The sequence below is a fragment of the Mycobacterium sp. MYCO198283 genome, assembly GCF_021213805.1.
GTDB lineage: Bacteria > Actinomycetota > Actinomycetes > Mycobacteriales > Mycobacteriaceae > Mycobacterium.
The window spans coordinates 1-114,821 of record NZ_JAJQJI010000010.1; the positions used below are offsets into that span (position 1 = coordinate 1).

Here is a 114,821-nt window from a genome sequence, read left to right on the forward strand (position 1 = left end):
CTCGCCGGCCGCCGGATCGATCTGCGACACCGCCTCGTACTCGAACATGTGTTCGAGTATAGCGGAGGGGGACGACACGCGCATCCGACAGAAATCGCAGTCGCTCTCGACACACAGTGATCGATGACTGCCCGCGGGTTATAAACGCCGAAATGTGCACAGGTGAGGCGGCCGCCGCGACGATCGGTGCGCTCCAACGCGCTCTCGGCCGACGAATGGCCCTACGCCCGGCTTCAGGAATCAACCTGTCGGCGCGACACCGCATTACCTCCCTCGACATCACAACTAGAGGCCGATGGCGCGCCCGATCAGCATGAGCTGCACCTCGGTGGTGCCCTCGCCGATCTCCAGGATCTTGCTGTCGCGGTAGTGGCGGGCGACGGTGAACTCGTTCACGAAGCCGTAGCCGCCGAAGATCTGGGTGGCGTCGCGGGCGTTGTCCATCGCCGCCTCGCTGGCGACCAGCTTCGCGATGGCGGCTTCTTTCTTGAACGGCTTCCCGGCGAGCATCAGCGCCGCGGCGTCGTAGTAGGCGGTGCGGGCAGTGTGCGCGCGGGCTTCCATGCGCGCGATCTTGAACGCGATCGCCTGGTTGCGGCCGATCGGCTGCCCGAACGCCTCGCGTTCCTTCGCGTAGCGGACACTTTCGTCGACGCAGCCCTGCGCGGCGCCGACCGACAGTGCAGCGATCGCGATCCGGCCCTCGTCGAGGATCCGCAGGAAGTTCGCATAGCCGCGTCCGCGCTCACCGAGCAGGTTCGCCTCGGGCACTCGCACGTCGTCGAAGGACAGTGGATGGGTGTCGGAGGCGTTCCAGCCGACCTTGTCGTAGGCCGGTTCGGCGGTGAACCCGGCGCTGGGCACCGGCACGAGGATCGACGAGATCTCCTTGCGCCCGTCGTGCTCGCCGGTGACGGCGGTGACGGTCACCAGCCGGGTGATGTCCGTGCCGGAGTTTGTGATGAACTGCTTGGAGCCGTTGATCACCCATTCGCCGTCGTCGAGCCGGGCCGTGGTGCGGGTGGCGCCGGCATCGCTGCCACCGCCGGCTTCGGTCAGCCCGAAGGCGCCCAGGGCCCGTCCGCTCGCGAGCAGCGGCAGCCACTCGGCCCGCTGCGCCTCGTTGCCGAACCGGTACACCGGCATCGCCCCGAGTGACACGCCGGCCTCCAGCGTGATGGCCACCGACTGGTCGACCTTGCCGAGCTCCTCGAGTGCCAGGCACAGCGCGAAGTAATCGCCGCCCATCCCGCCGTACTCCTCCGGGAAGGGCAACCCGAACAGGCCCATGTCGGCCATCCCGGAGACGACCTCGTACGGAAAGCTGTGCTCCGCATCGTGTTTGGCCGCCACGGGCGCCACCACGGTGCGGGCGAAGTCGCGGACCGTCATCGCGAGCTGTTGGTAGTGATCGGGCAGCAGGCCGCTCGACATCAGATCCGTCATGGTTGTCTTTCCTCCGCGGGTGCGGTGATCCGGGCCACGGGCTGGCCCAAGGTGACCTGGTCGCCGACGGCGACGAGGACGTCGGCGACACCGTCGACCGGAGCGGTGATCGCGTGCTCCATCTTCATCGCCTCGACGGTGACGACGACCGTTCCGGCGCTCACGGCGGCACCGTCGGTCACGCCGACGGCCACGACGGTGCCCGGCATGGGGCTGGTCATCTCGGCGCTGCCGGCGTCGTCGTCCGGTGCGCGCACCGCGGCCTCGGCAACCTCCTCGACGAGGGTGGTCACGCCGTCGGCGAACAGCCAGACGCCGGGTCCGTCGGCGGCGACGCGGTACCGTCGGCGCTGCCCGTCGAGCGTCACGGTGAGCAGGTCGCCGGCCAGCTCGGCGGCCACCGGATACGCGGCGCCGTCGGCGATCTCGGCGGTCCCGGCCGCCGGCGAGCCGGACAGCCGGACGTGCTCGGCGCGCGCACCGGCACTCATCCGGAAGACCGCGGGCGCCGGGGTGCCTAGGCGCCAGCCGGTGGGCCGGCCCCACAGGTCGTCGCCGGCCCGCTGCCATAGCTGCAGCCAGCGGTAGCAGGCCGCCGCCACCAGCCGGGCGTCGTCGGCGGCGTGGGGCGCGTAGTCGGGCAGCCGCCGGTCCACCAGCGCCGTGTCGAGTCGGCCCGCCGCCACGTCGGGATCGCGGAGCAGGAACCGCAGGAAATCGAGGTTGGTGGTGAGACCGAGTACACCGGTCTGCGACAGCGCCCGATCCAGCCGCCGCAGGGCGGTCTCCCGGTCGGGGCCGTGCGCGATGACCTTGGCCAGCATGGGGTCGTAGTCACTACCGACCGCGGTGCCGGCGCGCAGGCCGGAGTCGACGCGGACGTCGGGACCGGTCGGCTCGACGACGGCGAGCACCGGACCGCCCGTCGGCAGGAATCCGCTGGCGGCGTCCTCGGCGTACACCCGCGCCTCGACGGCGTGGCCGTCGAACCGAATGTCGTCCTGCGACAACGGAAGTCGCTCGCCGGCGGCGATCCGGACCTGCCACTCGACGAGGTCGTGGCCGGTGACCAGTTCGGTGACCGGGTGCTCGACCTGCAGCCGGGTGTTCATCTCGAGGAAGAAGAACTCGTCGGGCCGGTCGTCGGAGACGATGAACTCGACCGTGCCGGCGCCGACGTAGGCGACGCTGCGGGCGGTGTCGCAGGCCGCGGCACCGATGCGGGCGCGCGCATCGGCGTCGAGCAGCGGTGACGGCGCCTCCTCGATGATCTTCTGGTGCCGCCGCTGCAGGCTGCACTCGCGCTCGCCGAAGTGCACGACGGTGCCGTGGGTGTCGGCGAGCACCTGCACCTCGATGTGGCGGGGCCGCAACACGAACCGTTCGAGGAAGAGCGTGTCGTCGCCGAACGCAGCCGCGGCTTCGCGGCGGGCGCCGGCCAGCGCGGCGGGCAGGTCGCCGGGACGCTCGACCACCCGCATGCCCTTCCCGCCGCCGCCTGCCGAGGGCTTCACCAGCACCGGGAAGCCGATGTCGCCGGCCGCAGCGACGAGTTCGTCGTCGGTGAGCCCCGGGCGGGCGATCCCCGGCACCACCGGCACCCCGAAGCGCGTCACGGTGGTCTTGGCCGCGATCTTGTCGCCCATCGTGGTGATGGCTGCGGCCGGTGGGCCGATGAAGACGATGCCCGCCGCGGCCAGCGCGGCGGCGAAAGCCGCGTTCTCCGACAGGAATCCGTAGCCGGGATGGACGGCCTGCGCGCCGGTGCGCCGGGCCGCCGCGACGACGGCGTCGATGTCGAGGTAGCTGGCGCGGGCCGCCGCCGGGCCGATACGCACCGCCTCGTCGGCCTCGACGACGTGGCGGGCGCCGGCGTCGGCGTCGCTGTAGACAGCCACCGACCGAATGCCCATGGCGCGCAGCGTCCGCATCACCCGCACGGCGATCTCGCCGCGGTTGGCCACCAGCACGGTATCGAACATCGCGGGGCTCACATCCGGAAGACGCCGTAGGAAACCGGTTCGAGGGGCGCCTGTGCCGCCACCGACAACGCCAGGCCCACAACGGTTCTCGTGTCGGCAGGGTCGATGACGCCGTCGTCCCAGAGCCGGGCGGTGGAGTAGTACGGGTTGCCCTGCCGCTCGTACTGCGCGCGAATCGGCGCCTTGAGCGCCTCCTGGGCCTCGGGGTCGAGGTCGCCCCGGACGGTGGCCAGCACCGAGGCGGCCTGTTCGCCGCCCATCACCGAGATCCGCGCGTTCGGCCACATCCACAGAAACCGAGGCGAATACGCCCGGCCGCACATCGAGTAGTTGCCGGCGCCGTACGATCCGCCGACCACGACGGTCAGCTTGGGCACCCGCGCGCAGGCAACGGCGGTCACCATCTTGGCGCCGTGCTTGGCGATACCGCCCGCCTCGTAGTCGCGGCCCACCATGAACCCGGAGATGTTCTGCAGGAACAGCAGCGGCACCATCCGCTTGTCGCACAGCTCGATGAAATGTGCGCCCTTCTGCGCCGATTCACCGAACAGGATGCCGTTGTTGGCGACGATCCCCACCGGGTGGCCGTGCACACGCGCAAAGCCGGTGACGAGCGTGGTGCCGTACTCCGCTTTGAACTCCGAGAAGTCGCCGCCATCGACGATCCGGTGCACGACCTCGTGGACGTCGTAGGGGATCCGCGAGTCGATGGGCACCACGTCGTAGAGCTCACGCTGGTCGGCGCTCGCGTCGACGGTGGGCAGCACCTCCCAGGGCGGCGGGGTGCGGGGACCGAGGGTGGCGACGATGCGGCGCACGATGCGCAGCGCGTCGCGGTCGTCGTGCGCCAGGTGGTCGGTGACCCCGGACGTCTTCGAGTGCAGGTCACCGCCGCCCAGTTCCTCGGCCGTGACGACCTCGCCGGTCGCGGCCTTCACCAGCGGCGGGCCACCGAGGAAGATGGTGCCCTGGTTGCGGACGATGACCGCCTCGTCGCTCATCGCCGGCACGTACGCGCCGCCGGCGGTGCAGGATCCGAGCACCGCCGCGATCTGCGGGATGCCCGCCGCGCTCATGGTGGCCTGGTTGAAGAAGATGCGGCCGAAGTGGTCGCGGTCGGGGAACACCTCGTCCTGGCGCGGCAGAAAGGCGCCACCGGAGTCGACGAGGTAGAGGCACGGCAACCGGTTTTGCAGCGCGATCTCCTGCGCGCGCAGATGCTTCTTGACCGTCATCGGGTAGTAGGTGCCACCCTTCACGGTGGCGTCGTTGGCGACGATCATGCATTCGCGGCCCGACACCCGGCCGATGCCGGTGATGATGCCCGCGGCGGGGCAGTCGTCGTCGTACATGCCGGTGGCCGCGAGCGGCGCGACCTCCAGGAACGGGCTGCCCGCGTCGAGCAGCCCGTCGACGCGGTCGCGCGGCAGCAGTTTGCCGCGGCCGACGTGCCGCTGCCGGGACCGCTCGGGGCCGCCGAGGGCCGCCGCCGCGAGCTTCGAGCGCAACTCCTCGACCAGCCGAAGGTGCTCCGCTCGGTGTGATGTCACCGTGTCCAAGGCGCCCGCCCATTTCGGTTAATGACGACTAACTCAGGGCATGTTAATTATCATTAACCCAAATGTCCAACGTCGCCGCATCCGAGACCCGCCGCAGCCGGCAGAAGTCCGACCGTCGGTCGCAACTGCTGGCCGCCGCCGAACGGCTGATCGCCGAGCGGGGCTACCTCTCGGTGCGGCTGGAGGACATCGGCGCGGCCGCCGGGGTCAGCGGGCCCGCGATCTATCGGCACTTCCCCAATAAGGAAGCGCTGCTGGCCGAACTGCTCGTCGGGATCAGCACCCGGCTGCTGGCCGGCGCCGAGGCGGTGGTCCGGCAGGCACCGTCGCCGAGGGCGGCGCTCGACGGCCTGGTCGATTTCCACCTCGACTTCGCGCTGAACGAATCCGGCCTCATCCGGATCCAGGACCGGGACCTGGAATACCTGCCGCCCGACGCCAAGCGCCAGGTGCGGCGGGCGCAGCGCCAGTACGTGGAGATCTGGGTGCAGGCGCTGCGGACCATCGACCCCGAACTGGACGAAGCCGACGCGCGCCTCATGGCGCACGCCGGCTTCGGGTTGCTCAACTCCACGCCGCACAGCGTCCGGTCGGGGTCGGCGGCGAGGACCGCCGATCCCCCGCAGTCGCGGACCGTGCTGCGGGCGATGACGGTGGCTGCGCTCACCGCGCGGCCACCGTCACCGGCGTCCGGGCGCTAATACCAGACTTTGCGGCCACCGACCGCGCGGCCGGTGGCGCCGAGGATCCACAGGACTACCCCGGCGACGATCAGGATGACGCCGATGGTGGTCACGATCGACAGCTTGAGCACGTATTGACCGAGCAGGGCCAGGATGATTCCGAGGATGATCATTGCCGCTCCATTTCTGATATTCGGTTGATTCGCCGGGACCGCTTACGGGGCGCGCTGCGGTTCCGGAGCCTTCGGGCAGTTGTCGACGACGGGAATCAGCCCCGGGACGAAGTTCAACGGGCCCGCGATGGTCGTCACCGCGACGTTCACCACTCCGGTGCAGTTCTTCGCGTTCTTCTCCTGGTCGAGTGCGAAGACGGCGACCACGCCGACCAGCAGCCAGACCAACACGATTACCCCGACTATGCCGCGCATCTTGGCCTCCATTCCGTGGTCTGAGATGATTGACCGCAACGACAATTCTCCAAACCTCACCCGTCCGCGCAGTGCGGGCGAGTCGAGTCGTCAGGCGACGCGCGTGCGGTCGAACGACAGGTGCAGCCACTGGCAGATCTCGCGGGCCACGGTGACACGGTTCTCGCGTTTGGCGATCTCGTGGCCGTCGTCGGGGAACAGCACATAGCGGACCTCCCGGTTCCGCTCGCGCAGCGCCGCGACGATCTGGTCGGATTCGCTCACCGGCACGTTGGTGTCGGTGCCGCCGTGGATCACCAGCAGCGGAGCGCGCAGGGCGTCGACCCGGCGCAGCGGTGAGAGTTCCTCCAGCAGTTCCAGATCGCGGATCGGATGGCCGTACTTGGTGTAGGCGGCGTCGGCGATCCACGGCTCGGTGTTGCGCAGGAACGTCGTCAGATCGCTCATGCCGCAGATGCTGACGCCCGCGGCGAACAGCTCGGGGTGAAAGGTGAGCGCCGCCAGGGTGAGGTAACCGCCGTAGGACCATCCGCCGCAGGCGATCCGGTCCGCGGGCGCGATCCCCCGCTCGACCAGGTACGCCACGGCGTCGGCGACGTCGTCGATGGCGGCGAAGCGCTTCTCGACGTCGTCGGCGTGCATGAAGGCGCGGCCGGCGCCGCCCGAGCCGCGCACGTTCGGCGTGAACACCGCCACGCCGGCGCTGAGGAGCTCCGGGAATACCTCGCTGTAGCCGGGCCTCGACTGCCCCTCCGGCCCGCCGTGCAGATAGACCAGCGCCCCGATCACCGCGACGCCCGGCGGCGGCCGGTACAGCCAGCCGGAGAACTCCAAACCGTCACGGGCGGTGAGGCGTTCGAGCGTCGGCGCGGAGCTGATGGACGGCACCAGCGGTCCGCTGCTGGGTTGGCTGTCGATGCGCTGCCACTCGCGGATGCGCGGATCGACGAGCTCGACGGTGGGCGGTTTGGCGGGGCTCTCGACGGTCATGGCGACCATCGAGCCGCCCGCGCTGATCGTGAGTTCGGTGGCCACCAGCCCGGGCAGCGGGATCGGCGGCAGCAGCGTGTAGTCGGCATAGGACAGGATCTGCAGTTCCGACAGCCCGTCCCGGTTCCACAGCAGCGCGACGGTCGACAGGTCGTCGCTGACGACGAACTCGTCGAGATCGCAGTCGGGCCGCTCGGCGACCACGTGATAGGTCACGCCGTCGGAGGTGGCGGTGACCTCGAGCAGGCGCGCGTAGTTACCGCCGTTGTCGCTGCGGATCAGCGCCCGCACATAGCCCTCGGTGCTGTCGGGCGGATAGGTCTTGGCGGGGTGGTAGAGCCGGGTCTGCTCGCCGGTCACGCCGTAGCGCAGCCGACGCGGCTGGTGGTCGTCGAGGATGACGCCGTAGTCGGTGACCGAGCCGGGATCCGGTGGCAGCAGCGCGATCTCGGTCAGTCCGCGGCGCAGGATCAACTCCCGGTACCCGCGCGGGCCGACGCGGATGAGGGCCGCTCCGGCCCAGGCGTCCACCAGCCGGCCCGCCGAGCGCCGGTCCAACACCACCGACTCGCCGGTGGCCGGGTCGATCAGGCACGAACTGCCGATGCCGTCCTCGCCGGTGAGGATCGCCGCGACGCGGGTGCCGTCCCAGCCGATGAGTTCGGCGGTGCCGCCCGCGCTGTCCCAGCCGGCGGGGCCGAAGCCGTCGATGCGGCGGGCGTCGCGGTCGTCGGGATCGGTGGTGACCACCCAGATCTGGCGGCGGTCGCTGCCCTCCGGCGCCACCTCGCACGCCAGCCAGTGACCGTCGGCGGAGTGGATCACCCGGGTGACCGGGCCGTCGACCGGGAGCTCCACGTCGCGCGACGAACTGGCCCGCCACCCCGTCAGGAAGCGCTGCACCGCGCGCGGATAGCCGCCGTCGTCGACGAGGTGGGCGAACGCCGTGGCGTCCGGGGACAGCGACGCGCCGTAGTTCGCGCGGACCTGCCGTCCGGGTGCGGCCAACTCAGCCCTCCATGTTCTGCAGCCACATCTCCAGGACACCCAGTTGCCACAACGAGTTCCCGTCGAGCACGGTGCGATGCCGGTTCGGGTCCGACAGCAGGGTGTCGAGGACCTCGCGACGGTACAGGCCGCGCTCCCGGGCCGCCCGGGCGGTCAGCGCGTCACGGACCATGTCGAGCAGCGGGCCGTCCAGATGACGGATCCCGGGCACCGGGAAGTACCCCTTCTTGCGGTCGATCACGTCGGCCGGGAGCAGTTTGCGCGACGCCTCCTTGAGCACGCCCTTGCCGCCGGACGCCAGCTTGAACTCGGGCGGGCAGGTGGCCGCGAGCTCGACGAAGTCGTGGTCGAGGAACGGCACCCGGGCCTCGAGCCCCCACGCCATCGTCATGTTGTCGACGCGCTTCACCGGGTCGTCGACCAGCATCACCGTGGTGTCCAGCCGCAGGGCGGCGTCGACGGCCGTCTCCGCACCCGGCGCCGACTGGTGCGTCCGCACGAACTCGAGGCTCACGTCGTGGTCGAGCGTGTAGTCCGGCGCCAGGATCGACAGCACGTCGCTGTGCCCACGGTCGAAGAACACCTTGGCGTAGGCGTCGGTGACGGCCGCCCGGTCGACGTTCGCCAGCGGCGGGTACCAGCTGTAGCCGGCGAGGACCTCGTCGGCGCCCTGCCCGGACTGCACCACCCGGACCGACTTGCTGACCTCCTCGGACAGCAGATAGAAGGCGACGCAGTCGTGGCTGACCATCGGCTCGCTCATCGCCGCGATGGTCCGCGGCACCGCGGGCAGCAGCCGGGACGAATCGATGTGGATCTTGTGGTGGTCGGTGTCGAACGCCTTGGCGACCATGTCGGAGTAGACGTACTCGTCGCCGGATTCGCCGCCCGCGGAGTCGAAGCCGATGCTGAAGGTGGCCAGCCCGTGCTGCCCCTGCTCGGCGAGCAGCGCCACCACCATCGACGAGTCGATGCCGCCCGACAGCAACACCCCCACCGGGACGTCGGACACCATCCGCCGCTCCACCGAGGTCCGCAGTGCGTCGAGCAGGGCGTCCTGCCAGTCACCGAACGACCAGTCCGCGCGCGACGGGTCCCGTTCGAACACCGGCGACCAGTAGACCGTGTCCTCGAAGGTGCCGTCGGGCTGGACGACCCGGACGGTGGCGGGCGGCAACTTCCGGATGCCCTGATACACGGTGCGCGGCGCCGGCACCACCGCGTGGAAGCTCATGTAGTGGTGCAGCGCGTGGCGGTCGAGGTCGGTGTTCACCCCGCCGCCGTCGATGAGCGCGCGCACCGTGGACGCGAACCGCAGCTTCCCCGGCCACTGCGCGTAGTACAGCGGCTTGATGCCGAGCCGGTCGCGCCCCAGCGTCACCACCCCGGTGTCGCGGTCGTGGACGGCGAACGCGAACATCCCCTTGAAACGCTCGACACACCGCGGACCCCAGCGGTGGAATGCCTTGAGCAGCACCTCGCTGTCCGCGGTGGAGAAGAAGCGGTAGCCGACGTCCTGCAGCTCCCGGCGGAGCTGCTGATAGTTGTAGATGATCCCGTTGAAGACGAGCGACAGGCCGAGCTCGCTGTCGACCATGGGCTGCTCGCCGCACGCCGACAGGTCGATGATCGACAGGCGCCGGTGCCCGAATGCGACCCGGCCGTGCGCGACGAGACCGTCGGAGTCCGGGCCGCGCGACTCCATGGCGCCGGTCATCCGGTTGACCGCGGCGACGTCGGCCGATCTGCCGTCGAAGCGGATCTCTCCGCAGATTCCGCACATGGTTCAAGCCCCTTCTCGTAGGGAAGCGCCGGGTACTAGCTTGCCCTGTCGGCGCCCCGCGCGAGAACTGAGGCCGTGCGGCCGGCGCGGTACCCTGGCGGCAATGAGGTGGGTATGAGCCGCGACGTGCCGCCGCGCGACGATCAGTCCGACGCCACGCGCCGGATCGGGAACCCCTACGACCTGTACGGGCACTCCGCCGGCGATCCGGCATACGCGGGCCAGTCGCCGTGGGCGCCGACCGGACCGCCGCCGCAGCGCCCGACCGAGCAGCTGCCGCCCTACTGGACGCAGACCAACCCGCAGGCGCCGCTGCCCGACCCCGGCGACGAGCCCCCGCACGACGAGCGCCCGTCGAAGTGGTTGTGGATCTTCGCCGGGGTGGCCGTGGTCCTGGTGATCGGCTTGGCCGTCGCGCTGGTGATCGTGACGAGCTCGTCGAAGGAGGAGACGGTGGTGTCGCCGTTGCCGGCGCTCACCCCGACCGCCACCACCAGCACGTCGCGGTCCCCCACCGCGGTGGTACCCCCGAGCAGCCGCCCGACCAGCACGACGTCGGCGAGCCCCACCACCACCTCGGGTACGGCGTCCGGGGCCACGCAGACCGTCGTCTACGAGGTGAGCGGAACCGGGCGCGCGCTCTCCATCACCTACGCCGACAGCGAGAGCATGGCCATGGAGTTCAACGTGCAGCTGCCCTGGCGCAAGGAGCTCACGTTGCCGCAGCCGGCCGAGAGTGCGGCGAGCGTCTCGATCGTCACCTACGGCGGCGAGGTGACCTGCAGCGTCTTCGTCGACGGCTCGCAGGTCAAGCAGCAGACGGGTAACACCTTCACGAGCTGCTGAGCGGGCGCGCCGGAGTCCGCACGCCCAGCATGGCGACCAGTCCGGCGGTGAGCACGACGAGCAGGCCGGCGGTGCCCGCGCGGTCGGTGCCGAACCAGTCGATGAAGCTGAAGAACAGCCACGGCGCCAGGAACGACACGGCGCGGCCGGTGGTCGTGTAGAGGCCGAACGCCACGCCTTCCTTGCCTTCGGCGGACATGCGCATCATCAGCGTGCGGGCCGCCGCCTGGGTGGGGCCGATGAACAGGCACAGCAGCAGCCCGCACACCCAGAACGCCAGCGGCCCGGACAGCGCCAGCAGCGCCGAGCCGGTGATGATCATGGCGATCAGCGAGCCGACGATGACGGGCTTGGACCCCACCCGGTCGTCGGCGAGCCCGCCCGCCACCGCGCCGAGCGCCGCCACCACGCTCGCCGCCACCCCGAAGAGCAGCACGTCGCTCTGGGAGATGCCGTACACGGTGACGCCCAGCACCGCCCCGAACGCGAACACCCCGGCCAGGCCGTCCCGGAACACCGCGCTGGCGAGCAGGTAGAAGACGACGTTGCGGTCGCGTCGCCACTCGCCGCGGATCTCCTGCCACAGCCGGCGGTAGCCACCGAACAACCCGACCGGCTGCGGCGACGGTTCGCCTGCCACCGGGCGGGCCGTCACGATCAGGGGCAGCGCGAACAGCAGGAACCACGCCGCGGCCAGCAGCATGGCCAGCCGCACGTTCAGGCCGTCCGCCGTCGGAACGCCGAGCAGTCCGCGCCGGTCTCCGTCACCGGCGATGAGCGTTCCGTAGACCAGCAGCAGCAGTAGCACGCTCCCGACATAGCCGCAGGCCCAGCCGAAGCCCGACACCCGGCCCGACGTCTGCGGAGTGGACAGCTGTCGCAACATCGCGTTGTACGGCACGCTGGCGAGGTCACTGCAGGCGGCCGTCAAGGCCAGCAGCACCAACCCCGGCAACAGGTAGCGGTGGTCGTCGCGGATCAGGCTCATGGCGGCCGTCAGCGCCACCGCGCCGCCGGTGAGCACCGCGAGCCCCATCCGACGTCGCCGGGGCGCCTCGACCCAGATCCCGGTGACCGGGGCGAGCAGCGCCACCGTGAGGCCTGCGACGGTCATCGCCCGGCCCAGCCAGCTCGCCGGGGACGTGTCACCGGGCAGGCCTTCGCCGACCGTGCCGGTGAGGTAGACCGAGAAGACGAAGGTGACGACGATGGCGTTCAGCCCGGTCGAGCCGCAGTCCCACAGCGCCCAGGCCACCACCCGGAAGCGGTCGACGGCCGGGTCGCCCGGCCGGGGAGATGCCACGATCGCCCACGATATAGTCCGGCCCATGCCCGTACCCGCCCCCAGCCCCGACGCCCGCGCCGTCGTGACCGGCGCGTCGCAGAACATCGGCGAGGCACTGGCCACCGAGCTCGCCGCGCGGGGCCACCATCTGATCGTCACCGCGCGCCGCGGCGACGTGTTGGCGGCGCTCGCGGCGCGGTTGCAGCAGCGTTACGGCGTGACGGTCGAGGTCCGGCCCGTGGACCTGGCCGATCCCGGGCAGCGCGGCGACTTCGCCGAGGAGCTGGCGGGCCGGGAGATCTCGATCCTGTGCGCGAACGCGGGGACCGCCACCTTCGGGCCGATCAGCCGGCTCGACCCGGCCGGCGAGCGCGCGCAGGTGCAGCTGAACGTGCACGGTGTCTACGACCTGGTGCTGGCGGTACTGCCGGGCATGGTGGCGCGGCGGGCCGGCGGAATCCTGATCTCCGGCTCGGCCGCCGGCAACTCGCCGATCCCCAACAACGCCACCTACGCCGCCACCAAGGCGTTCGTCAACACGTTCAGCGAGTCCCTGCGCGGCGAGCTGAAGGGTCAGGGCGTGCACGTGACGCTGCTGGCGCCCGGCCCGGTGCGCGCCGACCTGCCCGATCCCGACGAGGCGTCGCTGGTGGACAAGCTCATCCCCGACTTCCTGTGGATCTCCACCGAGCACACCGCCAAGCTGTCGCTGGACGGGCTGGAGCGCAACAAGATGCGCGTGGTGCCCGGCGTGACGTCCAAGGCGATGTCGGTGGCCAGCGGCTATGCGCCGCGCGCCGTCGTCACCCCGATCGTGGGCGCCGTCTACAAGAAGCTCGGCGGCGACTAACGGCGGCGGCGCCGGCGACCGGTGCCGAAGATGCTGCGGCTGATCTCGCGGCCGGCGGCTGATGCGGCCGATCGCATGAAGCTCTTGAACGCCGGGTTGTCCATCACCTTCTCCAGCGCGCCGGGGCCTTCGGGCTGCGCGGGCGCGGGCATGGGCGGGACGTCGATCGGCGGCGGGACCGGGGCGGGCGCTGGTGTGGCGGGCGGTGGCGTGAGCTTCGCGGTGAGCCGCTCATAGGCCGACTCGCGGTCGATCGGCTGGCCGTATTCGGCTTGCAGCGCACTGGCTTTCGCCGCCGTCGCGATGGCGTCGGCGCCGATGGTGTCCATCAGCGAGCGCGGCGCCCGCATGCGGGTCCACGCGACCGGCGTGGGCGCGCCCCGCTCCGACAGCACGGTGACGACGGCCTCGCCGATCCCGAGCGACGTCAGCGCTGTTTCCAGGTCGTAGACCGTCGTCTTCGGATAGGTGCGCACGGTCCGCGTCAGCGCCCGCTGGTCGTCGGGGGTGAAGGCGCGCAGCGCGTGCTGGATCCGCGCGCCCAGCTGCGACAGCACGTCTTTCGGTACGTCGGTGGGCAGCTGGGTGCAGAAGAACACCCCGACGCCCTTGGAGCGGATCAGCTTTACCGTCTGCTCGACCTGCGCCAGGAACGCCTTCGACGCGTCGGCGAAGAGCAGGTGCGCCTCGTCGAAGAAGAACACCAGCTTCGGCTTGTCGACGTCGCCGACCTCGGGAAGCGATTCGAACAGGTCGGCGAGCACCCACATCAGGAACGTCGAGAACAGCACCGGCCGCGCGGCCTGGTCGCCGACCTCGAGCAGTGTCACCACGCCGCGGCCGGAACCGTCGACGCGCATCAGGTCCTGCGGATCGAGTTCCGGCTCACCGAAGAAGGTGTCCCCGCCGTCGGCCTCCAGGTTCACCAGCGCCCGCAGGATCACCCCGGCGGTGGCCGGCGACACCGCGCCGAGCGCTTCGAGCTGCGGCTTGCCCTCGTCGCTGCGCAGATAGTTGATGACCGATCGCAGGTCCTTGAGGTCGAGCAGCGGCAACCCCTGCTGGTCGGCCCAGTGGAAGACGAGGCCGAGCGTCGACTCCTGAGTGGCGTTGAGCCCGAGCACCTTCGACAGCAGGATCGGCCCGAAGCTGGACATCGTGGCCCGCACCGGCACTCCCACGCCGCGAGCACCGAGCGACAGGAACTCGACGGGATAGGCCGTCGGGGACCAGTCGTCGCCGGTGTCCCGCGCGCGTTCGGTGGTGCGGTCGCTGACCGCCCCGGGCCGCGACAGGCCCGACAGATCGCCCTTCACGTCGGCCATCACCACCGGGACCCCGGCGGCCGACAGCTGCTCGGCCAACAGCTGCAGGGACTTCGTCTTGCCGGTGCCGGTGGCCCCCGCGACGAGCCCGTGGCGGTTGACGGTGGCGAGCGGAATGCGGACGCGCGCCGCCGGGTCCACGGTCCCGTCGACGACGACGCTGCCCAGTTCGAGGGCCGGACCGTCGACCGCGTAGCCTGCGGCGATCTGCTGTGCGGGGGTGCCGGAAGTGTCGGTGCTCATCGCTCTCCGACACTACTGTTGCCGGCGCCGGCGGCGATGGGCTTACTGTGATCGCTGTGCGGGATGAACTGGTGTGGATCGACTGCGAGATGACGGGCCTGGACCTGCGCAAGGACCGGTTGATCGAGATCGCGGCGCTGGTCACCGACGGCGACCTCAACGTGCTGGGTGACGGCGTCGACGTCGTGATCCACACCGACGACGCGGCGCTCGACGGGATGATCGACGTGGTGACCAAGATGCACACGCGGTCCGGGCTCATCGAGGAGGTGCGCGCCTCCACCGTCAGTCTGGCCGACGCCGAGCAGCTGGTGCTCGACTACATCCGCACACACGTGCCGGCGCCCAAAAGCGCTCCGCTGGCGGGCAATTCGATCGCCACCGACCGCGGGTTCATCGCCCGCGACATGCCGGCGCTCGACGAGCACCTGCACTACCGCATGATCGACGTCAGCTCCATCAAGGAGCTGTGCCGCCGGTGGTATCCGCGCATCTACTACGGCCAGCCCGAGAAGGGGCTCGCGCACCGGGCGCTCGCCGACATCCGCGAATCCATCCGCGAACTGCGCTACTACCGCAGCACCGCCTTCGTGCCGCAGCCGGGGCCCTCGACCGCCGAGATCGCCGCGGCGGCCGGCGCCCTCGGCCTCGACGGCCAATCCGATTCGGCGTCGGCGGCGTCCACCGGCTAGTATCGGCAGTCGCTGCCGGCGCTCTCGGCTCGGCGGCAATGGTGGCTGTAGTTCAGTTGGTAGAGCACCAGGTTGTGATCCTGGCTGTCGCGGGTTCGAGTCCCGTCAGCCACCCCGAGAGACGAAGCCGGCCAGCCCGAACGGGCTGGCCGGCTTTCGTTTTTCACCCGTCAGGCCGTCGCGTTGCCGGCCAGCCACTCACTCCACGGGATGTTCCAGTCACCGAGCCCGTCGGTACCCGGCAGCGGGCTGCCGACGGTGTTGACCACCTCGACGATGTCCCCGCGCTTGGTGTTGTCGTAGAACCACTTTGCGTTGCTGGTGCTGACGTTCAGGCAGCCGTGGCTGACGTTGCTGCGGCCCTGGCTGCCCACCGACCACGGCGCGGCGTGCACGTAGATGCCGCTGTACGACATCTGCGTGGCCCAGTCCACCTCGGTGCGGTAACCGTTCGGCGAGTTCGACGGCACGCCGTAGGTCGACGAGTCCATCACCAGGTGCGAAAAGCGCTCACCGATGATGTAGATGCCGTTGTTGGTGGGCGTGCTGTTCTTGCCCATCGAGATCGGCATGGTCTTCACCACCTCGCCGTTGCGGCGGATGGTCAGCGTCTTGGTGTTGTCGTCGGCGGTCGCGATCACCTCGTCGCCGATCGTGAACTTCGTCGAGGTGTTCTCCTGACCGAAGAGCCCCTCGCCGAGATCGACGCCGTAGATGTCGACCTGCACCTCCACCTGCGTGCCCGGCTTCCAGTAGTGCTCCGGGCGCCACCGCACCTCGCGGTTGTTGAGCCAGTAGAACGCGCCGACCACCGGCGGGTCCGTCGTCACCTTGATGGCGCGCTCGGCGGCCGCCCGGTTCGGGATGTCCTCGTCGAAGCGCACCGCGATCGGCTGGCCGACCCCGACGACCTCGCCGTTGTTGGGCAGCAGGTAGCCCATCGTCAGGTTCTCGGGCGAATGCGTCTCGAAGGTCATCTCGCTCTTGGTCACGCCGCCGAGACCGACCGCCTCCGCCTGCAGGGTGTACTGCTTGTTGTAGCCGAGCGGCTCGGTGGTCGCCCAGGTCAGGCCGTCCGGGCTCAGAGCGCCCGCCACGGCCCGGCCCTCGTCGTTGGTTAGCGTCACGGCGCCGAGCACGCCGTCGCCTGCGGTCACCGTCACGGGCGCATCGACCGACACCCCCACCGCGCCGTCGGTGACCGATGCCTGCAGCTTGGGCACCAACAGGTCGTCGAACGGCGTGCCCTTGTCGGTGATGACCTGCGGCGCCGCCGGCTCACTGCTGCCCCCGCAGCCCGAGAGGGTCAGCGCGGCGACAACCAGCATCAGCAGCGCCGTCAACCACGTTCGCCGGCGTCGCGGACCGCCCGTTGCACGGACCTGCCACATAATCTCGTCCCCACCTCATCTGCACCCTGCAGTGCGCATCGTTTCTGGCAATAGTCTAAGGGCTTTCGGCAGATGCGGCGTCTCGCGCGGCGGCCCGCTGCGACTCCCGCGCCCGGTTTCTCCCGGCGGCGCTTTCAGTGTTATCGTCGCTCCTCGATGCGCCGTTAGCTCAGTTGGTAGAGCAGCTGACTCTTAATCAGCGGGTCCGGGGTTCGAAACCCTGACGGCGCACCAGGCGAAAGGCTCCGCTCCGGCGGGGCCTTTCGGCGTTTTCGCCCTCGGTTGCCGCCCAGCCGATCCGTGGCACCGCCCGGCAACGCTGCGGGTGGCTGTTGACTTTCATCCCGCGTTACCGCCGCGGCGGCCGCTTCGAATGTGCGCCACCGACGCCTAAGCGGGCGACGGCGCCTTAACCGTCAGACGTGATTGACGCCATAGTCTGCAGCTCAGTCTTGCGGGGTACCGCTTTCACCGGCACACTTCAGTTAGCTGAGGAGGCGATGCGTGATGTGGCGCACGTTTGCAGGCCGGGCGAAAAGGAAGCACTGATGGGTGGCATCGAGCCGGTGTCGACACCGTCTCATGCGGTGCCGCGGCAGCACGCCAGCAACGCCTCACAGCCGGTCGCCGTCCACAGCTGCCGTCGCCTCGGTATGTGCGCCAATCCGCCGGGACCGCAGCTCGCCGTTCCGCAGTGGCTGCGACGCAGGTGGGGTCGGGGGATCTGACGCGCAGGCGTCAGCGTCGAGCGCGTCGGACCAGCGCCACGACGGTCAACGTCCCGATGCCGACCAGCGCGAAAGTGACCGGTGGTTTGCGTACGAAGGCGATGAGCCCGGCCTTCGCGTCGTCGGCCAGGCGGCGCGGATTCGCCCGCTTCGTCAGGGAGTCCACCGTCGCCGCCAACTGGTCGCGAGCGCGGTCGATGTCTTCCTTGATCTCGTCGGGATCGCGGTCCGCCACTTGTGAGTCCTCCGTGTCCATGCCCCGCCCGACGGGCTCGGTGCGGGTCTGTCACCCTGTCGAACTACCCTAGATCAGCCGGTTCGGGAACCGTCGCGCCGGTGGACGAAAGGGGCTTTGCGGTGGCCGAGACCACGCGACTCTCACCCGGGGACGACGCCCCGGAGTTCAGCCTTCCCGACGCGGACGGCAACACCGTGTCGCTGTCGGACTATCGCGGCCGGCGCGTCATCGTCTACTTCTATCCGGCCGCCTCGACGCCGGGCTGCACCAAGCAGGCGTGCGACTTCCGGGACAACCTCGCCGAGCTGAACGACGCCGGGCTCGCGGTGGTGGGCATCTCCCCCGACAAGCCGGCGAAGCTCGCGAAGTTCCGCGACGCCGAGGGGCTGACCTTCCCGCTGCTCTCGGACCCGGACAAGACGGTCCTGACGGCGTGGGGCGCGTTCGGCGAGAAGAAGATGTACGGCAAGACGGTGCAGGGCGTCATCCGGTCGACCTTCGTCGTCGACGAGGACGGCAAGATCGCCGAGGCGCAGTACAACGTCAAGGCCACCGGCCACGTCGCGAAGCTGCGGCGCGACCTGTCGGTTTAGCCGAGCTTCGCCAGCAGCAGCGCCTCGGCGGTGGCGGCGCGTTCGAGCACGCCGAGGTGCAGGCTCTCGTCGACGCTGTGCGCCTGCGTGCCGGGATCCTCGACGCCGGTCACCAGGATCTGCGCATGCGGGAAGGCGGCCGCGAACTCGGCGATGAACGGGATCGAGCCGCCCATCCCCATGTCGACCGGCTCGGCGCCCCACGCCTGGGCGAATGCCTCGTGCGCCGCCCGATGGGCGCTGCCGTCGGTGTCGACCGCGAACGGCTGGCCGACGTCGCCGGGCGTCACCGTCACCTGCGCGCCCCACGGGGTGTGCTGCTCGAGGTGTCGGGTCAGCGCGTCGAGATGCGCGCGGGCGTCGCCGCCGGGCGCCACCCGCAGGCTCACCTTGGCACGCGCCCGCGGGATGAGGGTGTTGGACGACGTGGCGATCGGCGTGGCGTCGATGCCGATGACGGTGATCGCCGGCTTGGCCCAAAGCCGTTGCGGCACTGAGCCGCTGCCGATCTCTCGGACACCGTCGAGCAGTCCGGTGTCGGCGCGCACCCGCTCCGGCGGATAGTCGACGTCCGCGGCGACGCCTTCGTGCAGCCCTGCGACCGCCACGTTGCCGTCGTCGTCGTGCAGGCTCGCGAGCAGCCGCACCAGCACGCTCACGGCGTCGGGCACCACGCCGCCCCACAGCCCCGAGTGCAGACCGTGGTCGAGCGTGGCCACCTCCACGACGCAGTCGGCGAGCCCGCGCAGCGACACCGTCAGCGCCGGCACCTCGGTGCTCCAGTTGTCGGAGTCGGCGATGACGATCACGTCGGCGGCGAGCAGGTCGCGGTGGGCGGCGAGCAGCGCCCCGATGGTCGGCGATCCGGACTCTTCCTCGCCCTCGACGAACACCGTCACACCGACCGGCGGATTGCCGCCGTGGGCGCGGAACGCGGCGAGGTGCACGGCGATGCCGGCCTTGTCGTCGGCGCTGCCGCGCCCGTAGAGCCGGCCGTCGCGCTCGGTCGGCTCGAACGGCGGCGAAAGCCATTGCGCGCGATCGCCTTCCGGCTGGACGTCGTGGTGGGCGTACAGCAGCACGGTCGGCGCCCCGGGCGGTGCGGGGTGGCGGGCGATGACCGCGGGGGCGCCGCCCGCCGCGACGACGCGGACGTCGTCGAATCCGGCGCCTGTCAGCAGGTCGGCGACGGCCTTGGCGCTGCGATACACCTCGTCGCGGCGGGCCGGGTCGGCCCACACCGACTCGATGCGCACCAGGTCCTCCAGGTCCCGGCGGACCGCGGGCAGCAGGTCGCGGACGCGTTCGACGAGATCGCTCATAGCGTTCGAGGCTAGTGCGTCGCCGTCACCCTCAGCAGCCGCGAGCGTGCGCGCGCGTACGCCCAGCGCGGCGTGTCGGCGTACAGACACGCACGCTCGCGGGAACGAAGGTGAGCTACCGGGCTTCCAGGATGGCGACGGCGGCGGCGGTGTCGCCCTCGTGGGTCAGCGACACGTGGATGGTGACGTCGGCCAGGTGCTCGGCGATGGCGCCGGAGAGCCGCACCTTCGGCCGGCCCCAGTTGTCGGTGACCACCTCGATGTCGCGGTGGATGTGCTCCGGCAGCACGGGCCGCTGCGCGAACCGCGACCCCGACCACGCCTTGATGACCGCCTCCTTCGCCGCCCACCGCGCCGCCAGGTGCCGGGCCGCCACCGCACTGCGGTCGGCGGCGTCCCGGCGCTCCCGCGGGGTGAAGGTCTCGGCGAAGGCGGTGCCCGGCCGGTCGACCTGCTCGGCGAAGTCGGGGATCGACACCAGGTCGATGCCTATCCCGACGACCGTCACGACCGCACGTAGACGTCGCCGGCGCCCAGCCGGGCGGCCGGATCGAGCAGCATCGCGGCCTCCTGGCGCTTCTCCGGCACGTCGGCGTCGAACCGGCGGTCGGCGGGCCGCTCGTAGAGCGGGCGACCGCCGGCGATCGCCGACGCCAGCCGCCGCTGCCCGGCGAGCACCCGCTGCGCCGACCGCTGCCGGTACGACTCGCGCTGGTCGGCGTCGAGCGTGGCGAGGAACGCCTCCGGGTGCACCAGGGCGATCAGCCCCGAGACGTGCCCGAAGCCGAGGCTGGTGACCAGCCCCGCCTTGAGCGGCAGCTTCTCGCCGAGGTGCAGCGTCTCGCGCGGCCACACGAAGTGTGCCGAGCTGGCCAGCTCGTCGTCGACGCAGTCCAGGCTGCGGTTCGGCGGGATCACGCCGTCGCGCAGCACCTGGCACAGCCCCATCATCTGGAACACCGCCGCGCCGCCCTTGGCGTGGCCGGTGAGCGTCTTCTGGCTGACGACGAACATCGGCGCACCGGGCGACCGGCCCAGCGCGTCGGCGAGCCGCTCGTGCAGTTCGGTCTCGTTCGGGTCGTTGGCCAGCGTCGAGGTGTCGTGCTTGTAGACCACCGCGATGTCGTCGGCGCTCACCCCGAGCGTGGCCAGCGACCGCGCCAGCACCGAATCGCGGCCCCCGCGACCGGCGCCCAGCGCGCCCAGGCCGGGCGCCGGGATCGACGTGTGCACGCCGTCGGCGAAGCTCTGCGCGTACGCCACGACCGCCAGCACCGGCAGCCCCATCTTGAGCGCGAGGTCGCCGCGGGCCAACAGAATCGTTCCGCCGCCCTGGGATTCGACGAAGCCGAGCCGGCGACGGTCGTTGGCTCGGGAGAACTTGCCGTCGCTGATGCCCTTGGCCCGCATCATCTCGGTGTCGGCGGTGGCCGCCATGTCGCCGAAGCCGGTGACGGCCTCCAGCGTCATGTCGTCGAAGCCGCCGGTCACGACGAGTTCGGCCTTGCCGAGCCGGATCTTGTCGACACCCTCCTCGACCGACACCGCCGCGGTGGCGCAGGCTCCCACGGGGTGGACCATCGCGCCGTAGCTGCCGACGTAGCTCTGGATGACGTGTGCGGCAACGACGTTGGGCAGCACCTCCTGCAGGATGTCGTTCGGCTTGCTCCGGCCCAGCAGGTTGCCGTGGTACATCGTCTGCATCGACGTCATGCCGCCCATGCCGGTGCCCTGCGTGCTGGCCACCGAGCTCGGGTGCACCCAGCGCATCAGCTCGCTCGGCGTGAAGCCCGCCGACAGGAACGCGTCGACCGTCGCGACGATGTTCCACAGCGCCACCCGGTCGATCGAATTGGCCATGTCGGGGCTGATGCCCCACACCGTCGGGTCGAACCCGGTGGGGATCTGGCCGCCCACCGTGCGCGACAGCTTGGTCTTGCGTGGCACCCGGATCTCGGTGCCGGCTTTGCGGGTCACCTGCCAATCGGTACTGGCGGGCACCGGCGCGATCACCGTGTGCGCCGGATCGAACTCGACGAAGGCGCGGGCGTCGGCCTCGCTGGACACGACGAACGAGAAGTCCTTGTCCAGGAACACCGAGACCAACAGCGGCGAGGCGTGATCGGGGTCGATGGCGCCGTCGTCGACGAACTCCCGGATGCCGCACCGCTCGACGACCGCGTCGTGGTAGCGCTCGACCAGTTCGGCCTCGTCGACCAGCTCACCGGTGGCGGCGTCGTACCAGCCCGGCTTCGGGTCGTCCTCCCACGTGATCAGCCCGGTGGTCCACGCGAGCTCCAGCACCCCGGCCGCCGACAGCTCGCCGGCGACCTCCATCTCGTAGCGGGTACGCGACGAGCCGTACGGGCCGAGTTCGGCACCGCCGACGATCACGACCAGGTCGGCGGGGTCGACGTCGAGGTCGTCCCACGCGGGCGGCGGCGCCGCGGTGTACCCGCGCGGCGGCGACGGCAGCGCGGCGATGGTGCCGGCCTGCGCGTCCGGCTCCGCGGCCCGGGACGTCATCCGCTCGCGGGCCTGCTCGGCCAGCGCCGCCATGTCGAGGGTGACGTCGGCGAGCCCGCCGGTCAGGTCGGCCTCGATCGGCGCCTGCGCGGCGGCCACCTTCGATTCGACGTCGCACAGGTCGAGCAGCATCGCCGCCATCTCGGCCGGGGTGTAGGTCGCGACGCCGGCCCGCTCGACCGCGTCGACGATGACGTCGTTGTGACCCATCAGCCCGGTGCCCTTGGTCCAGCCGATCAGCGCGTGCGCGAGCGTGACCCGCTGCGCCCACGACGACTCGGCCTTCCAGCGGGTGACGACGGCGTCGAGCGCGGCCTTCGCCTCGCCGTAGGCGCCGTCGCCGCCGAACATGCCGCGGTTCGGCGACCCGGGCAGCACCACGTGCAGCCGCGAGGCGATGTCGCGCTCGGCACCGATCGCCGAGAGCCCGCCGATGAGCCGTTCGACGGCCCACAGCAGCACCTTCATCTCCAGCTCGGCGCGCGAGCCGGCCTCCGACAGGTCGCCCGCCACGCGCGGCGCCGCGAACGGGAACAGCAGCGTCGGCGTCTGGGCGTCCTTGAGGTGGATGGACTGCGGGCCGAGGTTCTCGGTCTGCTCGTTGCCGACCCAGCTGACCAGTGCGTCGATGTCGGCGTAGGACGCCATGTTGGCGGGCACCACCCACAGCTTCGCGCCGAAGCGGGCGTTGTCGCGGTACAGGTCCTTGTAGAACGCCAGCCGGTCGTCGTCGAGCCGCGACGTGGTCGCGATGACCGTCGCGCCGCCGTGCAGCAGCAGCCCCGCCACCGCCGCGGCGATCGAGCCCTTGGACGCACCGGTGACGACGGCGACCTCGGCGCTGTAGCGGCCCCGGCCGGGGTTCTCCGCACCGGCGGCGATGCGCCCGAACAGCGACGCGTGAACGGTGCGGCCGGCTGCCAGGGCCTTGCCCTGCCACCAGCTGGCCTGCGTGGCGACGACGTGCCCGGCGCCCTCGAACTGCTCGGCATAGCGCTGCCAGCCGCGGTCGACGGCGTCGTCGTCGGCGAGCCAGAGCTTGACCAAATCCTCGCGGGCGCTGGCCCACCGGTCGTCGAGCAGCACCGCCTTGCGGGCGTCGAACGCCGGCGCCACCAGCCGTGGCCAGTCCGACCCCAGCTCGGCGGTCACCAGGTCGATCAGCTCGGCGTCGGTGGCCGATTCGGCCGGCGTCACGGTGTCGTCCAGGCCGAGCTGGCTCAGCACCAGCCGCGCCGCCGAGGCGAGCACACCGTCGCGGCCGGTGACCTGCTCGGCGAACTCGGCGAGCGCCGCCGAGTCGACGACACCGCCGCCCGCACCGCCGGCCGACGGCAGCGCCACGCTGACACCGCGGCGGGCCGCCACCGCGGCGACCGCGGCGTCGATGACCTTGTCGACGGCGGCGACGTCGGCGAGCGCACCGTCGTGCAGCCCGCCCAGCGCGCCGCCGCGGACGCTGACGCCCTCACGGGTGCCCAGCGCCACCTCGGCGGTGACGTGCTTGGCCCAGCCGGGACCCAGCTCCCACGTCTTGGTGACGCGCTCGCCGACGTAGCCCGGTCGCTTGCCGGACGGCCCGAGGACCGTGCGCAGCTGGTCGTTGACCGCGTCGGACAGCACCGGGCCGAACGGCTTGTAGGTGCGGGCCAGCTTCGTCACCTGGCCCTTGAGCGAACCGAGGTCGGCCTCGGCGGCACCGTCGATGGCGCCCAGGTTGAGTTCTGAGCCCAGGTCCACCAGCAGCTGGTTGCGCCGCGACGACGCGCCGTCGGTGATCGACTCGATGGAGTCGAGCGGTTCGATCTGGTCGAGCCGCATCTTCGCCGACAGCGCGATGAGGACGACCGTGGCGTCGGCGGCGTCGAACGCGATGTCGTCGGGGCGGGGAGCGCCGACGGCCGCGGTGGCCGGGGCGGCTTGCGCCGGCGCCGCTTCGGCGACCGGCGCCGCGGTGACGTCCTCGGGCTCCTCGACGGGATCTTCGTCGGTGGCGAACAGCACCGCGGCGTCGCGCTCGGAGTTGAGCACCTCGACCGTGCTGTGGGCGTATTCGGGCAGCTTCAACGTGTTGGACGCCAGGCCCGACACCGTCGGCGACGACTTCACGCCGATCTCGACGAAGCGCTCGACGCCCAGACCACCGGCGGCCTCCTCGGTGAACAGCAGGTCCTGGGTCTCGATCCAGCGCACCGGGCTGGCGAACTGCCAGGCGAGCAACTCGATGACCACCCTGCGGCACAGTTCGGCCGGCTGCTCGTTCCGCCAGGTGTCGTAGTCGGCGAGGATCTCGTCGAGCGGCTCGGCCGGCACCAGGTCGCGGATCTCCTGGATGAAGTCGCGGTCCAGCGTGAACGGCCTCGGCACCAGGTTCGGGATGTAGCGCCCGACGATCAGGTCGGGGTCCTTGCCCGACGGCATCACGCGCTCCAGGGCGCGGCGGAAATCCCCGACGCCCACGCGCAGCACCTGCGAGTGGAACGGCACGTCGATGCCGGGCACCAGGATGAACGACCGCTTGCCGCCGGTCAGCGCCCGGCGCCGCTCGACCTCGGTCTCCAGCGCCTCCAGGCCGCGGACCGTGCCGGCGACGGCGTACTGCGAGCCGCGCAGGTTGTAGTTGACGATCTGCAGGAATTCTCCGGTCCGCGCCGCAATATCGGCCACGAAGTCCTGCACCTCGGCGTCGGGCAGGTCGATCTGCGACGGCCGGATGGCGGCCAGCCGGTAGTTCGAGCGGCCCTTCGCGTCGCGCGGCACGATGTCGTGCATCTTGGAGCCGCGGTGGAACACCACCTCGAGCAGCGCTTCGAGTTCGTAGACGCCGGACACGCACGCCAGCGCGGTGTATTCGCCGACCGAGTGGCCGCAGGCGATGGCGTCCTCCACGAAGGCGCCCTGCTCGCGCATCTCGGCGACCTGCGCCGCCGCCACCGTCGCCATCGCGACCTGGGTGAACTGCGTCAGGTAGAGCACGCCTTCGGGGTGGTGGTAGTGGACACCCGACGCCGTCAGGGTGGTCGGGTTGTCACGCACCACGTGCAGCACCGAGAAGCCCAGGGTCTCGCGGGTGAACGTGTCGGCGGAGTCCCAGACCTTGCGGGCGGCCTTGCTGCGGGCGCGGACCTCCATGCCCATGCCCTTGTGCTGGATCCCCTGGCCGGGGAACGCGTAGACGGTCTTCGGTGCGGCCAGCCGGGCCGTCGCGGACATCACCAGGTCCGGCCCCACCTTGGCGGAGACCTCGACGATCTCGGCGCCCTGGTCGATGCCCACCCGGTCGACGCGCAGGGCCACCTCGTCGCCCGGGGACACCATGCCGAGGAAGCGGGCGGTCCAGCCGAGCAGGCGCGCCGGCGGGCGGGCCTGGCCGTCGGTGGCCGTGACGGCATGCTGGGCCGCGGCCGACAGCCACATCCCGTGCACGATGGGGCCGGGCAGGCCGGCGAGCAGCGCGGCGGCGCGGTCGGTGTGGATCGGATTGTGATCGCCGGAGACCATCGCGAACGGCCGCATGTCGACCGGCGCGGTGACCGCGACGTCACGGCGGCGACGGCGCGGGGTGTCGGCGGCGTTCGGCGACAGCGCACCGCCGGCGCGCACCGGGTCGGTGAGCTCGGCGGCGCCGCTGCGGCCCCGGATCGCGAACCGCTCCTCGAGCGTGCCCAGCACCGTGCCGTCCGGCGCGGCGATGGTCACCGTCACCGGAACGACGCGGCCGACCTCGGTGTCGGTGGCCGTCGCGGCGGTCGCGGTGACGGCGAGCTCGGTGCGCTCCTTCGGCAGCGCGCCGGTGAGGCGGGCGGCGTGGTCGAGGTGCACCAGGCTCAGCAGACCTTCGACCACCGGGAAGCCGGCGTCGGTCTGCGCTGCACCGATCACGGCGAAGACCGCCGGCCAGCAAGCGCCGACCAGCGCATCGGGCACGATCGACGGACCCGGCGCCAGTGGGGCGCCGAAGGCGGCGGTGACGCCGGTGTGGTCGGCCACCGCCTCGGGATCCCACGCGACGGTGACTCTGGCGGTGCCGTCCTGCACCTCGGGCAGCGCCTCCGGGCTGTTGGCACCGGCAGCGATCGCGAGCACCGCGCGCATCGCGGTGGCGGCGTCCTCGGTGGTGACGATCGGCGCCCCGCCGTCGACGGTGCTCGCCGGCAGCGTCAGCCGGATGTCGATCCAGGTGCCCGACAGCGGCACCGACAGCCGGACGGCGCCGTCGTCGTCGACGGTGAGCCGGGCGCCGGTGGACGGATGGGCGGCGCGCAGGCCTTCACCGTCGGAGCGCACCTGCCAGTCCGCGGGGGCGGCGATGCGGTGCACCGGGTTGGTGGCGGTGCGGCCGGCCCACAGCACGTCCGGCGCGTCGAGCGCGACGGCCAGCGGACCGGTGACGTCCGGGCGCCCGCGCCGGCGTGCGGTGACGTCGGTGGGCTGCGCGCCGGCGGCGAGCAGCTCGTCGACGCCGGCCTGCTCGAAGCGGTCGAGCAGCTCGCCGACGGGCTCGTCGACGCGGGTGATGCCGGCGACGGCGGCGGTGCCGGGGATGACGCACACCTGGTCGGCGGTGTAGCGGGCGTCGTGGGCCTGCCACAGCGAGTCGCTGCGCCACCAGCGGCGCACGTCCTTGTCGATGACCGGCACGAAGTTCACCGGCTTGCCGGGCGTCTTGCACAGCGTGACGAAGAACGGCACGTCGGCCGGATGCAGGACGACGTCGGCGGCGTCGGGGTAGCGGTCGACGAGCGCGGCGATCGCCCGCTGCGGATCCTCGAGCAGCGCGGGGTCCGCGAAGAGCGTCTCGATGCGCCCGGAGTCGGCCGGGTCGAGGCGGGCCTCGGCGCGCTGCAGCAGCTGGGCGAACCGGTCGCGCCAGGTGACGTCGAGCCATGGGCTGTCGGCGCGCCGGGTGTCGGCGGTGCTGTCGCCGTCGCCGATCGCGAGCTCGACGTACCGGGTGAGCCACTGCAGGTAGGTCATGTCGGCGACGTCGCCGAAGTAGGGCTTGGCCGTGCCGGCCATCGCGGCGATGATCTCGTCGCGGCGGGCCGCGACCGCGTCGGCGTCACCGGCGACCTCGTCGAGCAATCGGCCGCAGCGCGACGCGGCGTTGTCGATCTCGTGGATGTCGGCGCCGAGCTGGCTGCGGCCCGAGGCCATGCCGCCCTGCGCCTTGCCGGCGCCCACCCACTGGTCGGTGCCGGGGGTGTCGACGAGCAGCTGCTTGACCGCCGGGGAGGTGGTGGCCTCCAGCGTGGCCATCGCGGCGGTGCCGACGAGGATGCCGTCGACGGGCATGGCCGGGTAGCCGTAGGCCTCCGACCAGCGCCCCGACAGGTATTCGGCGGCCCGCTCCGGCGTGCCGATGCCGCCGCCGACGCACACCGTGATGTTGGCGCGCGACCGCAGCTCGGAGTACGTCGCCAGCAGCAGGTCGTCGAGGTCCTCCCAGCTGTGGTGGCCGCCCGCGCGCCCACCCTCGACGTGCACGATCACCGGGGAGTTCGACACCTCGGCGGCGATGCGGATGACCGAGCGGATCTGCTCGACGGTGCCGGGCTTGAACACCACGTGGCTGATGCCGACGCTGTTGAGCTCGTCGATGAGGTCGACGGCCTCCTGGAGGTCCGGGATGCCCGCCGTGACCACCAGGCCGTCGATCGGGGCGCCCGACTGGCGGGCCTTCTGCACCAGCCGCTTGCCGCCGACCTGCAGCTTCCACAGGTACGGGTCGAGGAACAGCGAATTGAACTGGAACGCGCGGCCCGGCTCGAGCAGCTCGACCAGCTCTGCGATCCGGTCGTCGAAGATCTGCTCGGTGCCCTGGCCGCCGCCGGCCAGTTCGGCCCAGTGCCCGGCGTTGGCGGCCGCGGCGACGATCTTCGCGTCGACCGTGGTGGGTGTCATGCCGGCGAGCAGAATCGGCGAGCGGCCCGTGAGCCGGGTGAACTTCGTGGCGAGCTTGACCTCGCCGCCCGGCAGCCGCACGAGCTGCGGGGCGTAGCTGGACCACGGCAGCGCCACCTCGGGGACCGCGCCGATCGTGAAGAGGTTCCGCTGCCCGCCGCGGGTGGCGGCCGGCACGATGCCGACGCCCAGGCCGCGGACGACGGGTGCGGTGAGCCGGGTGAGGATGTCGCCGGGTCCCAGGTCCAGGATCCACCGCGCGCCGGCGTCGTGGAGTTCGGTGACCTCGTCGACCCAGTCGACCTGCTGGACCAGGATCGCATCGGCCAGCGACCGGGCGAGCGGCGCGTCGAGGCCGACAATCTCGGCCCACCGGCCGACCAGCTCGACGGCATCGCCGAGGCGCGGCGTGTGGAAGCCGACCTCGACGGCCACCGGCTCGAACACCGGCGAGAAAACCGCGCCGCCGCGCAGCTTGTTCTTGCGCTCGGCGGCCTCGGTGGCGGCGATCTGCTCGCAGTAGAGCTCGAACCGTGAGAGCTGCTCGGGCGTGCCGGTGATGACCACCGAGCGGCGGCCGTTGCGGATCGACAGCACCGGCGGCAGCACCGTGCGGACGTCGTCGGAGAAGTCCTGGAGGAGCTCGTAGATGCGCTCGGGGTCGACGCCGGACACCGACAGCATCGGCGGGCGGTCACCCATCGCGGCGATGCCTCGCCGGCGTGCCACCAGCGTGCCCGCGGCCCCGATGAGCTGGGCCATCGCCAGCAGCTCGACGTCGCGCTCCCCGGCGGCGCGCAGCGCCTCGACGGCGAGCACGCCCTGCGAGTGGCCGGCCACCGCAACGGGCGCGGTCGCGGTCAGGTCGAGCCCTTGGCGGGCCAGCGCGCGGACGGCGGCGATCTGGGTGAGCAGCACCCCAGGCACCGACACCGCTGCCGACGTCAGCTGCTTGGCGGTGGGGGTGGCGTCCTCGGCGGCCAGCGCGCGGACCCAGCGCAGCGGCTCGAAACCGATGGGGCGGACGACCACCAGCTCGTGCGCCACCGGCTGCAGGAGCAGGTCGGCCTCACCGGCCAGGGTGGCGAGTTCGGATTCGATGCCGGTGGCCGACACGAGTTCTTCGAGCGTCTCCAGCCAGGCACTGCCCTGACCGCCGAAGGCGACGGCGAAGGGTTCGCCGGCGCTCAAGCGGTCGACGAGGGCGTACCCACCGGCCCCGCCGCTGTCCTGGCGGCCGGCGGGGACTGCGTCGTACTCGTACATCGTCACGTGTGAAAACCCCTCGGAGCGTCTCGTCGCATGCGGTGGCGGAACGGCTGATTCGGCATCGAACCCCGGGAAGGAAGTCGGCGTCAGGTCCGGCGAGCCCGCCCGTCCCCCGGGTCCGGGGAACTCGCATCCGCACTAAGAGTGTCATAAGAACCAGCGCCATCATGGGCCGCGAAATGGTTACTGGCGAGTTCTACGCCGCGGTAACCGACCGATCGATAACGCGGAGCCGGTGAACACCTGTCCGCCCACCGGACAAACGTCCTGCAAGACGGCGGTTACGCAGCAGTAGGTGCAACGTCGCAGGTGACGGCCGGACCGTTATCGAATCGTTACCTCGAAATTTCGGGCTCGCTCGCGTTGCCCTCGGCGGCCACCCAAGCGCCTGCTCGGGCTACGAGTGTTCGCCGAAGCGCGAAAATGCGCTAAAGATGTTTGCTGACAGCGCTGTGCCGCGTTCAGTCCCACTGCCCGAAGCGGGGCTTGAGGATGTGGTTGACGTCGACGCCGATACCGCCGACCTTCCGCTTGTCGATCTCCACCTGGTGCAGGTGCGCCGCGGCGTGGGCAACGCCCCCCGGCGACCCCCAGTTGTGCTGCCAGAACCACGAGCCGAGGCCGTCCTGCACCGCCCACTCGATGGTCTTGGAGTTGGCGTACACGCCGACCCGCTGATGCCCGAGCACCGCTTCCCAGCCCCGCAGGTACGGTGCGACCTGCCGCTTGTACTGCTCGAGCGACGGGTCGTCGTCGATCGAGGCGTACACCGGCGCCCCGTAGGAGCCGCCGGCCGCCACGTGCAGTTCCCAGCCGCGCTGGGCGTGCCGGATCCCCGCCGCGTGCCCGCCGAGCCAATCGGCGGAATCCTGCTTGCCGAACTGATAGCAGGACACGATCTTCAGCCCGTTCCGGTACAGCTCACGGGCCTCGCCCAGCAGGATCGGCTTCCCCAGCATCCAGTCGCCGCCGGGCCGGCGGTCCGAGACGTACCTGATGACGCCGACGGCCCCCGACGCCCGGATGTCGCGGGCGCTGAGCACGCCGGCCGCGTAGTCGAGGAGCACGCCCAGCGGTGCGGCCGCCGCCGGCGGCGCGGCGGCCAGGCCGAGAACCGGCGCCGCCACGGCCGCTTTCAGCACGGTCCGGCGCGGGATCGACACGAGCAGCAGGGTACGCCGTAAACCACTTGCGCCCCGGTAACGCCACGGGTCACACCTGCAACAGCCGGCTCACTCCGCGCTGCCCGCCATCAGCGAGGCCGTGTACTCCGACAGCGCGGCCACCACCTGCTGCCGCAACGCCGCGTCCAACCGCCGGGCGACGACCCGGCCGCCGAGATCGCGGTGATCGGACACCACGGCGACCACGTCGCCCAGCTGCTGCGGATCGGGAAGGAACGACTCGCCGAGCAGCCCGACGACCCGGCTCCGCAGCGCGGCCACCACGTCCGCGGCCAGCCGCTCGATCCCGGCCTGCGCGGCGTCGCACACCTCGACGGCGACCCGCAGGTAGTGCTCGACGCCCGGCGGTGAGAGCACCAGGCGCGCGATCTCCTCGTCGACCAGGACGGCCCCGGCGGGCGAGACCGTCGCGATGCCCAGCTCCACCAGCCGCCGCACGGCCGGGTGATCCGCGGCCACCGGCAGCTCGGTGCGCCGCGGATGCTCCGGCGTGACGGTCGTCGGCCCGTCGGTCAGCCCGCCGCGCCACGGCCCGAACATGACCTCCCGGAAGCCGAGGACGTCGGCCAGGTCGTGCCCGTCGCGTGCGCCCGCGAGGAATTGGGCGATGTGGCTGGACTTGAAGCCGCGTCCCAACAGGTCACTGATGAGCCGCACCTGCGCCAGGTGCACGTCGCTGTAGAGCGCCGTGCGTCCCACCTTGCGCGGCGGTTCGAGCAGATGGCGCTCGCGGTAAGCGCGGATGTTGCGCTGGCTCACCCCGGAGAGGCGCGCCAGGTCGTCGATCCGGTACTCAGCCACCGAGGGGCCGACTCGGACGACGGATTTGCATGCAATTGATGGTAGGCGTCGCGGGGCCCGGAGCGCGCCGCGCGTGAGCGGGGCGGCGACGGGGTAACGAGACAGCGTGCGACCGTGGATCGTCTGGGGTGTCGGGCTGCTCGCATACATCGTGGCGGTCCAAGACCGGACGACGCTCGGGGTGTCCGGCATCGCCGCCGCCGACCGGTTCGGTGCCAGCCCCGGCGTGCTGTCGACCTTCGTGGTGCTGCAGGTCGTCGTGTACGCCGCCGCGCAGGTGCCGGCCGGGCTGCTGCTCGACCGGTTCGGGTCGCGGGCGATGATCGCGATCGGCGGCCTCTTCATGGCGGCCGGCCAGCTGGCGCTGGCGCTGACCGAATCGCTGCCGATCGCCATCGGCGCCCGGGCCGTCCTCGGCCTCGGCGATGCGATGACGTTCATCTCGGTGCTGCGGCTGGTGCCGTTCTGGTTCGCGCCGCAGCGCATCCCGCTGGTGACCCAGCTGACCGGCATCTGCGGGCAGCTCGGGCAGGTGCTGTCGGCGGTGCCGTTCCTGTCGCTGCTGCTCGCGGCCGGATGGACCACTGCGTACCTGTCGGCGGCCGCGTTCGGGGTGCTGTCGGTTGCGCTGACGCTGGCACTCGTGCGCGACACCCCGCACGGCCCGGCCCAGTCCCGGACCGCCTTCTCGGCGCGCGAGACGCTGCGGAACGTGCGGACGACCTGGCTGCGAGCCGGGACCCGCCTCGGCTTCTTCGCCCACATGGGCACGCAGTTCTCGGTGACCGTCTTCGCGCTCATGTGGGGCGTGCCGTACCTGACCGAAGCGCAGGGCGTCTCCACCACCGCGGCGGGCGGCCTGCTCACCCTGTCGGTGATCACCGCCATCGCGGCCGGCGTGGTGATCGGCCTGCTCACCGGCCGGTATCCGCACCGCCGCTCCCGCATCGTGCTCGGCATCGTCGTCAGCAACGCGCTGATGTGGACCGTGGTGCTGCTGCTGCCCGCGCCGGCGCCGCGGTGGCTCCTCGTGCTGCTCGTGGCCGTCATCTCCGTGGGCGGGCCCGGGTCGATGGTCGGCTTCGACCTCGCGCGGACCTTCAACCCGAGCACGACGCTGGGCACCGCGCAGGGCATGGTCAACATGGGCGGCTTCGTGGCGTCGCTGCTGGTCATGCAGGCGATGGGCATGATCATCGGTGCGGCGGGCGGCTATTCGTTCGAGGCGTTCCGGTGGGCGTGGGCCGTGCAGTACGCCGTATGGGCGCTCGCGGCGGTCGGCATCCTGATCACCCGCCGCAAGGCCCGGTCGACGCTGTACGAGATCGACGACGAGCGCCTGCTGCTCGAGGGGTTCGAGCACGGCCAGGTCCGTCAGATGCGCTTCCTCAACGACCGCCTCCCGAAGTGGTAACCGGTTACGTCCGAAGCGATAACCGCATTCTCGTTCGCCGCTAGAATCGGCGACGTGACGACGTGGCTGCGGCGGATGTGGACGGTGGGGGTCATCGGCGTGCTGGCCGTTGCGGGCGTGGCGTTCGCCCCGGCGTCACAGGCAGGGCCGTACATGCTGAAGGGCAACTACGACATCCGGATCCCCGACCGGTACGACTTCCACACCTGGATCTGGACGGTGTCGCCGTGCGTGCCGTTCAGTCCCGAGTGCGTCAAAATCCAGGGCGTGCCGCAGCCCATCGCCAAGGCATTCCAGTGGAACGGCGACGCACGTCCCGGCCCCGACGGACGCTACACGCTGACGGTCGACGTGCCCGACGGCCTGCGGTGCGACAACATCTACTACGGCCCGGTGATCCCCACCCACGACGTCTACACCTGGGACCCGGTGACCCTGGCGGGCACGCTGGTCAGCTCATTCGACGTCAACTGCGGGAACCAGCCGGGCGGCTCCTACACCTACCCGTTCAACCTGATCCGGATGTAGCCGTCAGCGGTTGCGTGCCGACTCGCGGCGGTTGGCCTTCTTGATGGCGTCGACGAGCTGCGCCTTGTCCATCGACGAGCGCCCGGAGATGTCGAGCCGGCGCGCGATGTCCAGCAGGTGCTTCTTGGTGGCGTTGGCGTTGACGCCCTCGGCCGTCTCCCCGGCGGCGTTCGGGCCGCCGCTTTGCGCGCGCTGATCGGAGGGCCCCTTCGAGTCCTTCTCCTCCCAGTGGTCGCCGACCTTCTCGTAGCTGTGCTTGAGCGCGCTGTAGGCCACGCGGTGCGCGCGCTCGGAATCGCCGTACTGCTCGGCGGCGGCGTCGTGCGCCTTGGCGAACGTCCGCTGCGCCTTGTCGTCGGACTTTCGCAGCGTGCTGGGCAGCTCGCTCTTCTTGGCGTCGCCTCGCTTGGTGGTCTTGGGCATCTGGACGTTCCTCCCTGCGGCTGAGCGTCGGCTACCCGGCGTGGCGAGCGCAAAAACGCCGGTGATTGCGCGGCCGGGCAGTGGGTATGGAGCCGGGGTGAGCACAGCCGAGGAGATCGAGCGGACACAGGGGTTGAACCGCCGGCCGGCGGGCGTCGACGATGCCACCGTCGAGGCGGTCGGCAAGGTGTCCGAAGCCCTGGAGGCGCTGGAGGAGGCCCGCGGCCGCCTCTACGGGTTCCACCGGCTGCTCGGCCGCGCCGACCTGCTGCTCGGCGACGGCTGCGAAATGCTGCGCAAAGCCGGCCACGGCGACGTCGCGGAGCGGCTCGAACGCGAGGTGCTGGGCCGCAACGTGCTGCGGGGCCGCTGGACGTTCCAAATCGTCGAGGACTTCGACGACAACTACTGGTCGGTGTTCCGCGCCGAGGAGCAGCGGGTGCGCGACCAGCTGCAGCAGGGCGTGCGGCACGTCTACGAAGCCGAGATGAAGCAGGACCGCCGCACCGACGGCCGGTCGGGTCACGAGGCGACGCCCGAGGACACCTGAACCGTCCCAGCCCTTGGAGCGGCCGCGGCCGTGCTTTACATTCCAGGCCATGATTGTCGACACCTCCGCCGCCGACGCCGGCCTGCTGATCCTGCGGGTCGTGCTCGGGTTGACCATGGCGGCCCACGGTTACAACAAGTTCTTCGGCGGCGGGCGCATCCCCGGCACCGCCGGCTGGTTCGACAGCATCGGCATGAGGCCCGGCATTTTCCACGCCCGCGTCGCGGCGACCACGGAGCTGGCGGCCGGGGTCGGGCTCGCGGCCGGGCTCTTGACGCCGATCCCCGCGGCGGGCTTCGTCGCCCTGATGCTCGTCGCAGCCTGGACGGTGCACCGCGGCAACGGGTTCTTCATCGTCAAGCAGGGCTGGGAATACAATCTCGTGCTGGCGGTCGCCGCCGTCGCGGTGGCCACAGTTGGTCCCGGTCGCTACAGCTTGGACCACCTGCTGTTCTCGGGTTCGGACTTCTACGACCTGCTGCACGGCTGGTGGGGACTGGTGATCGCGGTGGGGCTGGGCCTGGCCGGCGGCATCGGGCAACTGGCCATCTTCTATCGGCCGCCCGCGAAGACCGGCTGAGCGAGCGCACAGTTCTCTCTTTCGGGAAACGCTATTTCCGCAGTTCACGAGGTGTTTAAGCGCTCCCCTTAGCCGGGGCAGCGATCTGGGTCACACTGCTGGTGGTAACGTTCCTCTCCGGCAGCCGACCATCGGATCACAGCAGGAGGCGACGATGCACATGCGCATCCCGGTCACTTGCCGTCCCGTGCACTGAGGGGCTCATGGCGAAGCCGAAGAATGCGAAGCATCGCTGGCCCAGGAGCGCCCGGAGCGCGGTGGCGCTGCGTGACGGTGCGGACGACGCCGCCGAGGTCGAACTGATCGCCGACGAGGCCGAAGCGGACGCCCAGGCGGCCGAGGCCGCCGCCGAGGCGTCGCGGGCACGGGCCCGGGCGTTGCGGCTGCGTAAACAGGCCGAAGAAGCCCTGCGCGCCGCCGCGGCGGAGCCGGCCGTCGAAGAAGGCGCCACCGAGGACGCGAAAGCCGGGGACGGCACGGCCGAGGACGGCACGGCAGAGGACGGCACGGCCGCCGGCGAGCTGCCGGACGACACAGCCGACGCCGAGCCCTCACCCACCCGGCGGCGGGTCAGAATGCCGGCGGCCCTGCGCCGCATCGAGCGGCCGTCGCCGGCTCGGCTGGCGGCGACCGTGACGATCCTGCTCACCGCGGCGCTGCTGGCCGCCAGCGGCTGGATGGTGTGGCACCACCGGGAAGTGGCGGCTCAAGACCAGCTCGCCGCCGAGTTCACCGCCGCCGCGGAGCGTGGCGTGGTGGCTTTGACGACGTTGAACTTCACCACCGCCGAAGCCGACGTGCAGCGGATCGTCGACACCTCGACCGGGTCGTTCAAGGACGACTTCGAGCAGCGTGCCGCAGATTTCACGAAGGTGGTCCAGGGTTCGCAGGTCGTCACCAAGGGCACCGTCAACGCCACCGCCATCCAATCGCTGAGCCGCAACGAGGCCGTGGTGCTGGTGACCTCCACCGAGGAGGTCACCAATGCGGCCGGAGCAAAGGGACAGCCGCGTCCCTTCCGCTTCGCCGTCACCGTCGTCCGCGAGGACAACGAGCTCAAGATGTCGAAAGTCGAGTTCCTGCTGTGAAGATCACGCCATCGGAGTCGTCGCTCGAGGAGCGCGACACCTCGTCCGGCCCCGATCCCGACGAGCCGGAACAGCTGCCGGCCGCCGACGACACTGTTGCCGCCGACACCGCCGCCGACGACGACACCGCGACCGCCGACGACACCGCGACCGCCGACGACGACACTGTTGCCGACGACACCGCCGCCGGCAGCGAGACGTCGACCGGGCGGGTGCGCACCGCCCGCATCCCGCTGCTGCCGGTGCTGCTGGCGCTGGCGCTCATCGGCTCGGCCGCCCTGGCCGGCTGGCTGTACTTCTCGACGTACCGCCCGGACCAGTTGACCGACACGGCCGCCCGCAACGCCGCGGTCGAGGCCGCGAAGTCGGGCACCATCGCGGTGCTGTCGTACAAGCCGGACACCGTGGAGCAGGATTTTGCCGCCGCCAAGGCGCAGCTGACCGGCGAGTTTCTCGACTACTACGGCGACTACGTGCAGAGCATCGTGGTGCCGGCCGTGCGGCAGAAAGGCCTCAACAACACCGCGACGGTCACTCGGGCTGCGGTCTCGGACATCACGCCGAACAGTGCGACAGTGCTGGTGTTCATCAACGAATCGCAGACCAGCAACGAGCGGCCGCAGCCGGCGCTCACCTCGAGCAGCGTCAAGGTCAGCCTCAACCGGGTGAACAACTCGTGGCTGATCTCGAAGTTCGAGCCGGTCTAGGCCGGTGGTGGCTGAGCTTGATCCGGCCGACCCGCCCGACGGGGACGCCGCCGCGCGGGCGCTGGCTCTGGCCGAGCAGGCCGAAGCCGAGGCGCGGGCCGCCGAGGAGGCGGCCGCCGCCGCCCGGGCCCGGGCGCGGGCGATGCGCACGCGACGGGGGCCCGTCGACACGCTGACGCTGGCGGCCCGCGACGGGGACACCGACAACGGGGAGACCGACGGCGAGGACACCGACATCGCCGACGTCGAGCCGGCTTTCGCGCCGCCGGTCGACCGCGCCGAGCGGTGGCGCTTCACCGTGCGGGTGGTGCTGGCCACGCTCACGGTGCTGGCGGTCTGCGCGCTGCTGGCGGCGAGCTATCTCATGATCGTCCACCACCGGAAGCGCCAGGCCGACGACCAGCTCTCCGCCGAGTTCGCCGCCGCGGCGCGCCAGAACATCGTGACGCTGATGTCGCTCGACGCCGGCGACCCCGGCGCCTGGGTGCGCAACGTCCTCGACAACTCGACGGGCGACTTCAAGGAGGAGTTCGAGCTCGCAAACCTTCCCGGGACGTTCGGCAACAGCAAGGTCGCGACCGAGACCACCGTCGGCGCCACGGCCGTGGAGTCGGTGTCGGCCGACTCGGCGGTGGTCCTGGTGGCCGCCACCTCCCGGCTCGCCGATCCGAACGCGCCGGATCGCAAGCAGCGCGACTTCGCCATCAGCGTCACCATGACGCGGGAGGGCGACCGGCTCAAGATGTCGAAGGTGGAGTTCGTCGGCTGAGGCGTTCGGATCCGCCGGCCGCCGGCGAGGATTACTCTTCTCCTACGAGAACCTGACTATCGGTGAGTGAGGGGTTGCGCATGGCACCGCGACGGATCGCATCGCTGGCCGTCACCGCCGCCGCGTTGGCGGCCACCGCCGGTGCCGGCGCGCCCGTCGCGGCGGCCGACGAGCCCGAGCACCTCGTCCGCTACACCGTGACCACCCGCGACGTCACCAAGTCCGACATCTGGTATCCCAGCGCGGAGCCGAACAACTTCACCGAGTGGAGCGCGGCCGACGGCTTCCCCTACATGACCAACGTGTACGTGGTCACCGGTCCCGACCAGCCGTGGAGCATCGACACCCGGCTGCGCAATCCGGGACGGTGGGCCATGGTCGCGGTCAACAACGGAACCCGCCCGCACGCGGTGGACGCCGGCATGCACTGCGAGATCGAGGTCGACGGCGTGGTCGTGGTCTCGAAAGACGGCGAGCAGGGCGTGCTCTGCGCGCTGCGGAACTGGTAGCGCCGGTCAGCGCGCGGCGAGCAGCACGATCAGCTCCGCCTGCAGTTCACCGAACAGGAAGCCGAGCGCGGCGCCGAGCACCACGATGATCCATTCGTCATCCTTGAACGCGGGGCGCAGCAGGTTCTCGTAGGACTGCGCATCGAGCTGACCCATCTTCTCGATCATCATGTCCTCAAGTCGCAGGCGCTTCTCGAAGTATTCCTCGATGTAGGTCGACGTCTCCGGCAGCTTCGCGATGACGGTGTCGGCGATCCGCTGCTTCATCTGCTGGTATTGCCGGCTGCCCACGGCGTTGATGATGCGCACCGCGGCACCGAGTTGCGAGTCGATCGTCTTGCGGATCTCCACCTGGATGATGTCGAAGAACTTGTCCGACATCGGACCGGTCAGCATGCTCTCCATGATCGACTTGGGCGTGAAGATCTCCCTTGCCATCAGGGCGGCGTAGCCGCGGATCACCTCGTCGCGATCGGCCTGGAAGACGCCCTGCCACCTGAACCCCGGGAAGATCGTTCGCCGCTGCAGCGGGCGGAAGATCATCTGCAGCGCGACGTAGTCGGTGAGCCCACCGGTCAGCAAGCCGAACGCCGGAAGCGTCCACGTCCATCCCGTGACACCGAAGACGAGCACCTGCACCAGGCCGATGATGAAGCCGAACCACAGACCCGCCCGGATCAGGAAGCGGAATGCCGATTTCCCGATGTCCTGGAAGACGCTGTTCAGTGTGGCTTTGTCGCGCACCAGGTTGCTGACGACCATGTGCTTGATGTCGAAGATCTGATCGACCTGGCCGCGCAGTTCCTCGAACATGCCGCGCGACGCCGCGGGGATGCGGCTGTTCACGTTGGCGACGATGAGGTCTTTGACCTGGTCCGGGGTGGCACGCCACACCTGCGGTTGGAGCGCCATCATCATCGTGTCGACGATGTCGCGGGCCGCGGCCTGCAGGGGCTTCCCCAGCTCCTGCACCAGCTCGTCGGGATCGATCTTGTCGAACATCTCGACCGGATCGATGATCCCCGACGTGAGCGAATCGACCGCCACGGCCGCCATTTTCGGAGCGCGCTTCGGAATTTGGCCCTGCCATCCCAGATAGGGCTTGATGCCCTTGAATTCGACGGGATAGAACATCATCTTGAGTGCGAGAATCTTCGTCGCCCAACCGACCAGCGCAGCGCCGAGCGGAATGGTGACGTACACCCACCACGGATAGGTGAACGTATTACTCCAGTCGATCGTCATGTGGCCGCCTCCCATAATTCGGATCCCAGTTCGGTGATCCGCACGGTGCGCCGGATGACCCGGGCCGATCGCATTCCGCGGCGGGCCCTGCCGATGGCGGCGTTGACGGCGGCGTCGGTGAGCAGCATCTCGTAGTCGTCGAACATCGTGTTCGGACCCTCGGGTCCGATGTGGGCGAGTCCGGCCAGCACCAGCCTGCTGACGTAGAGCGGCGTGCGATCGGGCAGCGAGACGCCCGCGGCGCGGCCCACGGTGGACGCGTTGGACAGGACGACCGCGGAGCTGGTGCCGAGCATCGGTTCGGCGACGTCGATGACGGGGTAGGCCGTGCCGTCGGAGAGCGCCGCGAGGATCCGCGCCTCGTCGGGCACCATGTCCCCGATGAGGTTCGCGTACAACGCCGTTCGGCTGTCGGCGGGACGGTTGTACATGCTTTGGTCCAGCAGCGTCCGCATCAGCTCGACGGGCTCGGGCCGCGGCGGCGGGAGCTGACTTCCGGCCGGCGCTTCGGGCGGCGGGTCGACGGCCGCGAGGTGGGCGCGAACGGCCTTGATGACCGTGCGTTCGGCGTCGGCCAACACCGTGAGGACGTCGTTGACCACCGGCGACCGCCCGACAGACCGTCCGGCGGCGTGCAGCGCGACCAACATCACCTGGTGGACCGCCACGTCAGGCCGACAGCGCAGGGCCGGAAACCGCATCGTCACCGCACATGGAACGGATGCTAGGGCGTGCCGCCCGCCGCCACCGTGAAACGCCGGATCGCCGACCGTCGAATACGATTTATTCGTCGACGGTGCGATATGCGTGCATTTCGGGCCGCACGGCGGACGCCGCTTTACCGGAGCGTTCGATATTCGTCGACCGGTGCGCGGCGGAATGGTTACAGGTCGCCGCGCTGCCAGGTGCTGGCGCCGTTCTGCGCCACGCAGGCCAGGAACAGGCCGTCGGGGGCCTGGGCGACGGTGTTGTCGAGGTTGGTGCAGCTGGTGCCCTCGACCTTGATGCCCATCATCTTCGGTGACCGGAACCACCGCGGCTCGTAGCGCCGCGGCGATCCGCAGAACACCAGCCGTCCCCACGAGGTGGTGCCGAACACGTAGTAGGTGGTGTTCGAGCAGTACGACCCGAGGACGACGTTGGGCGCGATGCCCGGAACGCAGAACGGATCGTCACAGCTGTTGAGTGGTTCGGCCGCGACCGGTGGCGCGGTGAGCAGCCCGCCGGCCACCACTGCGGCCGCCGCCATCGCAGGAATCCATCGCACGCCGTCCAGTCTGGCACAACCGAGAAGCCAGTTCTTGCTTTCCGAGAGCGGATCCTTGAGCCCGAACTAGCCGATCGGCTACTCTCGGGGCGCTCCCGACGAAGGACGGCCCATGATGCTCGCCGCGCAACGGATCACGCTCTGGATGACCGCCGGCGTCGCGGTCGTGTTCGCGGTCGCCTTTGCGGCGTTCCCGGGGTTCTTCCCGCCGATGTCACCGCGGTGGTCCGCCGCGGAGGTCGCCGACTTCTACCGGCAGCACGCGGCGATGATCCGGTTCAGCATGATCACGTTCAACCTCTTCGGCGTCATGCTGGTGCCGTTCTTCATGCTCATCGTCGTCCACATGAAGCGGATGGCCACCCCGAGCCCGGTGTTCGCCTACTGCTTCTTGGCCGGTGCGGCGTCCGGCGCCACGCTGTTCGCCATCGCCGACCTGATGTGGCTGCTGGCGGCGTTCCGCCCCGAGCGCGATCCGGCGCTCGTGGTCTTGCTCAACGACCTGGCATGGATCGTCTTCAGCGCCCCGGTCGGCATGATCGTCGCGCAGCTGGTGTGCCTCGCGCTCGCGGTGCGCCTCGACACGCGAGCCGAGCCGGTGTTCCCGAAATGGGTCGCCTGGTTCAGCCTCGCGGTCGCCGCCGCGATCACGCCGTCGGCCGGTGCCGCGGTGGTGACCAGCGGGCCGCTGGCCTGGGACGGGGTGGTGTCGTTCTGGCTGCGGATCGTCGCCTACGGGGTGTTCCTCGTCGTGATGTTCGCGGTGCTGCGGCGGGCGATCGAGCAGCAGGCCCGCGAGGAGCACGCCGCGGCCGAACGCGCCCTGGTGGCGTCGTGAGCACGGCCGTCACCACCCCGACCGCCGCCGCACAGCCGGCGCGCACCGACCTGGTGATCGTGTGGTGGACGCTGCCGGTCTTCTACACGCTGTTCGGGCTGATCTTCGTGGTGCTGACCCGGGTGATGCCGCCGCCGCGACCGGACAAGCCGGTCGAGCAGATCGTCGACTTCTTCGCCGAGCACACGCTGACCATCAAGCTCGGGTTCGGCGTGCTGATGGTGGTCATCGGGTGGGCCGCCTGGGCCAACGGCCTGATCGCCTACCAGATCACACGCATGTCGGTCGGCTCGGTGTGGGCCTACGCCTACATCGGCGCGCTCGCCGTCGGCGCCGTCCCGGGCTGTCTGCTCGCGGCGTTCGCCTTCCTCGCCGCGGTGCTGCGGCCCGATCGGGACCCGCAACTGCTGGCGTTGCTCTACGACGTCGGGCTCCTCACCTTCGTCGGCTCGCTCGGCTGTTTCTCCACGGCCTACCTGGTGTTCGCGCTGGCGGTGTTCCTCGACCGCAACGGCGTCTTCCCGACGTGGATCGCCTACGTCACCATTTGGCAGATCGTCACCGAGATCATGGCGGCGCCGGTGTTTCTGTTCACCGACGGCGCGTTCGCGTGGGACGGCTCGATCAGCTTCTGGATGGGGACGGCGATCTTCGGCTTCTGGGAGGGCTGTCTGATCGCGCTGCTGCTGCGCGCCGTGCGGCAGGACCGGGCGGGTGAGCGCGTTGACGACTGAGGCGGTGCCCGACGCCGGCGTGCGAGCCGACCCGGCGACGGCCGGGCTGCAGGGCAGCGGCGGCATGTGGTTCTTCGTGCTCGGCGACATCCTCATCTTCTCGGCGTACTTCGTCATCTTCCTGGTGCACCGCAGCGCCGACCGCGACGGCTTCCTCACCGGGCAGCACCAGCTGAGCGCCACCATCGGCGTCGTCAACACGCTGGTGCTGTTGAGCAGCTCGTGGCTGGTGGCGCTGGGCGTGCAGGCGGCGCGGGCGGGCGATCACCGTCGCGCGCGACGGCTCACGGCGGGCGGCGGCGGGTGTGGGCTGGTCTTCGTGGTCGTCAAGCTCGCGGAGTGGTCGGCCGAGGTGAGCCGGGGCCACACCCTGGTCGGCAGCGAGTTCTTCAGCTTCTACTACATGCTCACCGGGGTCCACCTGTCGCACGTGCTGCTCGGCCTGCTGATCGTCGGCGTCGTGCTGCGCGAGCTGACCGACGAGCGGCTGCGGCGGATCCGCGTCGTCGAGTCGGGCGCCGTCTACTGGCACATGGTGGACATGCTGTGGGTGCTGATCTTCGCGCTGATCTACCTGGTGAGGTGAGGCCGGTGGTGCCGATGACGACGAGCGCCCGGTTGACGGCGGCGTGGGCGTTGCTGTCGGCGGTGACGGTGCTGTCGTGGTGGCTCGCCGGGCACGGCGGCTCGCACGCCACGACCGCGGTGACGCTCGGCGTCCTCGGGATCGCGCTGGTCAAGGTGCGCGTCATCATGCGCAGCTTCATGGAGGTGCGCCGCGGGCCGCGGTGGCTGCGGGTTACCGCCGACGGCTGGCTGGTGGCGTTCTTCGCGACGGTGCTCGCGCTCTGTCTGGGCTAGCCGGGCAGTTCGAGCAGCCGGCGCAGCGTCGTGAGCAGCTCGTCGCGGAGCTCGGCGTCGGGGATGTCGGCGACGATCGGGCTCGACACGGTGCCGCCGATCACCGCGGAGAAGATCGCGGCGCGCACCATCGACGCCGCGGTGGCGTCCTCCTCCCCCAGCAGCACGCGGTAGAGCCGGTCGATGAATCGCTGGAACGGCTCGTGGCGACCCAGCAGCCGGATGATGACCGGGTCGTGCTGCAGCGTGACGACCCACCGCCGCCGGGCGACCGCGACCTCGACCACCCGCGTCAGCAGCACCGACCGCGCCCGCAGCCGGTCCGGTTCGGCCTCGGCGGCGTCGAGCGCGTCCTGCAGTGCCGTCAGTTCGTCCTCGGTGACGGCGATGACGATTTCGTCCTTCGTCCTGAACTGGTGGTAGACCGCGGCTTTGGTGACGCCGACGCGGTCGGCGATCATCTGCAGCGAGGTCCCGCTGACGCCGTGCTCGGCGATGAGGTCGAGCGCTGCGGCGAGGATGCGCGACTGCGCCGCCGTCCGGGGCGCCGGCGTCAGCGGGCTGCGCGCCGCCCACGGCTTGTCCACGGGTCGAACGTATCCGACCAGCCGCCGTTCGCCTCCGCGGCGGTTCCGGAATTGTTATTCTCAACGGTCGAGAACGTCCCTCCCGAGGAGCAGCGATGAGCGCACTGCGGTCCACCGTCGGAACCGCCGCCCTGGCCGGACTGCTCGCCGCGGGCCTGGTCTCCCCGGCCGTCGCCGGCGCCGACGAGTCGTGGGGCATCAACGGCACGTTCACGGTGTTCTCGAACGGCCAGTGGGCGAAGACCAACGAGCGGTACGAGGACCAGGCGCAGGTCCGCAGCACCTGGACCGTGCAGACCACGTGCAGTTCGCCGGTCGACTGCACCGGCACCGTCAAGAGCGATCAGGGCTGGGAGGCGCCGATCTACCGGGCCGGCGGCTCCTGGTGGGTCAAACGCAGCATCCCCGGATGGATCACCTGCGCCGACGGCGCGAAATTCGACGGCCTGCAGATGTTCCGGTTCTACTCGGTGGACGTCGCGACGGGCCTGCAGGACCCGTACAACACCAACACCTTCGCCGGCGAGGACATCACCAGCGGGCCCAGCGGGGCCTGCGGCCGCAGCCGCGAGACCCGCATCCGGATGCCCTGGACGGCCGTGCGGCTGGCCTGACGCCCCACCCCCCGGTCACCTCGGCAGCATCTCCTGCCACGTCGTCGCCCGCGGGGAGACCAGGTCGGGGTTGGAGTACAGCTGCCCGTCCGGGGCCTGGTACTCGCCGGTGCGCGGGTTGTAGTGCGTGACCGCCACCGACGGGCCGGTCGCGGCGTAGGACCCGGCGCCGTCGGCCGGCGCACCCGCGGCGGCCGCAGGCACCGGCGCCTCGGCCGGCGGCCCCACCGCGGGCGACGGCAGCGGCTGCAGCGGCGCGGGCGGCGCGGCGGGCAGCGGACCGCCCGGCGGCGGTGGCGGCGGGTACACCGGCCCCGGCGCGGCGGGCACCGACGGCGGCGGCACCGTGGCACTGCCCGGCGTGCCCGGCGGCAGATCCGGGGTGAACCCGGGGGCACCCGCCGGCGGCGTGCCCGCCGGCACCGCACCCGGCGGCAGCGGCGTCCCCTCGACCGGTCCGTAGATGTTCTGGTTGAAGTTGTACCGGTCGTCGGGCGGCACGCCCTGGGCCACCAGGTTCGGGTCGATCACGTGCGGGCCGGCGACGTGCTGGCGCTGTCCCAGCGGCTGGAAGCCCTGCGGGTCGTTGCACAGTTCCACGGTCGGCGCCCGCTTGCCGGGGTACCGCATGCACGGATAGTTGCGGGCACCGCGCACGTTGATCGGGGAATCCTGCGGCAGCTTGCAGTAGATGCCGTCGGGGGTGTCGATCACCGTGGTGTCGGCGGGGTTGCGCCACGACGACGGCGGCAGGAAGCCGACGGTGCACGGCGGCGGGTCACCGACGGTGATCGCGAACTCGCCGATCGGCTGCCCCATCGGCTGGTTCGCCACGGTGCCGTAGCTCTGCGTCGACGCGACGTACGGCGGCAGCACCACCAGCAACTGCTCGATGCTCTTGTCGTAGGTCATCGTGATCTCGGTGAGCGTCGTCAGGTTGGCCAGCAGCACCGGCAGCGTCGGCTTCACCTGGTCGAGCAGCGTGGTGGCCTCGTTGAGGCTTCCCGGACCGGTCTGCAGGATGGTGCGCACCTGCGGGTCGTTCGTCTCCAGCTGCGAGGTCACGCCGGCCAGCCCGGCCGCCCACTCGCGGATCGAGTTGACGGTCTGGGCGTTCGCGTCGAGCAGGGTGCCCGAGTCGTCGATGACCGACCGGGTCTGGTCCGCGACGCCGCCGAGGTCTGCGGTCAGCGTGGACGTCGAGTCGAGCAGCGACCCGAAGTCGTAGCCTGCGCCGTTGAAGCCTTTGTACGTCTCGTCGAGCAGGTTGCTCAGCTGCTCCTTGGGCAGGCTCTGCACCAGCTTGCTCACCTGGTCGAGCACCGGCCCGACCTCCTGCGGGATGCTGGCCGCGCTGGCCGGGATCACCGAACCCTCCTCCAGGTACGGGCCGTCGTCGGTGAGCGGACGCAGGTCGACGTACTGCTCACCGACCGCGGACACGCTGCGCACGTCCGCCCGCAAGTTGCGGGGCACCTTCGGCGAGGTGTCCAACGACAGCGTCGCCACCGCGCCGTCGCGGGTCAGGTCGACCGAGGTGACCTTGCCCAGCTGCACCCCGCGGTAGGTGACGTTGCTGAACTTATAGAGCCCGCCGCTGGCGGGCAGTTCCAGCTTCACCGTGATGCGCCCGACCCCCAGCAGCGTGGGCGCCTGCAGGTAGTTGAACACCATCACCAGGACGCCGACCACCGACGCGATGGTGAAGATGATGAGCTGCGTGCGGACAAACCGTGTGAGCATCAGCCGTCACTTCCGGGTGCTGGCGGAATGAGGGGAACCGTCACGACGTCCGGCGCTGCCGGCCCGCCCAGCTGCGGCACCGGCGGTGGCGGCGCCGCCGGATCCGGTGCGGCCGCCAGCTGCGGCACACCGGTGATCGGCGGGTTCACGCCCGGCGGCAGGTCGGCCGGGACGAGCCGCAGCCCCGGCGGCACCAGCGCCTCGATCTGCGGCTGGGCGGGCGGCGGCGCCTGCCCGGCCGAGAGGTTCGCCGGCGCCGACGCGGGCGGCGCGCTGCCGCCCGCGGCGGGCAGCGGCGTCGTGCCCTGCGTGATGCCCGCCATCAGCGGGTCGTAGGTGTAGTTCAGGTACTGCGGATCGCCCGGCGCCGGGGTGAGCGCGGCGCCCTCCTGCCCGAACCGGGTGCCGAGGAACAACGCCCGCTTCAGGCGCGGGATCGTCAGGTCGATGTCGGCGAACAGGTTGTAGTAGTCGCCGCGGATGCCGCGGTCGATGAACGTCTGGGTGTAGGGGAAGAACAGCGCGTACGCCAGGATGACGTCCAGGTCGGGGCCCACGTCGGCCAGCGCCTTGATCGCCGGCGTCAGGTTGCGCAGGTCGTTCACCAGGTCGTCCTTGGACTCGGTGACCACGGCGCTGGCGGTGTCGCTGAACTCCCCCAGCTTCGTCAGCGCGGTGGTCAGCCGCGGCCGCTCCCGGTTGAGCACCTCCAGCGCCGGCGGGATCTTGCGCAGCGCCTCGGTGATGACGTCGCGCTGGGCGGCGAGCGTGCCGGAGAACCGGTTGAGGTTCTCGATGGTCGCCACCAGGTTGTCGCGTTGGGCGCTCAGCGTGCCGATGAACCGGTCGAGCCGCGAGAGCAGGTCGCGGATCTGCGGTTCCCGGCCGCCGAGGGTGGCGTTGAAGCTGGAGACGATGTCGCCGAGCTGCCCCAGCCCGCCGCCGTTGACCACGACCGACAGCGACGACAGCGTCTGCTCGGTCGTCGGGTACGTCGACGCCTTGTTCAGGCCGATGGTGGCGCCCGATTGCAGCCGGCCCTGCGGCTCCTGGCCCAGCGGGGTGTCGAGCGACAGGTGCATCGACCCGAGCAGGCTGGTCTGCCCCACCTTGGCGACCACGTTGGCCGGGACGACGACATCCGGGTTCACCCAGGCCTCGACGTCGGCGTGCCAGTTGTCGACGGTCATCTTGCCGACGCTGCCCACCACGACGTCGTTGATCAGCACCGGCGAGTTCGACTCCAGCGTGGCGACGTTCTCGATCTCCACGTGGTACAGCGCCGCGTTCGCGCCGCGGCCCTTCACACCCGGCAGCGGCAGCGAGTTGACGCCCTGGAAGCCGCAGCCCGACACCGTCAGGGCCGCGCAGCAGCCCAGCGCACCGAAGCCGCGCGCATATCGGTGAGCGGTCATGGCGTCGGAGTCCCTTCGGCCGGCGCCGCACCGCCGACCTCCGCGGGCAGCGGCGTGCCCAGGGGCGGTCCGAAATCGGCCTGGTCCGCCGGGATGACGGCCGGCCCGCCCGGCGGCGGCGACGACGGCGGGATCGGGAAGCCGGGGATGCCCGAGTACGCCGAGAAGTCCGGCGGGATGTACGGGATGTCCGGCGGCGGTTTGGGATTGCCCTCCCGCAGCCGGTCCTCGCTGTAGATGAGGTTGTCGGGGCTGGCCTGCTTGGCCAGGATCGGGTTGATCGGGATGGGCAGCTGGTTGAGCGACAGGAACCGCGCCGCCGGCCCCAGGTAGTCGGCACACAGCTTCGCCGTCTCGGGGCCGGTGGCGTTCTCGATGGCCCCGATCGCCCCGCAGATGAACTGCACCGGGTTCTCGAAGGTGTTGAGCACGAACGCGCCCACCGGGTCGCCGGTGTCCGGGTTGTAGATGTTGTAGGCGTTGGCGAACGCGTTGGGCGCGACGTGCAGCAGGTTCTCGACGGAGATCTTGTTGTCGGCCAGCGTCTGCGTCACCTGGGACAGGCCGCGGACCTGTTCGACGGTGGCGTCGCGGCTGCCGGCGACGAATCGCTGCACCTCGCCGAGTGCCACCGACAGGTCGGTCAGCGCGGCGTCCAGATCGTCGCGGCTGCCGTTGACGACGCTCGTCAGCGTCGCGAGCCGGTCGTTGAACTGCATGATCTGCTGGCCCGAACCGCGCAGCGCGCTGACGAAGACCTGCAGGTTCTTGATGACGTTCACGATGTCGCCGCTGCCCTCGGCGAGGATGCGCGCGGCGCCCGACAGCTGCGCCAGCGTCGAACGCAGCTTGTCGCCGTTGCCGTCCATCGCGTCGGCGGCGCTGTCGATGAACCGCGACACCGAGGTGCCGTCGACACCGCTCTTCGGGCCGAGGTCGGTGGCCAGCCGCATCAGCTGATCCTTGACCTCGTCCCACTCGACCGGCACCGCGGTGCGGTCGGAGGTGATGACCGCGCCGTCGGGCATCGTCGGGCCGCTGCTGCGGTAGGCGGGCGCCAGCTGCACGTACCGCGCCGCGACGAGGTTCTGCGAGACGATCACCGCGCGGGCGTCCGCCGGGACCGGGACGTCGTGGTCGACCTTGAGCACCATCTTCGACTCGGTGCCGACCGGCTCGATGGACTCGACCTTCCCGACCTTGACGCCGGAGACCCGCACCTCGTCGCCCGGATAGATGGCGGTGGTGGTGGTGAAGTACGCGGTGATGGTCTTCGGGCCGAAGAAGTGCTGGCGGACGACGAACACCGCGCCGGCGGCCAGCAGCACCACCAGGGCCACGGCGGTGATCGCGACGAGCCGAGTGCGGGACATCAGCGCGAACCTCCGGGGATGGCGTTGTACGGGAACGGCAGCTCGGCGCGCGGGCCGGCCGTGTCAGGCGGCTGGCCGGCGTTGGTGCCGCGGCGGAACCCGAACGCGAAGTCGAGGAACGGCTGCAGGATCTGCGCGGGCTGCAGGTTCGGCACGTAGGCGTTGTAGTAGGCGCCGTTGGCGACGGTCTCGCCCTGCGTCACCGCGAACTTCGTCAGGCCCTTGAGGGCCGCGGCGATGTTGTCGCGGTTGTCCTCGAGCATCTTGTTGACGTTGTTGAGCCGCTGCAGCGTCGGCGCGAGCTCGGCCTCGTTGTCGGCTACCAGCCCGGTCAGCTGCCGGGACACCGCCGACGTGTTGGCCAGCAGGCTCACGATCGCCTGGCGCCGGTCGTTGAGCACCTCGAGCAGATCGTTGGCGTTGAGGATCAGGGAGTTCACCGCCATGCTGCGGTCGCTGAGGATCTTCGTCACGTCCCCGGCGTTCTTCAGCAGCCGCGCCAGCGTCTCGTCACGGCTGTTGAGCGCCTCCGACAGCCGGGTCAGCCCGTCGAACGTCGGCCCGAGCTGCGGCGCGATCTGGTCGAGCGTCTCCGACAGCGTGTCCAGCGACTGGTTGAGCTGGGCGGTGTCGGTGTCGCGGGTGTTGGTGGTCAGCTCGCCGACGAAATCGGTCAGCGAGTACGGCGACGAGGTCCGCGTCGACGGGATCGTGGTGTTGGGCCGCATCGTGCCGTCGCCGTCGGACTCCAGGACCAGCACCCGCTCCCCGAGCAACGATCCCGTCCGGACGTGGGCGGTGGTCTGCGACCCCAGCGGCACATTGCCCTTGGCGGTGAAGACGACGAGCGCCTCGCCCTGCTTGAGCGTGATGTCCTGCACCGACCCGACCTTGATGCCTGACAACGTGACGTCGTTGCCGGCCACCAGGCCGCCTGCTTCGGCGAACAGCGCCGAGTACCGGACCGTGGTGGCCCACGACTGGATCCGTTCCGGCTGCAGCCCGACGGCGATGAGCAGGATGATCAGCACCGTGCCGATGAATCCCGCCTTGACCAGTTCTCTTCCGCGGTATTTGAGCATTTAGGGCTCCGCGCACCTTCCCGTGTCCTGCCTGATCTCGGGGAACACCGCGGTCCGGCCCTGCAGGTCGGTGACGCGGACCTTCAGGCCGCAGATGTAGTACATGATCCAGCTGCCGTAGGCGCCCAGGCGTTGCAGCTTCTTGTAGTTCGTGGGCGCCTTTTGCAGTGCGGCGCCGATGCGCTCCTCGTCGCGGTCGAGCAGCGGCGCGAGCCGATTCAGCTCGTCGACCGTGCCGGCCAGCGGCGGCCGCGCGTCGGTCAGCAGGTCCGCCAGCGACGCGGTGCCGTTGTCCAGCGAGGTGATGGCGGCGCCGATGGGATCCCGGTCGGCGGCCAGCCCGCTGACGAGCTGATCGAGCCGTTGGATGGCGCCGGAGAACTGCTGGCCCTGGTCGCCGAGCGTCTGCAGCGTGGTGTTGAGGTTGTCGATCACCTGCTGGATGACCTGGTTGTTGTCGGCCAGCGTGGTGGAGAACGACGACGTGTTGGACAGCAGCGACTGCAGCGTCCCGCTCTGGCCCTGCAGCACCTGCAGCAACGACGCGGTCAGCGCGTTGACGTCGCGCGGGTTCAGCCCGCGGATCACCGGCTTGAGCCCGCCCAGCAGCAGGTCGAGGTCGAGCGCGGGCTCGGTGCGCTCCTTGGGGATCTGCGCCTCGGCGGGGAGTTTGCGCGTCGAGCCCGGGCCGTCGATCAGCTCCAGATAGCGGTCGCCCACCAGGTTCAGGTAGCGCACCGCCGCCTTGGTCCCGGTGGTCAGCACCACCGACTTGTCCGCGTCGAACTCCACGCGGACCGAATGGTCCTCCTGCAGCGACACCCCCTGCACCGTGCCGACGCGGATGCCCGCGACGCGGACCGAATCGCCGGTCTTGAGCCGGGAGGCGTCGGTGAACAGCGCCGAGTACGACTCCGTCGAGCCGCCGCGGTACTCGCCGAAGATCATGAAGAGGAAGGCGGTGAACACCACCATCACCAGCCCGAAGATGCCGAACTTGATGGCCGTCGCGTTACGCCTCATCCGGGTTGTCCGACCTGCGCGGTGTTACGGGGCGGGCCGTCGAGCGGACCGTACAGCAAGTTCTTCAGCCCTTCGGAGTTGATGAGCCAGCCCTGGTTGCCGTACTCGTAGGCGTTGGCGCCGTTGTCCATCACGAGGTACGGCGTGCGCTTGCCGAACGGCACGCGGGGCAGGTCGGTGCACTGCGGGCCGCCGCTGGCGTTGACCTTCGGCAGGTTGCCCGGATAGCGGTACCGCTCGATGCCGAGCACGAAGCTCACGTTCACCGCGACCCCGGGGTCGGGCAGGTCCGGGCCGGTGGCCAGCGGGTACATGCCCGACAGGCCGCACCACAGCGCCTGGTTGTACTTGTTGAGCGTCTGGGCGGTCGGCCCGAGCTGGCGCAGCGTCGTCGACAGCGGCTCGCGGACGTCGGTGAGCAGCGGGTTGCCGACGTCGGCCAGCCCGGTGGCGCTGACCAGCAGCGCGTCCAGGTTCTGCTGTTCGTCGACGAACGTCTGGCTGACCTGCGTGGCGCTGCGCGCCGTGGTCATCAGGTCGGGTGCGGCGTCGGCGTAGGCGCCGAGCACCTGCGGGGCCAGCTCCAGGTCGCGCGACAGGTTCGGCAGGCTGGGTTCGATGGTGGCCAGGTAGCGGTCGAAGTCGACGAGCGCGTCGCCGAGCTTCTCGCCCCGGCCGTTGAAGGCTTGGGCGATCGCGCCGAGGGTCTCGTTGAGCTTCTGCGGCTCGATGCTGCCGAGCACCTGGGTCAGCTGCTCGAACACCGTGTTGATCTCGACGGTGACGTGGCCGGAGTCCAGCACCGCGCCGGGGTGCAGCGCGTCGGTGGCCGGCTTCGCGGGCGGCACCAGCTGCACGAACTTCGCCCCGAACACCGTGGTGGACGCGATGTTGACGAGCACGTTCGCCGGGATCAGCTTGAGCTGGTCGGGGTTCATGGCCAGCGTCAGCTTCGCCTTCCCGTCCGGGGTGCTGGTGATGGACTCGACGAAGCCCACCTGCACGCCGCGCATCTTCACCTTCGCGTCGGGGTTCATGACCAGACCCGCGCGGTCCGACATGACGGTGACCGGCACGGTGCGGGTGAAGTCGCCGCGGAACAGCAGCACCGCCACCGCGAAGATCGCGAGGATGATGCCGACCGTCGCCAGCCCGGTCGCGGGCCGCACCCAGCCCGGTGTCTCCTTGCGGGTGCCCTTTACGGCCTGGTGCCGCGCCGTCGGCACTCCGCCGGGGGGAACGCTTGCTGTCATGTCACCTCCTTAGCCCGAGAGGTTGAAGTTGCCGTTGGAGCCGTAGATGGACAGCGACACCAAGAGGGTCACCGACACCACGACGATGAGCGAGGTGCGCACGGCGTTGCCGACCGCGACGCCGACCCCCGACGGCCCGCCGGTGGCGAAGTAGCCGAAGTAGGTGTGGATCAGCAGGATCGCCAGCGCGATGCAGATCGCCTGCAGGAAGGACCACAGCAGGTCGATCGGGTTGAGGAACGTGTCGAAGTAGTGGTCGTAGAGCCCACCGGACTGGCCGAACAGCATCACCGTGGTGAACTGGCTGGCCAAGAAGGACAGGATCACCGCGATCGAGTACAGCGGCACGATGGCGATCATCCCGGCGATGATGCGGGTGCTCACCAGGTAGGACACCGGCCGGATCGCCATGGTCTCCAGCGCGTCGATCTCCTCGTTGATCCGCATCGCGCCCAGCTGCGCGGTGACGCCCGCTCCGAAGGTGGCCGCCAGCCCGATGCCCGCGACCACCGGCGCCGCGATGCGCACGTTGATGAACGCCGCCAGGAAGCCCGTCAGCGCCTCGATACCGATGTCGCCCAGCGAGGAGTAGCCCTGCACCGCCAGCGTGCCGCCGGTGGCGAGCGTCAGGAAGCCGACGATCACGACCGTGCCACCGATCATCGCCAGCGTGCCCGCGCCCATCGAGATCTCGGCGATCAGCCGGATGACCTCCTTGCGGTAGTGCACCGCCGCGAACGGCGCGGCGCCGATCGCCCGGCCGTAGAACAGCGTGTGGTCGCCGAGCCGGCTCATCGTCCCGACGGGCCGGCCGAGGTTCTTGAAGAACCTCGGGTAGGTCGACCGCAGCGTCGTCATCGTTCCCATGGCCGCTCCCCTAGCCCGCCGTCATCCGGATGCCGATGGCCGTGACGACCACGTTGACCACGAACAGCGCCATGAAGGCGTACACCACCGTCTCGTTGACCGCGTTGCCCACTGCTTTCGCGCCGCCGCCGGTGATCGACAGCCCGCGGTAGCAGGCGACCAGCCCGGCGATCAGCCCGAACAGCGCCGCCTTGACGCAGGAGATGATCACCTCCGGCACGCCGGTGAGCAGCGTGATGCCCGCGGCGAACGCGCCCGGGTTGACGTCCTGGACGAAGATCGAGAACAGGTAGCCGCCGAGGATGCCGATGATCACCACCAGGCTGTTGAGCAGCAGCGCCACCAGGCCGGCCGCCAGGATGCGCGGCGCGACCAGCCGCTGCACCGGGTTGATGCCCAGCACCTCCATGGCCTCGATCTCCTCGCGGATGGTGCGCGAACCGAGGTCGGCGCACATCGCGGTGGCGCCCGCCCCGGCCACGATCAGCACCGTCACCAGCGGCCCGACCTGCGTCACCGCGCCGAACGCCGCACCGGCGCCCGACAGGTCCGCCGCCCCCAGCTCGCGCAACAAGATGTTGAGCGTGAAGCTCACCAGCACGGTGAACGGGATCGCGACGAGCACCGTCGGCGCCATGGACACCCGCGCGACGAACCACGACTGCTCGAGGAACTCGCGGAAGAAGAACGGCCGGGTGAACCAGAACTTCACCGCGTCCAACCCCATCGCGAAGAGCCCGCCGACCGCCTGCATGGGCGCGGACCCCCGTCCGAGCGAGATGCCCGGGCTCCAGCGCTCTGCGCCTCTAGCAGCCATGGCCAGGTCCTTCCAAGATCGTGACCGCCGAGACCGCCGTGGGTCCGCCGATGTTGTGGGCCAGCCCGATGCGGGCGCCGTCAACCTGGTTGACCGCGGTGCCGCGTAGTTGCTCGAAGAGCTCGACGCACTGGGCGACGCCGGTGGCGCCCGGCGGGTGGCCCTTGCACTTCAGCCCGCCGCTGGGGTTCACCGGCAGCGTGCCGCCGACCGCGGTGGCGTCGGTCTCGACGAGCTTGTAGGCGCCGAACCGCTCGGCGAATCCCAGATCCTCGTAGCTGATCAGCTCGATGCCGGTGAAGTAGTCGTGCACCTCGGCGACGTCGACGTCGCGCGGCGTCAGGCCGGCCATCCCGAACGCCCGCTTGGCGGCGCGCACGCTCGCCGGGAACGTCGTCATGTCCGGCTTGTGCGGGTACATCACCGAGTCCAGGCCCAGCCCGACCCCGCGGATCCACACCGGGCGGTCGGTGAACCGGTCGACGACGTCCTCGGCCGCCAGGATGAGCGCCGCGGCGCCGTCGCTCTGCGGCGCGCAGTCGTAGAGGCCGAACGGGTCGACGACGACGGGCGCGGCGAGCGCCTGCTCCACGGTGATCTCGAAGCGCAGCCGCGCCCGCGGGTTGGCGACGGCGTGGCGGTGGTTCTTCACCGCCACCATCGCCAGGTGTTCGCGCGTCGCGGGCGACTCGTGCAGGTAGCGCTTGACGTGCAGCGCGAAACCGGCCGGCGCCACCAGCCCGAGCGGGTAGTCCCAGGCCATGTCGCGGGTCAGCGTCTCCCAGCCCCACATCATGTCCTTGGACGGCACCTCGCGCAGCTTGTCGGCGCCGATCACCAGCGCGACGTCCGCCGCACCGGCGGCGATGCCGTACAGCGCGTTGCGGATCGCGTCGTTGCCGGTGGCGCAGGAGTTCTCGACCCGCGTGACGGGCAGGTCGGGCAGCCCGAGGGTGTCGGCGAGCACCCCGGACGGGAAGCCGTCGGTGGTGCCCATCGCGCCGAACCACGCGGCGTCCAGGTCGGCGGTCGCCAGGCCCTTGTCGACGCTGGCGGCGGCCTCGGCAAACGCGATCGGCAGCAGGTCTTTGATCCCGAGCGCGAAGTGCTCGGCGAACGGCGTCATGCCGGCGCCGACGACCGCGACATTCCTCACGCCGCCACCTGGGTCTCCGGCAGAAACGCATAGCCGTAGTCGGGCACGCCGGAACGGACGGCCACCCGCCGCAGCACCACCCGGCCGCGGTCACCGATGGCCACCGAGCCGGCGGGCGTGCCGGTGACGCGCACCAGCGCACGCACGTCGACGCCGTCGAGTTCGACGATCACCAGCGTGTACGGCGTGCGCAGGCCGGGCACGGGCATGTGCACCGTCGCCTCGGTGTAGACCGTGCCGGTGCGGGGCAGCGGCACCAGCTCGTAGTCGGTGGCCAGCGTGCAGTCGGCGTCCACCCGGAAGCGGGGCGGGAAGTCGAGGGTCTCGCTGTCGCGGTGGCGGCCCGCCTCCCAGCGCACCTTCGCCTCGAACGCCCGCTCGTAGGCGGCGAGCGACATCTTGAGGTCGGCGCCGTCGCGCATGGTGCCCGCCGGCAGGCCGCGGGCCGCCGGCTCCAGGCGGGTCACCTCGGCCTTGCCGTTGGCGACGGTGATGCCGGAGAGACTCGCCTGCTCGACGGCGACCAGCGGACCGGTGAGGTGCGCCTCGGCCAGCTGCGCCAGCCCGAAGAGCCCGGAGCTCGCGCCGACGGTCGGCAGCGGTGCGGGGTCGCCGGCGCACAAGTCGGCGGCGCGGGCGTGGTCGACGCCCGCGACCAGCACGGGGGTGTCCAGCCACGCGGCCTCCAGCGAGGCGACCAGGCCACGCTCGTGCAGCAGCCGCGGATCGCCGTAGTCGTGGACCACCCCCACCGCGCTGCGGGTGCGCACCGGCAGGCTGCGGGCGATGCGGGCCGCGGTCCGCACGGCCAGGCCCTGCTCGCCGGTGACGACGGCCGCCGCCCCGGCCGGGTCGAGGTCGACGCCGATGATCAGCGTGCGCGCCCGCGCCGAGCTCAGCGCGTCGAGCGTGGCCGGCGCGCCGCCCAGGCGCTCGTCGACCTCCAGCTCCGGATCCAGCCCCAGCCCGGCCAGCAGCACCGCCGCGTTGCTGCCCTCGACGAGCGGTGAGTCCCGGGTGACCAGCACGACCCGCTCGACGCCGCCGGCCACGGTGCCCGCGATGGCGGCGCGACCGGCCGCCACGGCCAGCGTGACGGCGTCCTCGTCGTCACCGGGGAGGCGGTGATGCGGGGATCCCCAGCACGGCAGGTAGGTGCCGATGGCGGTCACGTAGGGCATGGGTCGGCTCGCCTAGGTGACCGCGCCGGCGGTTTTCAGCTCGATGATGCGATCCCAATCCAGGCCCAGTTCCAGCAGGATTTCGTCAGTCTGCGCGGCGAAGTCGGGCGCCGGTCCGGTTTCGGGCGCATTGACGTCGAACTGCACCGGGTTGGCCACCAGCTCCAGTTCGCCGGCCTGCACCAGGTACTCGTTCGCCCGCACCTGCGCGTCCGCGGCGGCCTGCAGCGTGTCCTGCACCGGCGCCCACGGTCCGGCCAGCGTGGCGAACCGCTCACTCCACTCGGTCAGCGGCCGCTTGGCCATCGCCTCGCTGAGGATCTCCACGGCGGCCGGGGTGTGCTCGGCGAAGGACTCGGGCGTGGAGAACCGCGGGTCGTCGGCGAGCTCGCCGAGGTCCATGTGTTTGCACACGTCGGCCCAGAACTTCGTCGGCTGCATCATCACGAACGAGATGTAGCGGCCGTCGGCGGTGGCATACAGGCCCACCAGCGGGTTGATCGGCGACCCGTGCACGCCGGGTTCGGGCGCCACCAGCCGCTGCTGCAGATGGGTGGTCAGCGCGATGGTGTGGCCCATCGCCCACAGGCCGCTGCCCAGCAGCGACACGTCGACCACCGACGGCTCCCCCGTGCGTTCCCGTTTGAGCAGCGCCGCGGCGATGCCGCCGGCCAGGTTGGTGCCCGAGATGGTGTCGCCGAACGCCGGTCCCGGCGGGCCGATCATGCCCGGGGTGCTCGGCGGGGTGATCGTGGCGGCGGTGCCGGCGCGGCACCAGAACGCGGTCATGTCGTAGCCGCCCTTCTCGGCCTCGATGCCGCGGGGTCCGAGCGCGCTGCCCCGGGCGTAGACGATGTTCGGGTTGACGGCGCGGATGTCGTCGACGTCGATGCCGAAGCGCTGCCGGTGACCGGGCAGGAAGCTGGTGAGGAAGACGTCGGCGCGGCGGGCCAGTTCGTGGATCACCTCGCGCCCCTGCGGCACCGACATGTCCAGGCCGATGCTGCGCTTGCCCCGGTTGGCGTGCTCGATGTTGGGGTTCGGGTCGCCCTCGACGCGCAGCGACCCGGTCTGGCGCAGCCCGCGCTGCGGGTCACCGGTGACGGCGTGCTCCACCTTGACAACGTCGGCGCCCCACTCGGCGAGCACCGCCCCGGCCGACGGCACGAACCCGTACATCGCGACCTCGAGGACGCGGATGCCCGCCAACGGCGGCCCTCCCGCCGTCACGGTGCGGCCACCGGCATGGCGAAGGTCTTGGTCTCCAGGAACTCCTCGAGACCCGCGGTGCCCATCTCGCGGCCGATGCCGGACTGCTTGTAGCCGCCGAACGGCGTGTCCGGGGCGAAGTAGTTGCCGCCGTTGATCGAGAACGTGCCGGTGCGGATGCGGCGCGCGAGTGCCAGCGCCCGCTCCTGGCTGCCGAACACCGCCCCGGAGAGCCCGTAGATCGAGTTGTTGGCGATCCGCACGGCGTCGTCGTCGTCGTCGTAGGCGATGACCACCAGCACCGGGCCGAACACCTCCTCCTGCGCGATCTCGCTGTCGGGGTCGACGTTGGTCAGCAGCGTCGGGGTGTAGAAGAACCCGGGGTCCTTCTTCTCGCCGCCGGTGACGAGGGTGGCGCCGGCTTCGACGGCCCGCTTCACCATGCCGTCGACCTTGTCGCGCTGCTTCTCGCTGATCAGCGGACCCATGTACGTCTGCGGGTCGGACGGGTCGCCGTAGCGCACGTATCCGAAGTTGGTCTTCACCAGCTCGACGATCTCGTCGTGGCGGGAGCGCGGGACCAGCAGCCGCGAGGTCAGCGCGCAGCCCTGGCCGGCGTGGGTGACCATCGAGAACGACGCGAACACCGCGGCCATGTTGACGTCGGCGTCGTCGAGCACGATGGCCGCGGACTTGCCGCCGAGTTCGAGGAACACCTTCTTGAGGGTGTCGCTGGCGGCGGCCATGATCCGCCGGCCGGTCGGGGTGGACCCGGTGAAGGTCACCATGTCGACGTCCGGGCTGGTGGTGAGGACCGCGCCGACCTCCGGGTCGACGCCCGAGAGCACGTTGACGACGCCGGCGGGGATGTCGGTGTGGTTGGCGATGAGCTCGCCGATGGCCAGGGTGACCAGCGGGGTATCGGGCGCTCCCTTGAGCACGACGGTGCAGCCGGCGGCGAGCGCCGGCGCCAGCTTCGCCAGCGCCAGCTGGTTCGGGTAGTTGTAGGCGACGATCGCGGCGACGACGCCGGCGGGCTCCTTCTCCACCCAGCGGTGGTGCTGCATGCCGCGGCTCTCGATGTTGCCGAGGTCCTCGGTCATCGGATAGCTCTTGAGCAGGTCGGCGTAGTACCGCACGATCTCGATCGGCCCGTCGAGCTGCGCCCCGGCGATCAAGGCGCGCGTGGCGCCGACCTCGGCGATGGTGAGGTCGGCCAGCTCGTCGTGGTGATCGAGCAGGGCCTGGTGGAACTGCTCGAGGCAGCGGATGCGCAGCTCGACGTCGGTGGACCAGGCGGAGGTGTCGAAGGCCCGGCGCGCCGCGGCGACGGCCGCCTGCGCGTCCTCGACGGTGGCGTCGGGCGCGTAGCCGATGATCTCGCCCGTGGCGGGGTTGACCGACGGGAAGCGGGCGGCGGCGGTCCGGAGCTCGCCGCCGATGAGCAGCCGATGTGCGACGTCGCCGCTGTCCGTCGTCCCGGGCGCGGCGCCGGTCACCGGCACGGTGGCCTCAGTGGTCATCGGGCTGCCTCCTCGGTCTGGAAACGTCATTCTCATTTGTGGCGAATCATACATTCACCGGCGTCGGCTCCGGAGCCTTATCCCGCTGCCGCCATACGCGGCGGCCGGATCGGTGAAAGACGTCGCAGCGAGGGCGAACGCGATGTCAGCAACTCCCATGGTGCAGCGCGAGAGTACTACTCTCCTTCGGCGGTAGGACAATTTCACCGCACTTGAGACACCGCGGCTCGCACCGTCTCACACGTTGACAACCAAAGCCCTTTTTGTCACGTCGCCGACGGCGCCGGGGCGTCAGTCGGGCAGCGCGATCACGGAGGTGTACATCTCGACCACCGGCCGGTAGAGGTCCACGTCGTCGAGCTGGCTGCCCAGCACGACGGAGTCGCTGGTGGCCACCAGCGCCTGGGCGAAGGTTCGCGCCGGGATGCGCAGCGAGGCCCCCATCCGGTCGATCCCCTCGACGATGAACGCCGCCAGCGCGTCGACGACTTCCGACCGCTTGGCGGCGACCCGGTCGCGGGCCTCGGGATTGCGCAGCAGGTAGAGCGCGAACTCGAGCCCCAGCGCGGCGTGCTCGGCGCCGCGGTCGAGGCTCAACTGACGCCACCGGGCCGCGATCTCGTCCAGCTCGGCCGATCCGATCCGGCGGGCCGAGGACATCACGTCGGCGAAGTTGTCGAAGTAGCGGCGCCAGTACCGGTCACTGACCGCCAGGAAGAGTTCGTCCTTGGCGGCGAAGTGCTTGTAGATCGCGCCCTTGGTGTAGCCGGCGGCGTGCGCGATGTCGTCGAGAGTGGCTGCGGTGAAACCCTTTTCCGCGAACACGTCCTCCGCGGCGTCCAACAGCAGCGAGCGGGTGTGCGCCAGGCGTCGCTCGCGGGTCCAGCGCTCCGCCACGCGCAAAATTCTGCCACAGCATCTCAGATACCCATTGGATACGTAGATACCGAAGAGTATATTCGCGCCCATGAGCGACACGCCGAGGAATCCGGTCATCACCGAGCGGCTGGGCAGCACCGCCGAACTGGGCAGGGAGCCGCAGCGCTCGCCTGGAACCGCCACCCGGGTCTGGGCCGTCATCGGCGCGATCGTGCTGGTCCTGACGCTCTACGTGTGGACCCGCTGGGTCACCGGCCCTTACTTCGAGCGCGTGCCGGCCGGCCCGAGCGAACCGCCGATGTACATGAAGATCCCGTTGATCGCGAACGCGGTGGTGCTGTGGATCGGGCTGCCGGTGGCGTTGTGGTTCTTCCTCGTCCGGCCCTGGGTCCGGGAGCGGCGGATCACGCTCGACGGCATGCTCATGATCTCGATGGGCCTGATGTTCTTCCAGGACCCGTTCCTGAACTACTACAGCACCTGGTGCACCTACAACGCCTGGTTGTTCAACCGCGGGTCGTGGTCGTCGGAGATCCCCGGCTGGGTGTCGCCCGACGAGCCCGGCCGGCAGGTGCCCGAGCCGCTGCTGACCAACCTGCCCGGCTACCTGTACGGCGTCCTGCTGATCACCATCGTCGGCTGCTGGATCATGCGCAGGATCAAGACGCGCTGGCCCGGAATCAGCAACGTCCGGCTGATCCTGGTGACCTACGCGCTCGCGTTCGTCTTCGACTTCGTGATGGAAGCGCTCGTGATGTTGCCGACGGGCCTCTACACCTATCCCGGCGCCATCCGCTCCCTGTCCTTCAACGCCGGCACCTACTACCAGTGGCCGGTGTACGAGGGGCTGATGTGGGGCGGCGTCCAGGCGGCGCTGTGCTGCCTGCGCTTCTTCACCGACGACCGGGGCCGCACCGTCGTCGAACGCGGGCTCGACGCCATCCGCGGCGGCGCCGTCCGGCAGCAGTTCGTGCGCTTCCTGGCGATCTACGGCGCCGTCAGCGCCTGCTTCTTCGTCTTCTACAACATCCCCGCGACCTGGCTCGGCATGCACGCCGACCCCTGGCCCGAGGACCACCTGAAGCGGTCGTACTTCAACGGCGGCATCTGCGGCGACGGCACCGACAAGCCCTGCCCCCACCCATACCTGCCGACCCCCACCAGGCACTCGGGATACATCGACACCGACGGCCGGCTCGTCCTGCCGGAAGGAGCCGAACTTCCCACCACCGTCCCGTTCGAGCGGCCGACGCGTTGACGGTGAACAGCCATGCTCCCCCTGCCACCGCCGCGCCGTTCTACCGGGCGGTCGGCAACGAGGTGGAGGTGTTTCGGGCGGCGGCCCGAACCGGTCTGCCGGTGCTGCTCAAAGGCCCCACCGGCTGCGGGAAGACCCGCTTCGTCGAGGCGATGGCGCACGCGCTGGGTCGGCAGCTGATCACCGTCGCCGGCCACGAGGACATGACGTCGGCCGACCTGGTGGGCCGGTTCCTGCTCCGGGGCGGCGAGACGGTCTGGGTGGACGGCCCGCTGACCCGGGCGGTCCGCGAGGGCGCCATCTTCTACCTCGACGAGGTGGTGGAGGCCCGCCAGGACACGACGGTGGTGATCCACCCGCTCGCCGACCACCGCCGCGAGCTTCCCGTGGACCGGCTCGGCACCACCCTGCGTGCGGCGGCGGGCTTCCAGCTCGTGGTCTCCTACAACCCGGGCTACCAGAGCGTGCTGAAGAGCCTGAAGGAATCGACCCGTCAGCGGTTCGTCGCCGTCGAGCTCGGCTTCCCGCCGCCGGAGGCCGAGGCCGAGATCGTCGCGCACGAAGCGGCGGTCGACCGCGCGACGGCGCGCACGCTGGTGCGGATCGGCCACGCCATCCGCACCCTGGACGGCGCACCGCTGCGGGAGGTGTCGTCGACCCGCATGCTGATCCTCGCCGGCCAGCTGGTCGCCGGTGGGCTCGGGGTGCGCGACGCCGTCGAATCGGCGGTGGTGCGGGTGCTCTCCGACGACGCCGACGTCGTCCGGGCGCTCGGCGAACTGGTCGACGCGCTGCTCCCCCCGCCGTGACGGCGGCGCACCCCGAACCGCCGCAGCACCTGCGGCTGCTCGCGACGCACCTCGCGGGCCGGGCGCTCGCCGTCGCCGAGAGCCCCGGCGCCGCCCACACCGACGGCCGCGTCGTGTTCGTCTCCGCCGGCGCGACGCCGGAGCGGCAGCGGCGCGAGGTGCTGCTGCACGCCGCGCTGCTGGGCGCGGGCAGCCTCGACCCGGCGCGGGTGGCGGCGATGCGCGGCCGTCCGTCGGTGGCGCGCCGCTACCTGGCCCTCGAGGGCCACCGCGTGCTGGCCGCGTTGGCGCCCCGCGTCCCGCTCGCCGCGGCGCTGAGCCCGGGCGACGCGCCGACCGCCGGCGCCGAGGAGTCGCTGCGCGTCGCCCGCGGCCGCACCCGGGTGGCCGATCCGCCGGATTGGTTCGGCGTCATCACGCCGTCGCGGCTGATCTCGGCACCGCCCGGTCCCGGCGGCCCGGCCACGGAAGCGGATCTGCAATTTGAGCTTCGCGGAGACGACCCGCTCGACGATGGCGAGGACGGCGACCAGGACGACCAGCCGTCCGGGGACAGCCGGATCCTCAAGCTGTTCGAGAGCCCCGTCGCACTGTCGCAGGGATTGGCGGACGCGCTGCGCAAGATGTTCGGCAGTTCGCGGTCACCCGGCGACGGCGCGGCCGGCGCCGACATGCGCGTCCGCTCGGCGGCGCGGTCCGGTCACTGCGGGCCCGACGCCCGCCCGGCCCCGGTGCGGATCCGCTTCGCCGACGACCGCCCCGGCGCGACGGTGGGCATCGGCGGTGCGCGGTACCCGGAGTGGGATGTCTTCGCCGATCGCTACCGGGAGCAGTGGTGCCGCGTGATCGACTTCCCGCTGCGCACCGACGCCGACGTCGCCGCGGCCGACGTCGTACGCGACGACGTCCTGCGTGCGCGGCTGGCGCGGGTGGGTGTGGGTCCCCGGGTGTTCCGCGCCCGCGCCGACGGTGACGAGCTCGACATCGAAGCACTGACCGGCCTGTTCGTCGACCTGCGCTCCGGATACTCGCCACCGGAGCACGTCTACCTCGAGCGGCGCCCGGCCGCCCGGAACCTGGGCGTGCTCGTCCTGCTCGACGCCTCCGGCTCCGCCAGCGATTCCGACGTCGACGGCCTCGCCGTGCACGAGCACCAGCGGCGGGCGGCGGGCGTCCTGGCGGCCACCCTGGAGGAGCTCGGCGACCGCGTCGCGGTGTACGCGTTCCGGTCGCAGGGGCGCGAGGCCGTCCACCTGCCCGCGATCAAGACGTTCGAGCAGCGGTTCACCGCGCGCGCCCGCGCCCGCCTGCACCGGCTGACGCCGTCGGGCTACACCCGGCTCGGCGCCGCGATCCGGGGCGCCGGGGAGATCCTCAAGCGCGACGCGGGCACCACGCACCGACTGCTGCTGGTTCTCTCCGACGGCGTGCCCTACGACGCCGGATACGAGGGCCGTTACGCCGAAGCGGATTCCCGCCGGGCGCTTGCGGAACTGCGCGCCGACGGGGTCGCCTGCCTGTGTCTGACCATCGGCGCCGCGACCCGAAGCGATGCGCTGCAACGGGTCTTCGGCTCGGTGGGCTACGCCCGCGCCGCCACCCTCGCCCACCTCAGTCCGCGGATGGACCAGCTGTTCGTCGCCGCGCTGCGCGAGCTGGCGGCACCTGCCGGCGCGGCCCGCTGACGGCGGTCAGGCCGGGTCGGGCGCGAGGTCGCGCCGCAGCGCGGCCGTGTAGGCCCCGAACACCGCCCGCAGCGGCAGGGTGCGGTCGAGCAGCCAGGTGGTTTCGACACCGTTGATGAACGCGAGGATCTCCACGGCCTTGACGCACGGGTCGACGTCGGACCGGAACCGGCCCTGCCGCTGGTGGTGCTCGATCGCCTTGGCCACGATCCCGACGGCCGCCCGGTACCGCTGCGCGTAGCGGTCGTGCAGCGGCGCGTCGGGCGTGATGTTCTCCACCAGCAGCACCGTGAAGGTGCCGCCCAGGTCCGGCGCCTTTGCGATGCGCTCGGCCACCCGCTCGATCTCGGTGAGCAGATCGCCGCTGCGGCCGGCGCTGGCCGCGTCGGCGGCGTCGCGGGCGTCGAGGACCGCGTGCAGCAACTGCTCCTTGGACTCGAAGTGGTGCAGCAGACCGGCGGGGCTGACGCCGGCCTCCCGCGCTATCTGCGCGAGCGTCGTGTTCCGCCAACCGTGCTGGCTCAGCTGCCGCTGCGCCGCTTCGAGGATGCGCTGCTTGCGGTCCTCCCCCTTGGCCAGCAACGCCGCATACGGGCGCGCCGCCGTCACCGGACCCCCCGACCCGATTTCTCGCCCTCCGCTACTGCTGGCCGGCGCCGGCGGTGTCGCGGTTGCCGGTGATCGCCTGGGCGTTGGCCTGGAAGTCGGCGAAGCTGCTGCCGCCGCGTTCCTTGTGGGCCGACAGCGCGCGGATGGTGACGTCGTGGCCTTCGGCGGCCTTGCGCAGCGCGCCGACGCGGGCCTGGTCTTTGGGGATGTGGGCGAACGGGTCGAAGTGGTACCAGCGCATCGCGTTCTCGTGGGTGATCTTGTTGATCTCGTCGTCGGGCACCTGGTAGGTGTCGAACACCGCGCCCAATTCCTCCGGGGCGCCGGGCCACATCGAATCGCTGTGCGGGTAGTCCATCTCCCAGCAGATGTTGTCGACGCCGATCGCGTGGCGGTTCTTCACCCCGACCGGATCGGAGATGAAACAGGTCAAGAAGTGCTCCCGGAACACCTCGCTGGGCTTTTTGCCGCCGAAGTCCTGGTGCGTCCACGTCGAGTGCATGTCGAAGGTGCGGTCCACCCGGTCCAGGAAGTACGGGATCCACCCCGTCCCGCCCTCACTGAGCGCGATCTTGAGGTCCGGGTAGGCCTTGATCGGCGCCGACCACAACAGGTCCGCCGCCGCTTGCACGATGTTCATCGGCTGCAGCGTGATCATCACGTCCATCGGCGCGTCCGGCGCGGTGATCGCCAACCGCCCCGACGACCCGATGTGCACGTTGAGCACCGTCTCGGTGTCCACCAGCGCCTCCCACAGCGGCCGCCAGTAGTCCAGGTCGTGGAAGCTCGGATAGCCCATCGCGGCCGGGTTCTCGGTGAACGTCAGCGAGTGCACGCCCTTGTCGCTGACGCGGCGCACCTCCGCCGCGCACAGCTCGGCGTCCCAGATCACCGGTATCGCCATCGGGATGAACCGGCCCGGATTGCTGCCGCACCACTCGTCGATGTGCCAGTCGTTGTAGGCCCGCACCAACGCCAGCGAGAACTCCGGGTCCTCGGTGGCGAACAGCCGCGCCGCGAACCCCGGGAACGACGGGAAGTTCATCGTCGCCAACACCCCGCCGGCGTTCATGTCCTTCACCCGCTCGTTCGGGTCATAACAGCCCTTGCGGATCTCGTCGAGCCCTTGGGGCTCCAGCCCGTACTCCTCTTTCGGCCGCCCCGCCACCGCGTTGAGCGCCACGTTCGGGATCACCGTGTCCCGGAACTGCCAGGTGTCCGACCCGTCCGGGTTGTGCACCAGCCGCGGCGCCTCATCCCGATACTTCTCCGGCAGATGATTTCTGAACATGTCCGGCGGCTCGATGATGTGGTCATCCACGCTGATCAAGATCATGTCGTTGTAGTCCACGACACCTGCTCCCTTCGGACGGTCACCGGCGACGGCGAGTGACACCGCTCACAGCTGAAAACTATCTTCTCACAAGATGAGAATCAACGTCGCGAGCCACCGTCGGGGGTCACCACCCGGAGCCGGCGCGCCCCTCCGATCCAGCGCCGTTGCCCGAGAACTCAGTTCTCGCCAGCGAAGAACGATCGTTGACACTTACGCGCTTAGGTGACATGTTCGACGTCGAGTGTCCCGGTCGCGGGCGGTGTGGCCGCCGCGTCCGCGGCCACGGTTGATCGCAGCCCACGGAAGAACGAGGTAGGTCATGGCAGGTCGGGTAGAGGGCAAGGTCGCATTCATCACGGGCGCCGCCCGCGGACAGGGCCGGGCCCACGCGGTGCGGCTCGCCGAAGAGGGCGCCGACATCATCGCCGTCGACATCTGCAAGCAGATCGACACGGTGAAGATCCCGCTGTCCTCCCCCGAGGACCTGGCCGAGACCGCCGACCTGGTGAAGAACGCCGGGGGCCGCATCTACACCGCCGAGGTCGACGTCCGCGACTTCGACGCGCTGAAGCAGGCCGTCGACGCCGGCGTCGAGGAGTTCGGCCGGCTCGACATCATCGTCGCCAACGCCGGCATCGGCAACGGCGGCGAGACGCTGGACAAGACCGGTGAGCCCGACTGGGACGACATGATCGCGGTCAACCTGACGGGCGTGTGGAAGACCGTCAAAGCCGGTGTCCCGCACATCCTCGCGGGCGAGCGCGGCGGCTCGATCATCCTCACCAGCTCGGTCGGCGGGCTGAAGGCCTACCCGCACACCGGCCACTACGTCGCCGCCAAGCACGGTGTCGTGGGGCTGATGCGCACCTTCGCGGTCGAACTGGGCGCCAAGAACATCCGGGTCAACTCGGTGCACCCGACGAACGTGAACACGCCGCTGTTCATGAACGAGCCGACCATGAAGATGTTCCGCCCCGACCTGGAGAACCCGGGCCCCGAGGACATCAAGGTGGTCGGCGAGTTCATGCACACGCTGCCCATCGGCTGGGTGGAGCCCGAGGACATCGCCAACGCGGTGCTGTTCCTGGCGTCCGACGAAGCCCGGTTCATCACCGGCGTCACGCTGCCCGTCGACGGTGGCAGCTGCCTGAAATAACGCTCGACTGGGCGACCGGGGATCTCACGGCGACGAGGTTCCCGGCGCACGGCGCTGCGCTGCGCGAGGGCGGGGCGGCGTTCCTGACGTCGGCGTTCCGCCGGTGGGGCGCCCTGGCCGCCGGCGACGCCGTCGAGCAGATCACCCGGCTGCAGGAGTGCCAGGGCGGCAGCACCGGCCGCAAGCTGCTGCTCGACGTGCGGTACCGCGCGGCCGACGCCGAGCCGCCACGCGAGCTGTTCGTCAAGTTCTCGCGCGACTTCAGCGATCCGGCCCGCGACCACGGCCGAGCCCAAATGGCGCCGGAAGTGCGGTTCGCGCTGCTGTGCCGCGACGGATCGCTGCCGATCGCCGTGCCGCGTCCCCTGTTCGCCGACTACCACCACGCCACCGGCACCGGGATCCTGATCACCGAGCGAATCGCGTTCGGCCGCAACGGGATCGAGCCGCAGCACGCCAAGTGCCGAGACTACGAGCTGGCCGATCCGATCGCCCACTACCGCGCGCTGTTCACCGCGCTGGGCGCGCTCGCCGGCGCCGACCAGGCCGGCCGGCTGGCCGCGTCACCGGCCGACTTCCCGGTGCGGGTGGACCCCGGATCGGTCGGGGTGCCGCCGGCGCTGACACCGGAGCGGCTGCACCGCCGGCTCGAGCGCTTCGCCGCGTTCGCGGCGGACTACCCCGCGCTGCTGCCGGCGGGCCTGGCGAGCCCCGCCTTCACCGCTCGGCTCGCCGCCCAGGTGCCCGCCCTCGCGGCCCGCGCCGGCGACATCTGGCGCGTGCTGGCGAGCCGGCCCGAGCTGATCGCGCTGTGCCACTGGAACGCCAACGTCGACAACGCCTGGTTCTGGCGCGACGCCACCGGCACCCTGCGCTGCGGCCTGCTGGACTGGGGTTCGGTGAGCCGGCTCAACCTCGCGATGGCGGTGTGGGGATCGCTGTGCAGCGCCGAGACCGACGTGTGGGATCACCACCTCGACGAGCTGCTGACGCTGCTGGCCGACACCGTGGCCCGGGCCGGCGGCGCGCGGCTGCCGGTGCCGACGCTGCGCGACCACGCGCTGCTCTACGGCGCGGTCATGGGGATCACCTGGCTGCTCGACGTACCCGCGCTGGTGCGCCACCGGGTACCGGCGACCGTCACCGGGCGCGACGATCCGCGCATCCGCGACGACGAGACCGTCCGGGTGCGGTTGCAGATGCTGGTGAACGTCTGCAATCTGCTGCACCGCCACGACATCCTCGACATCGCCGCACGAAACGCCGTCCCGGTGGTTCGATAGACCGGGGTCGGGCAGACGGGAGTGGGCGATGAGGCGACTCAACGGCATGGACGCGATGTTGCTCTACAGCGAGACGCCGAACCTGCACACGCACACGCTCAAGGTCGCGATCGTCGACGCCACCGACTTCGACGGCGAGTTCACGTTCGAGGTGTTCCGTCGCACCATCGCCCGGCGGCTGCACATGCTCGACCCGCTGCGCTACCGGCTGGTCGACATCCCCTTCAAGCTGCACCACCCCATGTGGCTGGAGAACTGCGACGTCGACCTCGACTACCACCTGCGGCGGGTCACCGTGCCCGCGCCCGGCGGGCGGCGCGAACTCGACGAGCTGATCGGTGAGATCGCCAGCACGCCGCTGGACCGCAGCCGGCCGCTGTGGGAGTTCTCGTTCGCAGAAGGGTTGACCGGCAACCGGTTCGCGCTGGTCGGCAAGGTGCACCACACGCTGGCCGACGGCGTCGCGTCGGCGAACCTCTTGGCCCGGCTGATGGATCTCGCCGGCGCGCCCGACGAGCGCGACGAGTACCCGACATGTGAGAACCCGTCGTCGGTCAACCTGATCGCCGGCGCGGCCCGCGACCACGTGCGCCAGCTGCTGGAGATGCCCGGGCTGATCGCCGACGCCGCCCGCGGCGTCCGCCGATTGCGCCGGTATGCCCGTGAACGTCCCGCCCGCGTCCCGGAGACCGACCAGGCGAAGCTGTTCCGCACGCCGCCCACGTTTCTCAACCATGTGGTGTCGCCGCGGCGGACCTTCGCGACGGCGTCCCTGTCGCTCGCGGAGGTCAAGGAGACCGCCCGCGCGCACGGCGCCACGTTCAACGACATCGTGCTGGCGATGGCGGCCGGCGGGCTGCGGGAACTGTTGTTGCGCTACGACGGCCGCGCGGACCGGCCGCTCCTGGCGTCGGTGCCGGTGGCCACCGACCGCTCGCCCGACCGGGTGACCGGCAACGAGATCAGCGGGCTGGCGGTGTCACTGCCCGTGCACATCGACGATCCGGCCGAGCGGGTCCGGTTGACGTCGGAGGCCACCAGGCGGGCCAAGGAGGCCAACGACCTGATCGGCCCGAGCCTGCAGGGCCGCATGATGTCGTATCTTCCGACCGCGCTGGCGCCCGCCGCGTTCCGGCTGCAGGCCAAGCGCACGGCCCACAACCGCATCATGAACGTCGCGGTGTCGAGTGTGCCGGGGCCCCGCGAGCGCGGCCACATCGGTGGCGCCCCGGTCACCGAGATCTACTCCGTCGGCGTGCTGTCCGCCGGCAGCGCGTTCAACATGACGGTGTGGAGCTACGTCGACCAGGTCGACATCTCGGTGCTGTCGGACGACCAGACCTTCGACGACGTGCATGAGGCCACGGACGCCATGGTGCACGCGTTCGCCGAACTCCGCCGCGCAGTCGGCCTTCCGGGCGACGTGGCCGCGGTCGCCAGCGCCATGCCGGCCGCGTCGGCGGGCTGAGGACGCGCTACCGGGCGGCCAGCTCGCGCAGCTCCTTGCGCACGATCTTCCCCGTGCTGTTGCGGGGCAGCTCGTCGAGGATCGTGATCTCCCGCGGCACCTTATAGTTCGCGAGATTGCTGCGGACGTGCCCGCGCAGGTCGTCGGGGGTGACCGACGCGCCGTCGCGCAGCACCACGAAGCCGTGCAGGCGCTGGCCGTACTGTTCGTCGTCCACCCCGATCACCGCGGCCTCGGCGACGTCGGGATGCGCGGCCAACGTCTTCTCCACCTCGATCGGATACACGTTCTCGCCACCGGAGACGATCATCTCGTCGTCGCGGCCCACCACGAACAGCCGGCCGGCGTCGTCGAGGTAGCCCAGATCCCCCGACGCCATGAAACCCTCGTGAAAGTCCTTCGTCGCCCCGCTGGTGTAGCCCTCGAACAGCGTGGTGCTGCGGACGAAGATCTGGCCGGTCTCGCCGGTCGGCACGTCGCGCCACCCGCCCGCGTCGTCCCGGCCGAGGATGCGGACCTCGGTGCCGTCGGCCGGCCGGCCCGCGGTGTCGGGCGCGGCACGCAGGTCGGCCGGGGTGGCGGTGGCGATCATGCCGGCCTCGGTGGCGTTGTAGTTGTTGTAGACCACGTCGCCGAAGCGGTCCATGAACGCGGTCACCACATCGGGCCGCATCCGCGAACCCGATGCCGTCGCGAAGCGCAGCGAGCGGCAGCTGTAGCGGTCGAGCACCTCGGGCGGCAATGCCATGATCCGGTCGAACATCACCGGGACGACGACGAGACCGGTGGCGTGGTGCTCGTCGACCAGCCGCAGCGTGGCCTCCGGATCGAACCGGCGCCGCGTGACGATGGTGCACGCCATCAGCGCCGAGAACAGCACCTGCGAGAAACCCCAGGCGTGGAACATCGGCGCCACGATCACCGTCGCCTCACCGGCCCGCCACGGGACGCGGTCGAGGATCGCCTTGAGGTCGCCGGCGCCGCTGTCGCCCTTGGAGCGGCGGGCGCCCTTCGGCGTGCCGGTGGTCCCGGAGGTCAGCAGGATGGTCCGGCTGGTGCGCTCGGGGCGGCGGACCCGCTTCCCGGCGTGCGCGTCGGCGAGGGCCTCCAGCGTCGGCAGGTCGCCGGCGTTGCCGTCCACCCAGCCGAGGATGCGCTGGGTGTCCGGTGCGTCCTGCAGCGCCCGGTCGACGACCTCGGTGAACTCCTCGTCGTAGACCATGACGAAGCGGTCCTCGCCGCGCTCCCGGTTGATGACCTCGGCCATCGCCGGGCCCGCGAACGACGTGTTGAGCAGCAGGACGTCCGCGCCGATCCGTTCGGCGGCCACCAGCGCCTCGATGAACCCGCGGTGGTTGCGGCACATCAGCCCGATGGACGTCGGCGTTCCGCCGGGCAGGTCCTGCAGCGCGGCGGCCAGCGCGTTGACGCGGTCGTCGAGCTCACGCCACGTCAGGGTGCCCAGCTCGTCGACGACGCCCGGCGCGTCACCGCAGCGCTGCGCCGCGGCCGCGAACCCGACGGTCGGGCTCATGCCCACCCGGTTGACGGCCGCGACCATCCGCACGTACTTGTCGGGCCGCATCGGGGCGATCAACCCCGACCGACCAAGCGTCGACAGCAGCCCGGCGACCGCACCGGCCCGATCCGCGACCGCGTTCCTGGCGTTCGCCGGGCTCATCCCAGCACCGGGAAGCGACGTTCGCGGGCGAGCTCGTCCAGCGCCGCCTGCATCACCTTGCGCACATGGGCGTCGACCGCGCTGATGTCGGGGTCGTCGCCGAACTCGGCGATGACGTCGATCGGGTCGAGCACCTGCGTGACGATCTTCGAGGGCAGCGGCAGGTTGGGCGGGAAGATCACCGACAGCCCGAACGGGAAGCCGACGCTCACCGGCAGGATCTCCAGCCGGGCCTTCTTCAGGCCGAGCCGCCGGGCGATCGAATCGCCGCGCGCCAGGAACAACTGCGTCTCCTGCGCGCCGATGGACACCGCGGGCACGATCGGCACGCCCGTTTCGATCGCGGTGCGGACGTATCCCGTCCGGCCGGCGAAGTCGATGGTGTTCTCCGCCAGCGTCGGCCGGTAGGAGTCGTAGTCGCCACCGGGGAAGACGAGCACCACCGCCCCGGATCGCAGCGCGAGCGCCGCGTTCTTCCGGTTCGCCTCGATGACCCCGGCCTTGCGCAAGAGGTTGCCCATCGGCCCGATCAGCACGCCGTAGTGCGCGAGGGTGTAGAACGGCCGGTCGAACCCGAACCGGTCGTAGAACGCCGGCGCCAGGATCAGCACGTCGGGGGTGAACATGCCGCCGCTGTGGTTCGACACCACCAGGGCGCCGCCCGCTTCCGGGAACGCGTCGAGCCCCCGGACCTCGGCGCGGAAGTACCGCTTGATGAGCGGGGCGATCGTCGCGCTGACCTTCTTCGCCAGCGAGGGATCCCACGCGGCCATCTCGGTGTCGTCAGGAATCTCTTGCGCGTCGTCGCTCACAGGCCTGTCCCCTCGGTTTTGGCCGCGCTGACGTTACCCGTCCGCGCGTCATCCGGCGGCGGTTCTACACCTTGCTGCCGAACCCGGCCGGCGCCTCGCCGATCACGCCGTCGGCCGCCAGTTGCTCGATGTCGTGCTCGTCGAGACCGATCGCCGTGAACACGTCGCGGTTGTGCTCGCCGAGCAGCGGCGCCGGGCTGCGGTGGTAGCGCAGCGGGCCCAGTGAGAAGCGGGCCGGCACGGTGCTGTGCGGGGCCTCGTCGTTCACCGGATGGCCCACCGGCTCGAAGAAGCGCCGATGCGCCAGCTGCGGTATCTCGGTCTGCCGGTGCGGCTGCAGCACCTTGGCCACCGGCACCCCGGCCGCCCACAGCGTGTCGACGATCTCGTCGGCGCTGCGCGTCGCACACCACGGCGACAGCTGCGCGTCGATCTCGTCGTGCCGCGCCCGCCTGCCCGCTGCCGACGCCAGGTCGGTGTCGGCCGTCCACGCCGGGTGCCCGAGGGCGTCGACGAGCCCCGCCCACTGCTCGTCGGTGGCGACGGCGATCGCCACCCAGCTGTCGAGGCGTCCGAACTCGTCGATGTCGGCGGTGAGGTAGCAGTTCTGCGGCGCCGCCGCCGGGCCGCGGTTGCCGTCGCGCTGCAGCAGCGCGCCGTACGCGCTGTGCTCGATGACCTGCTCGGCCGCGATCGCCAGCGCGGCGTCGACCATCGCGGCCTCGACGAGCGTGCCCTCGCCGGTGCGCCGCCGGTGTTCGAGCGCCAGCAGCACGCCGACGAGCGCGTGGATGCCGGCGTTCGGATCGCCGAGCGAGTACGGCTCGTAGGGCAGCCGGTCGGGGTAGCCCGTGAGCCAGCTGATGCCGGCCGCCGCCTCGATGACGTAGGCGAACGCGGGGTTGTCGCGCCACGGGCCGTCGAGCCCGAAGCCGGGCATCCGCACCATCACCGCGTCGGGCCGCAGTGCGGTGACCGCGGCGAAGTCGAGCCCGAGCTGGTCGAGTACGCGCGGCGTGAAGTTCTCGACGATCACGTCGCAGGTGGTGATCAACCGCGAGAGCACGTCGCGGCCGGCGGGGCGCTGCAGGTCGAGGGTGATGCCGCGCTTGTCGGTGTTGAGCCCGGAGAAGATCGGCGAGCGCTCCCACCACTGCGGCACGTCGACCGGCACGCCGGCGATCAACCGGGTGCCGTCCGGGCGCCGGGCCGACTCGACGTGGATCACATCGGCGCCGAGCATCGCCATCAGGTGCGTGCACGACGGCCCCGCCCAAAAGGTCGTCATGTCGAGCACCCGGACGCCGGCCAGCGGCAGCCGCTCCCCCCGCGAAACCGCATTCCCGGTTGCTTGTGCCGCCGATTCACGACCGGGAATGCGGTTTCGCGGGTACTGGGCGGTGTGTTCGCCGAGCGCCGGGGCGAGCCGCGGGCCGTGCAGCCGGGCGCCGGCGATGCGATACGGCGGGCCGGGCTGCCGGAAGCCCGCGGGGTGGTCGACGAAGGACCCGCGCTCGCGGTAGTGGTCGAGCGTGTCGACGTTGGCGCCGTTCGCGACCGGGGCGTTCGGGATGCGGAACGCCGACGCCAGCTCGCGGATCTCGTCGCTGGGGTGCTCGGCGAACCACGCGTAGATCTCGTCGGCCTTCGCGGTGGCCTGCTCGGTGATGGTGAGCGTTGACTCCTCGTCGATCCACTCGTCGTGGCCGAGCATCGCGCACAGGTCGAACCACTGCTGCGCCGTGCCGCAGCCGACGTCGACCAGCCCGTCGGCGGCCTGCGCCACGCCCGGCACGGTGACCTTGCGCGCGGTGCGCCACGGCCGGCCGAGCATCTCGAAGAACGTCACCGGGTAGTAGGTGAGCCCGAGGATCGACGTCTCCAGCATCGACAGGTCGATCAGCTCACCGCGGCCGTCGGCGAGCGCGCCGGCCCGCGAGGCCAGCGTGAGCGCCGCAGCGTAGGCGCCCGCCAGGTATTCGCCGACCTGGCCGCCGACGTGCACCGGCGCGCGGTCCGGCGCGCCGCGGCCCAGCCCGACGATGCCGCCCGACCATGCCTGCAGCGTGAACTCGGTGGCGGGCCGCCCGGCCCACGGCCCCTCGAGCCCGAACGGCGTGATCGCGGTGACGACGAGGTGCGGGTGGCGGCGGTGGATCTGCGCCGGCCGCAGCGCATCCGCCTCGGCGAGCGGCGATCCGGGCGACCACACCACCGCGTCGGCGCCGGCGAGCAGCGCGTCGACGTGCTCGACGTGCTCGGCGACCACACTGTGCTTCCCGCCGCACAGGTAGCCGAACAGCGCGCCGTCGCCGTCGAGCTCGGCGCCCGATGCCGACCATCGCCGGAGCGGATCGCCGTGCGGCCCTTCGACCTTGATCACCTCGGCGCCGCCGTCGCCGAGCAGCTTGGTGCAGTACGCGCCGGCGATACCGGTGGCCAGCTCGACGACGGTGTAGCCGTCCAGCGGCGCAGCACTCACTCCGGATCGTTCCTTCTCGACTTGCTCAACCGGAACTCCGGCGGAAAGCGCGCGTCGTTGTCGTTGACCGCGTCGGCGAGCCCGGCGTCGATCGCGTCGCCGAGCATGAAGTCGTCGGCATCGGGCCGCACCGTCGACCCCAGCGATTCGAACACCGCCGACAGCAGGCTGCCCAGGTATTCGCCCTGGAACTGCTTGACGACCTCGAAGAACATCTTCTGCTGGAAGACGCTGTCGGTCGGGCGGTTTCGGGCGCACGCCGACGCATACTTGGCCACCTCGGCCTCCAACTGCTCGCGTGCGACGACCTTGTTGACGAAGTTGCACGCGAGCATCTCGGCGGCGGTGAACGGCCTGCCGGTGAACACCATCTCCTGAAACGGCCGCAGGCCCATCGTGAGCACCCAGGTCCACATCCGCGGACCCCAGCCGTAGTAGCGGAACGACGGGTGGCCGAACAGCGCGTCGTCGCTCGAGATCACCAGGTCGGCGTCGGCGCACTGGTAGAAGTGCCAGCCGTAGCAGTAGCCCTTGGCCTCGACGATGGTGATCTTCTTGCACTCCTGCAGCGCCCGGTTGCCGGCGGCCACATTGGCGTACCAGGCGCCCATCGTCGCGCCGTGCCGGAACGATCCCTTCGGCGGGTAGGTCACGTCCGGGTCGTCGATGCGCAGCTCGGCGAGGCGGTCGGCGTCGGTGCCGGCCATGAACTCCGGCAGGTCGGCGCCGCTGCCCAGGTCGTCGCCGACGCCGCGGATCACCACCACCTTGACGTCGTCGTCGACGGTCGCGCCGCGCAGCAGGTCGGCGTAGCGCAGCCGGGCCGCCGACGTCGGCGCATTGAGCTGGTCGGGCCGGTCGAACGTGATGGTGGCGATCTTGGTCTTCGGATCCTTGGCGTAGCGGACGATCTCCTCGGGCGGCGGGCTGTCAGCGGCCATCGTCAGGCGTCAGCCGCGGCGGCCATGACGTCGGGGGTGAGCACTTCGGGTCCGTCGTCGCCGATCAGCACCGCCTCGCGGGTGAACACCGCGCCGACCCCGTGCTGCCACACGTAGCCCGTCACCGCCAGCACCATGCCGGGCTCCAGTCGCTCCTGCGCGCAGGTGGCCGGCAGGTCCGCCGACACCACCGGCGGGTCGAAGCCCAGCCCGAGCCCGTGCGCGACGGGCGTCGCCGGCAGCGGCTCGCCGGCGGCCTCGTACGCGGCGAGCAGGTCGGCGGCCGGCGCACCGGGGCGGCAGGCGCGTAACAGCTGCGCCCACAGCGCCTCGGAACGCCGGAACAGCGCCTCGGCGCCCGCCACCTCGCCGACCGCAAAGGTGCGGCCCACTTCGCCGACGTAGCCGTCGGCCAGCGCGCCCGCGGCGAAGGCCACCAAATCGCCCTCGGCCACCTGGCGCGTCGCCGCCGAACGCCGCCACGGGTGGTCCTTCGGCGTGATCCAGGCGCCGTCCTGGGTGGCCGGGGTGGTGACGCCGCCGGCGGCCATCGATTCGAGCAGCGCACCGGTGAGGGTCTGCTCGCCGACCCCCGGCGCCAGCTCCGAGCGGGCCGCGGCGAGCGCGCGCTCCGCGACGGCGAGCGCGCCGCGCAGCACGGCGATCTCCGCGGGCGTCTTGACGCGCCGGGCCGCCCGCAGCGCCGGTTCGGCGTCGACGATCTCGGCGTTCGGGAACGCCATCGGCAGCAGCTTCGCGAATGTCGGTGTGAGCGAATCGGTTCCGACCCGCGTGGCGTCGGCGGCACCGGGCAGCGCCTTGAGCACCTCGATGAGCGTCATCGGGTTCCACGCCAGCCCGTACAGGTGGTCGTGGGCGATCTCGTCGGGGATGCCCTCGTCCCAGGTGCTGTTGAGGTGGATCTCGCCGGTCGCCCGGACGACCTCGCAGATCGGGCCGAACGGCCGCGTCCCGGCGACCCACAGCTGCGGCGCGCCGGTGACGTAGCGGACGTTGGCCTGCCGGCCCAGCACCAGGATGTCGATGTCCTCGGCCGCCATGTGCGCCAGCGCCCGCTCGCGGCGGCTGCTGCGCAGTTCCTTGGCGTCGGGCAGGATTTCGAGCGCCATCACCGGGTCCCGTACGGGGCGTAGGGGTAGTCGGTGATGGAGGTGTAGCCGTCCTGCGTGATCACCACGATCTCCTCGCTTCGGTAGCCGCCGGTGCCGTCCTCCCAGACCACCGGCTCCAGCACCAGCAGCATGCCGGCCGGGAACACGAAGTTGTCGTCGAACTCCGCCCCGAGGTCGGTGCCGATCATCGGCATCTCGGCGGCGTTGGTGCCGATGCCGTGGCCCAGGTAGAAGTGCGGCAGCCACGGCTTGGTGCCGCCGTTGGCGGCGATCGCCGCGCGCGCCAGGTCACCGCAGGTGGCGCCGGCGCGCGTCACGCCGAGCACCGCGTCCAGGATCGCGCGCCAGCGCTCGAACTGCGCCTGTTGCCGGTCGGTGACCTCGTCGCCGACGACCCAGGTCCGGCCGAAGTCCGAGCAGTAGCCCCGGTAGGTGATGCTGACGTCGGTCCACAGCACGTCGCCGCGCTGCAGCTCCCGCTCGGTGGTCAGCAGCGGCAGCGCCAGGTCCCCGGTGGTGGTCCAGGTGCCCTCCGCCTTGGTGCGCGGCATCACCTGCCAGATGGCCTCCAGCATGTTTGCCGTCGCGCCGAGTTCGAAGGCGCGCCGGACGAAGTGGGCGGACAGGTCGACCTGCCGCACGCCGGGCGCCAGCGACGCCTGCACGTCGGTAACGGCCTCCTCGGTGATCCGGCACGCCCGCCGGACGCACGCGATCTGATCGGCGGTCTTCACCAGCTTCGCCGGCCCCACCACCTGCGCCGCGTCCGTCGGCTCGCCCGCCGGGAACAGCCGGCTGCCGGCGCGTCGCATCGCGCCGGTCAGCTCGTCGACGGCCACCGCGGCGCCCGCGGGCAGCAGGTCGGCCAGCACGCGGGCCAGCCGGTCGACGCCCTCGTCGAACTCCAGGTACAGCGGCGGGTGCACGTGATCGGCGGGCACCTCGATCTCCGACGCCGAACCTTCGCGCAGCGGCATGAACAGGTGTGGGTGCTCGTCGTCGGCCACCACGATCGCCACCGGCCGCTCGACGTGGCTCAGCCCCGCGTCGAGCAGCGGCCAGCTGACGCCGGTGGCGTAGACGACGTTGCCGTTGCCCAGCAGCACCAGGGCGTCGATGCCGCTGTCGCGCATGCTGTTCCGGAGCCGGGCACCGCATTCGCGGTACATGCGGGCGCTGTCGGGTTGATCGGGGATGTCGGCGGCGCTCGTCACCGCCGGGGCGAACGTCGTCACAGGCCCAGGAACTTCGTGACGTTGCCGCTCACGATCTTCGCCGCGTTCTCGGGGCCGACCGCCTCGACCACGGTGGCGATCGACTTCTCGGAGTAGCCGAACGTCGACTCGTTGTGTGGGTAGTCGCTCGACCACATCACGTTGTCGACGCCGATGTCGTCGATCAGCCGCAGGCCCAGCGGGTCCACCATGAACGACGCGCTCATGTGGTGGTCCCAGTAGTGCCGGACCGGATGCGCCAGTTCGTGATTGAACATGTGGCGGTAGGAGGCGAGCATGTGCTCGGCGTCCTGCAGCGCGGTCGGCACCCAGGCGATGCCGCCCTCGAACCAGCCGATCGTGAGGCTGGGATGCCGGTCGAGGATGCCGGAGAACACGTACTTGGCGAACTGCTCGCGGAACGAGTCGACGTTGACCATCATGCCGACGACGACGCTGTTGTTCTCGCACGGCGTCTTCGGCGGGGTCTCACCGATGTGGTGGCTGACCGGCAGGCCCGCCGCTTCGATCTCGTCCCACACCGCGTCCATCGCGGCGCTGCCGTAGTCGTAGATGTTGCCGTCGTCGTCCTTGCCCGGATTCAGCGGCAGCAAGAACGTCTTGAGGCCCAGCGACTTCAGCTCGGCGAGCGTGTCGCGGGTGCCTTTGGGATCCCACCAGTTGATCAGCCCGACGCCGTAGAAGTGGCCGTTCGAGCGCTCCTGCAGATCGGCGATGTGCTCGTTGTAGATGCGGAACACCCGCTCGCGCAACGCCTTGTCCGGGTAGTGGAACAGGGCCAGCACGGCGTTCGGGAACGCCAACTCCTTGTCGATGCCGTCCTCGGCGAGTTCCCGGATGCGGGCCTCGATGTTGTTCGACGCGGCGCCGGCGAGGTCGTCGTACTGCATGAGGACGCGGCCGAAGTCGCCGCCCGTCCACGCCTTGCCCTTCATGCCGACCATGTACGCGCCGTCCTCGTACCAGATGCGTGGCGCGGCGCCCTTGAGCTCGTCGGGGAAGCGCTCGTAGAAGATGTCGTCTGCGACCGAGATGTGGTTGTCGGCGGAGAACACCACGGTGCCGGCAGGCAGCCCGGTGGTGGATTCGGCGGCATGGCCGCGACGGAACTTGGGCGCGCCGAACCCCTCCGGGGGATAGAGGCTGGCGATCGTCGGTGTCGACATGGTGGGTACTCCAATCGGGCTGTGGGCTTCTGGGAAGGTTCGGGCTACCAGGTGACGGGGAGTTCGTAGACGCCGTAGGCGAGGCGGTCGTGTTTGAACGGGACCTCCTCGACCGGAACGGCCAGGCGCAGGGTCGGGATGCGGCGCAGCAGCGTGTGGAAGACGATCTGCAGCTCGGCGCGGGCCAGCTGCTGACCGACGCACTGGTGGCGGCCGTAACCGAAGCCCAGCTGCGGGGCGTCGGACCGGGTGAGGTCGAGCCGGTCGGGCTGCGGGAAGGCGTTCGGGTCCCAGTTCGCCGGTGAGAGGTCGATGATGATGCCGTCGCCGGCGCGGATCACCTCGCCGTCGATCTCGATGTCGGCCAGCGCGACGCGCCGCTGGCCGTTCTGGATGATCGACAGGTAGCGCATCAGCTCCTCGACCGCGGCGGCGATCACCTTCGGGTCGTCGGTGTCGCGCAGCACGGCCGCCTGCTGCGGGTTCTCCAGCAGCGCGAGCACGCCGATGCCGATCATGTTGGCGGTGGTCTCGTGGCCGGCGATGAGCAGGCCGGTGCCCAGCTGGGCGGCCTCGCGGACGTCGATCTCGCCGGCCTTGACGCGTTCGGCGAGGTCGGAGACGGCGTCCTGGGCGGGCTCGGCCATCTTCTTCTCGACCAGGTCCATCAGGTACTTCGCCAGCCCCATGCCCTTGGTCATGTTGTCCTCGGCCTTGGCGTAGCGGTCGAGGCCGATGTTGGCGTGGTGCTGGAAGAAGTCGGCGTCCTCATACGGCACGCCCAGCATCTCGCTGATCACCAGCGACGGCACCGGCAGCGCCAGCGCGGTCACCAGCTCGGCGGGCTGCGGGCCGGCGAGGATGGCGTCGATGTGGTCGTCGGTGATCTGCTGGATCGCCGGCCGCAGGTTCTCCACCCGCCGGTAGGTGAACGGCTTGGACAGCATCCGGCGGAACCGGGTGTGCTCCTCGGCGTCGGAGGTGAACACCGAGCGCGGCCGCTTGTGCACCGTCGAGGCCATCATCTCGTTCCAGTGCGGGAAGCCGGGCTGCCGGTCGTCCACGCTGACCCGGGGGTCGGCGAACAGGGTGCGCGCCGTCTCGTAGCCGGTGACGAGCCACGGGGTGCTGCCGTTCCAGATCCGGACCCGCGAGAGCGGCCGCCGCGCCGCGAGCGCCATGACACCCGGCGGCGGCGCGAACGGGCAGCGCGCGTCGCGCTCCATCGGATACTCCGGGAGCTGCTCGCCGACGGTGGGCTCGGTTACCAGGGTGTCGCTCATGCGCTCGTCAGTCCTCGAGGTAGATGGCCTGGGCGGGGCAGGCCGCGGCGGCCCGCCGGGTGTCGTCCTCGGCGTCGGCGGCGGGGCTGGGGTTCAGCAACACCACCACGCCGTCCTCGTCGCGCTGGTCGAACACCTCGGCGGCATGTCCGACGCACATGCCCGACGACACGCACTTGTCCTGATCGACAACGACTTTCATGTGCTCTCCTGCCTCAGGCGGTCACCGGCGCCAGCCACAGGCCGACGATCGCGTCGATGAGCCCGGCGCCCGCGGCCGCCCAGCTCGACCGCGGCACCGCCTGCCCCTGCGCCAGCCCGCGCTCGCGGTCGGCGCAGGTGTGCATCAGCAGATTGCGGCCCATGATGTTGCGCTCGGCGATCACGTCGGGTGGCAGCTCCGGCAGGCAACCGCTGATGCCGTTGATGACCTCCACGAGCGACGGTGAGGACAGCGCATCGCGGACCACCATGCTGTGGTGAGCCGGGTCCGTCATCACCTGCGCGGCGAACCGGGCGTACCAGGTCGGGTTGCCGAGTTGCTCCAGGTGGTCGGTCAGCGGGCACACCAGGCACGCCACCCAGTCGCGCATGTCCGGCGCGGGCCCCAGCTCGGCGACCATGGCCTCCCGGACGCGTTCGATCGGCACCCGGTGCCGGCGCTCGATGGCCCGCACCAGGTCGGTCTTCGTGCCGAAGTGGTAGCCGACGGCGGCGTTGTTGCCCTGGCCGGCGGCCTCGCTGACTTGGCGGTTGGACACCGCGGTGACGCCGTGCTCGGCGAAGAGCCGCTCGGCGGCCGTCAGGATCGCCTCACGGGTGCCGTTGACCCGCTCGGCGCGGGCGGACCGGGCTGTGGTCACGGTCACAGTCAACGGCACCGCCGCGTTTAAGTCAAGTGACTGACTCGACGCGGCGCGGGCGCTGCCCCGCGGCGTTCGCGGCCCGCATGCACCGGCTGCGCCGCCATTCCCGCTGCAGCCGCAGCAGCGCCGGCAGCGGACCGGCCGGATGCGGCTCGCCGAACTGGACGATCAGCGTCGCGCGCGTGAGGTTCGGCGCGCAGCGCAGGTTGCCGTGGAAGGTGCGATATCCCCAGAACAGGTAGGCGTTTCCCGGCTCGAGGTCGACGACGTACCGGTCGGGGTCCGCCAGCGCGCGTTCCACCGCCCGACGCCGGGTCCAGCCGTTCTGCGCGCGCAGTTTGTCCGCGATGTGCACGGTGAGCGATTGCCGGAACGGCCGCTGGTTGGGGAACAGCATCAACTCGCCGTGCCGGCCGCGCTCGCCCTCCGGGATGATGATCGGGACGACGATCGTGACGATGCTGGCGTCGTAGTGCAGCAGCAGCGGCTTTTCCTGGGGCAGCGGGCCGGCCAGCACCCGCAGGCACGGCGGCAGTGGTCGCAGCCGCCCGGATCGGGGTAGCCGCTGCGCGGCGACGTCGGAGAGCAGTCGCCACACCGACGGCTCGATGCGGACTCCCGGCGACTCCGCGAAGGCCGCGCCGTCGCCGCCGCCGAACGCGACGAAACCGTTGCCGCCCCGCGCGCCGATGCTGTCCAGCACACTGCTGCGCGCCGCGGCAAGCCACTCGTCGGGCACGGCGCCGGTCAGGCAGACCACCCCGTCGCGGTCGAGCAGTTCGGCCAGTTGGCCGGCTGACGGAAGTTCGCCAGGTTCAAGCGTGAGCACAATGCCTCCCCTGCATCGACGTCGGAGTTGTATTCAAACCACGCCGTCGAAGAGTTGTAAAGCCGCCGCCGAAGCAAAGCCGAACGGGCGATACCGAACGTCGTAACTGCTGGGTTTCGGGAAACGGATGGCAACATCAGCCACGCCACAACTATGCCGCTAAAACGGCACTTTATGCCCCTCGACGGCAACAAAGTGGCAAAGGTTTTTGAGTTTGCCGACGGCCAAGTATTTTCATCGGCGGCAATCTTGCGACGCGGCGCGCCCCGGCGCGGCAGCGCGTCGGCGCGGCGACCGACGGGCCGTCGGGCGAGGTGCTACGACGGTTTGCGCGCGAGCACCTTGCCGGCCACGGTACCGCCGTCGATCGGCAGCACGATGCCGGTGACGTAGCGCGACCGGTCGCTCACCAGATAGAGCGCCGCCTCGGCGACGTCTTCGACCGTGCCCTCGCGCTTGAGCGGCCGGTCGGCCCGCATCTGCGCCCGGATCGCCGCCTCGAATTTCTCCAACCGCTGCAGGTCCTCGCCCGCCGCCGACTTGCGCACGATCGCGGTCCGGATGTTGCCCGGGGCGATCGCGTTGACGCGGATCTCCCAGTGCGCCAGCTCGATGGCGGCCGACTTCGTGAACTGGATGACCGCGGCCTTGGAGGCGCGGTAGGCCATCACCCCGCCGCCGGCCTGGATGCCGCCGATCGAGGTGATGTTGAGGATGGCGCCGCCGCCGTGGTCCACCATGTGGCGGGCGGCGTCGCGGGTGCCCGCCATGACGGCCTTGAGGTTGACGGCCATCACCCGCTCGAAGTCGGCGAGGTCGTCGTCGAGGAACGAGCGGTGCATCTTGCTGCCGATGCCCGCGTTGTTCACCATCACGTGCAGGCCGCCGAACCGTTCCACCGCGGTCTCGACCAGTGCGCTCACCTGCGCGACGTCGGACACGTCGGCCGCCACGAAATGCGCGCGGCCGCCGAGCTCGTCGGCCAGCGCCGCGCCGCGCTCGGCGTCCACGTCCCCGAGCACCACGGTCGCCCCTTCGGCGACGAACCGCCGCACCAGTCCCTCCCCCAGCCCGGATGCGCCGCCGGTGACGATCGCGACCCGTCCCGCCAGGTCGCCCATCGCTTCGCCGTCCGTCACGCCGACACCTTTCGTTGCGCCGATATCTCTGCCAGAAAGCCGAGCAGCAACTCGTTGACCGCGTCCGGCGCTTCGAGCTGCGGGCAGTGGCCCGCGCCGTCGACGACGGCGTAGCGCGCGCCCGCGATCCGCCCGGCGATGTCGGCCGCCCAGCCGCGGGGCAGCAGCTTGTCGGCCGCACCCTCGACGAGCAACGCCGGCACCCCGACGCGCTCGTAGGCGCGGTCGCTCGAGGGCAACGGGGGCGGCGGTGCGCCGGGCCGGCGAAACCTGGCCGCCGCCAACGCTTCCCAGGCACCGGGCGCGATGCTCTGCTCGTAGCGGCGCCGCACATAGGCGTCGTCGGCCGCCACCGCCGGGTCGGCGAACAGCGCCGCGACGATGCGCCGCATCCCGTCGACGGTGGCGTCGTAGTCGTAGAGCGCGGCGGAATGCTCGTTGCGCTGGATCTCACCGCCGCCGCAGATCGCGACCAGGCTGCGGGCGGGCAGCTCCGGCCGCTCCGACGTGGCGTCCACCAGCAGGTTGACGGCGCCCATCGAGTTGCCGATGATGTGCGCCGACGTCACGCCGAGCAGCGCGCAGAACCGCGCGAGGTGCCGGATCCGTAGGCCGCGGCCGTCGGTGAAGTCGACCACCTTGGCCGACCGACCGAAGCCGAGCATGTCGGGCGCGAGCACGCGGTAGCGGGTGGCCAGCGCGGCGATCGTGTGTTCCCAGCCGAGTTCGGCGCCCGCGCCGAACTCGCCGCCGTGCAACAGCAGGACCGGATCCCCGGCGCCGGCCTCCAGGTAGGAGGTCCGCAGCCCGTCGACGACCAGTTCCTGCCTCCGCCACCCCGTCATCGGGACGCGCCGCCGGCGAAGGACACCACCTGCGCCGCCAGCAGGTCGAGCTGCGTGCGCACGCCCTCGTCGACCAGCGCGCCGTCGTCGCCCCAGATCTGGTCGGCGGAGTTGATCGCGACCCCGAGCGGCGTGGGCCAGGCCCGCAGCGCGTGACCGATCACCCGCAGCTGGCTGAGCGTGCCGACGGCGGCCTGCCAGCCGTAGGCACAGCTGATGCAGCCCCAGGGCTGGTTGTCCAGGTACACCCGCGAGTCCTGCCGCAGGTCCTCGATGTAGTCGAGCGCGTTCTTCACCAGCCCGGACACGCCGCCGTGGTAGCCGGGCGACGCGACGATCACCGCGTCGGCGCTGCGCAGCGCCTCGATCAACGCGACGGCCCTGGGGGTGCGGGCGGGCTCGTCCTGGTTGTACATCGGCAGGTCGATGTCGGCGCCGCCGAAGAACCGGATGCGGCCCCCGCGCCGGGTGACCGCGTCGAGGCAGAGCCGCAGCGCCTTCTCCGTGCTGGAGTTCGCACGCAGCGTGCCGCCGATGCCGACGACCAGCGGTCCGCCGGAGCTGTTGTCGGACATGGCGCTACCTCCTCACTTGATGGCGATGGGGTTCACCGGACTGCCGACCGCGCCGGTCACCCGCAGCGGCGGGGCGACGAGCTGGAACTCGTAGACGCCGTCGGCGGCGCAGTCCTCGGCGAGCGCCGTCAGGTCCCAGTACTCGCCGAGCATCAGTCCCATGTCGCGCAGGCACAGCATGTGCATCGGCAAGATGGTGCCCTCCACCCCCGACACCGGGTTCTCGACCATGAGGTTGTCGGCGGCCACCGCCGCGACCTGGTGGTCGTGCAGCCACGACGCGCAGGTCCAGTCGAGCCCCGCGCCGGGCTCGGTGCCGTCGCCGGTCTGCAGGAAGCGGGCCCACCAGCCGGTGCGGACGAGCACGATGTCCCCGCTGCGGACGGTGACGCCCTGGCGGCGGGCGGCCTCGTCGAGCTCCGCGGGCGTGATCGGCTCGCCGAGCTCACAGAACACCTCGACGCCGCGCAAGCGGACGATGTCGAGCAGCACCGCGCGCGAGGTGATGCCCGCGACGTCGACCTTGTCGATGCCGCAGTAGTAGGCGCCGAGGCTGGTCACCGAGTCCGCCGGGAAGCCGTTGTAGAGCTTCTCGTCGTAGTAGACGTGGCTCAGCGCGTCCCACTGCGTGGCGGCCTGCAGCGGCATGATGATCATGTCGTCGTTGAAGCGCATCGGGCCGGCCTGCGAGTAGCCGGACAGCTGCACCGCGGTCAGGTTGCGCAGCCACGTCGGGCCGTATTCCAGCAGCGTGCGGTCGTCGCCGCCGTCGATCGTCATCACGTGCATCGGGTTGGGCCGGTAGTGGAAGGCGCCCTGCGGTCCCGACGATCCGAAGTCGACGCCCAGCGGGAACACCTTGCCGTGCCGGACCAGGCTCGCCGCCTCGGCCACCTTGTCGGCGGTGATGAGGTTCAGCGTGCCGAGCTCGTCGGCGTCGCCCCAGCGACCCCAGTTCCGCACGTCGTCGGCGACCTTGCGGAAGTCCGCCATCGTGGCCATGTGTCACGCTCCTGTCAGGGCGAGTTGCGCGGCGACGCGGGCCGCGGAGATGCCGCCGTCGACCCACACCACCTGTCCGGTGAGGTAGCTCGCGGCCCGGCCGGCGAGGAACACCAGCACGCTGGTCTGCTCCTCGGGCTCCGACGAGCGCCCCAGCGGGCTGGTGAAGCCGTCGAGGTATTCCTGACCGTAGGCGCTGCGCAGCTGGTCGAGGATCGGGGTGTCGGTGACGCCGGGCGCGGTGCAGTTGATGCGAATGCCCCGCGCCCCCAACGGTTCGGCCTGCGCCATCGTCCAGAGGATGAGCGCCTCCTTGCTGAGCCGGTAGCCGCCGTCGGCGAGCGCCTCGGGGTGTTCCCGGCACCACGCGAGCCCCGCGCCGAAGCCGGCGGTGCGCACCAGACCGGCGGTCACCGGCAGGTTCTCCCGGTACGCCGCGGCCGCCAGCGAGGACACGCTGACGATCGCCGACCCCGCCGACATCCGCGGCAGCACCGCCTCGGTGAGGTGCCGCGTGCCCAGGAAGTTGATCGTCGCGACCAGCAGCGGATCGCCGATCCCCGAGGACACCCCGGCGACGTTGCACAGCACGTCGACGCGGGCCGGCAGGCCCGCCACCGCGGCGTCGATGGTGGCCGGGTCGGCGAGGTCCACCGCCGAGAAGCCGGCGAGCGGCGCGGCCGGCGGCCGCAGGTCGAGGCCGAACACCTCCGCCCCGAGCCCCGACAGCTGTGCGGCGACGCTCGCCCCGATCCCCGACGAACAGCCGGTGACGACGACGCGCCGGCCGTCGAACCGCAGCAGCTCCGGCAGGGACGGCATCCGACCGGTCAGGCTTCCGCTTTTTCGCCGGCCCTGTCGCGCGCTTCCTTCTCCGCCTGCGCGGCCTTGACGCGGCCCTCGTTGATCTCGGCCATCGCCTCCGGGATCTCCCCGGCGGTGAACTTGCCGCCGCGGCCGGTGGGCAGCCCGCCGAAGGAGTAGGTCTCGTCGAACAGCGGCGCATCCGACGGCTGGCGACGGGCCTCGACCTGCTCGATCACCGGCGCCAGCCGCGTCGCCTTGTCCTTGACCGCCTGGGCGTCGCGTTCGATGAACTCGGGCAGGATCTCGCGGCCCATGATCTCGATGGACTCCATGGTGCCCTCGTGGCTGCGCGGGTTGAGCAGCAGGATGATCTCGTCGACACCGCTGGCCTCGTAGCCGCGCAGGAACTCCCGGACGGTGTCCGGCGAACCGATGGCGCCGCGGCCGGGGCCGTAGGCCAGCGTCGGGTCCTCCTTGACCGCCTGCTCGTAGAGCTCCCACACCCCGGTGCGGCCGGGGGTGTGCATGCCGGTCATGTAGTAGTGCATGATCCCGAACGAGAAGAACCCGCCGCCGATGCCGAGGCGCGCCAACGCCTCCTCGTCGGTCTTGGCGACCATCATCGACAGGTCGCCGCCGATCGCGAGCAGGTTGGGATTGATGGCGGGGGTGACCGGCGTGCCCTTCTCGGCGAACTCCCGGTAGTAGCCGTCGACGCGCTCCTTGAGCGCCTCCGGGCCGGTGTAGGCAAAACTCAGTGCGCCGATGGCTTTCTGGGCGGCCATCTGCACCGACGACGGGCGGGTGCAGGCCACCCACACCGGCGGGTGCGGCGACTGCAGCGGCTTGGGGATCACGTTGCGCGCCGGCATCTCGACGTGCTCGCCCTTGAAACCGCTGAACGGCGCCTCGGTCATGCAGCGGATCGAGACCTCCAGGGCCTCCTCCCACATGGTGCGCTTGTCGGCCGGGTCGATGTTGAAGCCGCCCAGCTCGGCGACCGACGAGCCCTCTCCGGTGCCGAACTCGACGCGGCCGTTCGACAGGTGGTCCAGGGTCGCGACGCGCTCGGCGATGCGGGCCGGGTGGTTGATCGGCGGCGGCAGGTGCATCACGCCGAAGCCGAGCCGGATGTTCTTGGTGCGCTGGCTCGCCGCGGCCAGGAACATCTCCGGCGCGGTCGAGTGGCAGTATTCCTCGAGGAAGTGGTGCTCGGTGAGCCACACCGTCGAGAAGCCCGCCTTGTCGGCAGCCTCGACCTCGTCGAGGCCGTGCTGGAACAGCTGGTGTTCGTCGTCTTCACCCCACGGCCGCGGCAGCGGGAATTCGTAGAACAGCGAGATCTTCATGAGCTACCTCCGGTGGATGTCGGCGTGGATGTCTCTTGGGTGGAGCGGCTGGCGATATGTCGGGCGGCGATGTGTCGGGCGGCGATGTAGCCGAAGGTCATGGCCGGCCCGATCGTGGCGCCGGCCCCGGCGTAGCTGCGGCCCATGACCGCGGCCGAGGTGTTGCCGACGGCGTACAGGCCGTCGATCGCGCTGCCGTCGTCGCGCAGCACGCGCGCGTGCTCGTCGGTGACGAGACCCCCCGAGGTGCCCAGATCGCCGGGGATGATCTGGAAGGCGTAGTACGGCGGCTTGCCCAGCGGCCTGAGGTTGGGGTTGGGCAGCGTCGGGTCGCCGTAGTAGTTGTCGTAGGCGCTGTCGCCGCGGTGGAAGTCGTCGTCGTGGCCCTTCGCGGCGAGCGCGTTGAAGCGTTCGGCGGTGCGGCGCAACGCATCCGGCGGCACGTCGATCTGCCGCGCGAGGTCTTCGAAGCTGCGGCCCTCCTTGACGACGCCCGACTCCAGCCAGGCCCGCGGCACCTTCCGGCCCGTGGGCACCGGCGCGAACGGCACCTTGGGGATCGGCAGGTGGCCGGCGACGACGTAGCGGTGGAACGACGCGATGTCGGTGATCAACCAGCACGGGATGTGCATGGCGGTACCTGATTTCTGCCCCTCGATCATCGCGTGCGCGAAGTCCATGTAGGGCGCCGCCTCGTTGATGAACCGCTCACCGGCGCCGTTGACGATGAACTGCGACGGCATCATCCGCTCGTTGAGCATGAACTGCAGGCGCCCGTCGGGCCAGCAGATCGCCGGGAACCACCACGCCTCGTCGAGCAGATCGGTGGCGGCGCCGACCTTCTGGGCCGCGCGGATGCCGTCGCCCGTGGCCACCGGGTTGCCGAAGCTCCAGTCCCGGTCGATCACCGGCTGCACCTGGCGGCGCCACGCCATGTCGTGGTCGAAGCCGCCGGCGGCCAGGATCACCCCGCGCCGGGCGCCGATGCGCAGCGGCGCCCCGTCCCGTTCGACGACGGCGCCCACCACCCGCCCGTCGAGGTCGGTGAGCAGCTCGGTCATCGGCGCGTCGAGCCACAGCGGCACGGAACGCTCCTTGAGGGCCAGCCGCATCCGCGCGGCCAGCGACTGCCCGATGGCGGCCATCCGGTCGCCGAAGACCCGGGCCCGCACCATCCGCCAGATGAGCTTGAGCAGCACGGCCTTGCCGCGCCAGTTCTGCCGCACCTGGTAGAAGAGCCGAAGGTCCTTGGGGGCGAACCAGATCCCCCGCGGCGCCAGCGCGAGCGGCTGCAGCAGGTACTGCTCGTCCTCGCCGAGGGCCCGCAGGTCGATGGCCGGCACGTTGATGGTGCTGCCCTGCGCCGAACCGCCCGGCAACTCCGGGTAGTAGTCGGCGTAGCCCGGCTTCCAGACGAACTCGAACCACCGGCTCGTCCGCTCCAAGAACTCCATCATCTGCGGGGCGTTGTCGACGTAGGCGCGCAGCCGCTCGTCGCTGACCAGGCCGTCGGTGATGGCGCGCAGGTAGGCGAACACCTCGTCGGGGTCGGGGCGGTAGCCGGAGCGCTGCTGTGCGGGCGCCCCGGGCACCCAGATGCCGCCGCCGGACAACGCGGTGGAGCCACCGAAGTAGGACGCCTTCTCCACGATCAGCGTGTCCAGCCCGGCGGCGTCGGCCGTCAGCGCCGCGGTCATGCCGCCCCCACCCGAACCGACGACCAGCACGTCGACCTGACGATCGAATCTCTCGGTCACGCAGACACTCCCGTCCGGACGGCGAAGCCCGCGATCAGCTCGGGGGCGGGGCGGTAGTAGCGCACCGTCGTCTCGTAGTGCCCGGCGGCCGCGAGCGCGGCGAAGGCCGCCACCCAGGTGCGGACCTCGTGCGCCGAATTGCCGGCCTGCCGCGCGATGTCGGCGTTGGACCAGGAGTCGAACTCGGTGAGCCGGTTGGCGTCGACGATGTCGAGGAACGCGCGGTCCCACTCCGGGTTGAGCGGCTGCAGGGCGCCGGTGCCCGCGGCGAATTCGCGTGCCGCCTCGATGACCGCGCTCTGGCGGGCCTGGCGCTGCTCGCCGGTCATCGGCGCGCCGCCGACGATCCGCGCGCGGGCGGCCGGCGGCGCGGTGGCCAGCGTCGGCACCGGCGGGTCGTGTGAGAGCCCGCCGGACCCGACCACCAGCACCCGGGCGTCCAGCGCCGCGAGGTGCCGGCCGACGGCGGCGCCGAGCGCCCGCACCCGGCGCAGCGGTCCGAGCGGGGTGGCCACCGAGTTGACGAACACCGGGATGACCGGCTTGGCCGCAGCATCGCCGAACAGGATCTGCAGCGGCTGCACGGTGCCGTGGTCCACGTCGGCCTCTGCGGAGATCGCGACGTCGACGTCGGCGTCGAGCACCGCCTCGGCCAGCTCGGTGGCGGCGGCCGCCGGCACCTGCAGCGGACCGGCCTGCGTGCCGTAGTCGCCGACGCCGCGCGCCGCGGTGCTGACCGCGAACGGCGGCATCAGCCGGTAGAAGAAGCCGTTGTAGTGGTCCGGCGAGAAGATGACGACCAGTTCCGGGTCGAAGTCGGCGACGAACTCGCGCGCCGCGCTCAACGCGCCGGAGATGTCGTCGAGCAGCTCAGCCGACGGTCCGGGAAGGTTCAGCAGCGGGCTGTGGGACATACAGCACAGGGCCAGCGGCATCGTCGCCTCCTTCCTCGCCATGGCGCGGGTCGGTCAGGTGCAGCACACCGAACAGCGCCTCGCTCACCTCGGGCGCCTGCTGCGCGATGCAAGCCGCGGCGATGCAGCGGTCCGGCCGCAGGAACAGCACCGACTCGGCGTGGGCGTCGAAGAACTGCTTGAGCGCGCCGGTGCGGTCGCCCACGACGACCACGTCGGGGTCGTCGTGGCCGGTCCAGTGCAACTGGGTGGACGGGCGGGCGGCCACGAAGCGGGCGCCCAGCGCCTTCCACCGCCCGAACGCCGGCCCGAGCAGCGCCCGCGGATCGTTGTTCCAGCACAGCACGGCCGGCCCGGCGCCCAGCACGTCGTCGAGCAGCACGTTCTCCCGAGCGCGGGTGTCGACCCGCGGCTGGATGAACAGCGTGCCGGTCGGCGAGCCCGGGGACCCTCCCGCCGGAAGGTGGTACACCGCCCCCTGCTCGTAGCGCGGCATCGGCTTGAAGCGCATCTCCAGGATGTAGCGCTTGAGCGTCGGCAGCACCGACGCGCCGCGAATCACGTGATCGCGCAACGCCGCAACCCGCCGATTCGTCGGCGAGATCACGCGGCCGACCATGGTCGACAGGTCGATCATCGCGCGGGCGTGTTTGCGCCGCTCGACGTCGTAGCTGTCGAGCAGCGCGTCGCCGGCCTGGCCGTTGACCACCGCGGCGAGCTTCCAGCCGAGGTTCGCGGCGTCGCGGATGCCGCTGTTGTAGCCCTGCCCCTGCCACACCGGCATCAGGTGCGCGGCGTCGCCGGCCAGGAACATCGGCCCGCTGCGGAACGCGCCGGCGATGCGCGAATGGTGGGTGTAGATCCGGTGGCGGATCACGTCGACCGCCTCCGGATGCGGCAGGAACGGCGCCAGCATCCGGGTGATGAACGCCGGTGTCTCGACCTCGTCGTCGCGCTCGTCGGCGTGGATCATGAACTCGAACCGGCGGATGCCGTGCGCGATGGAGATCGATGCGTAGGGCCGGGCCGGGTCGGCGCCCACCTCGCTGTTGGGGTGGCCGAGCGGATCGGTGGCCAGGTCGACCACCAGCCAGCGGGTGGGCGAGGTGGTGCCGTCGAAGGACACTCCCATCAGCCGCCGGGTCGTGCTGCGGCCGCCGTCGCAGCCGATCAAATAGCGGGCACGAAGGGTACTCGGGCACTCGCTCGCCCCTGACCCGCCCAGCGTCACCGTCACCCCGTCGCCGTCGGCGACCGCCGCGTCCATGCGGGTGGACCACGACACGGTGACGTGCTCGAAGCGGTCGAGCCCCCGCAGCAGCTCGGCGTCGACCATCGGCTGGACGAAGCCGTTGCGCTTGGGCCAGCCGAACCGGGCGTCGGGCGGGGCCATCTCGGCCAGCAACCGGCGGCGGCCGTCGTAGAACCGCAGGATCTGGTTCGGCACGGTGTGCGGCAGCACCGCGTCCACCAGGCCGATCGCCTGGAACGTGCGCAGCGCCTCGTCGTCGAGGCCGACGCCGCGCGGATAGTCGATCAGGGTCGGGCGCTCCTCGGCGACCAGCGTCCGCACCCCGTGCAGCCCGAGGATGTTCGCGAGCGTCAGCCCGACCGGCCCCGCACCGACGATCAGCACGTCGACTTCCGGCGCGGTGGTCATGACCGGTCCAGCAGGAAGTCCAGGTGGAGCCGGTTGAAGGTCTTGGCGTCCTCGTACTGCGGCCAGTGCCCGCAGTCAGGCATCACCTCGAAGCGGGCGCCCGGGATCATCGAGGCGATGCGGCGGCCCTCGCTGACGTCGGCGGTCGGGTCGTCACTGGTCCACAGCACCAGTGTCGGCGCGGCGATGCGGCCGTAGTCGTCGGGGCGCATCAGGTTGCGGGCCCGGATCTGCGGATCCTGCAGCGCCATGATGTCGCGCATCGCGTCGACGAAGCCGGGCTGGCGGTACACCCGCTGCCGGCTGGCGACGATGTCGTCGTAGCCCTTGCTCTTGTCGGCCATCAGCCACCGGATCCGCGCCTGCACGGTCTCCCAGGTCGGGTTCTCCGCCGCGGCCATCGACAGGGTGACGATGCGCGCCATGACCTCGGGGTCGGCCTGCGAGCCGCCGGCGGTGTTGAGCACGAGCCGGTCGACGCGGTCGGGATGGTCGGCCGCGAGCCGCGACGCGACCCAGCCGCCCAGCGACTCCCCGCTGACGTGCGCGCGCTGCGCGCCGATGGTGTCCATCACCGCGAGCAGGTGGTCGACGTAGTGCGCCACCTCCAGGGGATGGCCGGGCTTGTCGGTGTAGCCGTGGCCCAGCATGTCGATCGACCAGGTCGAGAAGTGCTCGGCGTGCGCTTCGAGGTTGCGGACGTAGGCCTCGGCGTGCCCGCCCGACCCGTGCAGCAACAGCAGCGGCGGACGCGCCGGATCACCGGCATGCAGGTACCGGGTGCGGACGCCGCCGGCGTCGAGGTAGCCCTGCGAGAACTCGACGCCCTGCAGCTCGCTCCACACGCTCTCGAAATCCGTCAAGGAGCTCCGGCCCTTCCGCGTGATAACGCCGTTCTCGTTTCTTGCTACGCTGCTGTGCTAAAGTCGCACACTAGCGTGCACTATCTATAGAGCATCACTCTGCAGTGTGATCTGTGTCAAGTTCGATCGCGGAGGAAACGCATGACGACGACGGAACCGGACGCGCGGGTCTCCGGAGCGCCCGGCTCGCAGACGCTGGCGCGCGGGTTGACCGCCCTGCAAGTGGTGGCGTCGGCCCAGAACGGCCTCACGGTGCAGCAGGTCGCCGACCGGATCGGCGTGCACCGCACCATCGCCTACCGCCTGCTCAACACGCTGACGCAGTTCCGCTTCATCGCCAAGGGCGGCGACGGCCGCTACCGGTCGGCGTCGGGCCTGGCCGCGCTCGGCGCCTCGTTCGACAACAACGTCCGGGCGCTCGCCACGCCGACGCTGCGGACGCTGGCCGACGAGCTCGGCGCCACCGTCTCGCTGCTCGTCGCCGAAGGGCGCCAGCAGGTCGCCGTCGCCGTCATCGTGCCGACCCACGTCTCCTATCAGCTGTCGTTCTCCGAGGGCAGCCGCCATCCGCTCGATCGCGGCGCGGCCGGGATTGCGCTCCTGGCCTGCCTGCCGCCGACCCCGGGCGAGCGCGACCTCGTGGGGCTCACCCGCCGGCAGGGCTGGGTGCTCACGCACGGCGAGATCGAACCGAACACCTACGGGCTGGCCGTACCGGTCGACCGCCGGCCGCCCGCGCCGCCCACCTGCATCAACCTCATCTCCCACCGCGAGGACGTGGTGCTGCGCGGAAAGAACGCCGTGCTGGCGGCCGCCGCCGAGCTCGCCGCGATCCTGCGCTGACGTCGGAAGGACGCACGTGATGACCGATTGGGACACCGAGACCGACGTCGTCGTGCTCGGCACCGGCGCGGCGGGCCTCACCGCGGCGCTCACCGCGGCCGCCGAGGGTGCCGACGTCGCCGTCTTCGAGAAGGCACCGACCGTCGGCGGCACGTCGGCGGTGTCGGGCGGCATCCTCTGGATCCCCGCGCACGACCGCAGCCCCGACGGCCCGCTCACCGTCGAGGACGCCATGGCCTACCTGCGCGCGCAGTCGCTGGGGTACATGGACGACGAGCTGGTCGAGACCTTCGTCCGCACCGGCCCGCGCATGCTCGACTACGTCGAGGCCCACAGCCGGCTGCGCTTCGAGGTCGCCACCGGCTTCCCCGACTACAAGCCCGAGCTGCCGGGCGGGCGGCCCGGCGGCGGCCGGTCGATCAACGCCCGGCCGTTCGACCTCGAGCTGCTCGGCGACTGGCGGACCCGCATCACCTCGTTTCCCGCCGACTTCAGCAACGTCGGCATCGACGCCGAAACCCGGGCGCGCATCCACGCCGCGGTCGACGCGAACGACGGCGACTACTGCGTCGCCGGCACCGCGCTGGTCGCCGGCCTCCTGGAGGGCCTGCTCGCACACGGCATCGTCCCGCAGCCCGAGTCGCGGGCGGTGGAGCTGCTCGGGCCCGGGCACTCGGTGACCGGCGTACGGGTTCACCGGCCCGGCGGAAGCGTGCGGGTGCGCGCCCGGCGCGGCGTGGTGCTGGCCTGCGGCGGCTTCGAATGGGATTCGCGGCTCGTCGAGGCCTACCTGCGCGGGCCCATGCGGGGCGCCGTGTCGCCGCCGTACAACACCGGCGACGGGCTGCGGATGGCGATGGCCCACGGCGCCGACCTGGCGAACATGGGCGAGGCGTGGTGGGTGCCCATCGTGCAGATCCCGGGTGACACCATCGACGGCCGGCCGCGCTCGCGATCCGTGCGGCTCGAACGCACCCGGCCCCGCAGCATCATCGTCAACCGCGCCGGCAAACGGTTCCTCAACGAGGCCGGCGAATACAACTCGATGTCCGGCGCCTTCCAGTACCTCGACCCGCGGCACGGCTACGTCAACGATCCGGCGTGGATCGTCTTCGATTCCCTGCACCTGAAGAAGTACGGGTTCCTCGGCGTCGACCCCGACGGCGTCGCGCCCGACTGGTTCTCGCCGTCGAAGGACCTCGACGAACTGTCCGAACACACCGGCATCGACGCCGCGGGCCTGCGGCGCACCCTCGACGCCTGGAACCGCAACGTCGCCGACGAGGTGGACCCGGATTTCGGCCGCGGCGCCAGCGCCTACGACGGCTACTGGGGCGACCAGACGGCCCCCACACCGGCGCTGCGGACACTCGGGCCCATCGACACCGCGCCGTACTACGCCGTTCCGGTGGGCATCGGCGCCATGGGCACCAAGGGCGGCCCGCGCACCGACCGCGACGGGCGGGTGCTGCACGTCAGCGGGGCGACGATCGCCGGCCTCTACGCCGCGGGCAACGCGATGGCCGGTGTCACCGGCAAGGCCTACGGCGGCGCGGGCGGCACGCTCGGGCCGGCGATGGTGTTCGGCTACCGCGCCGGATACGCCGCCGCGACGGGTTCTTCCCCCGCGGTATGAGGCATCAGTCGCTGGCCGGCAGCGCCTTGGCCTGCTTGAGCGTGAGTGGCGTGGCGCCGATCGACAGCGTCCCCTTGCCGGCCTTGGTCACCAGCACCTCGGCGCCGTTGTCGTCGACGTAGCGCTTGCCCATCAGGTTGCCGTCCGCGAACTGCGGGTCCAGGGTGGCGCCGGGATCGGCGGCCTCCCCGATCGGCACCATCGGCACGCCGCCGGCCCGCAGATCGTCGAGGCTCTCGGAGGCGCGCACCACGATCACCTGGGTGTCGCACACCTGGCTCTGCAGGCGGGTGCCGTTCTTGACCACGTCGTCCATCCTTCCCGGCCGCACCGCGGGACGCGGGCGGAAGCAACGCTTGCTGTGGCTGAGAATGCTATTTCTCCGACCGGCGAGCCGCAACGACCGGCCCTCCGCGCAGCGGGCGCCGCCTAAGCGCACGTGCCGCCGTCACCGGCCGGTGGCTTGCCGAGCCACCGGCACGAAAGTACTGTTCTCTTATCGGGGAAGGGTTATTCTTCGGCGCAGGCAGTCGACGAAAGGGATTTCCGTGGGACGTGTTGAGGGCAAGGTCGCGTTCGTCACCGGCGCCGCGCGCGGGCAGGGCCGCAGCCACGCCATCCGGCTGGCCGAAGAGGGCGCCGACATCATCGCGGTCGACATCTGCCGCAACATCGACTCGATCGGCTACGCGCTGGCCACCCCCGAGGACCTCGAAGAGACCGCGCAGTTCGTGGAGAAGACCGGCCGGCGCGCCGTCACCGCCCAAGCCGACGTGCGCGACGCCGCCGCGCTCAAGGAGGCGCTCGACGCCGGCCTCGCCGAGTTCGGCAAGCTCGACATCGTCGTGGCCCAGGCCGGCATCGCGGGCATGAAGGGCGAGCCGCCGCTGCAGACCTGGACCGACGTCATCAACACCAACCTGGTCGGCACCATCAACGCCATCCAGGTCGCGCTGCCGCACCTGCGGGAGGGCGCATCGATCATCGCCACCGGCTCCACCGCCGCCCTGATGGACGCCAGCAAGAAGGACGCGCCGGGCCGCGATCCCGGCGGCATGGCCTACATGACCGCCAAGCGGCTGCTGAGCCAGTACGTGCACGACCTGGCAACAGAGCTGGCCGTGCGCAACATCCGCGCCAACGTCATCCATCCGACCAACTGCAACACCGACATGCTGCAGTCCGAGCCGATGTACCGCTCGTTCCGGCCCGACCTGGAGAACCCGACGCGCGCCGACGCCGAGCCGGTGTTCGGAATCCAACAGGCGATGCCCATCCCGTTCATCGAGCCCGAGGACATCAGCAACGCGGTGCTGTGGCTGGCCTCCGACGAGGCGCGCTACGTCACCGGCATGCAGCTGCGCGTCGACGGCGGCGGCTACCTCAAGTGGTACGACTACCACGTCTGACCAGTCCCCCACCGCGAATCCCGTTGTGCAGGAGAGGAACCCGTGAAGGTCTCAGTTGACCGTGAGCGTTGCCAGGGCCACACCCTGTGCGCGATGATCGCGCCGGAGTCGTTCGAGCTCGACGACGTGGACGGGCATGCGTCCGCCGTGAACGACGTCGTTCCGCCCGAACAGGAGGACGCGGTGCGCGAGGCGGTCCAGTCCTGCCCCGAGCAGGCCATCGTCGTCGAATGACAGGCAGAGGAGACAGCGACGTGAGCGTCGACGACGCCGAGGTCCGCGACATCGCCGCAGACGACCGCAAGCGCAACCGCTACCACTTCGACCGGCACACACCGGAATACCGGCTGCAGTTCGAGCAGATCACCGAAGAGATGCATCGCCGGTGTCCGATGGCGTGGTCGGACACCTACGGCGGCCACTGGGTCGCCGCGGATTCCAAGCACGTCTTCGAGCTGGCTCGCTGCCCCGCGGTGTCCAACCACCACGACCTCACCGGCGAGACGCCGTACCAGGGCATCACCATCCCGAAAGCCAGCCGCGCGACCGCGGTGCGGGGCGGCATCCTGGAGATGGACGAACCGGAGCACAGCATCTACCGCGGTGCGCTGAACCCGTACCTGTCGCCCGCCGCGATCAAGCGGTGGGTGCCGTTCGTCGACGAGATCACCCGGGCCGCCATCGACGAGAAGATCGAGACCGGTCGCATCGACTTCGTGGACGACCTGGCCAACGTGGTGCCGGCGGTGTTCACGCTGGCGATGATCGGCATCCCGCTGAAGAAGTGGTCGCTCTACAGCGAGCCCACCCACGCGTCGGTGTACACCCCCGAGCACTCCCCCGACCGCGAGCGGATCAACGCGATGCACCGCGAGATGGGCATCGACCTGATCACCCACATGATGGAGATCCGGGAGAACCCGCGGCCCGGCCTGGTCAACGCGCTGCTGCAGCTGCGCATCGACGGCGAGCCGGCGCCCGACATGGACGTCCTCGGCAACCTCGGGCTGATCATCGGCGGCGGCTTCGACACCACCACCGCACTCACCGCCCACGCGCTGGAGTGGCTCGGCGAGCATCCCGACGAGCGCAAGCGGCTCAGCGAGGAACGGGACACGCTGCTCAACCCGGCGACCGAGGAATTCCTGCGGTACTTCACCCCGGCGCCCGGCGACGGCCGCACCTTCTCCGCGGACGTCGAAGTCGAGGGCACCCGATTCAAGGAAGGTGAGCGGCTCTGGCTGTCCTGGGCGATGGCCAACCGCGACGCGGCGGTCTTCGATGCGCCGAACCAGGTGATGCTCGACCGTAAAGGCAACCGCCACTTCAGCTTCGGGCTCGGCGTGCACCGCTGCGTGGGGTCCAACGTCGCCCGCACCGTATTCAAGTCCATGCTGCTCGCGGTGCTCGACCGGATGCCGGATTACCGCTGCGACCCCGAGGGCACCGTCCACTACGACACCATCGGGGTCATCCAGGGCATGCGCCACCTGCCGGCCACGTTCACCCGGGGCAAGCGGCTGGGCCCGGGCCTCGACGAGACGCTGGAGAAGCTGCAGCGCATCTGCGACGAGCAGGAACTCGCCCGTCCGATCACCGAGCGCAAGGAAGAAGCCGTCATCTACTGACCGGCCGCGGGTCGGGCGGGCGTCAGCGCGGCAGGCCGAGCACCCGCTGGGCGATGGTGGTCCGCTGCATCTCCGACGTGCCGCCCGCGATGGTGCCGCCGAAGCTGCGGGCGTAGCGCTCGAACCAGCCGGCCGACAGGTAGTCCAGGTTCAACGGCGAATACGGCCCGGTCTGCGCCGGATGCCGCAGCCCCGCCGCACCCGAGGACGCGAGCGCCCGCTCGGTGGCGCGCTGCTCGGCCTCCGAGCCCATGAGCTTGAGCACCGACACGTAGGCGGTGTCGTCCTCGCCGCGCGACGCCTTGGCCAGCGACTTCGAGCCCAGCGCCCGCAGCGCGACGAGGTCCATCGCCAGCGTGGCGTACCAGTCGCGGTCGAGGTCGTCGACGGGCGTGTAGTCGGTGAGCAGGTTGTGCATGCGGTCGGCGTACTGGATCCACATCATCGACCGCTCGTGGCCCAGCGAGGTGGTGAGCACCCGCATGCCCTGGTCGAGGCCGCCGACGAGGTTCTCGACCGGCACTCGCGCGTCGGTGAAGAACACCTCGTTGAAGTCGAGGTCGTCGGGCGCGCAGATCGTCGCGAACGGCCGTCGCACCACCCCGGGAGTGTCGGTGGGGATCAGCAGCACCGACAGTCCCTTGTGCTTGGGCGCATCCGGGTTCGTCCGCACGAAGGTCAGCAGGACGTCGGCGTCGTGCGCGCCGGAAGTCCACACCTTCTGGCCGTTGACGACGAAGTGGTCGCCGTCGCGCACCGCCTTGGTCGTCAGCGACGCCAGGTCCGAGCCGGCGCCCGGCTCGCTCATGCCGACCGAGGCCGTGAGGTCGCCGCGCAGGATCGGTACGGCCCACCGGTGCTTCTGCTCGTCGGTGCCACTCGACAGCAGCGACGCCGCCACGATGTTGACGCCCTGCGGGTTGAAGCTGTGGTACATCCGCCGCCGCGACAACTCCTGCTGATGCACGTACTGCTGCAACACGTTCGCGTTGCGGCCGCCGAACTCCGGCGGGTTGCCGGGTACCAGCCAGCCGTGCTCGAACTGCAGCCGCTGCCAGCGGCGCGCCCACTCCGGGATGTGCGAACAGGACCGTGACCGCTCGACGGCCTCGGCACCGTCCGGTGCGTGCTCGTCGAGGAAGGCCACGAACTCGGCCCGGAACCGCTCCACGTCGGCGTCGAAGGTCAGTTGCACGACGCTGAGAATAACATTCTGCACTGCATAGAACTGGGTTACCATCGGCGCGTGCTGCGCGGCCAGAAGATCCTCGTCACCGGGGCGACGGGCAAGATCGCGCTGCCGATCGCCCGCGCACTGGCAACGGACAACGAGGTGTGGGGCGCCGCCCGGCTCCGCGATCCCGCCGACCGCCAGGCGCTGCAGACCGCCGGCATCGTCCCGGTCGCCCTGGATATGGCAGCCGGCGACTTCTCCGGCCTGCCAACGGACTTCGACTACGTCTTCCACGCCGCGGTGGACCCGGGCGCCGGCGATTGGCAGCGGTGCCTGCGCACCAACGCCACCCACTCGGCGGACCTGATGCACCACTGCCGGGCCGCCAAGGGCTTCGTGCTCTGCTCCACCGGCTCGATCTACGCCTATCAGGGCCGGCGGCCGCTGCGCGAGGACGATCCACCGGGCGTGCCACTGCGCGCGAACTACAGCTTCTCCAAGGTGGCCGCCGAGGCGGCGTGCGACGCGGTGGCTCGACATGTCGGTGTCCCGCTGACCATCATCCGGATCTGCTCCACCTACGGCCCGCTCGGCGGCGCCCCGGCCGACCGGCTCGACGCCATCCTGGCGCACAAGCCGATCCGGCTGCACCCGGACGCCCCGAACAACTACAACCCCATCTACGAGGACGACTACGTGACACTGGGCATCCGGGCGATGGAGGTGGCGTCGACGCCGCCGGTCGTCGTCAACTGGGCGGGCAGTGAGACCGTCAGCATCGAGGAGTACTGCGGCTACCTCGGCGAGCTGGTCGGCGTCGAGCCGGTCTTCGAGTACACCCCGGACGCCCACCCCCCGCTGTGGCCGGACGTCACCCGCATGCACGAGGTGCTGGGCCGCACGACGGTGCCGTGGCGCGACGGCTTCCGGCGGATGGTCGAGGCCCGCCACCCTGAGCTGGCGCTGCGGTGAGCGTCGACCTGCCCGGCACGCCGTCCGACGAGGTGCCCGGCGTGCTCGCGGCCGGCGACGGCGGCATCGGCACGCTGTTCGTGTCGATGGCAACCCGGCACCCCCACGGCGACGACGCCGGATATCTGCGCTGGCACACCCTCGATCACCGGCCCGAACAGCACCGGCTGCCCGGGGTGCGAGCGTCGCTGCGGCTGGTGTCGACGCCGCAGTGCCGCGCCGCGCGGGCCGCCGGATCCCCCGACTACGACGCCGTCGACCACGTGATGACGTACTTCTTCGCCGATGTGGCCGGGCTCGCCGCCTTCGACGAACTGTCGACGGCGCTGGGCGGCGCGGGCCGCAAGGTGTCGCTGCTGCCGCCGGTGCAGCGCGGCGTCTACGACGTGGCCGAAAAGGCGTCGGCGATCACGGCCGGCGCGGACGTGCTGCCGTGGTGGCCCTGCCGAGGCGTGTACCTGCTGCTGGAATCCACTGCGGCGCCGACCGGCGACCTCCTCGGCGTCGACGGCGTCGCCGGCAGCTGGTCGGCCACGGCCCGCACCGTCCACGCCGGCATCACGTCGGCCGGCGAACCGGGCCAGTCGATCACGTACCTCTTTCTGGCCGACGACCCGGTCGAGGTCGCGTCCCGGCTGGCGCCCGCGGTCCGGCAACGCGAGCCGTTGCTCGCGGCGCCGCTGTATCCGGTCGTGCCGTGGGAATGGGACCGCCATGTGCCGTGATCGGAGATGGCCGTGCGCATCGGAGTGATGGTCGGCTCGGACCGCGTGCGCCCGAGGGCGCAGCGGCTCGCGGGGCTCGTCGACGACGCCCGCGCCGCCGAGGCGGCCGGTTTCGCGTCGTTCTGGTTCCCGCAGGTGCCGGGCTACCTCGACGCGCTGACGGCCGTCGCGCTGGCCGGCGCCGCCACCACGTCCATCGAGCTCGGCACCGCCGTGGTGCCGATCCAGACCCGTCACCCGATCGCGCTGGCGCAGCAGGCGCTGACCACCCAGGCGGCGTGCGGCGGCCGGTTCGCGCTCGGCATCGGCGCCTCGCACCACTGGATCGTCGAGGGCCAGCTCGGCCTGCCCTATGACCGCCCGGCCGCGCTGATGCGCGACACCCTCGACGTGCTCGCCGCCGCGTTCGCCGGCCCCGGCGCGGTCGACGTCGACAACGACGCGTTCACCGTGCACAGCCCGATCGACGTGGCCGAGAGCGGTCCGATGCCGGTGCTGGTGGCGGCGCTCGGCCCGGTGATGCTGCGGCTCGCCGGCGAACGCGCCGACGGGACCATCCTGTGGATGGCCGACGAGCGGGCCATTGCCGACCACGTCGTGCCGCGCATCACCGCGGCGGCGCAGGCGGGCGGCCGGCCGGCGCCGCGCATCGTGGCGGGCGTGCCGGTGACGGTGTGCCGCTCGTGCGAGGTCGACGACGCCCGGGCGCACACCAGCACGGTGCTCGGACATGCCGAGCTCTCGCCGAACTACCTGCGGCTGCTCGCCCGCGGCGACGCCCGCGACGTCGGGGACACGATGGCCGCCGGCGACGAGCGGGCGATTGTGGCGCGGCTGCGCCGCTACCGCGATGCCGGCGTCACCGACCTCGCGGCCCGGGTGATCCCGTTCGGCGATGCCGGCTCGCGGCAGCGCACGCTCGATGTCCTGGCGAGCGCGGCGGCCGAACTCTAGGCAACCGCGATGCTCTTGGTGTCGACGTAGCCGTCGATGCCCTCGCGGCCGAGCTCGCGGCCATAGCCGCTGGCCTTGACGCCGCCGAAAGGCGCCACCGGATCCATGGTGTAGCCCTGGTTGACCCCGAAGGTGCCGGTGCGGATGCGCGTCGCGACGGCGACGCCGCGCTCGCGGTCGTCGGTCCACACCGAACCGGCCAGCCCGTAGTCGGAGTCGTTGGCGATGTCGATCGCCTCGGCCTCGTCGCGGTACGAAATCACCGTGAGCACCGGCCCGAAGATCTCTTCGCGGGCGATCCGCATCGTGTTGTCGGCGTCGCTGAACAGCGTCGGGCGCACGTACCAGCCGCGGTCCACGCCGTCGGGCAGCTCGAGGCCGCCGGCGACCAGCGTCGCTCCCTCGGCGACGCCCGCCTCGATGTAGCCCCGCACCCGCTCCTGCTGGCGGCGCGCCACCAACGGGCCGAGCTGCGTGGCGGGATCGGCCGGGTCGCCGACCCGCAGGCCCGCCAGCTCGGCGGCGAGCGCGTCGACGTACTCGCCACTTCGCTCGGCCGGAACGAGCACGCGCGTGAGCGCATTGCAGATCTGGCCGCTGTTGGACAGGCTCGCCGACCGCACGCCGGCGGCGACCGTGGCCGGGTCGGCGTCGCCGAGCACGATGGCCGCCGACTTCCCGCCGAGTTCCAGGCTGACCTTCGTGAGGTTGGCCGCGCACGCCTGCGCCACGCGCCGGCCCGCCGCGGTGGATCCGGTGAACGACACCTTGTCGACGCCGGGGTGGCTCACCAGGTACTCGCCGGCCGCCGCACCGCCCGGGACCACGCTGACGACGCCGGGCGGCAGGCCCACCTCGTCGAGCACTTCGGCCAGTAGCAGCGCGTCGAGCGGCGATTCCGGCGCGGGCTTGACGATCACGCAGCAGCCGGCCAGCAGTGCGGGGATGAGCTTGGTGACGATCAGGAATTGCGGCATGTTCCACGGGACGACGGCCGCCACCACACCGACGGGCTCGCGCCGCACGAGCACGTCCCCGCCGAAGAAGCCGCTGCGGGTCTCCTGCCACGGATACTGCTCGGCGACGCCGGCAAAGGCGTTCATCATCGCCCACGGCAGCCCCACCTGCGCGCGCTGCGCGAAGCTGATCGGCGCGCCGATCTCGGCGGTGATCGCCTGCGCGATGTCGGCCCGCCGCTCACCGTAGGCCGTGGCCAGCCGGCGCACGGCGGCGATGCGCTCCGCCGGATCGAGCCTCGGCCAGGGGCCGGCGTCGAACGCCTCGCGGGCAGCGGCCACCGCGGCGTCGAGATCAGCCGGGCCGGCGGCGGGCACCGTGGCCACCGGTGTCTCGGTGTGCGGGCTGATCACCTCGATCACCTCGGAAGTCGCCGGGACGGACCACTTTCCGCCGATGTAGAGGCCGTGACGATCGGACACGCGCCGCTCCCTTCCGCCGTGCCGCGCAGTCATTATCAACTACTTGCGATTGTGACCTGGAGCATATACCGTCGGCCCCGTCAGCTCGATGGCAGGAGTTCACATGGCGCGCTTCCCCAAACCACCCGAAGGCAGCTGGACCGAGCACTACCCGCAGTTGGGCACCGGGCCGGTCTCCTACGAGGACTCGATCAGCCCGGAGATCTACGAACTCGAGCGCCACGCGATCTTCCAGCGCGCCTGGCTCAACGTCGGTCGCGTGGAACAGATCCCGCGCAAAGGCAACTACTTCACCAAAGAGCTGAAGGTGGTCAACACGTCGATCATCGTGGTGCGCAACGGCGCCGGCGAGGTCAACGCGTTCCACAACATCTGCCGCCACCGCGGCAACAAGCTGGTGTGGAACGACATGCCGGCCGAGGAGACGTCCGGCACCTGCCGGCAGTTCACCTGCAAATACCACGCCTGGCGCTACGACCTCAACGGCAACCTGACGTTCGTGCAGCAGGAGGACGAGTTCTTCGACCTCGACAAGAGCCGCTACGGCCTGGTGCCGGTGCACTGCGAGGTGTGGGAGGGCTTCATCTTCGTCAACTTCGCCAAGCAGCCGGAGCAGTCGCTGCGCGAGTTCCTCGGCCCGATGATCACGAACCTGGAGGGCTATCCGTTCGACAAGATGACCTCGCGGTTCACCTACCGCTCCGAGGTCAAGGCGAACTGGAAGCTCTACATGGACGCGTTCCAGGAGTTCTACCACGCGCCGGTGCTGCACGCGAACCAGTCGCCCACCGCGTACTCCAAGGCCGCCGCCCAGGCCGGGTTCGAGGCGCCGCACTACCGGATCGAGGGTCCGCACCGGCTGGTGAGCACCTCGGGTGTGCGGGCGTGGGAGATGCCCGACGAGATGCGCAAGCCGATCGAAGACATCTGCCGCAGTGGGCTTTTCGGCCCCTGGGAGAAGCCGGACCTCGGCGAGATGCCGCCCGGCCTCAACCCGGCGCGCTGCGACCCGTGGGGCCTGGACTCGTTCCAGCTGTTCCCGAACTTCGTGTTGCTGTTCTGGGGTCAGGGCTGGTACATCACCTACCACTACTGGCCGACGTCGCACAACACCCACATCTTCGAGGGCAGCGCGTACTTCCCGGCACCGCGCACGCCGCGCGAACGGATCGCCCAGGAGCTGGCCGCGGTGTCGTTCAAGGAATACGGCCTGCAGGACGCCAACACCCTGGAGGCCACGCAGTCGATGATCGAGTCGCGGGTGCTCGACGAATTCCTGCTGTGCGATCAGGAAGTACTGATCCGCCACCTGCACAAGGAGACCGCGGCGTGGGTCGAGGACTACCGGCGCAGCACGGCGGGGGTGTGACCGTGGCCGATGAACCGAAGCTGCCGCCCGAATTCGCCGACCTGGAGCGGTTTTCCGACTGGTGCCTGGGCACCGAGGCGGAGCGCTACGGCAAACGGCTGAACAGCTCGATGCGCGACCTGCAGGCTTTCTACGACGCGATCACCCCGCGCGCGGAGGAGGCGATCGCCTACTGCGACAAGTTCGCGCTCGACGAGCTGCCCGACGACGTGCTCAACCTGATGCACCTGCTGTACTCGATGATCCAGGTGTCCTTCCCGGTCGAGTGCTGGAAGCAGCCGAAGGTGCCCGATTCGGGGGCGACGACGCTGGACTGCGTCGTCGAACCCGTGCCGTGACGCTGCTGCTGCGGGCGGCCCGCTGGCTCGACGTGACGGCGGGCGAGGTCCGGTCGCCCGCCGCGATCGTGGTCGACGGCGAGCGCATCGTGTCGGTGGATTCCGCTGCGGCGCCGCCGGATTCGGCCGAGGTGATCGACCTCGGCGACGTGACGCTGCTGCCCGGGCTGATGGACATGGAGCTCAACCTGCTGATCGGCGGTCCGGGCAATCCCGGCGGGCTGCCGACGCCGATGCACGGCGTGCAGGACGACCCGGTCTACCGGACGCTGCGCGGCGCGGTGAACGCCCGCACCACCCTGGAGGCGGGCTTCACCACCGTCCGCAACCTGGGCCTGATGGTCAAGACGGGCGGCTACCTGCTCGACGTGGCGCTGCAGCGGGCGATCGAGCAGGGCTGGCACATCGGCCCGCGCATCTGGCCCGCCGGGCACGCCGTCACCCCCTACGGCGGCCATCTCGACCCGACCGTCTTCCAGCGGCTCGCGCCGGGCATCATGCCGCTCTCGGTGGCCGAAGGGATTGCGAACGGCGTCGACGAGGTCCGCGCGTGCGTGCGCTATCAGGTGCGCCACGGCGCCAAGCTGATCAAGGTGTCGGCGTCGGGCGGCGTCATGTCGCACAGCACCGCCCCGGGCGCGCAGCAGTACTCCGACGAGGAGTTCGCCGCGATCGCCGACGAGGCGCACCGCGCCGGCGTGCGGGTGGCCGCCCACGCGGTGGGCGACAGCGCCATCCGCGCCTGCATCCGCGCCGGGATCGATTGCATCGAGCACGGCTTCCTGGCGACCGACGACACCATCGCGCTGATGGCCGACTCCGGCACGTTCCTGGTATCCACCACCTACCTCACCGAGGCGATGGCCGTCGACCGCATCGCCCCGGAGCTGCGGAGAAAGGCCGAGGAGGTGTTTCCCCGCGCCCAAGCGATGCTGCCGAAGGCCATTGCCGCCGGCGTGCGGATCGCGTGCGGCACCGACGCGCCGGCCATCCCGCACGGCGAAAACGCCAAGGAGATCCAGGCGCTGGTCCGCCGCGGGATGACGCCGGCGCAGGCGCTGCGCGCCGCGACATTGACCAGCGCCGAACTGCTCGGCGCCGAGGACGAGTTGGGCCGGCTCGCGCCCGGCTACCTCGCCGACGTCATCGCCGTCCCCGGCGACCCGACGTCCGACATCGCCGCGCTCTTCGACGTCCGGTTCGTGATGAAGGGCGGCACGGTCTACCGCCACGAGCCGGTGGAGGTGCCGGCATGAGCGACGCGGGGAGCGACGAGGCGGTGCCCGGGCTCGGCGTCGCCCTCTCCGACAACACGCTGTGGCTACTCAAGCAGGCGTTCTACTTCTCGCTGAATTCGGTCAACGACGCGGTCAGCGGGCACGGCGTGACCACCGCGCAGATCGGCCTGTTGCGCCAGCTGGCCAACGAGCCGGGGCTGTCGGGCGCCGAGCTGGCTCGCCGGCTGCTGATCAGCCCGCAGGGCGTGCAGCTGGCGCTGACGTCGCTGGAGCGCCGGGGGCTCGTCGAACGCAAGCGCGACCCGCAGCACGGCCGCATCCTGCAGACCTTCCTCACCGACGAGGGGCGGGCCACCGCGAGCGCCGTGGTCGCCGACGCCGTCGCGGCCCACGAGAAGGTGTTCGGCGTGCTGAGCGCCGACGAGCAGCGGCAGTTGCGGGCGCTGCTCGGCCGGGTGGTCGAGCAGGGCACCGGCCACCGGCTCGTCGACGACCACACCGGCGGCTGACCGCCCTTCCGTGGTGGGGCCTCAGCGCACACTTCCGTCACAGCTGCCTCACCCGTCGCCGACAGGCGTCATGTGCAGTGTTGCCCGCCTCTGAGCGACAACGCGGGGAGGGCGGCCGGTGTGCGGGAAGCGGCGGCGGCCAGGCGATGGCGAGCTGCGGACGGGGTCGGCGGCGGTCGACGGCAAGGCACTGCCGCCGCGCGCCTGAGCGCCCGCGTCGACTCCCGCCCCGGGCGTTGGGTTCCGCCCCAGGGCGGCGAGTTTCACACCAGGGCGGCGAGTTTCACACCAGGGCGCCGAGTTCCACTCCAGGGCGATGACTTTCACACCAGGGCACTGAGTTCCACACCAGGGCGATGAGTTTTACTCCAGGGCGGCGAAACGCCGATGCCAGCCGCCCTCACGCGACAGTGAACGCCCAGGCGTGGAAACGAATGCCGGGACGCCGCACCGCCGAAGGCACCCCTCATCGCCTTGTCGCTCGGAGGCGGGCAACAGCGACACAGAGTCCGCCAGTGACGGGTGGTGCTGCTGTGATCGCCGAGCGCCAAGCGACGGAACCGGCACAAAAGCCGTATCTCTAGTACTTGAGATTAATCGCAACTACTTGATATGGTGCTGGCGATGACTCCGTCCAGTGCCGTCGACTCCGAAGACGTCGACGTCCGAACCACCGCCGGCGCAGCGGATCTGGTGCCGCTGCGGGTCACGCGCACGGTGCGCGAAACCGCCGACGCGGTGTCCCTCGTGCTGGCCGTCCCGCCGGCGCACACCGAGCGGTTCGCCTACCAGGCCGGCCAGTTCCTCACCGTCGCCGTCGAGGTAGCGGGCCGGGAACACCGGCGCTGCTATTCCATGTCCTCGACGCCGTCGGGCGCCGCCACCGACGAACTGCGCATCACGGTCAAGCGGGATCGCGACGGCGTGGTGTCGAACTGGCTGAACGATGCCGCAGCCGAGGGCGCTCTCACTGATCGCGCCATCGAGGCCGCGCCGCCGGAGGGCCGGTTCGTGCTGCGGCGAACCGCCGGTGACCTGGTGATGTTCGCCGGCGGCAGCGGCATCACGCCGGTCTTCTCGCTGATCGGTGCGGCACTGGCGCAGACCGACCGCCGGATCCGGCTGTTCTACGCCAACCGGGACCGGGAGTCGATCATCTTCGCCGATGCGCTCGCCGAGCTGGCCGCACGCCACCCGGGCCGCCTCGACGTGCACCACCATCTCGACGCCGAGGCCGGCGTGGTGCGCGCCGAACAGCTCGCCCACTTCGTCGACGCGGCGCGCGACGCGGACTACTACATCTGCGGACCGGGGCGGTTCATGAGCGCGGTGGAAGCGGCGGTCGAGCGGGCGGGCATCCCGGGCGATCGCGTCCACCTCGAGCGGTTCACCGTCGCCGAGGTCGTCGCCGACGATGCGCCGGCGGTCACCGAGCAGGTGACGATGGTGCTCGACGGCCGAACCACCGTCGCGCAGTACCGTGCCGGCAACACGCTGCTGCAGACCGCGCGGCTGGCCGACCTCAAGCCGCCGTCGTCGTGCGAGACCGGTACCTGCGGAACGTGTATCGCGCAGGTGACGGAGGGGACCGCCCGGATCCTCAACAACGACGCGCTCGACGACGACGAAGTGGCGCAGGGCTGGGTGGTGACGTGCCAGTCGCTGCCCACCAGCCGCACGTGCCGCGTGGTCTGGGACTAGGAGGCGACGGTGGGAACGCACGCAACCCGGGTCGCGGTGGTGACCGGCGGCGCGTCGGGCATGGGCGAGGCCATCTGTCACGAACTGGGTCGCCGCGGCCGCCGGGTCGCCGTACTCGACCTCGACGCCGCCGGCGCGCAGCGGGTCGCCGACGACCTGCGCGCCGACGGGGTCACCGCCGTCGGGGTCGCCGCCGACGTCAGCGACCGGCAGGCCGTGCAGGACGCGTTCGCGAAGGCCCGCGCGGAACTCGGGCCGGTCGACATCCTGGTGACCAGCGCGGGCCGCTTCGGGTTCGCACCGTTCACCGAGATCACGCCCGAGGAGTGGGCGCAGATGATCGACGTGAACCTCAGCGGCACCTTCCACTGCTGCCAGGCGGCGCTGCCCGACATGCTGGCCGGCGGCTGGGGCCGCATCGTGATGATCTCGTCGTCCAGCGCACAGCGCGGATCCCCGTTCGCGGCGCACTACGCCGCGTCCAAGGGCGCCGTCATCACCCTCACCAAATCGCTGGCCCGCGAATACGCGAAGGCCGGGATCACCGTGAACAACATCCCGCCGTCGGGCATCGAGACACCCATGCAGCACGCGGGCCAGGCCGCCGGCTATCTGCCGTCCAACGAGCAGATGGCCGCCAACATCCCGCTGGGCTACCTCGGCACCGGCGAGGACATCGCCGCCGCCGTCGGGTTCCTGTGCTCCGAGGAGGCCCGCTACATCACCGGGCAGGTGCTCGGCGTCAACGGCGGAGCGGTGATGTGAGACAAGCACATTCGACCACAGGAGGTGCACATGGCCGACTGGCCTAAGCCCGCGGAAGGTTCCTGGACGGAGCACTATCCGGACCTGGGAACCGATCCCATCTCGTTCCGCGACTCGACGTCGCCGGAGTTCTACGCCGACGAGCGCGAAGCCGTCTTCAAGCGCGCGTGGCTGAACATCGCGCGCATCGAGGACGTTCCCGAGCCCGGCAGCTACCTGACCAAGGAGATCGAGGCCGCCGATGCGTCGCTGCTCGTGGTCCGCGGCGAGGACGGCACGCTGCGCGCGTTCCACAACCTGTGCCGCCACCGCGGTGAGAAGCTGGTGTGGCGGGACTACCCGGATCGCGAAACCGCGGGAAGCGCAACCGAATTGACGTGCAAGCACTGCGGTTGGCGGTACGGGCTGGACGGCACGCTGGTGCACGTCCCCGGCGAGGACGCCTACTTCGGGATGGACCGCGCCGACTACGGGCTGGCGCCGGTGCACTGCGACGTGTGGGCCGGCTTCGTCTTCGTGAACGTCGACGCCACGCCGCGGCAGACCCTGCGGGAGTTCCTCGGCCCGATGATCACGCCGCTGGAGGCGTATCCGTTCGAGAAGCTGACCGAGCGCTACGACTGGGTGGCGCACAACAACAGCAACTGGAAGATCTTCGCCGACGCCTTCCAGGAGTACTACCACGTGCCGTCGCTGCACACCCAGCAGGTGCCGAAGGAGGTGCGCAACCCGACCGCCGGTTTCACCTGCGGGCACTTCCAGCTCGACGGCCCGCACCGGCTGGTGTCGACGGCCGGCACGCGGCGCTGGCTGTTGGCGCCGGAGTACATGTATCCGATCGAGCGGGCCACCGAGAGCGGGCTGGTGGGTCCCTGGCGCACCCCCGACATCGGGGAACTGCCGATGGCCGCCCTGAACCCCGGCGGCATCGAGCCGTGGGGCATCAGCAACTTCCAGATCTTCCCGAACCTCGAGATCCTGTTCTACGGCGGCTGGTACCTGCTGTACCGGTACTGGCCGACGTCGCACAACACCCACCGTTTCGAGGCCTTCACCTACTTCCATCCGGCCCGGACGGTCAAGGAGCGCATCGAGCACGAGGTCGCCGCGGTGGTGCTCAAGGAGTTCGCGCTGCAGGACGCCGGCATGCTGGGCGGCACCCAGGCGGCGCTCGAGTACGGCCTGGACGGACCGCTGGTCGACGACTACCCACTCAACGACCAGGAGATCCTGGTGCGCCACCTGCACAAGGTGGCGGTCGACTGGGTGACCGCCTACCGGCGCGAGCGCCAGCCGGTCGGGGTGTGAGCATGGCGCCGCGACTGCCCAGCGCCTTTGCCGAGCTCGAGCCGTTCGCCGAGACCTGGTGTCTGGCAACCGAAACCGAGCGGTGGAACCAGCGGATCAGCAGCACCATGCCGCAGCTCCACGAGTTCTACGACGCGTTCTTCCCGCGGCTCGACGACGCCATCGAGTACGTCGACAAGTACCCGTTGACCGAGTTGCCCGACGATGCGCTCAACCTGCTGCACCTGATCTATTCGCTGGTCATGGTCGCGATGGCGGTCGAGATCATGCACCAACCCAAGCCCGTCGACGCCGCGGACGCCGTGATGATCCGCGTCGGCGAACCCACCCCGTAGCCATCTTGCGAAAGGACCCGCTGATGAGTCTGCTGACCATCAACAAGCTCACCGCGTCGGTGGGTGCCGAGGTGACCGGCCTCGACCCGGAGCGGCTCGGCTCCGATGACTCCCTCGGCGAGGCCGTGCTCGACGCGCTCGAGGACAACGGCGTGCTGGTGTTCCGCGGCCTGCATCTCGATCCCGAGTCGCAGGTCGCGTTCTGCCGCCGGCTCGGCGAGATCGACCACTCCTCCGACGGCCACCACCCGGTGCCCGGCATCTACCCGGTGACGCTCGACAAGTCGAAGAACGCCCAAGCCTCCTATCTGCGGGCCACCTTCGACTGGCACATCGACGGCTGCACGCCCACCGGCGACGAGTGCCCGCAGCGGGCGACGGTGCTGAGCGCCAAGCAGGTGGCCGCGCGCGGCGGGGAGACGGAGTTCGCCAGCGCCTACGACGCCTACGACGCGCTGAGCGCAGACGAGCAGGAGCGCTTCGCGTCGCTGCGGGTGGTCCACTCGCTGGAGGCGTCGCAGCGCCGGGTCACGCCCGACCCGTCCCCCGAACTGCTCGCGCGGTGGCGCTCCCGGCCCACCCACACTCATCCGCTGGTCTGGACGCACCGCAGCGGCCGGCGGTCGCTGGTGCTCGGCGCGTCGGCCGACTACGTGGTGGGCATGGACGTCGACGAGGGCCGCGCGCTGCTGGCCGACCTGCTGGCCCGGGCGACGGTGCCGGAGAAGGTGTACCGCCACACCTGGTCGGTCGGCGACACGGTGATCTGGGACAACCGCGGCGTGCTGCACCGCGCCGCGCCGTACGACCCGGACTCGCCGCGGGAGATGCTGCGCACCACCGTGCTGGGCGACGAACCGATCCAGTGACACCGCGCCTGCCACCGCTGTCCGCCGACGACTGGGACGAGCGGGTGCACGCCGCGCTGGCGGTGATCGTGGCTCCCGAGCGCAACAATCCGGTGGACGCCGGGAACCTGCTGGGGACCCTGGCCCGCCACCCCGACCTCACGGCGGCGTTCCTCACCTTCAACGGCCACCTGCTGCGGCGCTCGACGCTCACCGAGCGGCTGCGCGAGATCGCGATCCTGCGCGCCGCGGTGTGCCGGCACTCCCCCTACCTGTGGTCGCACCACGTGCCGATCGCCCGGCGCGCGGGCATGAGCGACGCCGAGATCGAGGCCATCCGCACCGGGGAGCTCACCGACGACGCCGAGCGGCTGGTGGTCCGGGCGGTCGACGAACTCGACGCCGACGACCGCATCGGCGAGCACACCTGGCACGCGCTCGGCCGCCACCTCGACGAGCGGCAGGTCATGGATCTGATCTTCACCATCGGCTGCTACGGGCTGCTGGCCCAGGCGGTGAACACGTTCGGCATCGAGGAGGAACACCGATGACGGAAACCCGGACGCCGGAGGTCGGGCTCGACGGTCCGCGCCCCATCGCGCCGCACCGGCGGAAGATCTACGCCGTCACCGCGGCCTGGGTGAGCGCCTCGTTCCTCGTCGTCGTCGTCGGCGTGGGCACCGGCCTGTTCCCGCCCACCTTCACCACCGACGTCGTCGGGAACCTGCTGTTCGGGATCCCGGTCATCCTGGTGCCCCTCGTGCTGCTGTGGGATGCGCCCGGCGAGCACCGCACCCGCCTCGACCGCGCCCGGGAGCTGACGCTGTTCTACCTGCCGTACACCGCGGGCAGCCAGATCGGCTACGAGTTGATCTTCCTCGTCGGCCACGGGTTCAACCTGTGGACGCCCACCGACGACCCCGGCTGGAAGTGGCTGTGGTGGCAGTACGGCCTGGCCGACACCCGCTACACCAACGACAACAACTGGATCTTCGGCCTCGAGACGGTGGGCGTGCTGACCGGCATCCTGCTGTTCGCGGTGTGGACCCGGCTCGTCCGCCGCGATCAGGCGCTCGAAGCGCGGATCCGCACGCTGTGGCTCGCGTTCACCGGCGTGGCGATCCTGACCAGCAGCACCACCGTCTACTACGTCTCCGAGGTGAGGTCCGGCTTCGGCGACATCGAGCAGGGCGCCTTCGGCTTCTGGTTCAAGTTCATCGGCGAGAACGTGCCCTACATGGTGCTTCCGCCGCTGGTGCTCTACGCGATCTACCTGCAGGTGGACCACTTCACGCGACGGGCGGGCGCCGCGTCAATGCAAGAGTGACATTCTCACCGTCAGCTGTCGTCACCTGCTGATCGTCGCCGCAGGTCGCCGCAGGGTGCCCGAGGCGAACGGCCGGGGGACGACGAGACGAGCACCTGCGCCTCGCAATCGCAAGAGAATTTAGTTCTCGTCGTCGAAGAACTAGTGTCTAGGATGGAGTTCTCGTGCGAAGCGGAGGCGGACCATGATCGACAGCGGCAACGGGGTGCGCACTCCCGTCATCGACGCCAGCGTGCACATCTTCTTCGGGTCGAACAAGGACCTGCGCCGCAACTTCCTCAAGGAGCCGTTCCGCAGCCGCGGCTTCCCCGACTACGAGATGGACTGGTACGGCGCACCGGGCGGTGAGTACGCCACGGGCACCGAAGGGCCGGACGGCCAGTACCCGGGCTCCGATCCGGACGTCGTCGCCCAACACCTGTTCGTCGATCGCGGCGTCGACGTCGCCGTCCTGCATCCGATGACCCGCGGCATCATGCCCGACCGCCATCTGGGCACCGCCATCGCCGCGGCCCACAACGAGATGATGGTGACCCGCTGGCTCGATCACCCCGAGCACGGCGACAGGTTCCGCGGGACGCTGCGGGTGAACCCCGACGACATCGCCGGATCGCTGCGCGAGATCGACCGCTACAAGGACCATCCGCGCATCGTGCAGCTCGGGATCCCGCTGCAGTCGCGCGAGCTGTACGGCAAGCCGCAGTTCTGGCCGCTGTGGGAAGCCGCGGTCGACGCCGGCCTGCCCGTCGCCGTGCACTTCGAGGTGGGCGCGGGCGTGATGCTCCCGCCCACGCCGAACGGGATCACCCGCACCTACGAGCAGTTCGTCGGCTTCACGGCGTTGAACTTCCTCTACCACCTGATGAACCTGATCGTCGAAGGGGTCTTCGAGCGGCTGCCGTCGTTGAAGTTCGTGTGGGCGGACGGCGCGGCAGACCTGCTGACGCCGTTCATGTGGCGCATGGACTGCTTCGGCAGGCCGCACCTCGAGCAGACGCCGTGGGCCCCGCGGATGCCCAGCGACTACCTGCCCGGCCACGTGTATTTCGTGCAGGGCAGCCTCGACGGTCCCGGCGACGTCGACTTCGCCGGCGAATGGGCCGGGTTCACCGGCAAGGACGACATGGTGATGTACGGCTCGAGCTACCCGCACTGGCAGCTCAACGAGCTGTCGGTGCCCAGCGCGTACAGCGCCGAGCAACGCGACTCCCTGTGCTGGCGCAACGCCGCGAAGCTCTACGCCATAGAAAGTCCTGTCATTTCGGCCGCGACGGCCGCACAGTAGATGTGGGAATAGGGAGATCACGATGACACTCACAACCACCACAGCCACCCCGCGCACGCCGGCCGCCGAGCGCATCGCCGTGCGGTGCGTCGACTCCGACGTCCACCCGGCACCCCGCACCGGCGAGCTCGGCCAGTACATCCCCGAGCCCTGGCGCAGCAAGTACTTCGCCACCCGCAAGGTCGGCGACCAGATCTACTACGACGCCCCCGACTATGCGCACTCCTACGCCATGCGCGTCGACGCCTTCCCGCCGGACGGCGAGTTCGCCTGCAGCGACCCCGATCTGGCGTTCCGACAGCTCATCATGGAGGCCGGCGCGGACATCGCGGTCCTGGAGCCCGCCGCCTATCCGGCGCGGATCCCCGAGGCGAACCACGCGATGAACTGCGCGCTCAACGACTGGCAGGCCAACCACTGGCTCGACAGCCACAACAACTGGCACGAGCGCTGGCGCGGGTCGATCTGCCTGGCCATCGAGGAGCCCGAGGCCAGCGTCGCCGAAATCGAGCGCTGGGCGGGGCACCCCTACATGGCGCAGATCCTCATCAAGGCCGAACCCCGCCCGTCATGGGGCAATCCCAAGTACGACCCGATCTGGGCGGCGGCCACCAAGCACGACATCACCGTGAGCTGTCACCTGTCGCGCAGCCACTACGACGAGCTTCCGATGCCGCCGGTGGGGTGGCCGAGCTACAACCACGACTTCATGGTCACCTACTCGCTGCTGGCGGCCAACCAGGTGATGAGCCTGATCTTCGACG

The 114,821-nt window shown here is 70.8% G+C and carries 104 protein-coding genes, 2 tRNA genes and 1 pseudogene (1 of these 107 running past the window's edge); 47 read left to right on the forward strand and 60 right to left on the reverse strand.

Annotation, left to right across the window (positions count from 1 at the left end):
• Nucleotides 1–285: 285 nt before the first annotated feature.
• From LV457_RS17815 to LV457_RS17825, 3 genes are read right to left on the reverse strand one after another with little or no spacing between them, the layout of a single operon-like run.
• Entirely contained in the window at nucleotides 286–1,446 is a 1,161-nt protein-coding gene (locus tag LV457_RS17815; protein ID WP_232172865.1) for an acyl-CoA dehydrogenase family protein, read from the reverse strand.
• Nucleotides 1,443–3,428, reverse strand: a complete 1,986-nt coding sequence (locus tag LV457_RS17820; protein WP_232172866.1) for a biotin carboxylase N-terminal domain-containing protein — start codon at nucleotides 3,426–3,428, stop codon at nucleotides 1,443–1,445. The genes LV457_RS17815 and LV457_RS17820 overlap by 4 nt, the downstream gene beginning before the upstream one ends.
• A gap of 8 nt (nucleotides 3,429–3,436) precedes the next feature.
• On the reverse strand, nucleotides 3,437–4,987 hold the full coding sequence (locus LV457_RS17825; RefSeq protein ID WP_232172867.1) for a carboxyl transferase domain-containing protein: 1,551 nt from the start codon (nucleotides 4,985–4,987) through the stop codon (nucleotides 3,437–3,439).
• 62 nt (nucleotides 4,988–5,049) lie between these two features.
• On the opposite strand from LV457_RS17825, the gene LV457_RS17830 reads away from it, so the two are divergent.
• Nucleotides 5,050–5,688, forward strand: coding sequence for a TetR/AcrR family transcriptional regulator (locus LV457_RS17830; protein WP_232172868.1), 639 nt, complete (start codon nucleotides 5,050–5,052; stop codon nucleotides 5,686–5,688).
• Here the strand turns inward: LV457_RS17830 and LV457_RS17835 are convergent.
• The 4 genes from LV457_RS17835 to LV457_RS17850 all read right to left on the reverse strand — a co-directional run bounded on the left by LV457_RS17835 (nucleotide 5,685) and on the right by LV457_RS17850 (nucleotide 9,879).
• Complete coding sequence (locus LV457_RS17835; protein ID WP_232172869.1) at nucleotides 5,685–5,843, reverse strand: DUF6131 family protein; 159 nt, start codon at nucleotides 5,841–5,843, stop codon at nucleotides 5,685–5,687. The two genes, LV457_RS17830 and LV457_RS17835, sit on opposite strands and share 4 nt — an antisense overlap.
• A 42-nt stretch (nucleotides 5,844–5,885) precedes the next feature.
• On the reverse strand, nucleotides 5,886–6,098 hold the full coding sequence (locus tag LV457_RS17840) for a hypothetical protein (protein ID WP_374198884.1): 213 nt from the start codon (nucleotides 6,096–6,098) through the stop codon (nucleotides 5,886–5,888).
• Between the two features lie 90 nt (nucleotides 6,099–6,188).
• Nucleotides 6,189–8,096, reverse strand: a complete 1,908-nt coding sequence (locus tag LV457_RS17845; protein ID WP_232172871.1) for a S9 family peptidase — start codon at nucleotides 8,094–8,096, stop codon at nucleotides 6,189–6,191.
• 1 nt (nucleotide 8,097) lies between these two features.
• On the reverse strand, nucleotides 8,098–9,879 hold the full coding sequence (locus LV457_RS17850) for an N-acetylglutaminylglutamine amidotransferase (protein ID WP_232172872.1): 1,782 nt from the start codon (nucleotides 9,877–9,879) through the stop codon (nucleotides 8,098–8,100).
• A gap of 114 nt (nucleotides 9,880–9,993) precedes the next feature.
• Here LV457_RS17850 and LV457_RS17855 point away from each other — a divergent pair, with 114 nt between their 5' ends.
• The gene (locus LV457_RS17855; protein WP_232172873.1) at nucleotides 9,994–10,725 is read left to right on the forward strand and encodes a hypothetical protein; all 732 of its coding nucleotides are present in this window, start codon (nucleotides 9,994–9,996) and stop codon (nucleotides 10,723–10,725) included.
• Here LV457_RS17855 and LV457_RS17860 read toward each other — a convergent pair.
• Nucleotides 10,712–12,028: an MFS transporter gene (locus LV457_RS17860; protein WP_232172874.1), complete on the reverse strand. Its 1,317-nt coding sequence runs from the start codon at nucleotides 12,026–12,028 to the stop codon at nucleotides 10,712–10,714. The two genes, LV457_RS17855 and LV457_RS17860, sit on opposite strands and share 14 nt — an antisense overlap.
• 25 nt (nucleotides 12,029–12,053) lie before the next feature.
• Between LV457_RS17860 and cmrA the strand changes: the two genes are divergently transcribed.
• Entirely contained in the window at nucleotides 12,054–12,860 is an 807-nt protein-coding gene (gene cmrA / locus LV457_RS17865; RefSeq protein ID WP_232172875.1) for a mycolate reductase, read from the forward strand.
• Here the strand turns inward: cmrA and LV457_RS17870 are convergent.
• The gene (locus LV457_RS17870; RefSeq protein WP_232172876.1) at nucleotides 12,857–14,428 is read right to left on the reverse strand and encodes a helicase HerA-like domain-containing protein; all 1,572 of its coding nucleotides are present in this window, start codon (nucleotides 14,426–14,428) and stop codon (nucleotides 12,857–12,859) included. The genes cmrA and LV457_RS17870 overlap by 4 nt on opposite strands.
• A gap of 56 nt (nucleotides 14,429–14,484) precedes the next feature.
• Here LV457_RS17870 and orn point away from each other — a divergent pair, with 56 nt between their 5' ends.
• Nucleotides 14,485–15,120: an oligoribonuclease gene (orn, locus tag LV457_RS17875; RefSeq protein WP_232172877.1), complete on the forward strand. Its 636-nt coding sequence runs from the start codon at nucleotides 14,485–14,487 to the stop codon at nucleotides 15,118–15,120.
• Between the two features lie 41 nt (nucleotides 15,121–15,161).
• Nucleotides 15,162–15,234: transfer RNA gene (locus LV457_RS17880), tRNA-His, on the forward strand.
• A gap of 56 nt (nucleotides 15,235–15,290) precedes the next feature.
• On the opposite strand, the gene LV457_RS17885 is transcribed toward LV457_RS17880, so the two are convergent.
• Nucleotides 15,291–16,448 (reverse strand): Ig-like domain-containing protein, encoded by a 1,158-nt coding sequence (locus LV457_RS17885; RefSeq protein WP_374198885.1) that lies wholly within the window; start codon nucleotides 16,446–16,448, stop codon nucleotides 15,291–15,293.
• 221 nt (nucleotides 16,449–16,669) lie between these two features.
• Here LV457_RS17885 and LV457_RS17890 point away from each other — a divergent pair.
• A tRNA-Lys gene (locus LV457_RS17890) sits at nucleotides 16,670–16,745 on the forward strand.
• 504 nt (nucleotides 16,746–17,249) lie between these two features.
• On the opposite strand, the gene LV457_RS17895 is transcribed toward LV457_RS17890, so the two are convergent.
• The gene (locus LV457_RS17895) at nucleotides 17,250–17,474 is read right to left on the reverse strand and encodes a DUF3618 domain-containing protein (RefSeq protein WP_232172879.1); all 225 of its coding nucleotides are present in this window, start codon (nucleotides 17,472–17,474) and stop codon (nucleotides 17,250–17,252) included.
• Nucleotides 17,475–17,596: 122 nt separating this feature from the next.
• Between LV457_RS17895 and bcp the strand changes: the two genes are divergently transcribed.
• Complete coding sequence (gene bcp, locus LV457_RS17900; RefSeq protein WP_232172880.1) at nucleotides 17,597–18,070, forward strand: thioredoxin-dependent thiol peroxidase; 474 nt, start codon at nucleotides 17,597–17,599, stop codon at nucleotides 18,068–18,070.
• Here bcp and LV457_RS17905 read toward each other — a convergent pair.
• The 5 genes and pseudogenes from LV457_RS17905 to LV457_RS17925 form a co-directional block, all read right to left on the reverse strand.
• Nucleotides 18,021–19,386 (reverse strand): annotated as a pseudogene (locus tag LV457_RS17905) (dipeptidase); the annotation flags it as partial. The gene bcp and the pseudogene LV457_RS17905 sit on opposite strands and share 50 nt — an antisense overlap.
• A 121-nt stretch (nucleotides 19,387–19,507) precedes the next feature.
• On the reverse strand, nucleotides 19,508–19,900 hold the full coding sequence (locus LV457_RS17910; RefSeq protein WP_232172881.1) for a holo-ACP synthase: 393 nt from the start codon (nucleotides 19,898–19,900) through the stop codon (nucleotides 19,508–19,510).
• Nucleotides 19,897–29,094 carry a fatty acid synthase subunit beta domain-containing protein gene (locus tag LV457_RS17915; RefSeq protein ID WP_374198886.1) on the reverse strand — a complete coding sequence of 3,066 codons (9,198 nt, stop codon included), beginning with the start codon at nucleotides 29,092–29,094 and terminating at the stop codon, nucleotides 19,897–19,899. The genes LV457_RS17910 and LV457_RS17915 overlap by 4 nt, the downstream gene beginning before the upstream one ends.
• A gap of 458 nt (nucleotides 29,095–29,552) precedes the next feature.
• Complete coding sequence (locus LV457_RS17920; protein WP_232172882.1) at nucleotides 29,553–30,254, reverse strand: DUF1906 domain-containing protein; 702 nt, start codon at nucleotides 30,252–30,254, stop codon at nucleotides 29,553–29,555.
• Nucleotides 30,255–30,323: 69 nt separating this feature from the next.
• Nucleotides 30,324–31,076 carry a MerR family transcriptional regulator gene (locus tag LV457_RS17925; RefSeq protein ID WP_232172883.1) on the reverse strand — a complete coding sequence of 251 codons (753 nt, stop codon included), beginning with the start codon at nucleotides 31,074–31,076 and terminating at the stop codon, nucleotides 30,324–30,326.
• A 106-nt stretch (nucleotides 31,077–31,182) separates the two neighbouring features.
• Between LV457_RS17925 and LV457_RS17930 the strand changes: the two genes are divergently transcribed.
• Both LV457_RS17930 and LV457_RS17935 read left to right on the forward strand, forming a co-directional pair.
• Nucleotides 31,183–32,490, forward strand: coding sequence for a nitrate/nitrite transporter (locus LV457_RS17930; RefSeq protein WP_232172884.1), 1,308 nt, complete (start codon nucleotides 31,183–31,185; stop codon nucleotides 32,488–32,490).
• 54 nt (nucleotides 32,491–32,544) lie between these two features.
• Nucleotides 32,545–33,018 (forward strand): hypothetical protein, encoded by a 474-nt coding sequence (locus tag LV457_RS17935; RefSeq protein WP_232172885.1) that lies wholly within the window; start codon nucleotides 32,545–32,547, stop codon nucleotides 33,016–33,018.
• A gap of 3 nt (nucleotides 33,019–33,021) precedes the next feature.
• Here the strand turns inward: LV457_RS17935 and LV457_RS17940 are convergent, their stop codons facing one another.
• Complete coding sequence (locus tag LV457_RS17940) at nucleotides 33,022–33,441, reverse strand: ChaB family protein (protein WP_232172886.1); 420 nt, start codon at nucleotides 33,439–33,441, stop codon at nucleotides 33,022–33,024.
• A 115-nt stretch (nucleotides 33,442–33,556) separates the two neighbouring features.
• On the opposite strand from LV457_RS17940, the gene LV457_RS17945 reads away from it, so the two are divergent.
• From LV457_RS17945 to LV457_RS17970, 6 genes are all read left to right on the forward strand, one after another.
• Entirely contained in the window at nucleotides 33,557–33,991 is a 435-nt protein-coding gene (locus tag LV457_RS17945; protein ID WP_232173016.1) for a hypothetical protein, read from the forward strand.
• A gap of 49 nt (nucleotides 33,992–34,040) precedes the next feature.
• Nucleotides 34,041–34,571 (forward strand): DoxX family protein, encoded by a 531-nt coding sequence (locus LV457_RS17950; protein ID WP_232172887.1) that lies wholly within the window; start codon nucleotides 34,041–34,043, stop codon nucleotides 34,569–34,571.
• A 257-nt stretch (nucleotides 34,572–34,828) separates the two neighbouring features.
• The gene (locus LV457_RS17955) at nucleotides 34,829–35,659 is read left to right on the forward strand and encodes a hypothetical protein (RefSeq protein ID WP_232172888.1); all 831 of its coding nucleotides are present in this window, start codon (nucleotides 34,829–34,831) and stop codon (nucleotides 35,657–35,659) included.
• Nucleotides 35,656–36,366 (forward strand): hypothetical protein, encoded by a 711-nt coding sequence (locus tag LV457_RS17960; RefSeq protein ID WP_232172889.1) that lies wholly within the window; start codon nucleotides 35,656–35,658, stop codon nucleotides 36,364–36,366. Before LV457_RS17955 ends, LV457_RS17960 begins: the two co-directional genes overlap by 4 nt.
• A 4-nt stretch (nucleotides 36,367–36,370) precedes the next feature.
• Complete coding sequence (locus LV457_RS17965) at nucleotides 36,371–37,135, forward strand: hypothetical protein (protein WP_232172890.1); 765 nt, start codon at nucleotides 36,371–36,373, stop codon at nucleotides 37,133–37,135.
• Nucleotides 37,136–37,215: 80 nt separating this feature from the next.
• A complete protein-coding gene (locus LV457_RS17970; RefSeq protein WP_232172891.1) occupies nucleotides 37,216–37,644 on the forward strand; it encodes a hypothetical protein in 429 nt (142 codons plus the stop codon).
• Nucleotides 37,645–37,650: 6 nt separating this feature from the next.
• On the opposite strand, the gene LV457_RS17975 is transcribed toward LV457_RS17970, so the two are convergent.
• The 3 genes from LV457_RS17975 to LV457_RS17985 all read right to left on the reverse strand — a co-directional run bounded on the left by LV457_RS17975 (nucleotide 37,651) and on the right by LV457_RS17985 (nucleotide 40,138).
• Complete coding sequence (locus tag LV457_RS17975; RefSeq protein WP_232172892.1) at nucleotides 37,651–38,889, reverse strand: DUF445 domain-containing protein; 1,239 nt, start codon at nucleotides 38,887–38,889, stop codon at nucleotides 37,651–37,653.
• On the reverse strand, nucleotides 38,886–39,557 hold the full coding sequence (locus tag LV457_RS17980; RefSeq protein WP_232172893.1) for a DUF4393 domain-containing protein: 672 nt from the start codon (nucleotides 39,555–39,557) through the stop codon (nucleotides 38,886–38,888). Before LV457_RS17980 ends, LV457_RS17975 begins: the two co-directional genes overlap by 4 nt.
• A 215-nt stretch (nucleotides 39,558–39,772) precedes the next feature.
• Nucleotides 39,773–40,138 (reverse strand): hypothetical protein, encoded by a 366-nt coding sequence (locus LV457_RS17985; protein ID WP_232172894.1) that lies wholly within the window; start codon nucleotides 40,136–40,138, stop codon nucleotides 39,773–39,775.
• A gap of 130 nt (nucleotides 40,139–40,268) precedes the next feature.
• Here LV457_RS17985 and LV457_RS17990 point away from each other — a divergent pair, with 130 nt between their 5' ends.
• The 4 genes from LV457_RS17990 to LV457_RS18005 are packed head-to-tail and all read left to right on the forward strand — an operon-like array spanning nucleotide 40,269 to nucleotide 42,589.
• Complete coding sequence (locus tag LV457_RS17990) at nucleotides 40,269–40,994, forward strand: hypothetical protein (protein ID WP_308192219.1); 726 nt, start codon at nucleotides 40,269–40,271, stop codon at nucleotides 40,992–40,994.
• Nucleotides 40,991–41,728: a hypothetical protein gene (locus tag LV457_RS17995; protein WP_232172895.1), complete on the forward strand. Its 738-nt coding sequence runs from the start codon at nucleotides 40,991–40,993 to the stop codon at nucleotides 41,726–41,728. Before LV457_RS17990 ends, LV457_RS17995 begins: the two co-directional genes overlap by 4 nt.
• The gene (locus tag LV457_RS18000; RefSeq protein WP_374198887.1) at nucleotides 41,709–42,314 is read left to right on the forward strand and encodes a cytochrome c oxidase subunit 3; all 606 of its coding nucleotides are present in this window, start codon (nucleotides 41,709–41,711) and stop codon (nucleotides 42,312–42,314) included. Before LV457_RS17995 ends, LV457_RS18000 begins: the two co-directional genes overlap by 20 nt.
• Before the next feature lie 14 nt (nucleotides 42,315–42,328).
• Nucleotides 42,329–42,589 (forward strand): cytochrome C oxidase subunit IV family protein, encoded by a 261-nt coding sequence (locus LV457_RS18005; RefSeq protein WP_232172897.1) that lies wholly within the window; start codon nucleotides 42,329–42,331, stop codon nucleotides 42,587–42,589.
• Here the strand turns inward: LV457_RS18005 and LV457_RS18010 are convergent.
• On the reverse strand, nucleotides 42,586–43,176 hold the full coding sequence (locus tag LV457_RS18010; RefSeq protein ID WP_232172898.1) for a TetR/AcrR family transcriptional regulator: 591 nt from the start codon (nucleotides 43,174–43,176) through the stop codon (nucleotides 42,586–42,588). The genes LV457_RS18005 and LV457_RS18010 overlap by 4 nt on opposite strands.
• 95 nt (nucleotides 43,177–43,271) lie before the next feature.
• On the opposite strand from LV457_RS18010, the gene LV457_RS18015 reads away from it, so the two are divergent.
• A complete protein-coding gene (locus LV457_RS18015; protein ID WP_232172899.1) occupies nucleotides 43,272–43,790 on the forward strand; it encodes a hypothetical protein in 519 nt (172 codons plus the stop codon).
• A gap of 15 nt (nucleotides 43,791–43,805) precedes the next feature.
• Here LV457_RS18015 and LV457_RS18020 read toward each other — a convergent pair whose 3' ends face one another.
• The 13 genes from LV457_RS18020 to LV457_RS18080 all read right to left on the reverse strand — a co-directional run bounded on the left by LV457_RS18020 (nucleotide 43,806) and on the right by LV457_RS18080 (nucleotide 59,329).
• Nucleotides 43,806–45,533 (reverse strand): MCE family protein, encoded by a 1,728-nt coding sequence (locus tag LV457_RS18020; protein WP_232172900.1) that lies wholly within the window; start codon nucleotides 45,531–45,533, stop codon nucleotides 43,806–43,808.
• On the reverse strand, nucleotides 45,533–46,948 hold the full coding sequence (locus LV457_RS18025) for an MCE family protein (protein ID WP_232172901.1): 1,416 nt from the start codon (nucleotides 46,946–46,948) through the stop codon (nucleotides 45,533–45,535). Before LV457_RS18025 ends, LV457_RS18020 begins: the two co-directional genes overlap by 1 nt.
• Nucleotides 46,945–48,321, reverse strand: a complete 1,377-nt coding sequence (locus tag LV457_RS18030; RefSeq protein ID WP_232172902.1) for an MCE family protein — start codon at nucleotides 48,319–48,321, stop codon at nucleotides 46,945–46,947. The genes LV457_RS18025 and LV457_RS18030 overlap by 4 nt, the downstream gene beginning before the upstream one ends.
• Nucleotides 48,321–49,403, reverse strand: a complete 1,083-nt coding sequence (locus LV457_RS18035; RefSeq protein ID WP_232172903.1) for an MCE family protein — start codon at nucleotides 49,401–49,403, stop codon at nucleotides 48,321–48,323. The genes LV457_RS18030 and LV457_RS18035 overlap by 1 nt, the downstream gene beginning before the upstream one ends.
• Nucleotides 49,404–50,426 carry an MCE family protein gene (locus tag LV457_RS18040; RefSeq protein ID WP_232172904.1) on the reverse strand — a complete coding sequence of 341 codons (1,023 nt, stop codon included), beginning with the start codon at nucleotides 50,424–50,426 and terminating at the stop codon, nucleotides 49,404–49,406.
• Nucleotides 50,423–51,679 (reverse strand): MCE family protein, encoded by a 1,257-nt coding sequence (locus LV457_RS18045; RefSeq protein WP_232172905.1) that lies wholly within the window; start codon nucleotides 51,677–51,679, stop codon nucleotides 50,423–50,425. Before LV457_RS18045 ends, LV457_RS18040 begins: the two co-directional genes overlap by 4 nt.
• A 9-nt stretch (nucleotides 51,680–51,688) precedes the next feature.
• Nucleotides 51,689–52,546, reverse strand: coding sequence for an ABC transporter permease (locus tag LV457_RS18050; RefSeq protein ID WP_232172907.1), 858 nt, complete (start codon nucleotides 52,544–52,546; stop codon nucleotides 51,689–51,691).
• 10 nt (nucleotides 52,547–52,556) lie between these two features.
• Nucleotides 52,557–53,363, reverse strand: a complete 807-nt coding sequence (locus LV457_RS18055; protein ID WP_232172908.1) for an ABC transporter permease — start codon at nucleotides 53,361–53,363, stop codon at nucleotides 52,557–52,559.
• Complete coding sequence (locus LV457_RS18060) at nucleotides 53,353–54,519, reverse strand: thiolase family protein (RefSeq protein WP_232172909.1); 1,167 nt, start codon at nucleotides 54,517–54,519, stop codon at nucleotides 53,353–53,355. The genes LV457_RS18055 and LV457_RS18060 overlap by 11 nt, the downstream gene beginning before the upstream one ends.
• Nucleotides 54,516–55,700 carry a Zn-ribbon domain-containing OB-fold protein gene (locus tag LV457_RS18065; RefSeq protein WP_232172910.1) on the reverse strand — a complete coding sequence of 395 codons (1,185 nt, stop codon included), beginning with the start codon at nucleotides 55,698–55,700 and terminating at the stop codon, nucleotides 54,516–54,518. The genes LV457_RS18060 and LV457_RS18065 overlap by 4 nt, the downstream gene beginning before the upstream one ends.
• Before the next feature lie 12 nt (nucleotides 55,701–55,712).
• Complete coding sequence (locus LV457_RS18070; RefSeq protein ID WP_308192220.1) at nucleotides 55,713–56,930, reverse strand: CoA transferase; 1,218 nt, start codon at nucleotides 56,928–56,930, stop codon at nucleotides 55,713–55,715.
• A complete protein-coding gene (locus tag LV457_RS18075; protein WP_232172911.1) occupies nucleotides 56,927–58,432 on the reverse strand; it encodes an aldehyde dehydrogenase family protein in 1,506 nt (501 codons plus the stop codon). The genes LV457_RS18070 and LV457_RS18075 overlap by 4 nt, the downstream gene beginning before the upstream one ends.
• Nucleotides 58,433–58,723: 291 nt before the next feature.
• Nucleotides 58,724–59,329 carry a TetR/AcrR family transcriptional regulator gene (locus LV457_RS18080; protein WP_232172912.1) on the reverse strand — a complete coding sequence of 202 codons (606 nt, stop codon included), beginning with the start codon at nucleotides 59,327–59,329 and terminating at the stop codon, nucleotides 58,724–58,726.
• Nucleotides 59,330–59,399: 70 nt separating this feature from the next.
• Here LV457_RS18080 and LV457_RS18085 point away from each other — a divergent pair, with 70 nt between their 5' ends.
• Genes LV457_RS18085 through LV457_RS18095 form a run of 3 tightly spaced genes read left to right on the forward strand, consistent with a single transcriptional unit; the run spans nucleotide 59,400 to nucleotide 63,063 of the window.
• Entirely contained in the window at nucleotides 59,400–60,569 is a 1,170-nt protein-coding gene (locus LV457_RS18085) for a spirocyclase AveC family protein (RefSeq protein WP_232172913.1), read from the forward strand.
• A complete protein-coding gene (locus LV457_RS18090; RefSeq protein WP_232172914.1) occupies nucleotides 60,566–61,378 on the forward strand; it encodes a CbbQ/NirQ/NorQ/GpvN family protein in 813 nt (270 codons plus the stop codon). Before LV457_RS18085 ends, LV457_RS18090 begins: the two co-directional genes overlap by 4 nt.
• A complete protein-coding gene (locus LV457_RS18095; protein ID WP_232172915.1) occupies nucleotides 61,375–63,063 on the forward strand; it encodes a nitric oxide reductase activation protein NorD in 1,689 nt (562 codons plus the stop codon). The genes LV457_RS18090 and LV457_RS18095 overlap by 4 nt, the downstream gene beginning before the upstream one ends.
• 6 nt (nucleotides 63,064–63,069) lie before the next feature.
• Here LV457_RS18095 and LV457_RS18100 read toward each other — a convergent pair whose 3' ends face one another.
• Nucleotides 63,070–63,672: a TetR/AcrR family transcriptional regulator gene (locus LV457_RS18100; RefSeq protein ID WP_232172916.1), complete on the reverse strand. Its 603-nt coding sequence runs from the start codon at nucleotides 63,670–63,672 to the stop codon at nucleotides 63,070–63,072.
• Between the two features lie 31 nt (nucleotides 63,673–63,703).
• Nucleotides 63,704–65,023 carry an amidohydrolase family protein gene (locus tag LV457_RS18105; RefSeq protein WP_232172917.1) on the reverse strand — a complete coding sequence of 440 codons (1,320 nt, stop codon included), beginning with the start codon at nucleotides 65,021–65,023 and terminating at the stop codon, nucleotides 63,704–63,706.
• Between the two features lie 304 nt (nucleotides 65,024–65,327).
• Between LV457_RS18105 and LV457_RS18110 the strand changes: the two genes are divergently transcribed.
• The 3 genes from LV457_RS18110 to LV457_RS18120 are packed head-to-tail and all read left to right on the forward strand — an operon-like array spanning nucleotide 65,328 to nucleotide 68,915.
• Nucleotides 65,328–66,164, forward strand: coding sequence for a mycofactocin-coupled SDR family oxidoreductase (locus tag LV457_RS18110; RefSeq protein ID WP_232172918.1), 837 nt, complete (start codon nucleotides 65,328–65,330; stop codon nucleotides 66,162–66,164).
• Nucleotides 66,161–67,447 (forward strand): hypothetical protein, encoded by a 1,287-nt coding sequence (locus LV457_RS18115; RefSeq protein ID WP_374198890.1) that lies wholly within the window; start codon nucleotides 66,161–66,163, stop codon nucleotides 67,445–67,447. Before LV457_RS18110 ends, LV457_RS18115 begins: the two co-directional genes overlap by 4 nt.
• Nucleotides 67,448–67,475: 28 nt before the next feature.
• Nucleotides 67,476–68,915, forward strand: a complete 1,440-nt coding sequence (locus tag LV457_RS18120; RefSeq protein WP_232172921.1) for a wax ester/triacylglycerol synthase family O-acyltransferase — start codon at nucleotides 67,476–67,478, stop codon at nucleotides 68,913–68,915.
• Between the two features lie 7 nt (nucleotides 68,916–68,922).
• Here the strand turns inward: LV457_RS18120 and fadD12 are convergent, their stop codons facing one another.
• From fadD12 to LV457_RS18225, 21 genes are all read right to left on the reverse strand, one after another.
• Complete coding sequence (gene fadD12 / locus LV457_RS18125; RefSeq protein WP_232172922.1) at nucleotides 68,923–70,596, reverse strand: acyl-CoA ligase FadD12; 1,674 nt, start codon at nucleotides 70,594–70,596, stop codon at nucleotides 68,923–68,925.
• Nucleotides 70,593–71,369, reverse strand: a complete 777-nt coding sequence (locus tag LV457_RS18130) for a lysophospholipid acyltransferase family protein (protein WP_232173019.1) — start codon at nucleotides 71,367–71,369, stop codon at nucleotides 70,593–70,595. Before LV457_RS18130 ends, fadD12 begins: the two co-directional genes overlap by 4 nt.
• A gap of 103 nt (nucleotides 71,370–71,472) precedes the next feature.
• Nucleotides 71,473–73,890: a CoA transferase gene (locus LV457_RS18135; protein WP_232172923.1), complete on the reverse strand. Its 2,418-nt coding sequence runs from the start codon at nucleotides 73,888–73,890 to the stop codon at nucleotides 71,473–71,475.
• Nucleotides 73,887–74,831, reverse strand: a complete 945-nt coding sequence (locus LV457_RS18140) for an enoyl-CoA hydratase/isomerase family protein (protein WP_232172924.1) — start codon at nucleotides 74,829–74,831, stop codon at nucleotides 73,887–73,889. The genes LV457_RS18135 and LV457_RS18140 overlap by 4 nt, the downstream gene beginning before the upstream one ends.
• A gap of 2 nt (nucleotides 74,832–74,833) precedes the next feature.
• A complete protein-coding gene (locus tag LV457_RS18145) occupies nucleotides 74,834–75,961 on the reverse strand; it encodes a Xaa-Pro peptidase family protein (RefSeq protein ID WP_232172925.1) in 1,128 nt (375 codons plus the stop codon).
• Nucleotides 75,961–77,199, reverse strand: a complete 1,239-nt coding sequence (locus LV457_RS18150; RefSeq protein WP_232172926.1) for a Xaa-Pro peptidase family protein — start codon at nucleotides 77,197–77,199, stop codon at nucleotides 75,961–75,963. The genes LV457_RS18145 and LV457_RS18150 overlap by 1 nt, the downstream gene beginning before the upstream one ends.
• On the reverse strand, nucleotides 77,196–78,365 hold the full coding sequence (locus tag LV457_RS18155) for an amidohydrolase family protein (RefSeq protein ID WP_232172927.1): 1,170 nt from the start codon (nucleotides 78,363–78,365) through the stop codon (nucleotides 77,196–77,198). Before LV457_RS18155 ends, LV457_RS18150 begins: the two co-directional genes overlap by 4 nt.
• A gap of 44 nt (nucleotides 78,366–78,409) precedes the next feature.
• Nucleotides 78,410–79,648, reverse strand: coding sequence for a cytochrome P450 (locus tag LV457_RS18160; protein WP_232172928.1), 1,239 nt, complete (start codon nucleotides 79,646–79,648; stop codon nucleotides 78,410–78,412).
• A gap of 7 nt (nucleotides 79,649–79,655) precedes the next feature.
• The gene (locus LV457_RS18165) at nucleotides 79,656–79,850 is read right to left on the reverse strand and encodes a ferredoxin (protein WP_232172929.1); all 195 of its coding nucleotides are present in this window, start codon (nucleotides 79,848–79,850) and stop codon (nucleotides 79,656–79,658) included.
• Nucleotides 79,851–79,863: 13 nt separating this feature from the next.
• Nucleotides 79,864–80,511: a TetR/AcrR family transcriptional regulator gene (locus LV457_RS18170; RefSeq protein WP_232172931.1), complete on the reverse strand. Its 648-nt coding sequence runs from the start codon at nucleotides 80,509–80,511 to the stop codon at nucleotides 79,864–79,866.
• A gap of 31 nt (nucleotides 80,512–80,542) precedes the next feature.
• Complete coding sequence (locus LV457_RS18175) at nucleotides 80,543–81,343, reverse strand: hypothetical protein (RefSeq protein ID WP_232172932.1); 801 nt, start codon at nucleotides 81,341–81,343, stop codon at nucleotides 80,543–80,545.
• Between the two features lie 317 nt (nucleotides 81,344–81,660).
• Nucleotides 81,661–82,464, reverse strand: coding sequence for an SDR family NAD(P)-dependent oxidoreductase (locus LV457_RS18180; RefSeq protein WP_232173020.1), 804 nt, complete (start codon nucleotides 82,462–82,464; stop codon nucleotides 81,661–81,663).
• A 14-nt stretch (nucleotides 82,465–82,478) separates the two neighbouring features.
• A complete protein-coding gene (locus tag LV457_RS18185) occupies nucleotides 82,479–83,327 on the reverse strand; it encodes an alpha/beta fold hydrolase (protein WP_232172933.1) in 849 nt (282 codons plus the stop codon).
• Complete coding sequence (locus tag LV457_RS18190) at nucleotides 83,324–83,902, reverse strand: NADPH-dependent FMN reductase (RefSeq protein WP_232172934.1); 579 nt, start codon at nucleotides 83,900–83,902, stop codon at nucleotides 83,324–83,326. Before LV457_RS18190 ends, LV457_RS18185 begins: the two co-directional genes overlap by 4 nt.
• A 12-nt stretch (nucleotides 83,903–83,914) precedes the next feature.
• Nucleotides 83,915–84,904, reverse strand: coding sequence for a cyclase family protein (locus tag LV457_RS18195; RefSeq protein WP_232172935.1), 990 nt, complete (start codon nucleotides 84,902–84,904; stop codon nucleotides 83,915–83,917).
• Nucleotides 84,905–84,907: 3 nt separating this feature from the next.
• The gene (locus tag LV457_RS18200; protein WP_232172936.1) at nucleotides 84,908–85,726 is read right to left on the reverse strand and encodes a coniferyl-alcohol dehydrogenase; all 819 of its coding nucleotides are present in this window, start codon (nucleotides 85,724–85,726) and stop codon (nucleotides 84,908–84,910) included.
• 8 nt (nucleotides 85,727–85,734) lie between these two features.
• Nucleotides 85,735–87,060 (reverse strand): LLM class flavin-dependent oxidoreductase, encoded by a 1,326-nt coding sequence (locus LV457_RS18205; RefSeq protein ID WP_232172937.1) that lies wholly within the window; start codon nucleotides 87,058–87,060, stop codon nucleotides 85,735–85,737.
• Nucleotides 87,057–88,817: an FAD-binding protein gene (locus tag LV457_RS18210; protein ID WP_308192222.1), complete on the reverse strand. Its 1,761-nt coding sequence runs from the start codon at nucleotides 88,815–88,817 to the stop codon at nucleotides 87,057–87,059. Before LV457_RS18210 ends, LV457_RS18205 begins: the two co-directional genes overlap by 4 nt.
• A complete protein-coding gene (locus tag LV457_RS18215; RefSeq protein WP_232173022.1) occupies nucleotides 88,814–89,731 on the reverse strand; it encodes a 3-carboxyethylcatechol 2,3-dioxygenase in 918 nt (305 codons plus the stop codon). Before LV457_RS18215 ends, LV457_RS18210 begins: the two co-directional genes overlap by 4 nt.
• Nucleotides 89,688–91,391 (reverse strand): bifunctional 3-(3-hydroxy-phenyl)propionate/3-hydroxycinnamic acid hydroxylase, encoded by a 1,704-nt coding sequence (locus LV457_RS18220; protein WP_232172938.1) that lies wholly within the window; start codon nucleotides 91,389–91,391, stop codon nucleotides 89,688–89,690. The genes LV457_RS18215 and LV457_RS18220 overlap by 44 nt, the downstream gene beginning before the upstream one ends.
• Entirely contained in the window at nucleotides 91,388–92,254 is an 867-nt protein-coding gene (locus LV457_RS18225) for an alpha/beta fold hydrolase (protein ID WP_232172939.1), read from the reverse strand. The genes LV457_RS18220 and LV457_RS18225 overlap by 4 nt, the downstream gene beginning before the upstream one ends.
• A 141-nt stretch (nucleotides 92,255–92,395) precedes the next feature.
• Between LV457_RS18225 and LV457_RS18230 the strand changes: the two genes are divergently transcribed.
• Together LV457_RS18230 and LV457_RS18235 are read left to right on the forward strand one after the other, a co-directional pair.
• Nucleotides 92,396–93,097, forward strand: a complete 702-nt coding sequence (locus LV457_RS18230) for an IclR family transcriptional regulator (protein WP_232172940.1) — start codon at nucleotides 92,396–92,398, stop codon at nucleotides 93,095–93,097.
• A gap of 19 nt (nucleotides 93,098–93,116) precedes the next feature.
• Nucleotides 93,117–94,733 carry an FAD-dependent oxidoreductase gene (locus tag LV457_RS18235; RefSeq protein WP_232172941.1) on the forward strand — a complete coding sequence of 539 codons (1,617 nt, stop codon included), beginning with the start codon at nucleotides 93,117–93,119 and terminating at the stop codon, nucleotides 94,731–94,733.
• 4 nt (nucleotides 94,734–94,737) lie between these two features.
• Here LV457_RS18235 and LV457_RS18240 read toward each other — a convergent pair whose 3' ends face one another.
• Nucleotides 94,738–95,040, reverse strand: coding sequence for a hypothetical protein (locus LV457_RS18240; protein ID WP_232172942.1), 303 nt, complete (start codon nucleotides 95,038–95,040; stop codon nucleotides 94,738–94,740).
• 241 nt (nucleotides 95,041–95,281) lie between these two features.
• Between LV457_RS18240 and LV457_RS18245 the strand changes: the two genes are divergently transcribed.
• From LV457_RS18245 to LV457_RS18255, 3 genes are read left to right on the forward strand one after another with little or no spacing between them, the layout of a single operon-like run.
• Entirely contained in the window at nucleotides 95,282–96,142 is an 861-nt protein-coding gene (locus LV457_RS18245; protein WP_232172943.1) for a mycofactocin-coupled SDR family oxidoreductase, read from the forward strand.
• Between the two features lie 42 nt (nucleotides 96,143–96,184).
• On the forward strand, nucleotides 96,185–96,376 hold the full coding sequence (locus tag LV457_RS18250; protein WP_232172944.1) for a ferredoxin: 192 nt from the start codon (nucleotides 96,185–96,187) through the stop codon (nucleotides 96,374–96,376).
• Nucleotides 96,373–97,770 (forward strand): cytochrome P450, encoded by a 1,398-nt coding sequence (locus tag LV457_RS18255; protein ID WP_374198888.1) that lies wholly within the window; start codon nucleotides 96,373–96,375, stop codon nucleotides 97,768–97,770. Before LV457_RS18250 ends, LV457_RS18255 begins: the two co-directional genes overlap by 4 nt.
• A 22-nt stretch (nucleotides 97,771–97,792) precedes the next feature.
• On the opposite strand, the gene LV457_RS18260 is transcribed toward LV457_RS18255, so the two are convergent.
• Nucleotides 97,793–98,965: an acyl-CoA dehydrogenase family protein gene (locus LV457_RS18260; protein WP_232172946.1), complete on the reverse strand. Its 1,173-nt coding sequence runs from the start codon at nucleotides 98,963–98,965 to the stop codon at nucleotides 97,793–97,795.
• Nucleotides 98,966–99,016: 51 nt separating this feature from the next.
• Here LV457_RS18260 and LV457_RS18265 point away from each other — a divergent pair, with 51 nt between their 5' ends.
• Genes LV457_RS18265 through LV457_RS18275 form a run of 3 tightly spaced genes read left to right on the forward strand, consistent with a single transcriptional unit; the run spans nucleotide 99,017 to nucleotide 101,595 of the window.
• Complete coding sequence (locus LV457_RS18265) at nucleotides 99,017–99,916, forward strand: NAD(P)-dependent oxidoreductase (RefSeq protein WP_232172947.1); 900 nt, start codon at nucleotides 99,017–99,019, stop codon at nucleotides 99,914–99,916.
• Entirely contained in the window at nucleotides 99,913–100,641 is a 729-nt protein-coding gene (locus LV457_RS18270; RefSeq protein ID WP_232172948.1) for a hypothetical protein, read from the forward strand. The genes LV457_RS18265 and LV457_RS18270 overlap by 4 nt, the downstream gene beginning before the upstream one ends.
• A gap of 12 nt (nucleotides 100,642–100,653) precedes the next feature.
• Nucleotides 100,654–101,595, forward strand: coding sequence for a TIGR03564 family F420-dependent LLM class oxidoreductase (locus LV457_RS18275; protein WP_232172949.1), 942 nt, complete (start codon nucleotides 100,654–100,656; stop codon nucleotides 101,593–101,595).
• On the opposite strand, the gene LV457_RS18280 is transcribed toward LV457_RS18275, so the two are convergent.
• Complete coding sequence (locus LV457_RS18280; RefSeq protein WP_232172950.1) at nucleotides 101,592–103,034, reverse strand: aldehyde dehydrogenase; 1,443 nt, start codon at nucleotides 103,032–103,034, stop codon at nucleotides 101,592–101,594. The two genes, LV457_RS18275 and LV457_RS18280, sit on opposite strands and share 4 nt — an antisense overlap.
• 103 nt (nucleotides 103,035–103,137) lie before the next feature.
• Here LV457_RS18280 and LV457_RS18285 point away from each other — a divergent pair, with 103 nt between their 5' ends.
• The 13 genes from LV457_RS18285 to LV457_RS18345 all read left to right on the forward strand — a co-directional run.
• Nucleotides 103,138–104,403 carry an aromatic ring-hydroxylating dioxygenase subunit alpha gene (locus tag LV457_RS18285; protein ID WP_232172951.1) on the forward strand — a complete coding sequence of 422 codons (1,266 nt, stop codon included), beginning with the start codon at nucleotides 103,138–103,140 and terminating at the stop codon, nucleotides 104,401–104,403.
• 2 nt (nucleotides 104,404–104,405) lie between these two features.
• Nucleotides 104,406–104,741, forward strand: a complete 336-nt coding sequence (locus LV457_RS18290; protein ID WP_232172952.1) for a hypothetical protein — start codon at nucleotides 104,406–104,408, stop codon at nucleotides 104,739–104,741.
• Nucleotides 104,738–105,997 (forward strand): amidohydrolase family protein, encoded by a 1,260-nt coding sequence (locus tag LV457_RS18295; RefSeq protein WP_232172954.1) that lies wholly within the window; start codon nucleotides 104,738–104,740, stop codon nucleotides 105,995–105,997. The genes LV457_RS18290 and LV457_RS18295 overlap by 4 nt, the downstream gene beginning before the upstream one ends.
• The gene (locus LV457_RS18300) at nucleotides 105,994–106,488 is read left to right on the forward strand and encodes a MarR family winged helix-turn-helix transcriptional regulator (protein WP_232172955.1); all 495 of its coding nucleotides are present in this window, start codon (nucleotides 105,994–105,996) and stop codon (nucleotides 106,486–106,488) included. Before LV457_RS18295 ends, LV457_RS18300 begins: the two co-directional genes overlap by 4 nt.
• A 624-nt stretch (nucleotides 106,489–107,112) precedes the next feature.
• Complete coding sequence (locus LV457_RS18305; protein WP_232172957.1) at nucleotides 107,113–108,189, forward strand: ferredoxin--NADP reductase; 1,077 nt, start codon at nucleotides 107,113–107,115, stop codon at nucleotides 108,187–108,189.
• 9 nt (nucleotides 108,190–108,198) lie between these two features.
• On the forward strand, nucleotides 108,199–108,954 hold the full coding sequence (locus tag LV457_RS18310) for an SDR family NAD(P)-dependent oxidoreductase (RefSeq protein ID WP_308192223.1): 756 nt from the start codon (nucleotides 108,199–108,201) through the stop codon (nucleotides 108,952–108,954).
• Between the two features lie 30 nt (nucleotides 108,955–108,984).
• Nucleotides 108,985–110,262 carry an aromatic ring-hydroxylating dioxygenase subunit alpha gene (locus tag LV457_RS18315; protein WP_232172958.1) on the forward strand — a complete coding sequence of 426 codons (1,278 nt, stop codon included), beginning with the start codon at nucleotides 108,985–108,987 and terminating at the stop codon, nucleotides 110,260–110,262.
• A complete protein-coding gene (locus LV457_RS18320; protein ID WP_232172959.1) occupies nucleotides 110,259–110,597 on the forward strand; it encodes a hypothetical protein in 339 nt (112 codons plus the stop codon). The genes LV457_RS18315 and LV457_RS18320 overlap by 4 nt, the downstream gene beginning before the upstream one ends.
• A gap of 23 nt (nucleotides 110,598–110,620) precedes the next feature.
• Nucleotides 110,621–111,466, forward strand: a complete 846-nt coding sequence (locus LV457_RS18325) for a TauD/TfdA family dioxygenase (protein ID WP_232172960.1) — start codon at nucleotides 110,621–110,623, stop codon at nucleotides 111,464–111,466.
• Nucleotides 111,463–111,996 (forward strand): carboxymuconolactone decarboxylase family protein, encoded by a 534-nt coding sequence (locus LV457_RS18330; RefSeq protein WP_232172961.1) that lies wholly within the window; start codon nucleotides 111,463–111,465, stop codon nucleotides 111,994–111,996. Before LV457_RS18325 ends, LV457_RS18330 begins: the two co-directional genes overlap by 4 nt.
• On the forward strand, nucleotides 111,993–112,772 hold the full coding sequence (locus LV457_RS18335; RefSeq protein ID WP_232172962.1) for an emopamil-binding protein: 780 nt from the start codon (nucleotides 111,993–111,995) through the stop codon (nucleotides 112,770–112,772). Before LV457_RS18330 ends, LV457_RS18335 begins: the two co-directional genes overlap by 4 nt.
• Nucleotides 112,773–112,956: 184 nt before the next feature.
• Entirely contained in the window at nucleotides 112,957–114,057 is a 1,101-nt protein-coding gene (locus LV457_RS18340; RefSeq protein ID WP_232172963.1) for an amidohydrolase family protein, read from the forward strand.
• Between the two features lie 22 nt (nucleotides 114,058–114,079).
• On the forward strand, nucleotides 114,080–114,821 hold the 5' portion of the coding sequence (locus LV457_RS18345; protein WP_232172964.1) for an amidohydrolase family protein. Its footprint extends 410 nt past the window's final position; 742 of the gene's 1,152 nt are visible here — the first part of the coding sequence; it begins with the start codon at nucleotides 114,080–114,082; its stop codon lies off the right edge, out of view.

What these genes read in the sequence shown, in the direction of transcription:
- LV457_RS18315 (WP_232172958.1), top strand. Translation starts at nt 108,985, where the DNA reads ATGGCCGACTGGCCTAAGCCCGCGGAAGGTTCCTGGACGGAGCACTAT.
- LV457_RS18110 (WP_232172918.1), top strand. Translation starts at nt 65,328, where the DNA reads ATGGCAGGTCGGGTAGAGGGCAAGGTCGCATTCATCACGGGCGCCGCC.
- LV457_RS18335 (WP_232172962.1), top strand. Translation starts at nt 111,993, where the DNA reads ATGACGGAAACCCGGACGCCGGAGGTCGGGCTCGACGGTCCGCGCCCC.
- LV457_RS18180 (WP_232173020.1), bottom strand. Translation starts at nt 82,464, where the DNA reads ATGGGCGACCTGGCGGGACGGGTCGCGATCGTCACCGGCGGCGCATCC.
- LV457_RS17855 (WP_232172873.1), top strand. Translation starts at nt 9,994, where the DNA reads ATGAGCCGCGACGTGCCGCCGCGCGACGATCAGTCCGACGCCACGCGC.
- LV457_RS18230 (WP_232172940.1), top strand. Translation starts at nt 92,396, where the DNA reads ATGACGACGACGGAACCGGACGCGCGGGTCTCCGGAGCGCCCGGCTCG.
- LV457_RS18130 (WP_232173019.1), bottom strand. Translation starts at nt 71,369, where the DNA reads ATGGCCGCGTGGGATCCCTCGCTGGCGAAGAAGGTCAGCGCGACGATC.
- cmrA (WP_232172875.1), top strand. Translation starts at nt 12,054, where the DNA reads ATGCCCGTACCCGCCCCCAGCCCCGACGCCCGCGCCGTCGTGACCGGC.
- LV457_RS18300 (WP_232172955.1), top strand. Translation starts at nt 105,994, where the DNA reads ATGAGCGACGCGGGGAGCGACGAGGCGGTGCCCGGGCTCGGCGTCGCC.
- LV457_RS18055 (WP_232172908.1), bottom strand. Translation starts at nt 53,363, where the DNA reads ATGGCTGCTAGAGGCGCAGAGCGCTGGAGCCCGGGCATCTCGCTCGGA.
- LV457_RS17840 (WP_374198884.1), bottom strand. Translation starts at nt 6,098, where the DNA reads ATGCGCGGCATAGTCGGGGTAATCGTGTTGGTCTGGCTGCTGGTCGGC.
- LV457_RS18030 (WP_232172902.1), bottom strand. Translation starts at nt 48,321, where the DNA reads ATGTCCCGCACTCGGCTCGTCGCGATCACCGCCGTGGCCCTGGTGGTG.
- LV457_RS18025 (WP_232172901.1), bottom strand. Translation starts at nt 46,948, where the DNA reads ATGACCGCTCACCGATATGCGCGCGGCTTCGGTGCGCTGGGCTGCTGC.
- fadD12 (WP_232172922.1), bottom strand. Translation starts at nt 70,596, where the DNA reads ATGAGCCCGGCGAACGCCAGGAACGCGGTCGCGGATCGGGCCGGTGCG.
- LV457_RS17885 (WP_374198885.1), bottom strand. Translation starts at nt 16,448, where the DNA reads ATGCTGGTTGTCGCCGCGCTGACCCTCTCGGGCTGCGGGGGCAGCAGT.
- LV457_RS18140 (WP_232172924.1), bottom strand. Translation starts at nt 74,831, where the DNA reads ATGGCCGCTGACAGCCCGCCGCCCGAGGAGATCGTCCGCTACGCCAAG.
- LV457_RS18195 (WP_232172935.1), bottom strand. Translation starts at nt 84,904, where the DNA reads ATGGCCACGATGGCGGACTTCCGCAAGGTCGCCGACGACGTGCGGAAC.
- LV457_RS18075 (WP_232172911.1), bottom strand. Translation starts at nt 58,432, where the DNA reads ATGACCACTGAGGCCACCGTGCCGGTGACCGGCGCCGCGCCCGGGACG.
- LV457_RS18065 (WP_232172910.1), bottom strand. Translation starts at nt 55,700, where the DNA reads ATGCCCTACGTGACCGCCATCGGCACCTACCTGCCGTGCTGGGGATCC.
- LV457_RS18190 (WP_232172934.1), bottom strand. Translation starts at nt 83,902, where the DNA reads ATGTCCGACAACAGCTCCGGCGGACCGCTGGTCGTCGGCATCGGCGGC.
- LV457_RS17940 (WP_232172886.1), bottom strand. Translation starts at nt 33,441, where the DNA reads ATGCCCAAGACCACCAAGCGAGGCGACGCCAAGAAGAGCGAGCTGCCC.
- LV457_RS18305 (WP_232172957.1), top strand. Translation starts at nt 107,113, where the DNA reads ATGACTCCGTCCAGTGCCGTCGACTCCGAAGACGTCGACGTCCGAACC.
- LV457_RS18285 (WP_232172951.1), top strand. Translation starts at nt 103,138, where the DNA reads ATGGCGCGCTTCCCCAAACCACCCGAAGGCAGCTGGACCGAGCACTAC.
- LV457_RS18160 (WP_232172928.1), bottom strand. Translation starts at nt 79,648, where the DNA reads ATGAGCGACACCCTGGTAACCGAGCCCACCGTCGGCGAGCAGCTCCCG.
- LV457_RS18165 (WP_232172929.1), bottom strand. Translation starts at nt 79,850, where the DNA reads ATGAAAGTCGTTGTCGATCAGGACAAGTGCGTGTCGTCGGGCATGTGC.
- LV457_RS18220 (WP_232172938.1), bottom strand. Translation starts at nt 91,391, where the DNA reads ATGACCACCGCGCCGGAAGTCGACGTGCTGATCGTCGGTGCGGGGCCG.
- LV457_RS17815 (WP_232172865.1), bottom strand. Translation starts at nt 1,446, where the DNA reads ATGACGGATCTGATGTCGAGCGGCCTGCTGCCCGATCACTACCAACAG.
- LV457_RS18325 (WP_232172960.1), top strand. Translation starts at nt 110,621, where the DNA reads ATGAGTCTGCTGACCATCAACAAGCTCACCGCGTCGGTGGGTGCCGAG.
- LV457_RS17990 (WP_308192219.1), top strand. Translation starts at nt 40,269, where the DNA reads ATGATGCTCGCCGCGCAACGGATCACGCTCTGGATGACCGCCGGCGTC.
- LV457_RS17830 (WP_232172868.1), top strand. Translation starts at nt 5,050, where the DNA reads ATGTCCAACGTCGCCGCATCCGAGACCCGCCGCAGCCGGCAGAAGTCC.
- LV457_RS17835 (WP_232172869.1), bottom strand. Translation starts at nt 5,843, where the DNA reads ATGATCATCCTCGGAATCATCCTGGCCCTGCTCGGTCAATACGTGCTC.
- LV457_RS17985 (WP_232172894.1), bottom strand. Translation starts at nt 40,138, where the DNA reads ATGGCGGCGGCCGCAGTGGTGGCCGGCGGGCTGCTCACCGCGCCACCG.
- LV457_RS18040 (WP_232172904.1), bottom strand. Translation starts at nt 50,426, where the DNA reads ATGAGGCGTAACGCGACGGCCATCAAGTTCGGCATCTTCGGGCTGGTG.
- LV457_RS17975 (WP_232172892.1), bottom strand. Translation starts at nt 38,889, where the DNA reads ATGACGATCGACTGGAGTAATACGTTCACCTATCCGTGGTGGGTGTAC.
- LV457_RS18085 (WP_232172913.1), top strand. Translation starts at nt 59,400, where the DNA reads ATGAGCGACACGCCGAGGAATCCGGTCATCACCGAGCGGCTGGGCAGC.
- LV457_RS18340 (WP_232172963.1), top strand. Translation starts at nt 112,957, where the DNA reads ATGATCGACAGCGGCAACGGGGTGCGCACTCCCGTCATCGACGCCAGC.
- LV457_RS17820 (WP_232172866.1), bottom strand. Translation starts at nt 3,428, where the DNA reads ATGTTCGATACCGTGCTGGTGGCCAACCGCGGCGAGATCGCCGTGCGG.
- LV457_RS18155 (WP_232172927.1), bottom strand. Translation starts at nt 78,365, where the DNA reads ATGTCGACACCGACGATCGCCAGCCTCTATCCCCCGGAGGGGTTCGGC.
- LV457_RS18120 (WP_232172921.1), top strand. Translation starts at nt 67,476, where the DNA reads ATGAGGCGACTCAACGGCATGGACGCGATGTTGCTCTACAGCGAGACG.
- LV457_RS18215 (WP_232173022.1), bottom strand. Translation starts at nt 89,731, where the DNA reads ATGTCCCACAGCCCGCTGCTGAACCTTCCCGGACCGTCGGCTGAGCTG.
- LV457_RS18005 (WP_232172897.1), top strand. Translation starts at nt 42,329, where the DNA reads ATGACGACGAGCGCCCGGTTGACGGCGGCGTGGGCGTTGCTGTCGGCG.
- LV457_RS18235 (WP_232172941.1), top strand. Translation starts at nt 93,117, where the DNA reads ATGACCGATTGGGACACCGAGACCGACGTCGTCGTGCTCGGCACCGGC.
- LV457_RS17950 (WP_232172887.1), top strand. Translation starts at nt 34,041, where the DNA reads ATGATTGTCGACACCTCCGCCGCCGACGCCGGCCTGCTGATCCTGCGG.
- LV457_RS17850 (WP_232172872.1), bottom strand. Translation starts at nt 9,879, where the DNA reads ATGTGCGGAATCTGCGGAGAGATCCGCTTCGACGGCAGATCGGCCGAC.
- LV457_RS18050 (WP_232172907.1), bottom strand. Translation starts at nt 52,546, where the DNA reads ATGGGAACGATGACGACGCTGCGGTCGACCTACCCGAGGTTCTTCAAG.
- LV457_RS18200 (WP_232172936.1), bottom strand. Translation starts at nt 85,726, where the DNA reads ATGCCGTCCCTGCCGGAGCTGCTGCGGTTCGACGGCCGGCGCGTCGTC.
- LV457_RS18185 (WP_232172933.1), bottom strand. Translation starts at nt 83,327, where the DNA reads ATGACGGGGTGGCGGAGGCAGGAACTGGTCGTCGACGGGCTGCGGACC.
- LV457_RS18020 (WP_232172900.1), bottom strand. Translation starts at nt 45,533, where the DNA reads ATGCTCACACGGTTTGTCCGCACGCAGCTCATCATCTTCACCATCGCG.
- LV457_RS18145 (WP_232172925.1), bottom strand. Translation starts at nt 75,961, where the DNA reads ATGGCGCTCGAAATCCTGCCCGACGCCAAGGAACTGCGCAGCAGCCGC.
- LV457_RS17970 (WP_232172891.1), top strand. Translation starts at nt 37,216, where the DNA reads ATGGCACCGCGACGGATCGCATCGCTGGCCGTCACCGCCGCCGCGTTG.
- LV457_RS18035 (WP_232172903.1), bottom strand. Translation starts at nt 49,403, where the DNA reads ATGCTCAAATACCGCGGAAGAGAACTGGTCAAGGCGGGATTCATCGGC.
- LV457_RS18015 (WP_232172899.1), top strand. Translation starts at nt 43,272, where the DNA reads ATGAGCGCACTGCGGTCCACCGTCGGAACCGCCGCCCTGGCCGGACTG.
- LV457_RS17870 (WP_232172876.1), bottom strand. Translation starts at nt 14,428, where the DNA reads ATGAGCACCGACACTTCCGGCACCCCCGCACAGCAGATCGCCGCAGGC.
- LV457_RS18045 (WP_232172905.1), bottom strand. Translation starts at nt 51,679, where the DNA reads ATGACAGCAAGCGTTCCCCCCGGCGGAGTGCCGACGGCGCGGCACCAG.
- LV457_RS18205 (WP_232172937.1), bottom strand. Translation starts at nt 87,060, where the DNA reads ATGAAGATCTCGCTGTTCTACGAATTCCCGCTGCCGCGGCCGTGGGGT.
- LV457_RS18255 (WP_374198888.1), top strand. Translation starts at nt 96,373, where the DNA reads ATGACAGGCAGAGGAGACAGCGACGTGAGCGTCGACGACGCCGAGGTC.